This window comes from endosymbiont 'TC1' of Trimyema compressum, assembly GCF_001584725.1.
Classification (GTDB): Bacteria; Bacillota; TC1; order TC1; family TC1; genus TC1.
Genome location: NZ_CP014606.1, coordinates 1,264,907 through 1,378,896, shown reverse-complemented (window position 1 = coordinate 1,378,896; position 113,990 = coordinate 1,264,907). Strand labels below are relative to the sequence as shown.

Here is a 113,990-nt window from a genome sequence, read left to right as displayed (position 1 = left end):
TGCAAAAAGACTAGGGAAGAGAGGGCTGTTAATATTTTCTGTATAGAAAATATTTGGGTTGAGATTATTTTTAAAGATAGGATTTTCACTAATCAGATAACAATAAGTAAAAGGCAGTAAGGGCGTAGATTCATTACTGTAGAGGAAAATTCCTTGTGCTGTTGCTGTTTTATCTAAAGTGTATGAATACCCAAGTAAGTTACAGCAGTTTATTAGAGGGGTAATTTTATTTTTTTGTCCAATAATTTTAATCATAGTCGTTAATCGACCTCCTTTATATTTCTATATAGAGAGGAAATGTAAAAGGAGTGTAAAAAAAGGAGATTGATATTAAAAGAAGTGAAAGAACTATAGGAGGTCAGAGGAAATGATTGAAATTGGCTTTTATTTAGGAGAAAATCTCTATCTTGTTGCAATTGGAGAAAGTTTTTTGATAGAGAATATTGATGGTGTAAGATTTTCATTAGTAGAGAATGAACTATTCTTTAAAAGAACATTTTTAGTTGTTTTAAAATCAGACAAGGAGGGATTGAACTTTGAAAAAATTATTTAATTAACTGATAGTGCTCATGAAGAAGGCATTTTTATATATCAAAAAAAGATAGTTTATTAAAGGCAATTCTTACGATAGCTAAATGGGATAACTGGAAAAGTGAAGGACTGTAAATTATGGGAGGTTTTTCTTTTGATTATCCAGGACCTGCAAGTTTTTTTAATTATTTTATCAGTAGTATTTTAGGAAACTTACGAAAAAATCTGTTTTCTTACTTTTAATCCATTTTTTCCACATGGAAAAGCATACCCCATTAATCAGAAAGGCGGTTTATCTAAACTACTTCATTATTTAGAATCCAATGAGAATATTGACCCTTCTCTATTATCCTATCACCATCACTATGGTTTTTATTACGTTGAAGGCCCTCTCAATTTTGCTGACTTAGATTTTTTTAAAGCCAGTCATATTACTATATTAAAGGAAGCTCTGGAAAAAATAGATTTTCAATACTTAGTATTGGATTTATAAAGTGTTAAAACTTCTATGTTTTATTTTAATCTATTTAAAAACATTTATTATATTAGCACTAAAACTATGGAAGAAGAGGATTGGGGATTTGAATACTTAAAAAATGGCATTGGAGGAAAGCATCTTGAATTAGTTTCATTAAATGAAGAATTGATTATTGAAGGACTGGATCAATTATTAGTTCAGGAAAGGAGTAAAACATATCATTTATGGAAAAAGAAATTAAGCAAAAAGTTTTAGAAATTATTGAAGGTAAAGTCCTTAATAATAGGGAAATTAGAGAACTTATTATTGAAGAAGTATTTACCTATAATGAAAAGTATTCTAGTTCTTTTAAGGAGAGAAATCAGCTTGTTGAGAGTATTTACAATAGCATTTGTAGTTATGATATTCTGACACCGCTTTTAAAAGATGATTCAATTAATGAAATAATGGTTAATGGGCATAGAGCAATTTTTTATGAGAAAGGAGGACTTTTATTTAAGTGTGAGAATACCTTTGAATCAGAAGAACGGATCTTGCATATTATTCAAAACATGGTGGGTAAGGTAAATCGTGTTGTTAATGAATCTACACCTATTGTGGATGCGAGGCTAAATGATGGCTCTAGAATCAATGTGGTTTTACCTCCAGCTTCCCTAGGAGGGGCCTATTCTTACTATTAGAAAATTTTCAAAAGAATTCTTAAAAGGTGACGATTTAGTTCGCTTTGGTTCTATAACGGAAGAAGTATTAGAATTATTAAAACATTTAGTTGCCTGTAAATATAATATTTTCATTAGCGGTGGCACTAGCTCAGGAAAAACTACATTTTTAAATTTATTAGCAACCTTTATATCTCCTAAGGAAAGGGTGATTACTATTGAAGATTCAGCAGAATTAAAATTAATGGGACTTGAAAACTTAATCTCAATGGAGGCAAGGAGCAATAATCTAGAGGGCAAAGGAGGAATTAGTATTGCTGATTTAATAAAAACATCTCTGCGGATGCGACCTGATAGAATTATTGTAGGAGAAAGCCAGAGGTGGAGAGGCATTCCATATGTTAACAGCTATGAATACAGGTCATGAGGGCTTCTTTGTCAACGGGGTCATGCTAACAAGTGCTAAGGATATGTTAATGAGGCTGATAACTATGATTTTAACAGGCAATGCCTTATCGGAGTCTGTGGCAGTTCCTCTAATTCGAAATACAATTGATATTGTAATTCATTTAGGTAGATGGGCCGGTAAACGAAAAGTTCTTTCAATTGCTGAGATAAGTAAACAGAGTAATAGGTTAACACTTCATAATTTGTATGAGCGAAACAGGGTAGGTGAATTAGTAAAAGTAGGTGCTTTAAGAGAGCGGGAAAAAATTAGCTTATATGGAGGGAGCGATGATCAAAAATATTTTAGTTAACATTATTAAGATAAACAGTAGGAAAGAGGGGCTGTTTTTTCTGTTTCTCAGTTGTGTTTTCTTTTTTTATTTTTATCTTTTAACTGAAGCCTTTGTATTTTCTTTATTTTGTAGCTTTTTCTCAAGGAGTTTGTGGGGTTTTTAGGGAGCATAAGAGAAAGAGGGCAGTAGAAAAATTCACATTAGAATTTCAGGATTTTCTTTATGTGTTCAGTAGTCATTTGGGAACAGGAAAATCTATGGAGAATAGTTTGAAGAGAAGTCTTCAAGATTTAGAAAATATTCATGGCGAGGATGGCTTGCTGAGCCCTTATTTAAAAAAGTGTCTTTATTATTATGGATTGGGCAAACCTATTGAAAGTGGCTTATTTGAATTAACTCAGTTATATCCTTTTGATTGGTTAGCAGGCTTTATTGATATGATTGGAATCGCACGCATTAAAGTAGGGGATTTCATTAATCTTATTAAAAAAACAAGTCAAATTATTAGTGATCGTATAGAAATTGAAGGTGAAATAGAAGTAGTATTGGCAAAACAAAACCTAGAGCTGAAGATACTACGAGGCATGCCATTTATTCTCTTATTAATTTTGAAAAATCTTTATCCTGAAATGATTGTATTTTTAACCAGCCAGTTTTCAGGTCAACTGTATTTTCTAATAGCCTTTAGTGTAACTGCCTTCATTTATCGGTATGAGTACATTCATATGAAAAGTATTATTAAAAAAAAGAAAAATTCATTTTTTAAAAGTATATCCTCAATTTCTAAATCATTTAAAAATATATTTGGGAGCTGGTGTAACATTAGAAAATAGTGCGTAAAAGTATTTTGAAGGCCAAATTACTGACTATTATTTATTAATACTTAAGGAAGCTCTTTTAAAAATTAAACAGGGCAAGAATAGGGAAAGAGTTTTTCTTGAAGTTGCTCAAGCTGTTAATGAAAAGGAGATGACCCATTTAATGAATTTTTTTATTGCTCAGCTTCAGTTTGGAACGGAAAGTATTACGTATTTAGATACTTTAATGGAAGACGCTTGGCGAATAAAGAAAGAAACTATAAAAAACAAGGTGAGGAAGCATCTGCTAAAATGGTTTTTCCTATGATGTGTATTTTTTTAGCAATTACTATTTTAACAGTAGGTCCAAGTCTGTTTATGATATTAGGAGAATAGAAAGGAGTCACTATTGTTAGTCAATAAATTTAAAAGTTTTTGCAGAAAGAACGAGGTATTGAAACCATTGAAGTGGTTATTATTTTATTAATAATTGCTGCTTTAGGTTTTGCTTTTCGATATATTTTAGTGGAATGGTATAATTTTTTAATTAAAGGAGCAGAAGAGCAGGTTATGAATGGTCAAAATAATGTGCCTCATGGACTTTAAAAGGGAACGAGGAAGCGCTACTATTGAAGGGGCTATTCTATTTCCTAGTTTATTTATATTCTTCTTTATAATAATAAAGCTATGTATTTTTTCTTTAGTCAATTTAATAGCGTTGATAGTAGCTCATTTACTTTAAGAGAAACTAGTCATCGCTGGTATGAAGAAAAGACTTTGTATGAGGATCTTTTTTCTGATTTTGATTTTATGGATGTAACTAAGGGGGAAAAAGTAAAAGCAGAAGAATATTTTAAAAATAGAAGTGCGCCAACATTAGACAGTATTAGACAGTGTTTTAAAGCGTGATTTTAGATTTAATAATTATGGCATTTGGAAAACATTGAGCTTAAAATTAGAGGGAGAAAGCACGCATTCTTTTAAGCATGAGTTTTCTTATCCTATTTTTACGGGGACTGGCTTAATTCGCGGAACAGATACTGGCAGAGTAGTATTATTGATGATTGTTTAGAGTTACTTGGCAATCAGAATAAGGCAAAAGAAGGTGAAGATAAACTAGTTTATGTTGTAGATGCTCAAGAAAAAGCATACGATTATAAGCAGGTTTATAATTTGGACAGTAATTGTTTTTATTTGAAAAATGGCTATAAAGAATCTTGGCGAAAGAAAACAGCCAGAGAAAAGGGATTTAGGCCTTGTCGTATTTGTTTGGGTCAGATAACAGGACTAGACGAATAGGGGGAAAATAGGGTACAATATGACTAGGAGGCGATTAATAGAATGTATAGAAAAGGCATGATAGTGACGATGAAGAAAAAACATCCCTGTGGTTGCAATGAATGGAAAATCCTTCGAGAAGGAATTGATTTTAGAATTGAGTGTACTCAATGCAAGCATTCTGTTATGTTATCCCGCCAGAAATTTGAAAAAAGTGTGAAAAAAATACTTAGGAATAAGGAGTGAAAGTATGCTTAATAAAGTTATTTTAATCGGTCGTTTAGTCAGAGATCCAGAATTGCGTTATACACCAAATGGTAAAGCGGTTGCAAACTTTACATTGGCTGTTGACAGAGGGTTTAAAGATAAAGAAACAGGTGAAAGCCAAGCAGACTTTATCAGAATTGTCACTTGGGATAAACAAGCAGAGTTATGTGCAAATAATTTGGCTAAAGGCAGATTAGTTGCAGTAGAAGGCAGTATCCGTACTGGCAGTTATGAAAAAGATGGACAAAAAGTATATACTACAGATATTCAAGCAACTCGAGTTGTATTCTTAGACTGGGGAGATAAAGGCGTAGGTGGTGGAGGAAACAATAATGCTTCAACAACTAGTGATCCATTTACACCTCAGAACCTAGAAGATGACGATATTCCGTTTTAGAGAGTAGTAGTAATTTAAAGTCTGTTTCAATATATTTGAAACAGACTTTTGTTTAGAATTAAATAGTAATGAGGAGGATAAAATGAAATTACTTATATTAAATGGAAGTCCAAGAATGAAAGGGACTACTAAAAGAGCCTTAAGTTTATTGGAAGAAAGTATTAGTTTAAATAAGAATGATGCGGAAATTGATTTTTATGATATATCAAAAATGAAGTTAAGCGCCTGTCATAATTGTGATGGCTGTAGAAGAAATGGCGGAACTTGTGTTGTGGCAGATGACGGTATTTTCTTACAAGAGAAAATATTTGAAGCAGATACACTTATTCTGGGTTCCCCTGTGTATTGGTGGGGTATTACAGCTCAACTAAAAATGGTTATTGATAAATTCTATTCTAAAGAAGAAATCTACTTTAATAAGAAAATGGTAAAGAATATTGGTTTAATTACGGTAGGGGCAAGTGAAGTAGATAATCCTCAGTATCGGATAATTAGAGAGCAGTTTGAGTGCATCTGTAGGTTCTTAAATTGGAATTTAATGTTCAGTAAAGATATTGCTACTCGAGATAAGGTTGATATAATGGAAAATGATATTTTAATGGCTGAAATTAAAGACTTGTGGAAAGTTATTTAGCTATTAAAAAGAACCTATAAACATCTAGTTTATAGGTTCTTTTTTGGCGGGAGCGGGTAGGAATCGAACCTACCAGGGATGGGGCCGCCACCCCCACAGCGGATTTGAAGTCCGTGGAGCCCACCAGAGCTAATCCGCCTCCACATAGCCTAGTATATTCTAGCATTTATTTATGAAAAAATAAAGACTTTTAAAGATAACTATCTTTTAGAATACTTGCGGTATATGCTATACTGACTAATGTAAGTTAATAGAAAGTGGGAAAAAGAATGAAAAAAATTTCAATTAAGAATATGGCGGTTTTTGGAACACTAATAGCTTTAATCGTAGTATCAATTATGATACTACGATTTCCCATACCTTTTCCACCAGGAGCCTATATTCATTTGGGAGATGCTTTTATATATTTAGGAGCTATTTTAGGTCCTTTGGGAGGATTTTTAGTAGGGGGATTGGAACAGCAATTGCTGATTTAGTTGTTGGTGCTGCTCGTTATAGTATTGCCAGTTTAATTATTCATAGTTTGCAAAGCTTATTGTTTGCTTATTTATATAGCAGAAAATTAAGTAAAGGTACTGCCTTTCAATTTTTCTTAGGAGCTTTTATTGTTGGGTTAATTACCGTAGTTCCTGGATATTACCTTTTTGAAGCTGTTTTATATGGTAGCTTAATAACACCTTTAATTGGCTTATTGACCAATAGTATTCAGGTATTTGCAAGCAGTCTTGTTGCCACCATTATTTTAAAACCATTTAAGCTATTGGCAAAATAAATTTAAGGGATAAATAAAGAGATTTTTTCTTTTATTACCTCGACAGTAAGTGGAAGACTTATGCCTTTATCACCATCAAATACAATTGGCACATCAGTAGCGCCTTCTAAATGAAAGGATTCTCCTTGAAAATGAGTCACATACTTACTTTCAGTGAATTGACCAGCCATTATGTTGAATAGAATTGCTGGTAATTCAAAGTAGGAACAAACTTTTATTAGGAAGAGATCTAGTTTTCCATCATTTAGGGAAGCATCGTGTATTATGTTTTTAAATCCTGCTATTTGAGTGCCAGTACTAAAAGCAAACATAAGCACATCTTTTTCAATAACTTGACCATCGATTGTTGCTTTAAGGCTAAATGGTTTAAAACTAGAAAATTGAGTAGCTGTTTTAAAATAATAAGCAAATTGCTTTAAGTTTTTTTTAGCAGCAGTCGGTGTCTTATAGGACATTTCTGTAAAATAGCCTCCTGCCAGACTACTGAAAAAATAGTGAGAATTATTGACTCTGCCTATATCGATAGGTAGAGTTTTGTTTTTTAAAGGAATCATACTGGCTTTTTTAATGTTTTTAGGTAAACCTAAACTATTGGCTAGGTCATTACAAGTGCCAGCTGGCAGAATGCCAATAGGAACAAATATTTCAATTCTAAGAAGAAATGAAATAATGGAGTTAATTGAACCATCTCCACCAGAGATAATGATTTTTGCATAATTATTGTTTTTTAATAAAGGTAAAATGTCTTCTTTTGAAGATATATTTAAACAAAAAGGAATCATTAAGAATCCTTTTTTTTGATAGGCTAACACCATTTGAGGGAGAACGCTTTCAATTTTATTTGATCCAGCTTCTCTATTATAAATAAGCATGACATTTTTGTAATCCATGACCAAGACCCTCCTTGTATAGCTGCCATTATATCATATTTTATATTCAAAGTCTTTATATCTCTTTTCATATTTGATATAATCAACATATGTTTGAAAAGATGAATGAAACAAAAAAAATTATTAAAATTAGTTTAGTTTTCATTATTCTTTTTATTGCTATGGGTATCTTTGGGGGAAACCAGCTTCAGGCCTCAATAAGTAAAGGAGAGTTTGGGTCTTTAAGCAGTGGTAAATACTGTATAGTTTATAGCAATATTAGAAATTATGATGCCTATGGTATCGTTTTTGGTGAAAATGGAAAACAAGTTGAAAAACTTTTTTTGACTCAAGGCATGTCGGATAAAGGTTATTTATCCAAATTTGAAAAAAATATTCTCTTGAGCAATCCAGAACAAAAAAATAATACTTTGATTACTCAACAAGGTAAAATTGAGAGTTTTGATATGGGAAGAACTTCTTTATTGGAAAACTCTAAAGCTGGCTACACATCAATTTCAGGTGATTATGCAATATTGATTACAAATAATATTGATAAGGATTTTTATAAGGAAGAATCTATTGAGTCGGAAGAATTAAAAGTCTCTGTTAAAAAGGGAACAGATGGTGAAACTAGAGATTATGTAACAAAGGGTCAGTGGATTGACAGCGGTTTTATTTATGATAATGTCCTTTACTTAATTGTAGGAAAAAATCTCAAGGATAATCAATATGTAATCGAAGGTTTTGATTTAAATACAGGAGAAAAAATTAATGAAGCTATTATGCCAATTGAAGGTAAAAATGAGCCTTCACCTAAACGTTTAGCAATTAAAGATAATATTTTATCTTTAGCCTATAATAATAAAGATATTGAAACAGTATTGTTTTATAATTTAACGACTATGTCAGAAATAAAGAAAGAAAATATAGTGGCAGATGAGATTTTTAATAGAGTTGCAGTAGATGATTTGAATTTTCACATTAGTACCATAATGAAAAACAATAAACATTCAATTACTGGAAAAGATTATCAATATGATCAAAATCTAGTAATTACAAAAACTATTGATATTGTTCCTAATACTGTTGAGAAAAAAGAATATCAATTAAAAGATGTTTTAATTGAAAAAGGTAAAATGTATGCTTTTCATCAGGCCTATGAACAAAAAACTAAAAACGAAGAGGCTAGAGAAAACTTTTTAAATGAAATATTTATTATTATTGGAAGCATTTTAGGTGCCTATGAAGGTCCGGAGAATACGAGTGTTGTTTGTGTGTATGATATTAGTACGGGAGCACAACTTGAAAAAACCACATTGGAAATTAATGATTCGAGATTACAAAATGGAGTGATGATTCCATTTTTGTTAGAAAATAATAAGGAGTCAGACAAATGGTAAAAAGTTATTATATAGACTACAAAGGGAATAAAGAAGTTGTTTTAAGAGCTGTTGATGAAATTCAACGATTGCCGGATGTATTAAAAGCCAGTTATAGCAGTTTCCAAGGAAAGATTAAAGTATCTTATGATAAGGATGCTGATGAACTATTTATTGAAAGAGAAATAGCAACAATTCTTTTAAATGGCCAGGAACCAATTAAAATAGTGGATAAAGAAGGTATTAAAACTGAAAAAGCTAACCGTTTGAATCTAATACTATGTGGTATTGGTTTGATTTTCTATGTATTAACTTATTATTTTGTACCAGCAGCCTTTCAATGGATTGGCTACTTATTTGGATTAATTTTAAGTGGTAAAGTATTAATTAGAAAAGTATATATTGGTATTTTTAAAAAGAAGCATTTAGATGAGAATTTACTAATATTTTTAGCTGTTGTTGGAGCCTTTGCCCTTAGCTATTATATTGAGGCAATGTTAGTTATGTTGCTTTATTTAGCGGCTGATTTTCTAAGCTGGAAAGCGGCCTTAATTACTGAAAGAGATGTATCAGAAACATTGCATAAAGAAGCTACCACTGCTTATAAAGTGACTAACTCATTGGTTTTTCCAATACCGTTAAAAGAAATTCAAGTTGGGGATACTATCTTAATTAGACCTGGTGAAGTTATTCCTTTAGATGGCATGATTGTTGAAGGGGAGTCTAATGTTGATATGAGTCCTGTTTCCAATGAAAGTTATTTTATGTTTGCTGAACCAGGTAGTTCAGTGGAAAGCGGTGGCATTAATACTGAAAAACCATTACATATTGCTGTGACAAAACCTTATAATGAAGGAACTGTTAATACATTGATTTTAAAAATCAAAGAAGCTATGGCTAAAAAATCTGTGTTTTCTAAAACTATTGAGAAAATTGGTAGATGGTATTTAATCATAATTGCTATTTTAGCATTGCTTGTTGTATTTTTAGGGCCATTAATTACAGGTATGCCATTTTTAGATAAATCTTTTATTTATAAAGGACTGGTTATTTTAGCAGTTTCTTGCCCGTGGGCTATGCTGCTTTCAACACCAATTGCTTATAATTATGCTTTAGGCTTAGGTAAGAAAATAGGTTTAATTATTAAAGAAGTTGGATCCATTGATGCCTTAGGAAAAATTAAAACACTATTTTTTACGAAAACAGGAATTTTAACAACAGGTGTATATAAAGTTGAGAATGTGATTCCATACAAAAACACTAAAGAAGATGATCTTTTATCATATGCAGCAGTAGGAGAGTACAGATCCAATCATCCTATTGGCCAAGCCATTGAAGAAGCTTTTGAAGCTGGTGATGGAAAGGTTGATGAAAATTTATTAACAGAATATACAGAAGAAAGAGGAAAAGGAACAGTAGCTGTTTATGATAATAAAGTTATTTTAACAGGAAGTGAATCTTTTCTATATGATAATGATATTGATGTTTATTTAGATGAAGAGGGCTCTTTGACCCATGTTGCAGTTGACGGGGAGTATGTCGGCGCTATTCAATTAAGTGAAGAGGTAAAAGAAGAAGGAGCTCAAGTAATCGAAAACTTAAAAAAACTAAAGGTGAATCGTGTTGCTGTTTTAACAGGAGAGACGCCTATGGGTGCTCGTTCAGCTTTAGCAGATTTAAAAGTCAGAAATATTTATGGCGATTTAAATATTGAGGAGAAAGTTGAAAAAGTTAGAAAAGAACAGATTCGTTTAAAAGGTAAAACAGTAGGATTTATTGGAGATACCATTAGTGATGGACCCGTAATGGTAGCCTCTGATGTAAGCTTTGCCTATTTAAGAGGGAGTTTAGATAAAGTAACCAGTATTGCTGATGTAGTATTGCTTCAAGAGGATTTAAATTTAGTTTATGAAAGTGTTTCATTAGGAAAAAGAACATATTCTGTGATTAAACAAAATATTGTAATTAGCTTAATCACAAAAGTTGTGATTATTTTAACTGCAATGTTTGCTTATGTTGGAACAGGTGTCATGTTGATAGCAATTTTAATTGATTTGGCTATTTCTTTATTAACTATTTTAAATTGCTTTAGAATATCACAAAGTGTTAGAAGTTTCTTCACTAAAAAGGGAGAGTAAAAATCAAGTGACAGAAGAATTAAGAGGAGCTCTAAAAGCGTATTTTGGTTATGATGCTTTTAGAGGACCTCAAGAAGATATTATAAAAACAATTTTAGAAGGAAAAGATGTAATAGGGATTTTACCTACAGGAACAGGTAAATCCCTATGTTTTCAATTGCCCAGTATTTTTTTTCCTAATATGACTTTAGTGCTTTCCCCTTTAGTAGCATTAATTGAAGACCAAGTAAGTGTTTTAAATGAAAGAGGAATACCAACGATTGCTATTACCAGTCACTTGACACCTAAACAAATGAGAATTGCTTTAGAAGAAATAGAGGCAGAAAAGTACAAAGTAGTCTACTTATCTCCCGAAAAGTTGTTTTCAGAAGACTTTAATCCATTATTAAAAACATTGCCTATTGACCATATTGCCATTGATGAAGCTCATTGTGTATCTCAGTGGGGTCATGATTTCAGACCCAAGTATAAGAAAATTGGAAAAGTATTAGCAAAAATGCCAAAAAAACCTATTCTTTCTGCTTTTACGGCAACAGCAAATGACAATGTCTTAGAAGAGATATATAGTTCGTTAGGACTTGAAGACCCTGTTTTGTTTAAAACTTCTTTTGATCGTCCAAATTTATTTATGGATGTAAAATTGTATGAAGATAAAACAAAATGGGTTCTTAAGTATGTTTTAATTAAAGATAAAGGTTATAGGGGGTTAGTTTATTGTAGTACCCGAAACGATGTAGAAAAAATAACAGAGAAATTAGTAAAAAAAGGTATTGCAGCTGGTGGTTACCATGCTGGTTTAAAGAAGTGGGAACGGACTGAAGTTCAAGCTGCTTTTTTTAACAATGAGTATGATGTTTTAATTGCTACTAATGCTTTTGGAATGGGTATGGATAAAGAGGATATTCGCTATGTAATTCACTATAATATGCCTAGTAGTATGGAAGCCTACTACCAAGAAATTGGCAGAGCAGGCAGAGATGGAAAAGAAAGTGAATGTATTTTACTTTTTGGACCAAAAGATGTACCTATTCAAAATTTTTTATCAAAGCAAAGAGCTTATTTTCGGTGGCGCCTAAAGGAGAAAGAGGAATGGATTAAAGAAATGGTTTCTTATGTCCATACAAAGCGTTGTTATCGTGCTTTTATTTTAAATCATTTTAATGAACCTATAGAACCTTGTGGTAACTGTGGTAATTGCAGAAGTAAATTCCCTAAAGTAGATAAAACCACGGAGGCTCAAAAAATATTATCAGCAGCATATTATTTGAAAAAACAATATAGCCAAGCTATTTTAATTGATGTTTTAAAAGGTAAGAATATTAAGAAGATAAAAGAAAATGGTTTAAATAAATTATCTGTATTTGGTTTAATGAAAAAAGTTACTGATAAAGAAATTCGTTTGTTAATTGATGAACTACTTATAGGGGGGTATTTGAAACAAGACAAAAACAATGCATTAGCTCTTTTGCCAAAAGCTATTACTGCATTAAAAGAAAAAGAACCAATTTATATTATTAAAAAAGAAGAACATTAATTTTTACAACCTTTTATCCTCTGAAATGAACCGATGGTCTCATTTCAATTGTATAAAGGGTTGTTTTTGTGTATTCTTTTATATAGAACATATGTGTTGAGTGAGGAGGACTATCCATGGAGGTTAGTGTAAAAATTAAGGAAGATGCTGTACCACCTTATGCAGTTATTTATACAGAAGAGGTAACAGAAGAAGTAAGCCGTGCTATTGCTTCTTTAAATGGTGAAGGCAATCATAAAATTTTTGGTCATAGAGACAATAAAGTGTTTTTGTTAAATTATAAAGACATTTATTATTTTTATTGTGAGGAGAAAAAGTATTTGCTAAGACTGAAAAAGGTATTTTTAAAGTAAAGCAGCGTTTTTATGAGTTGGAAATATTGGTTAAGGGAAGGGGTTTCGTAAAGCTGTCTTCTTCTCTTGGGGCTATTGAAATATTAACCATTTCCTATATAGCGAGTATGGGTATTGGCTTTTTATTTGGAGCCATTCCTGTTATTTTTACAATAGATGAATGGAGTTTATTGAAACAGACAATTGTTCACTTCACGCTTATGATAGTAATTTCTTACCAGTTAGTTTATGGGCAGGATGGCTTTCTACTAAGGCCATTTCCATTGCAATATATTTAGTTATTTTTTTACTGTTTTATATTGCGATTTGGTTTATTCAATATTTTTATTGGAAGCACAAAATTAAGAATCTTAATGAAGGTGTAAAAAATTCAAGAAAAGGGGTATGATTTAATCATACCCCTTTTCTTTTTTTATTTATTTAACCAATGAAGAACCATTGGCAATCGTATAAAATAGATTAGCAATAGCAGCAATAATAATGAGAGCAACAAAAACTTTTTCATAAGAATTAAAAATAGGTTTTTGGGGTTGTTTTATTTACTGGCAATAATATAATGTGGATACCGATAGTATAGACAATACAAGCTATAATCATGTAATTTAATACCTGCTGCAAAAATAAGCCAGATATCATATAGACTACCTAAAATTACCGTTATTAATGGATTTGTTTTATTAGTAAATATTTTTATGGATACTGTTTATGAACAATAATTTGTAATAAATATAGGGCGGAGATTAAGTAGCAAAGTAGGAGAGTAGTAAAATAAGCTGAACAACGATAGCTGTTACTAACATCAAGATTTCACCCTAGGCTCCCAATTTATCAAGCATAATAATGGCTAGTGCTAGATGCCAAGAGGGAGTAAGGATACAATTGCATAGAGTAACAGTGTAACTAGAAAACCGATTAAGGTTGCATTTAAAGCAATGCTGTCTTTTACATCCCCAAAATCTGTAAAAATGCAGAGGCTTTAAAATAGTTAACATGAATACAATAAAAACACCTAAGGCAAAAGCTTGCCGGTAGTGCCAATGATATTTAAGATACTGGTGTTTTTAGCTCCTGTTAAGGTAATGAAAAACATACCCCAGACAATAAAGGAGCTAACAAGAATTGCATTGAGATTATTACCCCCTTGAAAATATGGAAAAAATTAATAGTATCTATAATTAAGATGGCGTAGGCAACTGATGCAAAACAGTTATAAATCAAATTTATTAGTGCGGCTTGAATTTTACTTTTCATAAAGTATTCCCCCTGGCTACATAATACAATAGGCATAGCCAATATAGGTTTTGTTAAATAAAACATGAGAGTCTCTTTCGCATTTTAGATACATTTATTTTCTATTACATTTGCCGTATCTGTAGATGCCATAGAGGCGCTGTTATTTTCTTGTATTTTGTAATAAAAAAAGCACTCACAGTGAGTGCTTGATTCTTAACTTTTTAATGCCTTTGCCTTTATTTGAAAATTTTTTAGTTTTTATTTTTGACTTTAATTGCATCTAATTCTAAATCTAAAGCAATGTTTTTTGAATGTTCTGTTCTTTTCCATATTCTGTTTTTTCTTGTGAGTAATGCCCAAAAAACAATTGGAATATAAGTTAAGTTGAAAATTGGCATTGCAATAGCACCTAGCAACTTAAGTTTTGGTTTTTGTACATCCTTTAGAATTGAAAAAACAATTAAAATATATGGTATTATCATTAGAATATTCCGAATCATAGGGTGAATGGGAATTAAACTGTTTAGAGGATAACCTACTGCAAGCGCTATTGCTCCAAAAACCATCATAATTCCACCTACTAACATATGGAGTGGATTTAAGCTATAAAAAAGAGTATCTAAGGCAATAATGCTTCTTTCTTTAATGGCTTTAACTAATAGAGATGGAGCAAATTTGAAAATTAATTCCCAATGTCCTCTAGCCCAACGGCTTCTTTGTTCACATGACGCTTTAAAAGATGTTGGTTTTTCATCATAGACTCTAGCGGTGTGACACCAATGGGCTTTTTCGCCACCTAGTACTGTTTGAATTTGGAATTCTAAGTCTTCTGTTAATGAGTTGGCAGTCCAGCCAATCTTTTTAAGAAGTTTAGTTCCAATACAAAAGCCGGTTCCGCCAAGAGAAGCACCTAGTTTCCAGTGGGTTCTAGCTAATTGGCAAGAACGATTCATATAGTAGAAGTTAGTTGCAAAGGATAATGATACCCAGTTGCCCATTGGGTTTTTTGTATCTAAGTAACATTGTACTAGTTGCTGTCCTGCAGAAAGATGTTTATTCATTTCTTTTAGGAAGTTTAATGATACTAAGTTATCAGCATCACAAATACAGACCCCATCATAACGGGCTTCATAATCGCTAATTTGCTCTAATGCATAGCGGATTGCATAAGGTTTTCCTTTGTGTTCTCCAGGTAAGTAAGTATGCTCAAGTGCTTTTAGTCCGATTTTTCTTACAATAGTTGCTGTATCATCTGTACAGCCATCTGCAATAATAATAGCATCATAAAGTTCATCTGGATAATCAAGGTGCTTTAAGTTTTCCGCAATTCCTCCAATAACAGATGCCTCATTATGTGCAGGCACAAGAATAAGGAACCTTTTGTTTGGTTCCACATTAGGCAATTGTTTTGGTTTCCTAAAACCTAGAATGCCAGTTACGACAAAATAACTGGTAACTATTATCATATAGATTTGCAAAATACTATAGGCGATAGAAGGTAACATTTCTTTTATCATAATAATTCCTCCGAACATAAACATACCATTTTATTCCATAAGCATATCATAAATGCCTCTCAATTTCTAGAGAAAAGAGCTGAAATATGCTAAAATAGAGGTAGAATATAAACAGAATGGGAGTAGCATAAACTAATTATGAAAGACAAAATTATTATTAAAGGCGCTAAAGAAAATAATTTAAAAAATATAGATATAGAATTACCTCGAGACAAAATGATTGTAATGACAGGCGTATCAGGGTCAGGGAAAACATCTTTAGCCTTTGATACAATATATGCAGAAGGACAAAGACGTTATGTAGAGTCTTTGTCTTCTTATGCAAGACAATTTTTAGGACAGATGGAAAAGCCTGATATTGAATCTATTGAAGGATTGTCACCAGCTATTTCAATTGATCAAAAACAGGGAAGTAGAAATCCCCGCTCAACAGTGGGTACAGTAACAGAGATTTACGATTATCTTCGTTTATTATATGCACGTATTGGTGATGTGTTCTGTCCCAATTGCGGTGCAAAAATAAGCAAACAAACTATTTCTCAAATGGTAGATAAAGTGATGGCTTTAGAAGAGGGAACAAAATTAATGATTTTGGCTCCTTTAGTTCGAGGTCGAAAAGGAGAGTATATAAAGCTATTTGAAAAATTAAAAAAAGATGGATACGTAAGAGTGCGTGTTGATGGAGAAATGATGGAAACATCAGAACCTATTGTTTTAGATAAAAATAAAAAACACACAATTGAAGCTGTTATTGATAGATTAATTATTAAAGAGGGACTTGAAAGGCGTCTTGCCGACTCCTTTGAAATTGCTTTAAAATTAGGAGAAGGTATTGCTCTTGTATCTATTGTAGATGGAGAAGAGATGCTTTTTAGTGAAAATTTTGTATGTTTAGAATGCGGTGCAACTATTGAGGAAGTAGAGCCTCGCCTCTTTTCTTTTAATAGTCCTTTTGGTAGTTGTCCAGAGTGTACTGGACTTGGTTTTAAACAAAACTTTGCAGAGGAGCTGATTATTCCTGATCCCAAGCTATCAATTAATGAAGGGGCTATTAATGTTGGACCATGGAATTCTAAAAGCAGTGAATATTATCCTGCTTTTTTAAAGAGGTTAGCAAATCATTTTGGTTTTAGTCTAGATGAACCTTTTGAAAAAATTCCTAAAAAAGCTAGAGAAGCTATCTTAAATGGTACTAAAGAAAAAATAACATTCGAGTATAAACCTCAGTCAGGTAGAGGGTGGACTTTTACAAAGCCATTTGAAGGGATTATTCCTAAATTGCGTCGTCGCTACAGGGAAACCAACAGTGAAGGCATTCGCCAAGAAATTGAAGGCTATATGGAGATTAAAGACTGTGAAGTCTGTCAAGGCCAGCGTTTAAGAAAGGAAGCACTTTCTATTTATGTTGATAATAAAAATATTGCTGAATTAATTGCTTTTTCCATTGAAGATGCTTTAACATTTTTTAATACTTTAGAATTAAGCTCGCGAAATGAAAAAATTGCTTATCAAATTTTAAAGGAGATTAAATCACGATTAACATTTCTAAATAATGTAGGCTTAAACTATTTAACATTGAATAGAAGTGCCACTACATTGTCAGGTGGAGAGGCTCAGCGTATTCGATTAGCAACCCAAATAGGTTCAGGGCTTGTAGGGGTTCTCTATATTCTTGATGAACCTAGTATTGGTTTACACCAGAGAGATAATACTAAATTAATTGAAGCATTAATGCATTTAAGAGATATTGGTAATACACTTATAATTGTTGAGCATGATGAGGAAACCATGTGGGCATCAGATGTTCTCGTTGATATTGGACCGCGAGCAGGTAAACAAGGTGGAGAAATTGTAGCCCTTGGGACACCGGAAAAGGTTGCTAAAACAAAGGGCTCGATAACAGGGGAATACTTGTCAGGAAAAAGAAAAATTGAAGTACCTGTTGAGAGACGAAAAGGAAGAGATGAATATATTACGATTAAAGGAGCCCGGGAAAATAATCTGCGAAAAATTGATGTCTCTATTCCTCTTGGAACAATGACTTGTGTTACAGGTGTTTCTGGCAGTGGTAAAAGTACTTTGATTAATGATATTTTATATAAAAGCTTAGGCAAAACGCTGAATAGAAGAAAAGAAAGAGCAGGGTTGCATACTAGTATTGAAGGCATTGAACATATTGATAAAATAATTAATATTGACCAATCTCCAATCGGTAGAACACCACGCTCAAATCCAGCTACTTATACAGGAACTTTTGATTTAATTAGGGAATTATTTGCTTCCACAAAAGAGGCTAAAGCTAGGGGTTACAAGGCAGGCCGTTTTAGTTTTAATGTTAAAGGAGGCCGTTGTGAAAATTGTCAAGGTGATGGGATTATAAAAATTGAAATGCACTTTTTACCTGATGTTTATGTACCTTGTGAAGTCTGTGGCGGAGAAAGATACAATCGGGAGACTTTAGATATTAAATACAGAGGCAAAAGTATTGCAGATATTCTAAATATGACCATTGAAGAGGCTTACTATTTCTTTGGAAATCTACCAAGGATTAAAAAGAAACTGGAAACCCTAATAGAAGTAGGTTTATCTTATGTGCAAATGGGACAACCTGCAACGACCTTATCTGGTGGTGAAGCACAGAGAATTAAATTGGCTTCAGAATTATCTAAAAGAAGTACAGGGAAAACCATGTACATTTTAGATGAGCCAACTACTGGGTTACATTTTTTTGATATTGAAAAATTACTTCATGTATTACAGCGCTTAACAGATGGTGGAAATACTATAGTGGTTATTGAACATAATTTAGATGTTATTAAAACTGCAGACTATATTTTGGATTTAGGACCAGAAGGTGGTACGGGAGGTGGACTCTTAATTGCTTCTGGAACACCAGAGGAAGTGGCAGAAGTAAAAGGGTCTTATACAGGGCAGTATTTAAAGAAAGTCTTAGGAGGCAGTCCTTATGGAGGACAAAATTCAAAATAAGTTAAATCTATTACCTAAATCTTCTGGTGTTTATGAAATGCTAGATGAAAATGGTAAAGTTATTTATGTAGGTAAGTCTATTAATTTAAAGAATAGAGTTTCTAGTTATTTTAAAGGTAAAAAAGATGCTAAAACAGAAGCCTTAGTAAAGCAAATTAGAGACTTTAGGTTTACTGTAACTGAAAGTGAATTAGAAGCCCTTGTTTTAGAGTGTAATTTAATTAAGGAAAAGAAGCCAAAATATAATATTTTACTGAGGGATGATAAAAATTATCCTTATTTGAAAATAAGGACGGACCACCCTTTTCCAAGACTTGAAGTTGTTAGGCGCCGTAAAAAAGACAGTGCTCTTTATTTTGGTCCTTACACCAATACGACAAATATGCGGGAAGTCATTAAAATTATTGAATCTGTTTTTACCTTGAGAAGTTGTTCTGATCATGAATTGAAGCATCGTTTTAGACCCTGTTTAAATTATCAAATTAAACGTTGCTTTGCACCTTGTGTAGGCTATATATCTGAAAAAGAATATGCGGAAATTATTAATGATGTGGTATTATTTTTGACTGGCAAAGAAAAAAGTCTGTTAAGGCATTTGAAAGTTGAAATGAAAAAAGCCTCTGAAGAAATGGCTTTTGAGAAAGCGGCTAAAATTAGAGATCAGGTAAATGCAATTAATAGAGTAATTGAAACTCAACGTATGGATGTAAAGGATTTAAATAGTAGGGATGTTATTGGCTTTTATGAAGGTGCTGGCGTTACAAGTGCAGTCATATTCTTTATAAGAGAAGGTAAAGTTATTGATAAAGAAAGCTATTTTCTCGATCACTTAAAAGGAGAGGCTAAAGAAGATGTTTTAAAGGCTTTTTTAGAACAGTATTATTATGGACATTTAGTGCCAAGAGAAATTTTATTGCCATTTAAAATAGAGGGCATGGAAAATTTAGAGCACCTTTTTTCTATAAAAAGAAAGAAAAAAGCGGATTTAGTAGTGCCTCAAAAAGGTGAGAAAAAAGCTTTGATTCGATTGGCATATGATAATGCTAAAGAAAACTATGAGCAAAAGAAGGCTCTTAAAAAACGTGAAGAAGAAAAAAGAAAACAGAGTCTTGAGGGTTTAAAAAACTTTTTAAAATTACAAAAAATTCCAAAGCGAATAGAATGTTATGATATTAGCCATATTCAAGGCAGTCACACAGTGGCTAGTATGGTTGTTTTTACTGATGGGGTACCTGATAAAGGACAGTATAGAAAGTTTAAAATTAGAACAGTTGATGGTCCTGATGATTTTAAATCTATGGAAGAAGTCCTCGAAAGAAGATTTAAAAATTTTGGGAAGGATAAAGAAGGGTTTAATATTTTACCTGATTTACTTGTTATTGATGGTGGCAAAGGTCAGCTATCAAGTGCTCGAAAAATATTGAAAAAATTGGGTTTATCTCATGTTGCAACATTTGGTTTAGCAAAAAGAGAAGAACTTTTATTTAAGGAAGATGAATTGGATCCTATTGTTTTACCGAGGCAGTCAGAAAGCTTCTATTTGGTTCAGAGGATTCGTGATGAAGCTCACCGTTTTGCTATTACTTTTCACAGACAACAAAGGGATGATTCAATGACAGCTTCAATTTTTGATGAAATTGAAGGGGTTGGTCCAAAGAGGAAGAAAGATTTATTACAAGCCTTTGGCAGTGTTAGCGGTATTCGCAAAGCAAGTGTCGAAGAAATAGTTGCAGTTATTGGAAACCAACAACTGGGAGAAAGGGTTAAGGATATTATCGGAGATGAGAAAAATTAAATTAATTGCCTTGGATATTGATGGCACAATGTTAACTGATGAAGGGGCAGTAACTAAAGAGGTTCAAGAATCTATTGCTAAGGCGACTAGGCAAGGTGTACAGGTAATTCTTTGTACTGGTAGAATGTACAGAAGTGCTAAAAATTTTGGTTATTTATTTAAAGATAGAATGCCTATTATTACATATAATGGGGCCTTGATAAGGGAATTAAATGATGGTAAAACGCTATATCATCAAGGTTTGCCATCATCAGATAAGTTAATTATATTTAATAAGTTAATAAAATATGGTTTGCAACCTAATATTTATACTGATGATGCATTATTTAGTATTGAAGGTAATCCCTATATTGCAGATTATGCAGAACATACAAGAGTCCCTTATACTCTTCTTAAGACCCAAAATATTGAATCTTTTTTAGAACCAAGAGAAGTAACAAAAATGGTTGGTATTGGTTCTCCAGAGCAGGTTAATTCTTTATTAACAGAAGAAGCGGCACTCTATGGTGATGATATTTATTTCGCAAAATCTTTTGATTTCTTCTTAGAAATTGGTCATAAAGATGTCAATAAAGGAAAAGCTTTAGAAAAATTAGGTGAGACTTTAGGTATTGATCCATCTGAGATGATGGCTGTAGGTGATAACTTAAATGATGCTGAAATGCTTGAGACTGTCGGGTATCCTGTTTTAATGGGTAATGGTATAGAGAGTCTTCGTGATAAAGGCTATTTTATTACTAAGGACAATAATGAAAGTGGGGTAGCTTATGCTATTTCACAATTTTTATTCTAGGTGATATAATTGGGAAGAAGGCTGGTGAACAGATGAAAATTGATTTACATACCCATACTATTTTATCAGGACATGCCTACAGCACAGTAAAGGAAAATATAGATCAGGCAGAAGCTAGAGGATTGACAGCAATTGGAATTACTGACCATGGTCCAACGATGCCTGGGGTTCCTAAAGATCCTTTTCATGTAGTCAATATGAGTTCTGCTGTTCCTAACTATGTTGGCAATATTAGAATTGTACATGGCTTTGAAGCCAATATTATAGATAATATGGGTAGAACGGATTTACCTCTTGAATATAGTAATTCAGTTGAATATATATTAGGCGCTCTGCACAGTATTTGCATTTTGCCAAGAAATAAAAAAGAAAATACTGAAGCTATTATTAATGCCATGGCTATGGGCTATATTGATGCAGTTGCTCATCCAGATGATCCTACATTTGAGTTAGATTATGAGGCTTTATGCGATGGAGCTGTGGAATATAAGGTGGCTTTAGAGGTGAATAATACATCGCTAAAAGGAACTGTTAGAAAAAATTGTGCGCCTAATACTAGAAAAATGTTAGAAATTGCAAAAGAAAAAGGTGTCTATATTACTGCTGGAAGCGACTCTCACTTTTATTTAAGTGTAGGAGAAATTGACCAATCAACTAATTTGCTTGAAGCGGTTAATTATCCAAAAGATAAAATTATAACGAACTCCTTAGAGCAGCTAGAATTGTTTTTAAAAATTAGAAAAGAAGAAAGGACGATTTAAAGTGGAAAAAAACCATTGAGATTATTTATTATTTCTGGTTTAAGTGGCGCTGGAAAAACTCATGTAATGAATTATTTAGAAGATGTGGGTTATTTTTGTATTGATAACTTTCCTCCTTACTTACTACAATCTTTAGTGGATGCATTTGAAACAAATAATGATTTAGATCGTCTTGCAGTAGCCATTGATATAAGAGGAGGCAAATTCTTAGGAGAATTTAATGAAGCTATCCGAGCATTAGATGAAAAAGAAATTAATTATGAAGTAATATTTATGGAAGCTGCTAATCGATCTATTGTTACCCACTATAAATTAACCCGTCGTCGTCATCCATTAATTGAAGATACAGAAGGAGATATTGTTGCGGCAATTAAAAAAGAACGAGAGCTTCTATCTGATGTTCGAGAAAATGCAGACCGTATTATTGACACAACAAATATTTCCACTGCTCAGTGTAGAAGAATAATTGACTTTATGATTCGAGAAACTGAAATTCCTGAATTTCTCATTACACTATATTCTTTTGGCTTTAAATATGGGTTGCCAATGGATGCAGACTTAGTAATTGATGTTCGTTTTTTACCAAACCCTTATTATATTGAAGATATGCGACCTTTGACTGGGGAAGAACAAGAAGTTGAAGACTATGTTCTCTCTTTTGAAGAAACTCAGGTTTTCTTAAAAAAGTATATTGATTTGCTAGAATTTTTAATACCTAAATACAAAGTAGAAGGTAAACGGCAATTAGTAATTGCTGTAGGTTGTACTGGTGGACAACACCGTTCTGTTGCTATTAGTAGAGCATTAAATAGGCAACTTGAAGGTGAGGGAATTAAAAAGTTTCTATATCATAGAGAGCTCTGGCGCTATGGTAAAGGAGATCAGGAAAATGTCTTTTAGCCAAGACTTAAAACAACAGATAACAGGAATAATCGGGGAAGAAGAATCTGAAAAAAAGGCTGAACTTCTTTCCTTTTTCTATATGATTGGTGAATATGAAAGACCTGATTTAGTGACTTTTTATACTGATAACACAGGGGTGTCTAGAAAGTTAATAATGCTTTTAAAATTATTTTTCCCAGAAAAATATGCCTTTAAAGTTCAATATAAAGGGCAGTTTAAAAAAGTTTTTTATAGAATAGCTGTTTATGTGCCTGATGAAATTTTTTTTAATCTTAATTACAAATTTCCTGAATTAAATGATAAAAAGGCATTTTTAAGAGGAGCTTTTTTAGCTAGAGGTTCTATCACAAATCCTAAGAAAGGTTATCATTTGGAATTTAGGTGCCCTACATTTCCGATATTTATTATGCTTAAGGAACAACTAATGGCATTTAAAATTGAGCCAAAGGGGATTATCCGTAAACAAAACTATTTTCTTTATGTTAAAAATGGAGAAATGATTAGTGACTTTTTAAAAGTTATTGGAGCTTATTCGGGTATGTTTGAATTTGAAGAAACTCGAGTTATCAAAGAAATGAAGAATATAGTTAATAGAAGAAATAATCTGGATTTAGCTAATTTAGATAAAACCATAGAGGCTGCAGGTCGCCAAGTAAGGGCTATAGAGCTAATTAAGGCGAAAATTGGACTCGATAATATACCTGTAAATTTAAGAGAACTTGCCTATTTAAGGCTTGAACACCCTTATTTACCGCTAGCAGAGTTAGGCTCTTTAGTATCACCGAATTTGAAAAAATCTGCTGTCGATTATCGTCTTAAGAAAATTGAGGCGTTAGCTGAAGAACTTTAGGAAGGGTTGTGTAGTAAGTGGAAAAATGGAAAAGAATTGGGATATCTTTGTTGTATGTTGTTGCCTATTTTATCTGTAGCTTAATTGCTAGCATACTTGTAATGGTAATTTTATTGCCATTACTTTTTACAACAAGTAAAGGAACACCCCTTGATATGGTGGATCAATTACTTGGGATGTCGATGATACCTGCTTTATTTATTGCATCTTTATTAACGATTGGAACAATCTTATTGACTCAAAAATTAAGGCATTTATCCTTTGCAGAATTAGGCTTTAGAAAAAATTTAAGTTAGGCGATGCAATTATAACAGTAGTCATGGCATTAGGAATGGTGGGTGTAATCACTGGTTTTAAGGGTATTTTTGATTCCTTTTTCAACCAGCTAATGCCTAGTGAAACAGCAGAATCTATAAACGCATTGGCAACGACGGGCGGTCCTATTGTTGGGATTCTTATTATTGGCATTATTGGTCCATTAGCAGAAGAAATTATAATGCGGGGGGGGCAGTTTTTCATGAATTGAAAAAAGGTTTTTCTTTTTGGTCTGCTGCAATAATATCAGCTCTTTTATTTGGACTTATTCATCTTAATTTATTACAAGGAATGGTAGGGTTTTGTCTAGGTCTTGTATTGGCTTATTTAGTATATAAGACGAAATCTATTTGGATTCCTTTTATTTTCCATGGGGTGTATAATAGTACTATTGTTATTTTAGGCTATGCTTTGGGAGGAACTGTTTCAGAGATAACCAATTACCTATTTTTAGGATTTGGTTTACCTATTTTTGTAGTTTCACTTATTGTGTTTATTATTAGAAAAATAAAAGAAGGCCAAAAGAATTTGCGTAGGAGTATTTAATGGAGAATCAAAAGGAAAAAATTGAGTTAATTGTCTGGAAAAGAGTCCTTGACATAACACTTATACTCACTTTTATTTCTGTTATAATAAAGGGAGTTGTCTTATCATTTCCTTTTAGAACCTATATGTCTGAATTGATTTTAACAATTTTAATTGGGTCATATTTCTACATTATAAATATTCGATATTTAGCAAAACACAAAAAGAATTAAGTGAAAAAGCAATTTAATTATTCGTATATTAACAAGTGTTTTTTGGATTAATTTTTAGCATAGGATATGGCGTTCGCGTAATGCTCGGTTATCCTAGTGCTTTACTTGAAGTCAAGGATATAATTGTTATTGTGGTTTGGTTTATTTTTTCCTTCATTGTTATGTTTTTAATATTATCCTTTTTAATGAGGGGGGGGTTCAAAAGAAGAAGAAATTTTAAAATAGCAAAGAAGAATCAAAAAGGAGGCTAGTCAATGGGTTTATTTGATGGAATTATGGGCGTTGCTTCTGAAATGACTTTGGAAGAAGTACAAGAAAAAATCGGTGTTTTTTTATGTGAGTGTGAAAAAATTCATAGAGGATACCAACTAACACGAGATTTTTTTGTATTTACGAATAAGCGCGTTATTATTATTGATGTACAAGGAATGACAGGAAAAAGAGAAGAGTATCACTCAATCCCCTATAAGAGCATTAGTCACTATGCAATCAGCACTGCAGGTTCACTTGATACAGATGCTGAATTAAAAATTTATATTGGCAGTGCCAGAGACCCTTTAATTAAGCAATTTAATAAAAAGCTGGATATCCATGAAGTCGAGAAAATATTATCAGAATATATTATTGGTTAAAGAATTTATATTTATATATAAAACCACCTGAGGTTAATTTCAGGTGGTTTTTATTTGTTTAATATTGATTGAACTAATAAGTACTACTTAACTTTTTGTCCATAGGTTGAGAATTGACTAATTGTAATATCTATTTCTTCTTTAGATAGTATATTCGGTTTTCCTAATTGCTGGGCCCTGTAGTAAAGCTCAGAACAGAACTCTATTTCTTCGGTAGCACTAAAGGCGTAATCAATAGTAGGCCCTGCAGTTAAAAGACCATGGCTACCCAAAAGTACAGCATAGCTATTTTCCATAAAATGATAAGCTAGTTCTGAGAGCTCTTTGGAACCAAATGGTACATAAAAAAAAAGGGGGGGGTACAGCGGACTCTATCTTGTCCACTGAAGGCCATTAAGTAATGAATTGCAGGTAAATCCCACTGCAAACAGGAAAGTGTTGTAGCATACGTTGAGTGTGTATGGACACAACACTTTTAATATCTTTTCTATGCTCATAGAAGATTTTATGGAGCAGATATTCACTTGAAGGTTTCCTTTTGCTTTCTAGAATATTACCTTCAAAGTCCATAACAACTACATCCTCAGGTGTAATATCCATATAATCCATGCCAGAGGGTTTTATTGCCATTAAACCTTCTTTTTCATTATAGATACTTAAGTTTCCCGCCAGCGCCTTTTGTTAGGTTGGCTGTAATCAGTTTTTTTCATAATATACAATTTGCTCTCTTTCTTCTTTTAATAACATAATTTTATTTTACAACCTCTTTATTTAAGCAATTATCTGGTGCTTTTTTGGAAATGAGAATATCAATAATGCTCTTGGCAGCTAAGATAGCCATGTTTTTCTACTTTCAAAAGTACTACTGCTAATATGAGGGCAGAGAACGGTATTTTCTAAATTTTTAAGACCAGGATACATTATTGGTTCTTTTTCATAAACATCTAATCCAGCGCCAAATATTTTTCTTTCTTTTAAAACATGGTATAATGCTTTTTCATCTACAATTGGCCCTCGAGCTGTATTTACTAAAACAGACATCGGTTTCATCAGGCTAAGCTCTTTTTTACCAACCAGATGATGAGTTGTTTCTGAGTAAGGGCAGTGGAATAACTACAAAATCTGGACTCTTTCATAAGGGTTTCTAAAGAGACGTGTTTACCATTAGAAACTACTTCAAATTGTGGTTTTCTTGAAGGGCTGCTGTAGAGAATATTTATTTTAAAACCAACAGCATAATTTGCAAAAAACTTTGACAGAAGGGGCAGCCTCAAATGTTTCATGATTTATTGGGCTTGTTAACATGCAGAGAACACCATCATAGCCTTTAATATTTTTTAAAAAATCTTCTTTTGATAAATCTTTTTCTTCTGGATTAACAGTTACATCAAAATAATCTTTTAAAAGGTCTATGCCATCTTCAATTATGGGTCTAGTAACACAAACTTTTTGTTTCATTCCTATTAACACCTATCCTATCTTAATTTTTTTAATGCTGTTTCTAAACGATTAAGAGCTTCTTCTAATATAGATTCATCTGTTGCATATGACAGACGAATATAGCCATCTAAATCAACCCCGAATGTGCTACCTGATAAAGTAGTAATATAGGCAGTTTCTAGTAGATACTGACACATTTCATCGCTAGTCATGCCATAGGATTTAAAGTTAGGAAAGGCATAAAATGCACCATCAGGCATTGGACAAGATACACCAGGTAACTGATTTAAACCCTTAACTAATAAATTTCGTCTTCTTTCAAAAACTGCTTTCATATCTTCAACGGCTTGTTGCGGTCCGCTATAAGCTTCTATGCCAGCAATTTGGGTAAAGGTTGCTGTGCAGGAATTACTAATAACAACAAGGGGGTTAATTTCTTTTGCAATTGCTTCTGGCATGACCCCGTAGCCTAAGCGCCAGCCAGTCATGGCATAAGATTTAGAAAAACCATCAACAATTATTGTTTTTTCTGCCATACTAGGGAAAGAGGCAATTGAAATAGGCTTCTTTCCGTCAAAACATAAACGATCATATATTTCGTCAGATAAAATAACAATATTTTTATCTTTTAAGAATTCCGCCATTTTAGCCATTTCTTCTTTTTCAATTAAGGCACCTGTTGGATTATTAGGGGAACTTAAAATTAACAGTTTAGTTTTTTCGTTAACAAGTGGAAATAAACCTTTAGCTTTTACTCTAAATCCATTTTCTTCTGTTCCTTTTAGATTAACAGTTTTTGCTTGTTGCATATCCGCCATAACTTGATAATTTGAAAAGCCTGGGCTTGGAATAATAACTTCATCACCAGGTTTAACAAAAGAAAGAAAAGTATAGAATAAAATGGGTTTTGCACCTGGTGTTACTACAATATTATTAGCAGTAACAGAAGGTATATTCTTTTGTTTTCTGATATAGTTTGCTATGGTTTCTCTAAATGCAGGCATACCTAAAGCTGCGGCATAATGGGTTTTTCCTTCATTAATAGCTTTTGTAGCTGCATCTCTTATATTTTTAGGGGTATCAAAATCAGGTTCCCCTAATTCTAGATGAATAACAGGGTGTCCTTCATCTTCATATTTTTTAGCTTTCTGTTTCATTTCAAATCCGGAAATAATGTGCAAGTCTTTAATGGACTTTAACATTAAGTTTTCGATCATCTAATACATCTCCTTGTAATCTGATTTTATAGTTTGTCTTACCTTAAATTATAGCAAAAATAAGGATTAGTAACTACTCTATTAAGGGAAAGAAAGAGCAAATCAAAGTTTTTTATAAATTTCCTATGGAATATCAATATTGTTGAAAGAAATTAAAAATGATATGATAAACAGAGAGAAAATGGAGGGATTATGAATGGCTTGGTATAGTATTAAATTAATAGGGGATGCATTGTCACTAATAGATCAAAGAACTATTCCTAAAACGATAAAATATTTTTCCTGTAAAAACTATAAAGGAGTAATATTCGCTATAAAAGATATGGTAGTAAGAGGCGCACCAGCAATTGGTATTACTGCTGCATATGGGTATTAATTTAGGTTTTTTAGAATTAAAATCCATGGCAGCAATGGAAGACTGTGAGAAAGCCTTAATTGAAGCTCGACCCACTGCTGTTAATTTGGAGTGGGCTGTATTAAGAATGAAGGGTGTCTTATTAAAATATCAGGACGAAACTTTTGAGGAGGTAGCAGATGCTTTGAGAAGGGAAAGTGAAAGGATTCATGCTGAAGACATAGAAATGAATAAGAAGATGGCTGAAATTGGTAGTCGGATTGTGCCAGAAGCAGCCACAATTTTAACCCATTGCAATACAGGTGCAATTGGCTACAGGAGGCTATGGCACAGCTTTAGGTGTTATTAAAAAGGCCTATGAATTGGGAAAAATCAAACAGGTTTATGCAGATGAAACAAGACCGCGACTACAAGGAGGGCGATTGACAGCGTTTGAATTAGTAGAAGCAGGGATTCCTAGTACTTTAATACCAGATTCGGGAGCAGCCATATTAATGAGAGCAGGTTATATTGATTTAATTATTGTTGGAGCAGATCGAATTGCTTTAAATGGTGATACTGCAAATAAAATAGGTACCTATGGATTATTTGTCTTAGCAAAAACATTTAGTATTCCGTTCTATATTGCAGCACCAACTTCGACAATTGATTATGAAATAGAAACAGGTGCTGAAATTGAAATTGAATATAGCGATAGAAAAGAAGTAACAGAAATTGAAGGTATAAAGATTGCGCCTGACGGTATTTCAGTTTTTAATCCCTCTTTTGATGTAACCCCTAATGAGAATATAACGGGCGTTATAACAGAAAAGGGAATTTTAAAGAAACCTTTTAAAATATCCATTCAAAAGGAGAAATACGAATAATGAAATATGCAATAGTTGGTGGCACAGGAGTTTATGGAGGGTTTTCTTCTAGTTGTGAAAAATGTATAAAAACACCTTATGGAGAGGTTTTTGTATATTTAATTGAAGAAGAAGGAGCTTCCTTTGTATTTTTACCTAGACATGGTAAAACCCATAATAAACCGCCTCATTTGGTAAATTATAGAGGGAATATTTGGGCTTTGAAAGAATTAGGGGTTTCTAAAGTATTGACTACAGCAGCAGTGGGTTCGATGACTGAGAAATTTAAAATTGGAGATTTAGTACTTATTAATGACTTTATTGATATGACTAAAAATAGACCGTCAACATTTTTTGAAGGGGAAAATGGCGTGGCCCATGTATCTATGCAAGAACCTTACTGTCAAGGTATGCGTTTAATTTTGCAGAAAAAAAGTAACGAAAAAAATATTAATATTGCAGGTGAAGGCATATATGTATGTACTGAGGGACCGCGTTTTGAAACCAGTGCTGAAATCAGATTTTATCATCAGATTGGTGGTCATGTAGTAGGAATGACCAGTGTCCCTGAAGTTGTTTTAGCAAAGGAAGCTGGATTATGTTATGGCGCTGTTGGTATTGTTACAAATTGGTGTACAGGCATGGTGGTTGAAGAAGCCTCTGCTACAGATATTTTAAATACAGTTAATGAGAAAAAAAGGCGTTAACAAAGTTATTTATGGAAATTTTTAAAGAGGGTTTATTGGACAATCAAAGGTGTAATTGTAAAGATGCATTAGTCTATTTATAAAATGATTGGAGGAAAGTAGAATGAGAAAAGATGATATTTACTATTTAAAAAGAGCCATTGAAATATCATAAGAGGCTTTTAATAAGGGTAATGATGCTTTTGGTTGTTTGTTAGTCAATCAAGAAGGTGATATTGTTATGGAACAAGGCAATATGGTTTTTGAAATTAAAGATAGAACAGCTTATGATGCCATTACTCTAATTCGTAAAGCCTCTATGAAATACACTCCTGAAGAACTGTGGAACTATACTTTGTATGCTAGTGTAGAACCGTGTTGTATGTTTATTGGGGCAGTTTATTGGGCTTAACCTAGGCACTATAAAATATGTAGTAGCGGAAAAAAGATGTTATGAATATTTTGCCAGGTGGCATAGCTTTTCATAGTGATGATTTATTGGCTTGTGGTGAAAAACTATTAAAGTGGAGGGACCATATAAGGCGCTAGAGAATGAAGCCGTTGCAGTTTTAAAAAAGTGGATTGCCAAAATAATGGGGTAAAGTCAATTTTAGATTGGATGGTTATTGATGATTTATTTTATTATGATTCTTTGGCTGGTGACATTAGTGCTTCCTATTGTCATTGGTAAAGACTCTTTGCCAGAAATTTTAGCAAGACAGTTATCAGGATTTATTAAGAGAAATTCTAAAAAGGACAGCCAGTATAATGCTGTTAATATTTTAGTACCTATTTATATGTTATTTATGTTTACATTATTCGTTGTATTTATTTCTAATTTTTCTATTCTTTTTAAATTAAAGTTCAAAATGCAACTCTTTTTGTAGTCAACTCTTTTATATTTTCTTTTTTAATTTTATTTGTAAATAAACTTATAAGGGAAATTGAAAGATGGCTTGATGAAGCAATATTTGTAAGAATGTGGTTTAATAGAAAATTTGAGCCCTTAGAACGATTTTCAATGACAAAGTATTTTTTAAGCAGAGTTTTTATAGGCTTGAGGATTATGCCTCAAATTTTGTTCTTTATTTCATTTTTATAATTAGTTACACTATCTTTTAAGGTAATTAATCCTCAATTATCTACATACTTATTAATTACATTCATTCCTTTTATTTCTTTTTTATGGCTTTACTTTGCATCTAATAAAATTGAAGAAAGAAATGCAAGACGAATTATTGCATATTTTTTATACTGACTATTTATCTATACTGGGGTTATAATGATTTAATTGGAATTGACGGTAGTAATTATCTTATTGCAACCCTTGCGGTAACAGTTTTTATTGCACTTGATCGATGCTCAAATACAATTTTCCAAGATTTTTTAGTTTTTAAGAAAGACCATGGTAGAGAAAAACTAACTTTGATTACCAAGGTAGATAGTTCAGAAATTCTGCAGTTTCATCTATTTAAGAAGAGTATTAAACGCATCTCAAAATCCTATAAAAAAGCATATATTATTATTGATTCTAGAATAAGTAGTAAAGTGCTGGCGAAATTAAGTGAAATTGATAATTTTGAAATAATTAAAGTAAGAGATGGGGGTTTTAAGGAATCTGAAAGAATTCTTCTAAAAGCATGTAAAGCTGTGAAGGGGTTTGTTCATTATTGTGATATGGCTCGTTTGATTCGTTGGATTAACAATGAATATGAGGAGTACGTAAAAATAATGAATCTAGATATTGAAACTGATTTAATGGTAGTTTCCCGCCATAAGAAGATTAGAGAAAGACAAAGCAAGGAGTCTCAGAGGCTGAATTTTATTCTCAATGAATATTGCAATAATAACAAAAAGATTTGTGATTTTATTTCTGAGTCTTATATACTTTCAAAGGAGAGTGTTGATTGGCTTACTAGCTATAATGGCAGGTTACCTGTAGTATTTTGGCCTTTAGTTATCTGTTTTTTCAATAAGGGATCTTTAACAAATATTGTTTCAAAAGGCTTAGATTACGGGAAACGTTATTTAGAAAAGGAAGCGGAAAGACCTCTTATTGAGGGCTTGCTTACAGCTGAAAATATGGATATATTAACAGATATAGTAACCCAAACTGCTCAGAAAGGCGTGTGAAATGATTAAGGAGAATCTTAGAAAATTAACTAAATTTGGATTTTTTGCCATAACTATTACAATGGTTATGGATGTTTATGAATATCCAGTATTTGCTACATCTGGAGTAGCTCTTCTTTTCTTTCTTTTAGCAGGGGGCATACTTTGGTTTTTGCCAACTGCCTTGTGTTCAGCTGAAATGGCCACTGTTGAAGGTTGGGAAGAAGGGGGTTTTTGCTTGGGTGAGTAATACTTTAGGAGAACGGTTTGGCTTTGCTGCTATTTTTTCAATGGTTTCAGATAACAGTAGGATTTGTAACAATGTTGTATTTTATTTTAGGAGCGTTAAGCTATGCTGTGAATTTGCCTGCTGCAATTACTACGAATCCTGTTTTTAAATTAATTGGAATTTTAATTATATTTTGGAGTCTTACTATTTCCCAGCTAGGGGGGGTACTAAGAGAACAGAACTTATCTCAAAAATTGGTTTGATTTTGGGAATCGCTATACCTGCATTGGTTTTATTTATTTTATCAGTTGCTTACATAGCCGGCGGAAATCCAATACAGACACCTATTGGGTCAGATGCTTGGTTGCCTGACTTTAAAAATCCAGGTACTTTAGTTGTGTTTATTTCTTTTATTTTGTCTTATATGGGCGTAGAGGCTCCTGCATCTTACATTAATGAATTAGACAATCCCCAGAAAAAATATCCACTGGTCATGTTGATGTTAGTGATTATAGCTATTATTATTAATGCAATTGGGGGGCTATCTATTGCTGCTGTTATACCACAGGCACAATTACCCTTTGGGCCAGGAATATTATAGGCGTTAGAGGTGTTTTTCTTGCATTATGGTGCACAGTTTGGTTGGTTAGTACGAATTATGGCTGTGCTGATTTCTCTAGGTGTAATTGCTGAGGTTAGTGGTTGGATTGTTGGTCCTGCAAGAGGTATATATACAGCCGCTCAGCAAGTTTTATTGCCACCTATTTTTAGAAAAGCAAATAAGAAAAATGTGCCTATTCCCTTAATTATTGTTCAGGGCATTGTTGTTACAATTTGGGCAGCAGTCCTAACATTAGGGGGTGGGGGGGTAATAATTTATCATTTATTGTGGCGATTTCTTTAACCGTAGTAATTTATTTATGGCCTATTTACTTTTTTATATTGGCTATTTTGTTCTTATTTTTAAAAAGAAGACTTTAAAAAGAGCATACCATATTAGAGGGGGTATTTTATGAAAGATTATTGTTGCTTCAGCAGGATTTATTACTTCTGTTTTTGCTTTTATAATTTCTTTCTTTCCACCATCAAGCATCAATCAAGATAGCTATTTTAGGTATCAGCTTTTGCTTATTATTAGTTTTTTAATTACATTAATATTGCCTTTTGTTATTTATTTTTTTTCATGATAAGAAGGCCCATAAAAATTTAAAAGAACCAGTTCACTTTAAGGCTGAAGAAGTAAATCCTTTTATTCACCCAAGAGGTAGAGGGGAACATAAAATAATTCCTGATAAGAACGATATTCTAAATTAAATATAGTCATTGTAGGCGGCCTTTATTATTGATATAATAAAACGATAGTTTTAGAAGAAGGAGAGGGTGATTATGGGGAAAAAAACAATTGCTATAAATGGTAAAAATGGTGAAGATTATAGTTATAAAAAAGGGGTTGCTGAGCCTCTTCAATTATCTTCTGCTTTCTATTTTAATTCCATAGAAGAGGCTGAAGCAGCCTTTACTTGTCAGTCTAACGATTATGTTTACACCCGAGGTAGAAACCCTGTTTTAGATGCATTTGAGGAACGGATGACATTACTTGAAGAAGGGAGCTCTAGTATTGCTTTTGCTTCAGGAATGGGGGCTATTGCCACTCTTTTATTTTCTTTGCTAAAAAGTGGTGATAAAATGATTGCCCATTCAATTTTATATGGTAGTAGTTATGAGTTAATAAAAAAGACATTACTGGACTATGGAATTGAAGGGGTATTTATAAATTTAAAGGACGAGAAAGCTGTAAAGCAAGCCTTAGACGAATCGGTGAAAGTTATTTATTTTGAAACCCCTTGTAATCCCACTCTTGATATAATTTCTATTGAAAGAATCAGGGAATTAGTTGGGGAAAATGTTTTAATTGTTGTAGATAATACATTTGCTACTCCTTTTCTACAAAGACCATTAAATCAGGGGGCAGATTTTGTAGTTCACAGTTGTACTAAGTATATTGGCGGACATGGAGATGCTTTAGGTGGCGTTGTTGTCTGCAAAGATAAAGAACAGGATAGTAGAATTCGTTTTGAATATATGTGCCATTTTGGAACAGTTATGAGCCCTTTTAATGGATGGTTATTTAATAGAGGGTTAAAAACATTAGGTCTTAGAATGGAAGCACATTCTAAAACGGCTATGACAATTGCAAAATTTTTAGAGCAGCACAAAGCAGTGAAGAAAGTTTTTTATCCAGGATTAGAATCTTTTAAAGATTATGAGCTGGCAAAAAAACAAATGAGTAACTTTGGAGGAATGGTTTCCTTTCTTATAAATGAAAATGAATGTCAAGCGATTCAATTAGTGGAATCATTAGATTTATTTAAGTTAGCAGTTAGCTTAGGGGATGTGGAATCCCTAGTTGAACATCCTATGAGAATGACTCATAGAGGTTATAGTCGAGAAGAAAGAGCGCTATTTGGTATAGATTATTCATTAATTAGGTTGTCTATTGGATTTGAAGATTGTGAAGATTTAATAAGTGATTTAGAGAAAGGCTTGTCAAAAGTAAAATGATTACTGTTAAAGAAATGCTAAAAAATCACAGTGAAAATGAAAAAGTATCTTTTCATATGCCAGGACATAAAGGCTGTAAATCTGTTTATGATGTTACTGAATTATCAGATACTGATGACTTGTTAATGCCAGAGAGTAGTATTAAAGGACTACTCTCTCGTTTAAGCATATCCTATGGAGAGTCTAATGCTTATATTGGAACTAATGGCTCAACTGGTCTGTTAATGGCTACATTAATGAATTGCGGTAAAGAAAAAAAAGTAGTTTTGCCGAGGTGTAGTCATCAATCTATTTATTATGGCTTAATTCAAAATAATCATCAACCTGTTTACTTAGAGCCTCATATTAACTCTGAGGGCTACTTATGTCCGCCTAAGTCAGAGGGCTATGAATTGCAAATAGGCAAAGGGGATGTTTTTGTTTTTTGTACACCTACATATGAAGGTTTTATGGAAAATTATGAAAATCTAAAGGTGCTTTTAGGTTGTGAAAAAACTATTTTAGATGGTGCTCATGGTAGCCATTTGCATTTTATGGGTTTGACTTGGAACCGTTGGATTGAGTTTAAAGTTTTTTCATTTCATAAAACATTAGGGGGTCTTAATCAAACATCAGTTTTGTTAACAAAGAATAGGAAGATAGAAAAATATTTACCTTTTTACCAGACTACTAGCCCATCTTTTCCTCATATTCTTTCGGTAGAGACATCACTAGATGATTTAGATAAGTGTAATTTAGAGAAAAAAAATGAAGCTATGAAAAATTTTAAGGATTCAATTAATCAAATAAAGGGATTTCGAGTAATTAAAACAGATGATATTTCAAAGTTACTCATAGAATATAATCAATATATTGAAGGTAATAAATTAGTTAGCTATTTAAAGCAAAAAGGTATTTTTTATGAGGTTGAAGGGAACCATTATCTTTTAGGCATTCTGACAATTTATGATGAGCCTTGGATGTATGAATACTGTTTGGAAGTGTTTTCTCAAGTAAGTGAAATATGGCATTTAGATGATTCATTTTCTAAAAATGAATCATCTATCCATATTCCTAAGATTTGTCTATTACCAGGAGAAGCTTTTTATGAAAGTAAAATATTGGTTGACCTGGAGACTTCTATTGGCAGAATAAGTGGTGAATTTTATACGCCTTATCCTCCTGGAATACCTTTATTAGTGCCAGGGGAAATAATAGATGCTAGTATTATTGAAAATATTCTTTTAAATAAAGGTGCATTTCATGGTAATCATCAATTATCTGAAGACAAAATTATGGTGATAAAATAAGAAAAGATAGGGATGGTGTAATAATGGCTACTAATAAAAATCGATTAAAAGGATTTGCATTTGTGATGATTGCTACATTTGTTTATGGACTCCAAAGTGTCCTAGCAAGGTCTGTACTTGTTGCAGGTGTAGCGCCTGTTATAATGACAGGTATAAAACTTTTAGCAGGATTAGTAACAGTAACTGTTATTGTTATTGTTTTAAGAAGAAAGCTTCATTTTGATAAAAAAGATTTGCCCCAATGGATTGTGTTTGGTGTAGTTGGAGGCACTCTTTTTGCCCTTACGTTAATTAATAGCTATAATATTTTAGGAGCCCAGTCAAGGTGTTATTTACATGTACACTGATCCAGCATTTACTGTTTTAATTGCTCATTTTTATTTGAAAGAAAAAATAACAAGAGCTAAGCTTATTGCAGTTATTTTAGTAATAGTAGGAACGGTATCCGTAGCAGTTGGTGCAGTTGGAAGTAGAGTTTCTCTTTTAATTTAGTGGGCTTTTTATTTGGTATTGGTTCAGGGATTATGTATGCTGTTTTTAGTGTAATGGGTAAAAAAACTCAGTAGGAAATATGACAGTTGGAATGTTAACTTTTTTATATTTTAATTGCAACATTAGCAATTGCACCTGCATTTCCCTTCTATGATTGGGGAATTATATTAGGTCAGGATATGAATTTGTTGTTAATATATGGCGTTGGCAATTATTTTTTCATGAAAAGCATGAAATATTTAGAAGCAGGGGAAGTTATGATTTTTGCTAATACAGAACCAGTGATTGGATTGGTTTTAGCGGCAATTGTTTTAAATGAAAGATTGATGCCTTTACAAATTGCAGGCTTTCTTTTTATTCTAGTGGCAAGTTTCTTAATTGCTAAGTCGGATAAATCCTATGTAAGCCTTGAAGGTTGAAGAAATATTTTGTTTTGAAATAGCAAAAATGCTATAATAAAAGGCAAGGGTTGGCAAAAATCCAGAAAGCTTATGGCAACCTTTACCAATTTTAATTAAATGGATTTAATAGTGGGAGGAATTGATCTTGTTTATTACATTTGAAGGTGTTGATGGATCTGGAAAAACAACTCAGGCGCAACTCTTAAAAGAATTTTTAGAAAACAAAGGACATAGTGTTTTATTAACAAGAGAACCAGGGGGCACTAAGTTTGCAGAAGCCATTCGCAACTTATTGCTACATATTCATGACCCCATTAATCCCATGACTGAAGTGTATTTATATTGTGCTGCTAGAAATGAGCATTACCATAAAATTATTCTGCCTGCTTTAAAAGAGGGGAAAATTGTTATTAGTGATCGTTTTTATGATTCTACTATAGCCTATCAAGGGGCTGGCAGGAAATTGGGCATAGATAAAATGATTGAAATGAATCAGGAGTTTATTTTAAATTCAAAACCGGAAATAACATTCTTTTTAGATACCCCATTATCGATTATTGAAGAGCGTTTAAACAGAAAAAAAATGGATCGTATGGAAAAAGCAGGCATCCATTTTTTGGCAGATGTTCGAGAGGGTTATTTGGAAATTATGAGACGGGAGCCTAAACGTGTTTTTTCAATTAATGGCCGTTTAACAGAAACCGACATCAACAGATTGATTATTGAAAAATTTTTGGAGCAGATTAGCCTATGAAGTTAGAAGCAATAAAAGATCAAGACAATACAGTTCGTTTACTACAAAGAGCTTTAGCCAATAAGCGTTTCAATCATGCTTACTTGTTTGTAGGTAAAAAAGGTATCGGTAAAAAATTGACTGCTTTAGCATTTGCTAAAGAATTATTATGTTCAGGTGATACTGAAAAAGAAGGGCGTTTTGATGCTGGAACTTTTGGTGATTTTATGGCCTTTTATGATTCTGGAGATAAGCTTAAAATAGGGGATGTACGAGGGCTTATTGAAGAAAGCTATATGACAACTTATGAAGGTTCATATCGGGTTATCTTTATTGAAAATGGAGAACGAATGACAGAGGAAAGTAGCAATGCTCTTTTAAAGACTTTAGAGGAGCCTAACCCAGGTACTGTTTTTGTAATGACCGTAAGTGAACCTGATAAAATTTTGCCTACTCTATTTTCAAGAATGGAAAAATATTATTTTAACCCATTATCTGAAAAAACAATAAAAGATATATTTGCAAAACAAGGGTATGAAAAAATACCTTTTGGCAGTTTAGGAACAATCGATGAAATTAAAGTACTTCTGGAATATGGAGATGAGGATGTATTATTGTTTCCAGACTTTTATAAATTATTACAATCTAAAAATTTGCCAGCTATTTTTAAGGAATGTGAGAATTTGGCAAAAAAGCCATATTTGAAAGCGCTCTTAAGCTATTATGAAAAGGAAAGTAATCAGCAATATATTCTCAATTTTAATAACCGTGAAAAAGCTCAGGTTTTTGAAGTTATGATAAAGTCCTTTGAGGAGATTCAGAGAAAAATAAATGGTTATATTAATGAAAAACATGCTTTGGAATATGGCTTTTTAAAAATAATGGAAAATATGAAGGAGGTGTAAAACATGGCAAAAACATATGATGTTGCAGGTGTTCGTTTTAAAAAAGCGGGAAAAATATATTATTTTAATCCAAATAATTTAGATATAGAATTAGATAATCATGTAATTGTAGAGACTGCGAGAGGTCTTGGATATGGTACGGTAGTCTTAAAAAAAGATAATGTGCCTGAGATAGATTTAGTGTTGCCTTTAAAGCCTATTTTGAAGATAGCTGACGAAAAAGATGAAAAGAAAGTATTAAATAATAAAAAAGGCGAAAAGGAAGCCTACGCTATTTGTGTTGAGAAAATTAAAAAGCATAATTTACCTATGAAGCTTTTAGATGTTGAATATACATTTGATAGAGGCAGAGCCATTTTTTATTTTACAGCAGATGGCCGAGTAGACTTTAGGGAATTAGTTAAGGATTTAGCAAGTGTTTTTAGAACTAGAATTGAGTTGAGACAAGTAGGTGTTAGAGATGAGGCTAAAGTACTTTGTGGCTATGGTTGTTGTGGCAGAAAGCTTTGTTGTTGCTCATTTTTAGGAGAGCTTGAAGCAGTTTCTATTAAAATGGCTAAAAATCAAAATTTATCTTTAAATCCAACTAAAATTTCAGGAGTTTGTGGTCGATTAATGTGTTGCTTAAAGTATGAAGATGAAGGCTATACTGAACTCAGAGCAATGTTTCCAAAGGAGGGCTCATTTATTGGAACGCCTAATGGAAGGGGTCGCGTATTAAAGAATCACCTATTTAAAAATAGTGTTACAGTAACATTTGAAGACGGTGGTTTTGCTAAATTTAATTTAGATGAAATTAAATTTGAACCAGCAGGCTATGAAGAAGTAGTTGTAACTGAAGATGATGTTAGAGAAGTAGTTAAAGAGGAATTATTGGATGAAAATATCGAGTCAAATTAATGCCTTGCTAGAAAAAGTTTTGGAATTTCAAAATGAAATTGAAGCTTTAAAAAGACAAGTGGAGGTTTTAGAGCAGAAGAATGAGCAGCTTAGTACTTATTTAAAGAAAGATGAAAAATCCAAAAGCACAGGTAATTTAATTAAATTATATGAGCAGGGGTTTCACATTTGTCATGAGTCATTTGGACAAATGAGGGATGAAGATTGCCTTTTTTGCTTAAATGTAATTGGAAGGACAGATGGCTTCACTAATGACTAGGAAAAAATATCTTGAGACTATTAACTACTCAGAGCATATTTATCAATGGGAAGAAGGGTATCGTTTTAGTGTAGATGCTCTGTTAATCAGTGGGTTTGTAAACTATGAAAAAAGAGAGGTTTGTGCATTAGATATTGGAACTGGCTCTGGGATTATTCCTCTTCTGCTGCATAAAAAATACCCCCATTGGATTATTGATGGTGTCGAAATTCAAGAGGATTTATATTACCTTACAAAAGAAAATTATAAATTAAATGAAATTAAAGGCGATCTGTATTTTGATGATGTGAATAATCTGAAAAACAAAGATACCTATGATTTAGTTATTGCAAATCCTCCTTTTTTTAAAAAAGAGGAGGGCTTTTTATCTCCAGTTGAGGAAATTGCAATTGCCAGACATGAAGTGAAAAATACAATGGAAGCCTTAATTAAAAAGGCTCATTTTTTATTAAAAAGCAAAGGCTTGTTCTATGTAATATATCCTAGTAATCGACTGGGGGAATTATGTTTTCAGCTTGAAAAATATAAGTTAAAGCCAGTAGTTTTAAAGTGCATTCATTCATTTATTCATAAAAAAAGTACTATGATAATGGTTGCTGCAAAAAAAGGTTATAGGGGTGGCATGACTTGTTTAGCTCCATTTATACTTTATGATGAATTCAATATTTATAGTAGAGAAGCTAAAGAATTGTTTGAAAGAGGCGAAATAAAATGATAACAGAAGGTGGTCTTTATATTGTTGGAACACCTATCGGTAATTTAGAGGATATAACTTTAAGGGCTATAAGGGTTTTAGGAGAAATGGATGTTATTGCTTGTGAAGATACTCGTGAAGGTATTAAGATTCTCAATCATTTTAATATAAAAACCATTAATAAGCTATCATAAATATAATGAAAAAGAAAAAATGCCAGAGTATAATTAAACGAGTATTAGAAGGTGCAAAATAGCCATTATTTCTGATGCTGGGTTACCAGGTATTAGTGATCCAGGGGAAATAATAATTAAGGAAGCTATTAAGGAAGCTATTAAGGAAGCTATTAAGGAAGCTATTAAGGGAGGTATTGAGCCCCCCAGATTATTCCAGGGCCAAGTTGCTGGTATAAGTGGTTTGGTTATTTCTGGTTTAAATACAGCTACTTTTTATTTTGCAGGTTTTTACCAAAGAATAGATAGTAATAAGGATAGGCAGCAATTTTTAAAAGAACTTGCTTTAATAGACAGTACTTTGATTTTCTATGTAACACCTCATAATCTTTCTGAGGATTTAGAGACAATCCTAAAAGTAATTGGCAATAGAAAAGGTGCTCTAGTTCGTGAACTAACTAAGAAATTTGAAGAAGTTAAAAGAGGAACGATATAGGAATTGTTAATTTGGAGTACTTTAAAAAACCAAGGGGAGAAATGGCTTTATATGTTGCTGGAGGTAAAAATGAAATAGCCCCAGTTGATTTAGAGGTGGCATATGAATTATAATTAAAATCAGAGTCTTTTGGTATGAAGCGTAAAGAGGCAATAAAGGAAGTTTGTAATATATTATCCATTAAAAAAATCAGTTTTATGATTATATAATATTAAAAAAGGAGGCATTTTCAGATGAATGAAAAAACATTTTACATTACAACCCCAATTTATTATCCTAGCGCTCAATTACATATTGGTCACGCACTAACAACATCGATGACAGACACATTAGCAAGGTATAAAAAAATGATGGGATATGATGTTTATTTCCTAACTGGATCAGATGAACATGGTCAAAAAATAGAGAGAGCAGCAGCTGAAAAAGCTATGAAGCCAATTGAATATACAGATATGATCATTGCTTCCTTTAAGCGTTTATGGAAAAAAATGAATATCAGTAATGATGATTTTTTAAGAACAACAGAAAAGCGTCATTATGATACTGTTCAAGCTATTTTTCAAAAGATTTATGATCAGGGTGATATTTATAAGTCTGAGTACGAAGGTCTGTATTGTATATCTTGTGAAGCATTTTTTACAGAACATCAAGCAGAAGGTGGTCTTTGTCCAGACTGTGGCAAGGCTGTTGAAATAGTAAAAGAAGAAAGTTATTTCTTTAAGATGAGCAAATATGCAGACCGTTTACTGGCTCATATTGATGCCCATAAAGAATTTATACAACCTGAATCAAGAAGAAATGAAATGATTAATTTTATTAAGCAAGGACTAGATGATTTATCAATTTCAAGAACTACTTTTGATTGGGGTATTCCTATTACAATAGATAAAGGGCATGTAGTTTATGTTTGGTTTGATGCCCTAACAAACTATATTACAGCATTAGACTATTTACATGATGGACCTTTATATGAAAAATTTTGGGTTAACAATAATGAAATTGTCCATGTAGTAGGAAAAGACATTATTCGTTTTCATACAATTATTTGGCCAATTATTTTAATGGCTGCATATATTAAATTGCCTACAACAGTATTTGGTCATGGTTGGCTATTACTAGAAGGTGGGAAAATGTCAAAATCAAAGGGCAATGTAATTGATCCATTTACCTTAATTGAAAAATATGGCAGTGATAGTTTACGCTATTTCTTAGTGAGAGAGCTGCCTTTTAATGGCACCGATTTTTATTATTCTGAGGAAGCACTTGTAACGCGAATTAACAATGATTTAGCTAATGATTATGGTAATTTAATCAGTAGGACCATTTCGATGATTGATAAGTATTTTGATGGCATTGTACCTGAAAAGATAACAGTAGAGCCGATAGATAAGGTGTTAGAATCATTGGCACAACATGTAGTAAGCGATTATGAAACTAAAATGGATAATTTTGAAATAGGTTCAGCTTTACAAACTGTATTTAAATTAATTGTAAGAGCCAATAAATATATTGAAGAAGTTGCACCTTGGCAATTAGCTAAGGCAGAAAATTTTGATAGAATTGGTACGATTTTATATAATTTAACAGAAGTAATTAGAATCAGTACCATATTATTATCCCCTGTTTTAGTTGAGACAAAAGAAAATGTTAAAAAGCAATTAGGCTTAGGAGATGAACAATGGTATCGTTTTGATAATGCTGTTTTTGGACGGGGACCTAGTGGCTATAAGGTTGCTAAAGGAAATCCTCTTTTCCCGAGAATTGATTTAAAAACTTTAGATATAACTGAAGCTAAAGCAGACAAACCTAAAAAAACTGAAAAGGTAGCAACTGAGAAAAAAGATAATTTAATCTCGATTGATGACTTTTTTAAATGCCAGTTAAAGGTTGGAGAAGTTATAGCGGCTGAGAAAGTTGAAAAAGCGGATCGTCTTTTAAAGCTTCAAGTAGATGTAGGAGCAGAAACTGTTAGAACAATTGTAGCAGGGATTGCTCCCCATTATACACCAGAGTCTATTTTAAATATGAAAATAGTTGTCGTTACTAATTTAAAACCTGCAAAATTAAAAGGCATATTATCTGAAGGAATGCTTTTAGCTGCTAAAGGGAAAGAAACCTTATCATTAATAAAAGTTGATGGGGATATTGAGAAAGGGGCATCTGTAGGTTAATGATTGATTCACATGCCCATTTAAATGATCCACGTCTATATCCAATTATTAAGGATGTACTAAATAGAGCTAGTGAAGCTGGGGTGAATGAAATAATCGTACCTGGCTATGATTTAGAATCCAGTATTTTAGCTGCTAAAATAGCTGGGGATTTTGAAACCTGTTATGCTGTAGTAGGTGTTCATCCTCATGATAGCAACACCTATAATGAAGCTGTTGAACAAAAACTTATTAATCTTGCTTCTAAAAAGAAAATTGTTGGAATTGGCGAAATTGGATTAGATTATCACTATGATAATATAGATAAAACTGAGCAACAAAAAGTATTTATTGCGCAGTTAAATCTTGCTAGAAATCTTGGTTTGCCTGTTGTTGTTCATACGAGAGATGCCACTGAGGATACACTGGAAATTCTCTTAGAGTATGGCCAGGGTTTAGAAGGTGTAATGCATTGTTTTTCAGGTTCTCCAGAGTTTGCATTGACTTGTATTAATAAGTTAGGATTCTATATTTCTATTGCAGGTCCTGTTACTTTTAAGAATGCTAGAGTGCCTTTAGAAGTTGTTAAAGTGGTACCTTTAGATAAGTTATTAATCGAAACGGATTGTCCTTATTTAACGCCTCATCCATTTAGAGAAAAAACAAATGAACCCATGTTTGTAGCCTATATTCTAAATAAGATTAGTGCTATTTTAGGTTTGGAAAGAGGGTTTGTTGAAATAAAGACTATAGAAAATACAAAGAGATTATTTAAAATTTAGAGAGGTGAGAGATGGATTTTATACTAATTTTAAAAGCTATCGTAATGGGTATTGTTGAAGGTGTTACAGAGTTTTTACCAATTTCTTCAACAGGGCATTTAATTATTTTTGGTAGTATTATAGATTTTAAAGGAGCCTTTGCAGATAGTTTTGAAATCATAATTCAATTGGGTGCAATTCTTGCTGTTGTCATTTACTATAGACATAAAATTATTAATTCTTTTAAAAACTTAGGTGGTGGCAATCCTTGGGGAAGGAGTCTTTGGATTAATGTGATTGTAGCCTTTATCCCGTCAATGATTTTAGGATTTTTATTAAAAGATTTCTTTAAATCATTATTTAGACCGGAGATTGTAGGTGTCTTTATTATTGTTGGCGCCATTCTTCTTTATGTAGGAGAACGAGTAATGAAAGGCAAAAGTAATAAAGACTCTTTAGATAAAATAAAACCTATTGATGCTTTAAAAGTAGGACTTTTTCAAGTGTTGGCAATGTTGCCTGGTATGAGTCGTTCAGGTTCCACTATTACAGGTGGTTTGTTCTCAGGACTCAACAGCAGAACAGCAGCTGAGTTTTCTTTTTTCTTGGCTATGCCCACTATGCTAGGCGCAACTGTATTAGAATTAAAAGACATTCAAATCGCTAATGGCTCAGAGTGGATTGCTTTAATTGTTGGTTTTATTGTAGTCTTTGTTGTGGCTTATATTATTGTAGGTGCTTTTTTAAAGTTTTTGGGGAAGCATTCCTTTAAAGGGTTTGTTTATTATAGAATTATTATAGGTATAATTGTGCTTGTTTTGGTAGCTACAGGAATTATTGTTTAGTTAATAATAGAGGAGAGTGTAGAAAATGAGTGGAAAGAAGAAACTGGCTCTGATGTGTAGTAGTTTATCTGGCGTCTGGGCATTAATTTATTATTTTATTACCTATTTCTTTGCAGGGGGTATTCCTAATGCTAGTCGTTTAATTGGCATTATTGCTATGGTTTTATTGATTATAATATCAATTACAGGTATTGTTTCAGCCTATTTAATTAGAACAGAAAAATCTTTTACAATTATTGAAATTTTATTAATTGTAGGTATTTTTTCTGGTATAATTAGGGCAGCTATAATTGGCTCTTTTCCTATTTTTTGGTTTTTAAACATTAATAATTTACTTTTAGCAGTAGCGGAAATTATGTTGTTTTTAGATTATAGAGAGCAACATAATAAATAAATTTTTCTGATTTAAAAAGCATTTCTTTAAATAAAAGGAATGCTTTTTTAGTTTTACTATGTACATGTTTGGATTTTGTGATATAATCTTATTAATAAAAGAAACGGACTATTAAACTATAATTCATTAATTTTTTATATAACGAACAAATTCTTTGTGAATGATGTTGAAAAGGTTTTCAATATTTAAATAATCCCTAAATATTCAAGGAGGAGCACAGTACAAGGAGAGGGGAATGAATAGTGAGCTTTAATAAAAGTACCTAGAATGAACAATGTAAAAGGAGTGGTTAATGTGAAGAAGTGGTTATTAGCAATAGGCTTTGTGTTTCTAGCAGCAATTGGATTAGTTGCTTGCAGCGGAGGTAGCAGTGCTGGTGGAGACAATTTTAAAGTTGGGATGGCATTTACAGGCTCAAAAACAGATGGCGGATGGTGTCAGACAGCCTACGAGGGATTAATGAAGATTAAAAGCCAACTCGGAGCTGAAGTTATTTTTAATGAAAATACACAACCATCAGACTATGAAAAGATTTTGAGAGATTACGCTAAAGAAGATTGTCAAGTAGTTATTGGACACGGATATGAATTTACTGATGGCGCTAAAATTGTTGCAGAAGAATTTCCAAATGTGAAATTTATTGTTACAAGCACAGATATTGGGAACGGTAAAAACTTAGGTTCAATTCAAAACAGCTATCAATCAGGTTTTTTACAAGGTATCTTTGCAGCTAATATGAGTGATGTTGGAGTCGTTGCAGGTGTTGGGGGGCAAGAAATTCCGCCAATTAAAAACGATATTCTAGGTTATGATGCTGGCGCTAAATATGCTAAAGCTGATGTTCAAGTATTAACAGCAATGACTGGTAGCTTTGACGATGCTAATAAATTAAAAGAGCAATCTTTATCTCTAATTAACCAAGGAGCTGACATTGTAATGGTAGATGCTGACCACGCTGGTCGTGGCGGTTATGAAGCAGCTAAGGAAAAAGGACATTATGCTATTGGTTCCATTGCACCCGAGTATGATGCCTATAAAGATAGTTTAATTGCCTGTGCTAATATTGACATGGCTACAGCAATTTTACAAACTGTGGAATTAGTAAAAGAAGGCAAATTTGAAGGTAAAAACTACCTTAAAGGTGTTGAAGATGGTATTGTAACATTTACTTACAATCCAGCTTTAGAAGACAAAGTTAAGCCTGTAGCAAAAGAAGCAGTTGAAAAAGCTGTTAAGGAAATTAAAGACGGAAAACTAGATGTTATGAAATATATTAAACTATAAACTTTACATCTTAATAATGAATTGAAAAACTGTTAACATTAGGTGAAATGGTATAAAGCTGGTAGACACAAAAAATTATGTCTACCAGCTTTTTTATAGTTAGATTAAGTTGCCATATTGTTAAAACAGAGCTCAACTGATTTTATATAGTTTAATTAATTGACTTTTATTTCTCTCAGCCTTTAAATCGCCTTCTTTTTTCATGGTTCTGAAATTTAATCTGTTGCAATTCATTTTTGAAAAAATCTATAGTTAGCTTAGCGTTTTCAAAATACATATTTTCAAGTAGAGCATTTCTACATTGGTTTCAAATTCTTATTTAATCTTTCAATTATCCAAGCTACGCGACGGATGCGTTCAGCATCGGTTTTCGCATCATAGTATGCTCGTGTATAAGTCTTTTTTACAGATGGAGACATGGTCAAAAAATTTGTATAGGATGGTTCATGTTCTTTCAATAAATCAGATAAGAATGCTATTTGTTCATCTATAACTGGTGTCGCTTTTAGTTTGTCCCATTGCCCGTTTTTCTTTGCTTCCTCAATTTTTGCTCTGCCCCAATCGGTCATTTTCCCTTGTTGTTCAAGCTACTCAACCAAAGACTTGTTTTTTCCGACCACTTACTATTTTTTCGGCGTATAGAGAAATATTTCTTTTAGGTTTTATTACCAAGATTTTGTATTTGACCATCAATCCAACCAAGTGCGAAATGCTATTCTATCAGGAAATGCTAATATATTATTCATTTTGTTTCCTCATTTCTTTGCTTTCTATTATATTGTTAAATGAAATTATGCTATATTTAACTGCCTGAAACAAGAAGTATTTTTCTTTTTTTGTTAAAAGATGCTTCATTTTCTACATGGATATTCTGCATAGTTATGACTATATTCTCAATATACTTTTCTGGGGAATTTACCAACATACCTCCGATGCATTGTAGAGTCAATTTAGTATCAAAGTCAATGCAGAAAATAGTATTCTAAATAAATTGGGATATTTGTTCTTTCAATAGGCTTGGCATTAATTTTGATAAAGTAGCATTTATCCCCTCTGTTATTTGAATCATATATTTTTAGCAATGGTAATCATTAAGCAAAAAAGACCAGTAGAGATATTTCTCAACTGGTCTCTAATATAAAATTATGAGATTAGTTCTTTATGATCTAAAATATTAGGAATATTTTCCATAATTTTTGCTGTCACATCAGGTCGATTCATACTATAAATGTGAATCTCTTTTACGCCACTTGTAACTAGATCAATTATTTGATCAATTGCACACATAATGCCAGCTTCTTTTAGGGCTGCTGGATTATCTTTGTATTTATCTAAAATTCTAATAAATTTTTTAGGCATATTTTTTAGGCATAGAAGAACCACTTAAAGTGATAATATTTTGGATTTGTCTTGAGTTGATAACAGGCATTATGCCTGCAATAATAGGAATATTAATCCCTATTTTTTGACTTTGATCTAAAAAATTATAAAATACTTCATTATCAAAGAATAGCTGGCTAATGAGATAGTCAGCTCCTGTATCAACTTTTGTTTTAAGATTGAGTAAATCTTGTGTTAGACTTCTAGATTCCAGATGACCTTCTGGATAGCAAGCGCCACCAATTGAGAAAGTATCTTCATAACGTTCTCTAATGAAGGCGATTAAATCCTGAGCATATCCAAATTGTAGAGGATTAGGAATTTGATTAATGAAGTCTTTTTTTGGAAAGTCCCCTCTTAATGCCAAAATATTTTCAATGCCATTATTTTTTAAGGCATCTAATATATAGACAATATCCTCTTTTGTTGAAGACAAACAAGTTAAGTGGGCTAGGGATTCTATATTGAAATCATTTTTAATAATTGATGCTATTTCCATAGAGTTTTTTTGAAGTAGAACCACCAGCACCATAAGTAACACTCATAAAATCGGGGTGTAATCCTTCAAAGTTATGTAGCTGTTCTTTCATGGAGGTAAGGGTTCCTGTTTCTTTTTTGGTGGGAATACTTCAAAAGAAACAACTGTTTTTTGTTTTTTAATAGTGTTTTAATTTTCATTGAAAACCTCCTATAGTATTGTTACTCTACTAAGTTTAGCATATTTTAAAGAATTTGTAAGGGATTCATTTTATTTTGTGACTAAAAACTATATAATAGAAGAGATAGGGTTAAGGAAGGTGAGAAAATGTTATTTGATGTAAATAAAAACGAAGTGCTTCGCTATTTAGGTTATAAAAATCAAGTTTATAGTAAGGACCTGGATCAACTAATAGATGAAATGCGCAATTGAAATAATAGCTATTAGTCATTATAAGTATATCTATAAAATTGTTGATGTTTTAAGAGATATTAATGGCGATGTTTATTTAAAAGACCAACCTTTTCCTTTACTGGGTGAATCCATTCAACATCATTTGAAAGATGCTGAAAAATGTGTAGTTATGGCAGCTGCATTAGGAATAGAAGTAGAAAAGAGAATTAACTATTATAGTAAAACTGATTTAACTAAAAACTTTATTTTAGATAGTTGTGGAACTCAGCTTGTTGAGGAGGTCTGTGATTATATAGAAACTGTTGTAAGAGAGGATTTAGAAACACCTTACTTTTTTACATTTCGCTATAGCCCAGGTTATGGGGATTATCCAATAACTGTTCAAAATCAGTTGGTACAGTTTCTAGATGGTTATTGAAAACTGGGTTTGTCAGTAACTGAAAATCATTTGCTAATACCAAGAAAATCAGTAACGGTTTTAATTGGCTTATAAAAACAACCAGTTTCAGAAGATAGAGATAAATGTGCCAGCTGTTCAATGCTAGGACAATGTATATTTAGAAAAGAGGGAACACGGTGCTACAGAACAAGATAGATCAGGGTCAGATGCTTCCTTTTGATGGAGCTATGGGAACTATGTTACAAAAAGTGGGGGCTGACTGGCGGAGAATTGCCAGATCGTTATAATATTGAAAAACAAGATATTATTAAGGCTATTCATAATACCTATTTAAAAAGTGGTGCTAATATTATTACGACCAATACTTTTGGCGCTAATCGATTTAAAATGAAAGATATTGGCTATTCAGTAACGGATATAATTAAAGGGGCAATTGACTGTGCCAAGACTTCAATTGAGGCCAATGGTGGGGGGGGGTAAAAGCTATATTGCTTTAGATATAGGGCCTATTGGTCAATTAATGGCTCCTATGGGTACTTTAACATTTGATGATGCCTATTCATTATTAAGGAGCAGGTTATTGCTGGGGAAAATTCAGGTTGTGATGCGATACTCTTTGAAACCTTTTCTGATATTTATGAACTAAAGGCAGGGATTTTAGCAGCTAAAGAAAATACGAAACTACCTATTTTTGCAACAATGACTTTTGAATCTAATGGCAGAACATTAACAGGAACCAATCCAGAAACGATGGTAGCCATTCTTGAAGGTCTTGGGGTAAATGTATTAGGCATGAATTGTTCTTTAGGACCTGCTGAATCAAAACCTATTCTTGAAAGAATTTTGCAGGAAGCCTCTATTCCTGTTATGATTCAACCTAATGCCGGTTTACCAGTCATTAAAAATGGGGAAACCGTTTATAATTTAACGGAAGATGAGTTTATTTCAGAAGTTAAGGGGTTTGTAGATCAAGGGTTACAAGTAATAGGAGGCTGTTGTGGTACAATGCCATCATATAAAGCTGTTAGAAAAGTACATGAGGAATTAGGACTTAAAACTGTATTAGGTGTTTCCGATGTTTCTTTTGGATTACCTAATCGACCTTTAGTGAATAAGACTTTTTTAACAATGGCAATGACTGCAGGACTTGATGTAGCTATTTTAAATCCTATGGCCGTTGATATGATAGAAGCCATAGATGCTTTTAAAGTTCTGTCAGCAGAAGATGAGGATGGTGTATCTTTTATCGATCGTTATGGCGGACTAACTAAAACTGAGAAACCAGTAGAGAAAATAGAAGACGCTTCTTTAGAGACTATTATTCTCCAAGGCTTAAAAGACAGTTCTGCTCCTAAAACAAGAGAACTTATAAAGAGTCAAACATCTTTAGAAATTGTTAATACTATATTAATACCGGCACTGGATATTGTGGGGAAGCGCTTTGAAAAAGGGGAACTTTTTTTGCCTCAGCTTATTCAATCAGCAGAGACTGTAAAAATGCTTTTGTAGTAATTAAGTAGGCCATTCTTACTTCTGATGAAGGTGCCTCAGAATATAAAGGAAAAATTATTTTAGCTACTGTAAAAGGCGATATTCATGATATTGGAAAAAATATAGTAAAAGTATTAATGGAAAATTATAGCTATAATGTAATTGATCTAGGCAAAGATGTAGATCCAGCTTTAATTATGGAAACTGCATTAAAAGAAAATGTGGACTTAATAGGGTTATCTGCTTTAATGACAACTACCGTTAAAAACATGGAAGAAACTATTGCCCTTATTAAAGATGCTGGCATTAAAGCACCAGTTTTTGTAGGCGGTGCTGTTTTAATAGAAGGATATGCCCAAATGATTGGGGCAGATTTTTATGGTAAGGATGCTAGAGAATCAGTTTCTATTGCAGATTCAGTTTGTCAGTAAAACATATTGTTATAATTAAAAAAATTATGAAATAACTTGAAAAATAATATGTTCTTAAGAAGAATAAACCAAGAAATAGGATTTCTAATCCTTTGTTTTTCCATTATAAAAAAATTTATAGAGAATGAGGTTAATTGTAAGTTTTACTGTTGACAGGAATTTTAATTTAAGAGATAATAGTTAAGCAACACTATATATAGTGTTGCTTAAACTTTAAGAAGTACTATATGGTGTGTTTAACAGTGATAAAATAAGGATATTGAAATTGGAGGGTGACAAGTGGATGTAATTAAAAGACAAGGCTATTTAGTGGAATTTAAACCTAAAAAAATAAAAATGGCTATTGAAAAAGCAATGTCAGAAACAAAAGAGGGTGTAGATCAAGATTTAAGTGGTGATGTTAGCTTAAAAATTCAAGAAATGATTCGTGAAAGAGATAGAGCAATTAATGTAGAAGAAATACAAGATATGGTTGAATTTCTTTTAATGGGTTCTAATCGCAAAGACGTAGCAAAAAAATATATTATTTATAGATGGGCTCAAGGACAGACTAGAGGTGTTAATAAAAAATCTGATTTTGTAATGGTAACAGATGAATTTATCAGTGACTATAAACATAAAAAATCCCCTATGGGTAGACTTGGTGATTTTGTTTATTACAGAACATACTCTCGCTATTTAGAAGATTTAGGTCGCAGAGAATATTGGTGGGAAACTGTACGTAGAGCAGTGGAATGCAATACAAGCTTATTACCTACTTCAAGAGATGAAGCTGAAAAATTATTTGATAATATTTTCAATTTAAAACAATTTCTTTCAGGTAGAACATTTTGGGTAGGCAATACAGATGTGTCTAGATTTTATCCTTTAGCTAACTTCAATTGTGCTTTTGAGACAATTACATCTATTGAAGATTTTAAAGAGTTATTTTACTTACTGATGGTTGGTGCTGGTGTAGGTGCTCGAGTACTACCAGAAGATGTAGAATCTCTTCCAAAGTTTAGAACACAGTTTGAAGTAATTCACAGAGATTATTCACCTGTTGAAATGGAAGAGCGAAAAGATTATACTTCTCTTAATTTTCATGACGAAAACAGAGCTGAAATTACAATTGGTGATTCAAAAGAGGGATGGGCTCAGGCATTAAAATTTTTCTTAGAGTTAATCAGCGGTCATGAATATCGTCACATTAAAACTGTTATTTTTGATTATTCAAATGTTCGACCAAAAGGAGAAAAACTCCGCACTTTTGGAGGTTCCGCAAGTGGTCATGAAAGCTTGAAAAATATGTTTAATAAAATTGCAACAGTTGTCCGTAAAAGAGGAGAAATTGAAGATGAAAGAGTATCATTAAAACCCATTGATTGTCTAGATATTTGCAATATTATTGGTGAAAATGTAGTTGTTGGCGGTGTTCGTAGAACAGCAGAAATGATTATTGTTGATGCCAACGACCAAGAATGTATTGATGCAAAATCTTCTCTTTATAAACAAGTTGATGGTAAATGGGAAGTAAATACAGATGTAATTCACCGTCAAATGAGTAATAATTCTATTTATTATAGAGAAAAACCAACACGTTCACGTCTCAAATGGCAAATTGAAAAAATGCGCTATAGTGGAGAGCCTGGTTGGATTAATGGAGAAGCAGCAGAAAAAAGAAGACCGAATATGGCAGGGGTTAATCCTTGTGGAGAAATTCTTTTAGATTCTAATGGTGCTTGTAATTTAACAACGATTAATACATTCGCCTATGTTGATGAGAATGGCGTATTAGATGAAGCAGGCCTTTTAGAAGCTCAGCGTTTGTCAGCTCGTGCTGCTTATAGAATGACTTGTGTGGAACTTGAGTTACCACGCTGGAATCATGTTCAGCAAAGAGACAGACTATTAGGGTGTTCATTAACTGGCTGGCAAGATATGGTTAATGCAACAGGGATGTCTAAAGATGAGGAAGCGGCTTTATTGAGACGGCTAAGGGCAACTGCAAGAGAAGCAGGAGATGAATATGCAAAATCTCTTGATCACAATGCACCTCTATTAATTACTACAGTTAAGCCTGAAGGTACATTAAGCCAGCTACCAGCCGTATCCAGTGGGGTTCACTATTCACATTCCGAGTATTTTGTTCGTCGTGTTCGCATTAATGCTCATGATCCTCTCGTGAAGGTTTGTGAAGAACTAGGTTATCCTGTATTCCCAGAAGTTGGTCAAGATTGGAGTACTTGCGTTACAAAGGTAGTAGAGTTTCCGATTAAGGCACCAGAAGGAAGAACAAAATATGATGTTTCTGCAATAGAGCAGCTAGAAAACTATAAAATGTTTATGGAAAACTATGTAGACCACAACTGTTCAATTACAGTAAGTGTTAGAAATAATGAGTGGGATGATGTTGAAGAGTGGGTTTGGAACAATTGGGATGATTTAGTTGCTGTGTCATTTTTGCCATTAGATGATAGTTTCTATGAATTACTGCCATATGAGGCTATTACTAAAGAAGAATATGAGGAAAAAGTGAAAAAAATGAAACCCTTTATTCCTTCCCTTATTCAGAAATATGAACAGCCTAATGTTGAGCTTGAATTATCAAATGATGGCTGTGAAACTGGAATCTGCCCAGTTCGTTAATAAAGAAATTATGATTTGAAGGAGGCGTTTTCTCGCTTCCTTTTTTTATGAAAGGTGACGTCAGTACTTTTTTTATGATACAATAAAGATAATATGCATATAACAGGGGGGAAAGAAATATGAATTTATGTATTTTTCAACATGTTTTAGACAATGATGTAGTAAAGAATCTTCTTTTTAGCAAGATGGGAAATAGAAATGCCTATTATGATGCTTTGCAGGAAATAATATATTTTTATAAAGCTGAAAGTGTAACCGAGGCTGTAATTAAAGAATATATTATTCGCTTAATGGTTGAAGGTTTGCAGTAGCAAAAGGTGGGGAAGATGTTCTGAAAGCAGGTATTATTCATGATTGTGAAGCTTTGCATGTAGAACTTTTATCTTGTAATTGGCATTTAGTTTCAGAAAAAATTAATGGTATTTCTCCAGATCTTTTAGTAAAAAGAAGAATGGCGAGAAATCCTTACGAGCGTTCAATAGAGAACATGGTTCAATCAACAGATTGTGAAATTTTTGTAGAGAGACTACTTGAACATATGAACGTTTTTGGTGTTGGAGAGCTTTCCAAGTATAGTGCTTATAAATGGTATAATCACCGTCTTGAAGGTATCGAAGAAGTAGATCCAATGCGCTCTTTGAGGATTTAGTTGGGTTAGAAAAAGAAAAGGCAACTATAATCGCTAACACAGATGCTTTTATTAATGGTTTACCCTGTAATAATATGCTTTTATTTGGCGGTAGAGGAACAGGAAAGTCATTCCTGTGTCAGAGCTTTATTACCACTATATTGTGAGAAGGGTTTGCGTTTAATTGAAATGCCGAAACAGTCTTTAAGAGAGCTACCTGAATTAATTGACACTCTTAAAAAAGAAAACAATATTTTATTATATTTATGGATGATTTATCTTTTGAAGCTGGGGATACTGAATATAAATATTTAAAAATATTGTTAGATGGGCAATTAGAAAAGAAACCTGAAAATGTATTAATTTATGCTACTTCTAACAGAAAACATTTAATTATGGAGACATGGAGTGATAGAGGTAGCGTAGGTGAGGATATTTTTAGAAATGATACAGTCAATGAAAAACTTTCCTTGGCAGAACGCTTTGGTATTCATATTTTATTTATGAAGCCATCTCAAACAGAGTATTTAAATATTGTCGAAGGTCTTCTTTTGAAAGAAGGTATTGAATTAAATGAAAATATTAAAGCAGCAGCTTTACAATGGGAACTAACCTAAAATGGTCGATCAAGAAGAACGGCTCATCAATTTGTATTAAATTATATTAGTGAAGATAATTAAGGAATATAAAAAGAAAAGAGGTTGAGCCACAGATGTGATTCAACCTCTTTTTATTTGACTATTTATTAGTTCGTTAACTTAAGGCCAATATTAAGATGAAAAGCACATCTAATACGTATATTAATACTGGAACTTCTTTTGCTCTTCCTGAAGCAAGCATTAAGAATCCATAAACAATAAAGCCAAAAGCAATACCTTTTGCAATACTAAATGTTAGTAACATCATTATAATTGTAATGAATGCGGCAAAGGCAGTTTCTTTATCTTTAAAGTCAATCTCTCCTAATGACTGTGCCATGAGACAACCAACAACAATAAGGGCTGGTGCTGTAATCTCTGGTGTTACAATAGCAAAAATAGGAGCAAAAATAGTTGCAATTAAGAAGAAAATACCGGTGAAAACAGATGTCAATCCAGTTTTTCCACCTACTTCAACGCCTGTCAATGACTCTACATATGTTGTAACAGATGAAGTACCCATTACAGCACCTGCTGTAGTTGCAATTGAATCTGCAAATAATGCTCTGCCTACATTTTTTGGCTGACCATCTTTTTCAATTAGTCCTGCTCTTCTAGTGACAGAAAGAAGTGTACCTGTAGCATCAAAGAAGTCTACAAAGAGAACCGTGATTATTACAATTAATGTACCTGTAATATGTTCTGCTGTAAGGAGACTTGGTATTGCGCCAAAACATTGACCGAATAAATCAACTGGCGGTGTCCAAGAAAAAATACCATTTGAAGGTAACATAACACCTAAATCCCAGAAGCCATTTGCTGCGCCAGCAGTATAAGTTATGATTAAACCTACAATGGTGGAAATAACAATTCCGAAGAATACTGACGCTTTAACTTTTCTAGACATTAGAAAGAAAATAACTAAAACACCAAATATTGAAAGAAGTACTTTAGGATTTGTTAAGTCTCCCATGCCTACAAAAGTGCCTTCATTGGGAATAATAATACCTGATTTTTGTAAACCAATAAATGCAATGAAGAAACCGATTCCAACACCAACTGCAGCTTTTAGGGAATTAGGAATTGCACGAATGACCTTTTCTCTAAGGCCTGTTGCAGTAATAAGGATAAAAATAATACCAGATAAGAATACTGCGGCTAATGCTTGTTGCCAAGTAAAGCCCATACCACCCATTGCTACTGGAGCAGCTACTGTAAAGGCAACGAATGCGTTCATTCCCATGCCAGGGGCTAAAGCAACTGGTAAGTTACCTAAGATACCCATTAAAATTGAACCAAATGCACCGGATAAAGCAGTAACAAAAACCAATTGTCCTAGGTAAGCTTCTGGATTGCCAGGCGTATTAATAACTGTACCTAGAATCTGTGGATTAACAATTAGAATATAGGCCATGGCCAAAAATGTTGTGAAACCTGCTAAAAGTTCTACTCTGACTGTAGTTTTGTTTTCTTTTAGCTTAAAAACTTTTTTAAACATGTAACTATCCCTCCTTAACTTTATTATATTAATAATAGAGAGATATGTATAAAAACACAAGTGAAAATTTAAAAAAAATAGATTGAAAACGTTTTCAAATTATGGGTAAATCATCAATTTTATTGTATTATAACAGTAATAATGATATTATTTTTATAATATGAAGTAAAGAGAATGACTTTAAATTTTTAGCTCAAGAAAAGGAGGATGAGAAAAGTGGGCATTAAAGAGAAAATTGATGGTGCTATGGGTCGGATTAAATGTGATTTAGTCCTAAAAAATGGTCATATAATTAATGTGTTTACTAATGAAATCATCAATGGTAATTTAGGCATATTAGAGGGTATAATTATTGGAATTGGGGATTATGAAGGTAAGGAAGAAATTGATTTAAAAGGTAAATATGTCAGTCCTTCATTTATAGATGCTCATGTTCATATTGAATCTTCAATGGTGGCACCACCTTTATTTGCTAAAAATATTATTCCTAGAGGAACTACTACTGTTATTGCTGACCCTCATGAAATTGCCAATGTTTCCGGTTTGGCTGGTATTTCCTATATTCTGGATTCTACAGAAGAGACGCCGCTGGATGTTTATGTTATGTTGCCTTCTTGTGTGCCTGCAACGCCTTTTGAAACATCTGGAGCAATTCTAAAAGCTAAAGATTTAAAAAAACTAATTAATCATCCGAGAGTAAAAGGATTAGGAGAATTAATGGATTATGTTGGTGTTGTTAACGGCAGTCAGGATATTATTGATAAATTAGAAATAGCTAAAGATAAAATTGTTGATGGTCATGGACCAAACTTGTTTGGAAAAGAACTAAATGTTTATGCTGTTTCAGGTGTAAAAACAGATCATGAGTGTACAACACCAGAAGAAATGCTAGAGCAGTTAAGGGCTGGTTTTTATATTCAAATGAGACAGGGGACTGTCACTAAGGATGTGGAGAATTTATTGTCAGCCTTAAATAAAGATAACTTAAGAAGATGTCTATTCTGTTCTGATGATAAACATCCTGAAAAAATTTCGGAGCGAGGACATATTAATGAAAATATAAATATAGCTATAAAAGGTGGTGTTGAACCTATTGATGCTATTAAAATGGCTTCTCTTAATGCTGCAGAATGTTATGGCTTAAAAGGAAAAGGTGCTATTGCTCCAGGCTATATTGCTGATTTAATTGTTTTTGATTCCTTAACTAATATTAAGCCAAGCTTAGTTTTTAAAAATGGAAAGCTAGTGGCAGAGGATAGTAAGCCTTTATTTAGAGTAGCAGGAGATGTTGGTAGCGAAAAAATAATATCAAAAGTGAATATTAAGGAAATTACTAAGCGCGATATAGCCCTTTATTTAAAAGGCAACAAGGTTAATGTTATTAAAATTTTACCTGATAGTGTTGTTACAAAAAAAGTTATAAGGGAAGTAAAAATTGAAAATGGTGTTTTTATCAAAGATCCTAATGTAGACATTTGTAAAATTGTAATTATTGAAAGACATAGCGGTAAGTCTACTTTATTTACGGCTTTAATTGAAGGCTTTGGTATCGAAAATGGTGCTATTTCATCTACGGTAGCTCATGATAGTCATAATTTAATTATTATTGGTGATAATGATGAGGATATTTTAAATTGTATAAGAAGAACTAAAGAAATAGATGGTGGTATTACCATTAGCAGTGGTGGTAAAATTATAGGTGAGATATCTCTGAAAATTGCTGGTTTAATGTCTACAGAGGATTTGGAAGTTGTTAGTGCTAAAATGAATGAATTGACAGCACTTACTAAACCTCTAAAAATTAATGAAAGGGTAGATCCTTTTATGACATTAGCATTTATGGCACTGCCTGTTATTCCTGAGATTAAAATTACAGATAAAGGATTGTTTGATGTTAATTTATTTGAATTTATTACAGTTGATGCTGAATAGATGAAAAATACGTAAAATTAAATAGTTTTATAAAAGTCTTTAGTAGTGTAAGTGTTACTAAAGACTTTTTTGTATTATATATAGATTTTTCTTGTTTATATGGATACTTTGACTATTGATATATATCAATGTTTTTATTCTATTATTCTTTTACCATTATACAGAGGAGCGTGAAGATGAGAATAATATTTAAACTTACTAATTCAACTAAAGTATTTATAGAGGAGATTCGTGTTAAAACAGCTAATAAAATTCCTGTGGAAATATTTATACGGAAAGGTTTTTCTAAAAAATACTTATAAAGCAAATCTTGAGGATACAGGAAGGAGTAGACATGGTAACAGTAGAAAATGTTAATCATAAGTTTAACAAAGGAAAAGTAGTAGTTCCAATTTTACATAATATTAACTTTCAAGTTGACAAGGGGAGCTTTGTTTCATTGTGTGGCCCCCTCTGGTTCTGGGAAGTCAACGTTATTAAATTTGTTAGCTGGACTTATGAAACCAACAACAGGCGGTATTATTATTAATCACCAAATAACATCTACAATGTCAGAAAATGAACTTTGTTTTTTTAGACAGAAAATATGGGTTTCATATTTCAAGCATACAATTTGATTCCCCGTTTAACTGCTATGGAAAATATTGAACTTCCTCTTATTTTTGCAGGTCTAGGAAAGTCAGAGAGGCTACAAAAAGCAAAAGAAGCTTTAGTAATGGTAGGCCTAGAAAATAGGATGAATCATAAACCTACCGAACTTAGTGGTGGTCAACAACAGAGAGTATCGATTACTAGAGCTATTGTTACTAACCCAGCCATTATTTTAGCTGATGAGCCAACAGGTAATTTAGATAGTAGAAAAAGCAGTCAATATGATTTTAAAATTCTGTGTGGAAGAGTAGGGTTAAATAGTAATGAAATAATGTTAGGTGAAAATTCATATGAATATTTTAAATTTTCATATGAAGGTGATTTTGGTGAAATGAAATTACCTTCAAGTTTTGATTTTTTAAATAGAAAGATTAGTATTACACAAACAGAAATGAGTAAAAATAATGAGGGGTATTTTTCCCAAAGAGTGAATATTGATGAATTTATAGTTGTCGGTATCTTGGCTGAAGGCAATAAAGGCTTGGACTTTGGATTTAATACAGGTCCTACAGTTTACTTTACGGAAGAAAAGATTAATAGTTTGAACAACTGGTATTCTACTGATGAAGGCAGAGAAATAACCAAGGTGAAAAAGTGTACTCAGGTGCAACGGTAGCAGTTTTTAATCAAGAGGATATTAATGATGTTACTCATATAATTACAGATAAAGGATACAAAGCATTTTCTTTAAATAGTATTATTGATCAATTAAATATTATGCTGTCAGCTGTTAAGGTAATATTAGGGGGATTGCTGCAATTGCTTTATTAGTAGCAACTATTAATATTATGAATACTATGTATATGTCTGTTTTAGAAAGAAATAAGTAAATCGGAGTTATGAAAGTTCTTGGGGCACCTATCTCAGCTATTCGCCAAATGTTTTTATGTGAGGCAGGCTTTATAGGCATTACAGGTGGTGTGTTAGGAATTCTAGTAGGGATTGTAATTACTTATTTGCTTGGGAACTTACTGGCCTGGCTATATTGGAGGTGGAGCGGTCATCGTATTTCCCTTTAAGATAGATGTTGGATTAGTTTTAGTATTAAGTTTAATTGCCGCTATTGTAGGCATGTTAGCAGGATTTTTACCTGCTAACAAGGGTGCAAAAATTAGTCCCCTTGATGAAATTAGAAAAGAATAAAGGAGATAGAGAGTGAGTAGAAAAAATATAATAACCATAAAAAGAAAATCAAATGGATTGTTTTATTATTATTTTTCCTAATCTTGGGAGTTTTTTGTTGCTGTCAGCTGTATTAAACGAGAGCGGAAAGGAGACAAAGGAGAAAACTACAAACAAAGGTGAGGCAATAGCGGTTAGCGTTGGAGAAGTTGTAAAGAATATAAAAGTTAGAGGTAATTTAATACCTGCGCAAGAAGAAGATATTTTAACCTCTCAAGGCGCTATAATTCAAGAATTGTTTTTATAATACGGGTGACAGAGTAGAGAAAGGCTGGAAAGTTGCTACTGTATCAGCAAATGGAAATCAAGCTAAGTATACAGCAAGTATCAATGGTAAAATTGAAGAAGTAAACTATAAGGAAAAGCAAGTAGTTACGGATAGTTCTAAAGCGATTATAAAAATTTTTGATGATTCAAGTTATCGCATGAAAGCCAATATAAGTGAGTCTGATATTGCAACTGTAGAAATAGGACAATTAGCAACTTTAGAGTTAAAAGCTTTTCCCAACAGTATCATTAATGGTAAAGTTGATAAAATTGAAAGCTCTGGTAATATTTCAGATACTGGAAAAACAACATATGGGGTGGAAATTCTGTTGGAAAATTCACAAACTGAGCAATATAAATCTGGTATGACAGGAGATGTTGAAGTCAATGTAGGTCATTTAGAAAATGTCCTAAGGTTACCTTTAAATGCCATTGTTTTAACAAGCAATGGTAGGGGTGAAGTAAGGGTTTTAAATCCAGAACAAAAATTAATTACAAAAGAAGTCCTCGTTGGTTTAGTAGGCAATGAATATGTTGAGATTATTGAAGGGTTGCTCGAACTGGAACCCCCATATAAAAAAACTATAGGGCTTGTAAGACCCTGGAGAAAAGAAGAAAATAGAAAGAAAGGAAGTTAAAAATGAAAATAGTAAAGAAGTATAATAACATTAGAAAATTAGTAGTAGTGTTATTGATTAGTTTATTCTTTTTTTAGGAACATTACCAATAATAGCTGCCAGCAATTCTGCTAGCAATCTAAATTATGGACAACTACAAGGCCAAGATGTTTTTTGTAGGCTATCAAAATGAAAAATTAGTGGCAGGCACTAACTATAAATACACCATAAGTTATGAAGCCAATATTACTGATGCTCCCAATTTAGTTACAGGTCAATCTGCAAAGCGCGGTATTTTTATGCCAAGTTCATCTGGTGCACCTATTGATAGTTCGTTGATAGATAAGAATAGTGTAAATATAGATGTTGCCATGCCTGGTAATTCAACTTTCAAGCATGTTATGACTTTTAAGGCTTTAAAAGACGGACAAGCAGATGTCGGCGTATCTTTAGGATCTGGTTCTGTTTTGCCGACAACGCCTTTTGATACTATTATATGGAAAAGCGCTTTGGTTGAAAAAGAGGTAATACCTGGAGTGGTTAATACTCCACCAAATATTATTGCCAAAGATAAAATAGTTGAATTAAATGGAAAGCATGATCCTTTAGAAGAAGTTGACGCTATTGATGCTGAGGATGGTAATTTAAAGGACAAAGTTACTGTAACAAAAATACAGTAGATGTAACTAAAGTAGGGCAGTATGAGGTTAGCTATTATGTGAAGGATAAAGGAGGCCTAGAAGCACGAAAAACAATAACGGTACCAGTTATCGATAATTCAAATCCGATTGTTTACTTACCTGTTATTCATGCTTCTGATAAAACAATATATGTAAATGATCTATTTGATCCGATGGAGGATGTGAAAGCTATTTGTCCTCTTGATGGGGATATTACAAACTTAATTGAGATTGCTACAAATACAGTTGATACAAGTAAGGTTGGTCTTTATGATGTTGTTTACACTGTAACTAATTCTACTAATCAAGATGCTACTAAAGCAGTTAAGATTAATGTTATTTCAGCAGTTAAAATTAATGTTATTTCAAAAAAACCATAGATAATCCAACTACCCCTAATAAACCAGTAATAAAAGGTGAAGTAAATGGGGAAAATAAAACACAAAGTACTGAAGAAAAAAGTTGCCAATGAATTGCCAAAAACTGGAAATAATAATATAGTATTATTTTCTCTAGGTATTTTAATTGTTGGTGTAGTTCTTTTTAAGTTAACAGGAATTAAAAAAGAAAAATAGCACATAGTCAATAGACGTTTCCGAAAAATCGGATTATTTTAGAAAATAAAAAGGATTGAATTTAGATATCTAGATTCAATCCTTTTTGAGTATTTGTTTTAATTTATTTTCCTGCGATTCTTTCTAACTGCCCCTCATCGACAATTGTTATTGTAGAATTTTTCATTTTAATAACTGCCATTTCATGTAATCTTTTTAATTGCCTGCTAAGTGTTTCTTGGGACATACTAAGAAGCTTTGCAGTTTCCTTTTTTGTCAAAGGCAGTTTTACCTTTTGCTTATTTTTATCAGTTAGGTTATTGTTATTAATAGCGATGAGGTGTAGATATGAGGCTGTTCTTTGAAAGGTATCATTAGTACCTACAATGCCAAGTAAATTTTCCATGTTTTTAGTGTGTTTTAATAAGCAATTAAAAATAGTAGTTGAGATATCAGGTATGTCTTTTAGAATTTGATGAATATTATTATTGTCTAAAATGTAGACTGTTGCAGTTGTTAGGGTTTCTAGATAGACATTAGAAAAATCATCATCTTCGATTACAAAAAATCTCCCTCTTCATAAATATTTAGAATTTGTTCTTTTCCGTTGTCTGAAAGATAATACTTTTTTATTTTTTCCTTTTTGTAAAAAATAATAGTTAACTATATCGTTATATTTACATGGAAGGTGCATGTGTTTTGTAAAATGCTTAATATTACTATATTCTTTGATTTTATTTAAATGGTGAATAGGCTTGATTTTTAAATCATCCATACAATCACTTCCTAGAGTATCTATTTATGATTAAAAAACTTAATAAATCCATTTCAAACTAGGTATTTGCTAAGGTTTTTTCTTGTATTTATTAAGTTTGCATCATTTAAGTATTTAATTTGTCTACTTGCGTCCTCTCTTGTTAAGTTGCACATTTCTGAAGTAATCTGATGTGTCAAAAATGAAGGCAAGTAAATACTATTTTTATTGTATTTACCAAAGGATTCTCCAATGACCAAAAGCGTTAGGTAAGCTCGCTGGGTTTTAGTCATACAACTGATATGGGATAGTTTGTACTTGGTTAAGCGTTCTTTGCTTTGTAATGCTAACATTATTTTTTCGTGTTGTATAAATTGTTGTATTCTATTCAGAAAAAATTTTTTGGTATATTTAAAATCGTTGTACTGGCTAATGCAAAATATTTACTTTCAGATGAACATTCTGAAAAACTTTCAATTAAGTCGATGAAATCATCCAGTATATTCGTAATAATTTTTTTGCCATTTGGAAGAATATCATATTCAGCAATGTATCCATGTGAAATAAGGGTAATTTCTTCTTTCCTGTTAGTTTGTCTGAAAATATCATTTTTTTAGTTGAATCTTTTTAATATTTACGTTGGTTTGTTCTTCTGCTATTAGTTCCGAAATGAAATTATTTTTAACATCTTCAAAATCAGGAGGAATTGTCATTTCTTTCAAAGTTCCTCAGATTGTTTTATTGTGTTGTATAATAACTGACTTTTAATTAAATCCAATTTTATGAGATTTTCTTTAACATTAATAATTTCAATTCTTTCTAATTCTTTAAAAAAATAATTAATATATCTTAACGAAACTTGGACAATTTCAGCAAGAACTTTTTTGCTAATAAAAAAAGGTAAAGTAATATGATTTTTTCATACTTATTAGGAACGAGAGAGTTAGTATAATGATAAAGTAAAAGAAAAATTTGTTTTTTAGCACTATAGTGCCGTAATTTTATAAATTGAGAATAAATTGTTTTAAACAGTACATAGTATTCAAATAATAATGCTTGTATTTTCCTATTTTTAGTAATCTGTTTTTTAATGTTTTCTGGTCTATTTTAAATGCCGTTGCTTTTGCAAGTATTTTAAGTTTCTCTTTTTTAAAATTTTGCTCAATTATGCTATTAAATGGAAAAATAAAGCTTGGCAGCCATAGCGAGGAAGGAAATGTAGGAATACCGTTTAGGTATTGATAATGTAATCCATAACCTTCATTAAAGATGTAAATATCATCGTTTATTTTTACATTGTCAATTATGTCATTTGTATCTAAAAAGCAAAGGTTTTTGTCTTGATTTACATCATTGAGATTCCTTATTAATGATTTTGAACATTTCAATATCTCTCTTGACAGATTTTTAAGCTTCATAAAATATTCACCTCAATTTGATTCTATATTAATTTAGTTTTATTATCGTTATATTATTATTATAGTCTTTTTTTGCATGTCTAAAATAGTGTTAAATATCCTTGATGTAAATATAAAGAATAGAACGTATTAATGACCTTTTAGTAACTATTTATTTTCATCTGTATTATATTTCCTGCAATTATGACCTTATATTATTGATCTGAATCAATAATATAAGGTCATAATAAAAAATTCAAGTAAATGTTTTCATAGTGGGTTTAAAAATATATTTTTAAATAAAAAATTATTTTCAGCTTATTAAAAAAGAGAAAAATATTTCATTACAGGACTAGATTTGATATAATCAAGAACAATGAGACTATAATTATGCTTCCGTAGCTCAGTAGGATAGAGCAGCAGTTTCCTAAACTGTTGGTCAGAGGTTCGAATCCTCTCGGGAGTACCAAAAAAGCGCTTAAAAAATGCGGTTAGGCGCTTTTTCATAATGTGTAATATTTAGTGATTTCAGACAAGTATACCCAATTATTTTACAAGAGTTATTTTCTTAAGGACATTTTCATCTTTTAATTTGTTTTCATCAATCCTGAAGGTATCATGAACATATGTTTAAGTGTAAAATTAATACTATGATAACCCATCCTGTTTTTAAAAATTTCAAGATTAACGTTATTACGGACAAAATTAGAAGCATATGTATGACAAAGTGCATAAAGTTTATACTCGAGGTTACCAGATGTCTCATGCGCCTTGAACTCATTGGGTATTATTTAGTCATATTCTTTGAAGTCCTGTAGGTATTTATCTAAGAAGAGTAGCAGTGGTTTGGAAATAAGAAAGGACCTGTTGGCATTTTCTGTTATTCCATTCATCCAATAGTAGTCTTTTTTTGAATGGCTGAGTGCTTTATTAATAAAACCGTAACTCCAATTAAAGTCAATATCTGATTTATGCAATCCAACAACTTCTTGAGGTCTTAGTTCATTCTTGTATATAAGCATGAATGCCACTTTATAATTAACTGATTCTGTATTATTTTAATAAAATCATTTTCAAGGATTGTAGGTAATGATGTTTTCATTTTTTGCTTGATTTAGACGCGCTCCAACAAAGAACCACATTTCCCCTGCTCTTGTTCCTAATTTAGGGGCTATGATGAGGTTAGTATATCCATGTAATTAATTTGGGCAATGATTTAGTGATAATGCTTTTTAGTTACGTTTATATACTCATCATAGGTTTTAGAACTCACTTCACCTTTTTTATATCTGACCATTCCCCAATCCATTCTTCAAAGCTAATTCCAGCATACTCTGAATTTCTTTTTAAATTTTCGAAATATTCATCAGCTTCCTTTTCAGTTTTACATTTATAAATTCCTTTAATCTTCTCTAAGCTAATGTTAGTTTTCCATAGTTTTTTATTTTTGATATAATTTGCCATTTTACATTCCTCATAAAAGAACTTCTTTACTTGCAGGCTTAGGTTCTTTTTTATTATTATTTTTTAATTTTGCTTAGTTTGTTTATTAAAAAATTCGATAAGTTCTGTAATGTTTATCTTGTTTTTCCCAATTAGGATAATTGATAAAATAAAAGTTTTTTTAAAGAAAGAGGTAATAGCCCCAGTTCTACTTAGAAATTGTGCTAGTTTCATTTTTACCGATATTAACAATAATGGGAGTACAACCTAAGCAAAATTTTACAACCTGACAGGGGTTAGGTCATGTAGTCGTAGGTTTCCCTTATTTACTAGCGATGTATATTATCACTCATGAATACAGTCCTTTGCTTCTTCTAAAAAATAAAATGATTAAAGATGTTAAACTAGATTGAGATGTTCATTGCTAAATTTCATACTTGCCGTGATGCCAAAAGATAATGCAACACTGACAAGAGGAGAAAAACATATTAAAATGTTTAAACAAAAGGTTTTAAGTTAATTAAAATTTATGATTCAGAATATAAGAGAGAAAGGAATTGATTTTAAATGTCAGAAAGAATATTAATTGACAGAGGACATGGAGGAAGTGATCCAGGTGCTGTTGGACAAGTTAGAGAGGTAGATATTACCCATGCTTGGGGCGCGGCGGAGTTAGAAAATGCATTAGCAAGGTTAGGTGGAGATTATTATGTTTTGCAAGATGGTGCTAATGCTAATAGTGATTTAACAGTACCAGTAAATGAGTCTAACAGATATGGGAAGCCTTGGTTGTTTGTTAGCCTACATGCAAATGCAGGAGGGGGAACAGGTTATGAGACTTATATTTATACAAAATCTTGGAGTGACCCATCAACATCTAATTTAGGACATACTGTGCATAATGCTTATGGTGCAGTAGCAAGGAAATATGGATTAGCAAATAGAGGTTTAAAAGCAGAAGACTTTTATGTATTGAGAGAAACCCAAAGAAGAGCAGTGTTGTTGAAGCTTGGATTTGTTGATAATAAGAAAGATGCAGATTTAATGGTCAAGGCTTCATATAGAACAGAGGCTTGTAAGAGCTTTAGCAAGGGCTTTGATGCGCGAGGCGGGGCAAATTATTAAGAACCTTTAGTTCCTAAACCTGAATATCTTGAAAATTTAACTTCTGGAACTATACTTAATTGTTCAAAATCAAGGAATGTAGCCCAAGGCTGGGAAGATAATGAGTCAGAAAGATAGATATTTAACTGGTCTAACGCTGCTGAACATTGGACTACTGCGCTTAATGGAGGTAAGAGAGTTTTAGACTTACCAGAGCTATCATTTAGAGAGGGTATTCAATTCATATTTTGGAATGAGGAACATGACCACTCTAGACAACAGTTTATACATAAACTTAGAGGTCAAACGGAGGCCGGCTTCCCAATAATTCAGATTATCAATAAGTATTCTGGAAAAGCAATTGATTTGGACTGTGGCAAAAAGGATAATGATGTTAAGATTCATGCTGTTAATCAAAATGATTCAACTAATCAAGATTGGATAGCTATTCTAATTAGGTGGTTTATTAAAGAAGAGATTGATAAGATTTTTAAGAAGTAGAGTAGTGGGATAATAGCCTAGGGGATTGATTTCCTCTAGGTTATTTATAAAAAATATTCTCTTTTTTATAAATTTTTATTGCACAAACTGTATTCTATAGTGTACACCTAAGGGAACAAAAAGACAGACTGAATATTTAATAAGAAAGAAGGTAAAAACCATGAAAAGTCAAAGTCTAGCCACGTTCAAAAAAGCTATTATGTGTTTACTAATAATAGCTATGTTATTCGCTAACTTATGTTTTGCACAACCACATTCTTTAAAGGCAGAAGAATCAGCAGCTAAGCAGGAACAAGTCATATTGCCTCAACCAGAAAAGCCAATTCAACCTGAAAAGCCAATTCAACCAGAAAAGCCAATTCAACCTGAAAAGCCAATTCAACCTGAAAAATCTGCTACTACGCAGGAACAATCTACGCATGTTGAAACAAAAGCTCCAGTTATTGATGTTCAGCTGGAAGAATGTCAATAGAGTAGATAGAAAAAAGTGAAATTAAGTTTGGCGTGTCAATAGAAAAGTGGACACAATAGTTAAGATAATTAGGTGGACACCTCAAATTGAGAAGGGGTTAAGTATGCCAAACTTGAATGCATCCGCTTTTTATTATAGTGATCCTCAAGATATTCATGTGTATCTACGATTGCATGACTCTTGCTTTATTAGCATTACCTCTCCCTTGAATGATTTGTAAAATGATTCCATCATTGGATTATCGTATGGGTTTCCTTTACGTAAGTAGCTATGGATAAAATGATAATGTTGTATTACTTCATAAAATCGATATAAAAATTAGCCCTGCTTTGGGTTTCTCTTTGATAATTGCCATTTCTAAGCTTTCTATAACCATTGTTAATCTCATGTGTGAGCGAATACTGTACCCTACAATCTTTCTTGTAAAACAATCAATAAATACGCTATAATAGATTATTCCTTCTTGGGTTGGTATATAGGTAATATCACCAAAGCAAATTTGATTTTTACAATTTGCTTTAAAGTCTTAATTCAGAATATTTGAATGGATATGATGGCTTGATTGTTTCCGATATTTTCTTCTTGTTCTTCTCGAAAATAACCCGCTTAAGTATAACCCTTCCATTATTATTTAGCGGTAATTAATGTGACATCAAGTACCTTTTAATCTTTTTATTTAAGGTAAAACTTCCTAGGCAATAAGCTTAGGGAGTTTTGCTATAGACATATAAAATATGATATGATATAATTTTAATGTACCTACCTAATAAGTAGGATTTTTATTTACAAAAGAAGGCATGTTCTGAAAAGATATGTCTTTTTTTGTTTGAGAAATATAGGATAACAAAAAAAGCCAATTCGCAATGGGCTGGCTTCTCTGAACTCCAAGGACACAAAATATGAAAAATCTATAATAAATATATCATGTTATATTTGATTATACAAATCCTAAAATAATATTTATTGCTCTCTTTTATTCAATTTTAGAAAAATAATAATTATTATGACTCAATGAAACTGTTTACAAAAAAGTAATTCAAAAAAATAGCATGATATTATTTACGATATCAATTATATTTATTATAATTATACTAATAATACTATATTTAAAAAGGAGATACTAAAATGAAAAAAATTATTCTTACTATTGTTAGTATGTTTTTTCTTAGTAAATACAGGCTCATTATTTGCGGGAACATTATCAAAAGGAGAGTTTGATGATTGGTACAGAAAAGACGTGAAAGGAGGGATTGTAACATTTGAACAACAATTCCCAAATACGTATACAGCAAAAGTGATAGCAAATTATTTTGGAAAAGAAATTACTGGTGTGATAGATGAGGATATACAAAATTGTAAAGGGCTTAGTATTGATGGATCTAATTTAACAGACCTTACTGGAATTGAAATATTTTCTAAATTAGAAAATATAGGTTTTGGAAATAATAAAATTAAAACTTTACCAGGGAGTATTGGAAAGCTAACTAATTTGCAATATATGCATGCGTTTAATAATGAAATAACAAGTTTGCCAGATAGTATAGGAGATTTGATAAATCTAAAAATTTTAGATATAAAACACAATAAATTAACAAATCTTCCTGACAGTTTTAAATATTTTAAGAATATTCAAATGGAGTTTGTTGATTTTTCAAATAACTTATTTCCTACTAATTTTGCTGAGCAATTACAGTCTTATGGTTTTACTAATTATGGTAATATGATGCAAGATAGTTTAGTCCTCAAGCAATAAGGAAAAGCATATGGGATAGGAAAAAAGAGTGATTTAAGTAAATTAGATTTTCAAAACTTGGTTACTATGCAAATAAAAAAGATGATGAAATAGCTCCAAATCCTAATTTTGTACTAATTAAATATACAGATACAGATAATAATGCTGTTAATATTGATGATTATTTTAATTTAGATGGTTCAGTAAAAAAAGAAGGTATGATTTATGCAAGTATTACGATAATAGAACCAGGAGTATTTATCAATAATGATAATGTTGAGACAAAAGATAAAATACAATTAAATCTTTCAAATGGAATTACAGATATTGCTACATGTAAAATTGATCCAATTTCAGATCAAACTTATAATGGGAATGAAGCAGAACCAAAACCAGTTATAACAAGTGGAGGGACAACATTAGAAGAAGGTATAGACTATATGCTTAATTATACTGACAATGTTAATGCTGGATTAGCAAAAGTGAATATTATTGGTATTGGTAATTATAATAATGTTAATGTAGTCAACTTTAAGATAAACAAAAGAGAATGTACTATAAAAGTAGGTTTTCAAGATAAAATATATGATGGCACAACAGATGTAATCATTGATATTGTATTGAATAATTTAGTTAGTAGTGAAAAAGAACATATTACTGCAGCAATTTCAGATTTAGCTAATCTTCATTTTATTAGTAAAGATGTAGGAATGAATGAAATTAAAACTGATTTACCATTAGATGATATCAATTCATATATATTTATGGATGCTGAGGGAGATTTTACCAATAATTACTTTTTTAGTTATGATGTACCACAAACGATGAGCGCTACCATTATAAAAGCTAATCCTGCTGTTGTAAGCAAGCCTATAGCTAGCGTAATTTCAAGTAGTAAGAAATTATCAGAGATAACTTTAACAGGAGGGGTGGTTAATGGTGTTATTGGTTCAGTGGATAGAAATATAAATGAAAGTAACTTACAAGGGATATGGACTTGGGTAAATCCAGATATAACAGTGACATCAAGCGATAACTATATAGCACAATTTGTTCCTACAAGTCAAAATTATAGCGTTATTGTAACAGATGTAAAGGTAAGTTTACTGAGTGACATAGTAACAGATGATAAATATGTTTTGCAAGCAAAAGAGTTTACTATTACTGAAGAAGAAGTAAATAATTTAAATATATTAGAAAAAGCAGAAGCTAAGGCTTGGAATTACCAGACCGATGAAGATGGCGTTTCTTCGATAATTCTTTCTGGTAAAGTAGAAAATAATGTAGGTGAATATCCTATTATTATAGCAGTGAATAAAAACACTAATCTAACGAAGACAATTAATATTACTGTAACAGGAGGGAATCAAAAGCCTACAAATCCTAACATTAATAATTATTATGATAATTATAGTAACAATGTAAATAGATATTATTTGCCTAAAACAGGTAATGGTAAGTTATTATTAATTAGTTTAATTACTTTAGGCATAGGTTGTCTGGGAAGTTATAGGGCAATTAAGAAATATAAAAGTTAGAAAAAAGTAACTGAATATGTGATAATGTCTATTAATAATAGCGATGTTATTTACTACTGCTCCAATTAGACTGGCTTCAGCTGTTGCAGAAGGTCAAGTATATTTTGCCAAAAACGAGTGGTAACATGGTAGTAATAAGTGGAATAATAATGTTGCTAGCAGGTACTATTCTTGGTTTGAGATTTAAAAAAATACAAAAAAATAATTTGTTTTTATTTCCCTTCAGGTTGATTATTGTATACTAACAGCACTTTGTCGATTAAAAACAAAGAAATTTATGCAACGCCAACTGTAGCTCATATATGGTGGGAATAGAACTGTGGAGCAATCTCTAATTATTTTTTGGATGATGAATAAACTGTATCCAGAAACATTGAATCGTAAAAAATTGGAAACTGAAATAAAATATTTCTATAGTAATTTTTTTCACTATGAGATGTCAGATGAACAAATTAAAAGTATGATAGATGGAAAACATTAATATGAATATGGAGATAGTGATAATTAAACCTCGAAGGTGCAGCAAATTTGCTACACCTGTTTTCACCACTTTCCTAAATAGTCCCGCTTTGTTTTCAATACAGCAAAAATATAGAAAATTAACATTAATACTATTATATAAGTCAAGGAAGGGAGGCAGGATAAAAGGAGAACATTTTCTTCCATTCCAGCAGCTATAGTCAGAGAGGCTCTTTGTGGCAGAATATTACTAATACCTTCAAAAATAGGATTGCCTTTGTCAAAGGAATAAAATCCTCCTGCAAGGATAGTTGTTAGTATTATAATAGCATTTCCAATCATCTTAGCTGAATCATTTTTATTAGAAAGAATAGAGAATAAAACAAGGCAGAATGTACTGGAAAAAGCACAGATAAGGGCGATGAGACCAACTAGCTCTAGTAGATTATATCCAAGCTCCAGTCTTATGATGTATTTTGTCACCAACAAAATGGCAATAGTAGGCAAAAACAAAAAAGAAAGGCAAAGATGCATTGGGATAATAAATATATGCTAATATTTATTGAAGAAGCTGAAATACGGGTAAGCTGACCTTTTTGTCTATCATCTGCATATAAGCCTATTGCCATTCCTCCAGATAAAAAGTAGGAACAGAATTAAAAATCCAAGTATATTTGTTCCTACACCTCTTTCGCCAAAGATTGACGGTGCTCTTTCTCCCTTCTCTAAAGCATCAACTATTTTCCTTGCGGTCTCCTTATTTTTAATACTTTCTATTGTGTATTCTCTACTTTCATTTATAGAGATTATAGCGTCGTATCGGCCTAATATTAAATCAGAAAAAGGTGGCGATGTTTCTACACGTGTAATGTTTACTGCATCTTCATTTATCCTAATACTGTCAGTAGATATAATCGCAACATTCCATTTTGATGCAGGCATATTACTGGTGAAAATTGCAGCTGTAAAAATCAGTAGTAAAAGGATGCCCTGTTTTTTCGGTACAAAGTTATTTACTAAAACTGCTTTCATAGATAATCCTCCCTATTAAAAAGCCTGCCACATAATAAAATGCACAGAATCGATATTAAAAAACATACTGCGCTACACCATCCAAGCAAAGCGAAACCTTGGGCATAAATTGCCTGAAAAGCAGCTTCTACTATCCAAGAGGCAGGTGATATGTAGCTGATAAATGCTGGGCCTTCCTAAGCTGTCAATGGGAAAGAAAACACTTCCTAAAAGGCAAACAATCATAACAGCATTAGACTGTATTTGATTTACCACTTTTTCATTTTTTAATAGATAACAAAACAAAATAGCAAAACTGACGGCAAACAATTCAAGGGCACAGAGTAACAACCAGAGGTAAAATATTGTTAGACCATTGCCTAGATTAACGCCTACGATAATGAAAAAGAAAAGTCCAACAATAGTATGGCAAAATACACCAAACAGAAAGGAAGCCAGAATCTTTGAAAAATAGATGAAGAAGTTTGGTACTGGCGCAGTACATAAGCGCATATTCGCTTTTACAATACGATCTTCCATAAAACTATTTGCTGCTACAGTTGAGTTTTGTAATGCAGCAAAGACAAACATTGTTAAACAGTAATAATTAAAAGAAGTAAATGCTTCTCCGTACAGCCCTTTTGTAATAAAGCCTATAATGAGAGCTAAGGGCAAAGGAAAGGATATATTCACAATTAATTGCATAGGGTTTGTAAATAGATTTTTTAAATCCATCTTTAGTATGGTTTTAAATTTATACATTCTTTCCTCCTTAATCTCGAAGAGAGCGCCCAGTAAGAGATAGAAAAACTGCCTCAAGGCTAGGTGCCTGGGCGGATATATCATAAATTTTACATCCCTGTGCTATAAGTACAGGGATTATCTGGTTCAAATTTTCTACATGTTTGTCTGAAAAAATTTGGAGAATATTATTTCTTAATTTTATTTTCCTAATACCTTTAATGGTCAAGAGTTTATTTGTTTTCAGTATATTCATGTTACTGCCTTTAATATAAATTATTTTTTCTTTATTTATATTCTCTTCTATTTCTTCTTTTGTTCCAGAGGCAATAATTTTGCCTTTATCCATAATTATAATGCGGGAGGCAATTTTCTCTACTTTATCCATATAATGGGTGGTGTAGATAATGGTTATCCCTTGTTCTCGCAGGTTCATTACAGATTTCAGTATGTGGTTTCGAGACTGAGGATCAATACCTACTGTAGGCTCATCCATAATCAATAGCTCTGGTCTGTGGGCTAAAACAAAGGGAGCATAAATATTGCCTTTGTCAGGCAACAGAGCCCCCATAAGCATATTAATGGTTTTGTGCTTTTACCAGCACCATTTGGCCCTAATATACAAAGGGTTTCCCCTTTATAAACCTTAAAGCTAATAGTATCAACTGCTTTATTTTTTTATAGCTTTTTGCTAGTTCGGAAACTTGTATCATTTCTTCTATTTTATTCTCCTGCTTCTTTTTGATTTTACTTTTCTCTTGAAGATTCGCTTTCTCTATTGTTGTCTGCGATAAATAAATATATCTACTAATGAGGCAAAAGTGCCAGCTTTAGCACCAAATAGTCTTTCTAAATTGTAAATAAATGCCTTGATTTTTTGAACAAGTTCTTTTTGTGTTAAGTTTTCCAAATAATTGTTGAATACAGTATTGCTATAGGTAATAATCATTTCTATACTTTCAAAAGGATATGCTGTATCAAATATTCCTTCATTAATTCCATCTTTTGTAATTTCTAAGAGAATTGGTGGGACTTTTTTTAATATTGTCTCCTCGATTTTCTGATGCATTAAAGCATTCTGGGGTTTGTGTAGTGCTTCTGTAATTGGATTTACAGGATTATCCTTGTAGGTGTTCATAGACATAAGGGTTTTAATCATACGCTTAAGTACAGGGATACTTTTATCATTGGCAATTAGCTCAGCCTCAGTTAAAAGTTTGCTGGTTTGCCGTTCAATGAGAGCATTCATAATATCTTCTTTAGATTTAAAATGGTAGTAGATTGTTCCTCTAGCTACACCTACTTTTTCAATAATCTCGCTAATAGTTGTATCATCATAGCCTTTTAGAGTAAATAGTTCTTCAGCTACATCCATGATTTCATTTTTACGTTCATCAGCGTTTTTTACATCCCGCATAATATTCCTCTTTTCATTATTTTTATTATTAGACTGACGTTCAGTCTAATAATAAACTTGTTCTGTTATTTTGTCAAGACTAATATTATATTAAAAAAGCAATTAAGTTAGCTGTCTTTTATTTTGCTAATTTATAAAAAACACTCAGGCTTGATAACCTGAGTGTTTATAATTTTATTCATTTAGCGTTAGCTATCTTCTAGACTTTTTGATATGGGCTTAAGCATTTAGAGCATTTCCAGAAAAGCTTCTAGTCGAGTTTTAATTTGTCCTGAATCTGATGTTGAATAATCTGTTTCAAGACTCATGTAAGGGGTTTGTTTGGCATTAACTGTTCTTTTTACTCGTTCTGTTTCTACATTGTAGGTATGGCAGGCTTGAAGAACTACATCAATAACGCCATCAACTTGATATTCGTCAATTAATTTTTCAAGTTCTTCATGTCGCCCTTCATTAGGGGACATAACAGAACAAGGTATTTTAAGGTATCGTTCTGCAATGGCTTTTATGGGTTCTTCATTTTCATCTACTAAGTTATTGAAGTTTTTGGTACCGATACAGTTTTCAAAGCATACAACTACAGCACCAGCTTCTTCAAGTGGTTTCACTATTTTAGCTTGGACACCACCACTAGGGCAGCCTGTAATTAATATTCTTTTAGCATCAGGGCTAATTTCACATTCATTATTAGCGTATTTTGTTTTTAGATTGTCAATAAGTTCACGCATTTGGATGCTTTGTTCTTCTTTATTAAACATAAAACCTGACCCAAAAAGAATAGTATGAAGCTCAGTGCCTGAAATAGGTGTTGGTCTTAATTTTGGAAGGTTGTAGAGTTCTTGGAGGAGAGCTCTTTCATGATTACATAGCTTTATAGCATCTTTTAACTTTTCTTCTGTTATTTTAACTTTAAATTTGTCTTCAAGTTTTTCCTTGAAAAGTTTTACTTCATTTTCCCAGAGTTTTTGTCCAGATTCTTTTGTTGGATTATTGGGTAAATCCATAACATAGGTATCTTTTATTTCATTTAAAAGTTCATACATTTTCTTTTTACCATCACAAGTAGTTTCTCCAACAATAACATCTGAAAAATAGATGTAGGGACATTTGTCTGTAATGGCAAAGCCATAACTTGATTTAATGAGAGGACAAAGATTTTTTGGTAAATGTTTTTCTGCTTCGCCAATTGTTTCATCACTGACCGAACAGAGGCCTACTGGATGCGCCCCTGCTGCATAAATAACTTCTTTAGGCGCATAGGTACAGAAAATACCGACAACTTTTTCTCCGTTGTCTTTAAAGTTCTTCATTTTTATGAAGCCTTGTTGTCTTGCCTCGTCAAATGTTTCAAAAATTTCTGGTAATTTGTTTTTTTCCAATGGTTTCATCTCCTATCTAAATTTTCAGCTAATAGTGCAGCGCCAATGGCGCCAGCAAATTGAGCTTGTGGATGAGTCATTACTTCTTTTTCTAAAGTCTTAGCCAAGGCTTTGGCTAAATAAGGAAATTGGTATAGTCCTCCTGTTAGAAAAAAAGCCTGACTGTTTATTTTACTGCTTAATTGGGCTACTTTTTGGATGACAGAATCTACGATACCATAGCTAATATCTTTTCTATCTGACCCTTGGCCAATTAAGCTTATTACTTCAGATTCTGCAAAAACAGTGCACATTGAACTAATGGTTACATTACTACCAGCTTCAGCTAATTTAAAGAGCTCTTCCATAGAAACATTAAGTGTGTTGCACATAATTTCTAGGAAACGACCTGTACCAGCTGAACATTTATCATTCATAATAAAGTTAGTGACAATGCCATTTTCTAAAGCAATAATTTTCGTGTCTTGACCACCAATATCAATTATGGTTACATCTTGCCCATGGAGATAGGTAACCCCTTTACCATGGCAAGTTATTTCTGTTATAACTTTATGGCTATAGGGAACTGAAACTCTTCCATAACCAGTTGCGATATAAATGCTCTCCTTTTCAGGAATACCTTCAGCTATTAACCAGCTTTTTATTTCCTCTGCTGTTTTTCGGCTATTCCAACCTGTTGGTTGAAGCTTTTCTTTAATAATTTCATTATTTTTAATGACAATGGTCTTGGCTGCTGTTGAACCAATATCAATGCCTACATAATACATATATAGGCTCCTTTCATGTTCACTTCTATGTTATTATACCTATTATATATAAAGGAGTGAATGATTTTAGACAAAATTGATTTATTATTTCATAAAGAAAGGAAAAAGATAAGTGTATTTTATAAACTTAAGCATTTACAATTTTAAAGAAAGTAATTCTTGGTTTATTGTTTGTTTGTCCAATGATAAGTAGGTTAGTGATGTTTTATAATATTACTATAGGGCTATTTAATACACGCTTTGTAAATGGTTATTATTGTTTTACGAATAGTCTTGGGAAAAACCTAGATAAATTAATAAAAAGAGTCTATAGCAACCATATAATAAGATGAATTTTAATAGACCTGTGATTGAATATGGAAAATGAATGTTTTAAAGGAGGAAAAAATGACTACACTAATTTTTGCCCATCCTTGGCATGGGAGTTTTAACAAAGCAATTTTTGATATTGTTAGAGAATGTATAGACCAGAAAGGAAGGGACTATCAGGTTATTGATTTAAATAAAGATGGTTTTAATCCGATAATGACAGAGTTAGAGTTAGGCTTATTTGCTGAAGGCAAGTATAGTGATTCTTTAGTAGGCAAATATCAGGAAATGCTAAGAATAACTGATGAATTGATTATTATTTTTCCAATATGGTGGTTTTCTATGCCTGCAATTTTAAAGGGTTTTTTGATAAAGTTATGTTAAAAGACTTTGCCTATAAAATTACAGAAAAGGGTTTGCAAGATTTACTTACAAATATTAAGAAGACGACTATTATTACTACATCAAGCACTGATAAAAAACTTGCTAAGCGTGCAATTGAAAATGGATTAATTAATAGTATTTGTTCAGATATAGGCATTAGTAATATTGTTTGGTTACATTGTAGTAACACAAAAAAGAGGCGAAACAAAGAGAATTATTTATTGAAAAAATAAAAATAGAAATTTAAAATATTAAAAGCTTTTATGAACACTGAAAGAGACTTATCTTTTATTTTTGATATAAAATCCTATAATTGATTACAAATGATGTAACCGTTACTATTTTCTAAAGGTTAAAAAGAGGTTGACATTGGCTTAAATAGATGGTATTTTTACAAAAAATAGAGAGGGAGTGTCATAATGGAGTTTAATGTAGTTGGTAAGAACTCTCCCCGCTAGGATGCTATCTCAAAGGTAACTGGAAAAGCTGAATATACTGATGATTTACCTAAGAAGAAAATGCTCTACGGGAAGATTTGCAGGGCCACTATTGCCCATGGGTATGTAAAATCACTGGATGTAAGTGAAGCTTTAAAGGTTCCGGGTGTCATTAAGGTTTTAACACCAGACGATGTGCCGGATTATCCGTTTACAACAGCGGGTCATCCTCATAGTATTTTACCAGATGCTGGTGATTGTTTAGATCGTTCTATATTAACAAAGAAGGTTCGTTTATATGGATATGAAATTGCTGGTGTTATTGCTGAAAGTGAAATGGCTGCTGAAATAGGCGTGTCAAAGATTAAGGTAGAGTATGAGGTTATTCCTTTTTATCTAACACCAGAGGAAGCAATGGCTGAAGGGGCTACTTAAATTCATGCTGGAACAGGCAACCTTATTGCTGATACAAGAACAGATATTGGAGATGTAGAAAGGGCTTTTAAAGAAGCTGATTATATATTTGAAGATGACTATAGAACACAAATTGTGCAGCACTGCCAAATGGAGAACCAGACAGCATATGCATATCAAGATGTGGATAGTAGATGGGTATGTGTGTCTTCAACACAAATTCCTCATTTAGTGAGACATATTTTAGGAGATGCTTTTAATATGCCTATAGGTTCTTTTCGCGTAATTAAGCCATTTATTGGTGGTGGTTTTGGTAACAAACAAGATGTTGTTATTGAACCTTTAACAGTTGCTATGTCTATGGCTGTTGGGGGTAGACCAGTAATGATTACTTTAACTAGAGAAGAAGTTTTCAGTTGGACCCGCACCCGCCATGCTTTTTATTGTAAGTTGAAAATGGGTGTAACAAAGGAAGGTCTTATTAATGCTATTGAAACAAGGATTATTTCTCAAGGTGGAGCCTATGCTTCTCATGGTCATTCTGTTACATTTGTGGGAGAAGAAAATATTCATATTTTATATAATATGGAAAACTATAGAGCTCATAGTACAACAGTTTATACGAATACAGCAACTGGTGGCGCTATGCGAGGTTATGGGACTCCGCAAATTGCTTTTGCAGTAGGGGCAATGACTGATAAAATAGCTAGAAAGTTAGGAATGGATCCTATTGAATTTCAATTGAAAAATGTTGTTAAGGAATGTGATGTTGCTTATTATAATCAAATTGAGCATTTCACCAATGGTTTAACAGAATGTATTGAAAAAGGCAAAGAAGCATTTAATTGGGATGAGAGAAAAAGAACCCTAAAGGAAAAAGAAACTGCTAGAGTAAAACGTGGTATAGGTTTATCTACTGTCTGTTATGGTTCTAATACAAGGCCAGGGGCACCAGGCATTGAAATTGCAGGTTGTCGCTTAATTTTAAATCAAGATGGCAGTATAAAATTAATGTTAGGTGCTACAGAAATTGGTCAGGGTTCCGACACTGTTTTAGCCCAAATGACGGGGCTGAGATTATTGGGGTACCTTTTGAGTGGATTATTGTTGATAAAACAACTGACACTGATATTGCGCCTTTTGATCCTGGATCTTTTGCGTCAAGGCAAACTTATGTAACGGGATTAGCTATTCGAAAGGGTGCCAAAGAGTTAAAGGTAAAGATTAAAGAAGCTATTAAAGTATTTTATCCTAAAATTGACCCTCATATGATTGATATTGTTGATGGTAATATTGTTTATAAAAATAGTGGAGCTATTATTGAAAGCTTAGGAGAATTAGCTTTAAAAACTTATTATGATATTCACAAAGGCTCATGCTTAACAGCCGATGTCTCTTATACCTGTCTAACAAACTCCTATGCAGCGTGTGCTACGTTTGCTGAAGTAGAAGTTGATGTGGGAACAGGAAAGGTTAACATAGTAGATATTATGAATGTTCATGATGCAGGAACAATTATTAACCCATTATTAGCAGAGGGGCAAGTTCATGGAGGGATGAGTATGGGGATTGCCTATGGATTAGCTGAAGAATTAAAGTATGATGCTAAAACAGGCAAACCTTTAAACAATAATCTTTTAGATTATAAGATGCCAACTTTTATGGATATGCCAGATTTACAGTGTGCTTTTGTTGAAAAAAATGATCCAATCAGTTCTTTTGGTAACAAAGCATTAGGAGAGCCCCCTGCATGTGGTCCAGCACCTGCAATTAGAAATGCAGTTGTTTATGCCATTGGTGTGGAATTGAATAGCCTACCGATTCACCCACAAAAAGTAGTTGAAGCCTTAAAGAGAGGCTAGAAGTTAGGAGGAGAAGACATGTATCAGATGAAAAGCTATTTAGAGGCACAAACTTTGGAAGAAGCTATTGCTGCTGCCAGTGAAGCTAATGGACAAATAATTGCTGGTGGCACAGATGTCCTCATTAAAAGCAGAGAGAGGAAAGAAGGATATGTGGATAAGGACTGGGTAGGCATTATGAGGATACCAGAACTTAAAGCAATTAAGAGAGAAAATAATGGAGATATCTTTATAGGGGCCACAGCAACTTTTAAAGAAGTTGATACCCATATCCCAGTGGTGAGACGCCATTTAGCCAGTCTAAGCACTGCTTGTGGCACGGTAGGCGGTCCTCCAATTGAGGAACGCTGGAACTATTGGTGGTAATATTTGTAATGGTGCTACTTCAGCAGATATGGCTTCAACTCTATGTGTTTTTGATGCTATTCTTAAATTAGTTGGTCCATCAGGAGAACGAGATGTCTCTATTAATGATTTCTATAAAGGCCCTGGTCAAGTTGATTTAAAAAAAGGTGAAATTCTTAAAGGATTTGTTATAGAAGAAAAAAACTATAAAGGTTATAATGGACGTTATATTAAATTTAGTCAAAGAAAAGCAATGGATATTGCAACCTTAGGTTGCAGTGTTTTAGTTAAGGAAAAAGAAGGTTTAATTGAAGATTTGAAAATTGCTTTTGGTGTAGCAGGTCCAACTCCTTTAAGAGCAAAAGAAGCTGAAAATTTTGGTAAAAATAAAAAGATTAATGAAGAAAATTTAATTGCTATTGGAGAAAAATGCCTTGAAAGTACTAATGCTAGAGATTCATGGAGAGCTTCAAAAGCCTTTAGAGAACAATTAATTAGGGCTTTACCTGTTAGGGGGTTGGAAATAGCGCTAGGTGGGTGAATGCTATGAATAAGACAATTACTTGTACCATTAATGGTATTGAACAGATAATTACTATTGATACTAAAATGTCTTTATTAGAAATGCTTAGAAATAAATTAGAATTAACTGGCGCTAAACAAGGTTGTGGTGTAGGGGAATGTGGTGCCTGTTCAGTTATTGTAAATGGTAGTGTTTTAGACTCCTGTATTTATTTGGCTATTTGGGCTGATGGTAAAAAAATTACCACTATTGAAGGTATTCAAAAAGCTGATGGAAGTCTTTCTGATTTGCAAAAAAACTTTGTAGAAACTGGGGCTATCCAATGTGGTTTTTGCACCCCGGGATTAGTGCTTTCAGCCACTTTTTTCTTAGAGGGTAATCCTGTCCCCAAGTCGGGAGGAAATACGTCGAGGATTGTCAGGAAATCTATGTCGTTTCACAGGTTATCAGAAAGTTATTGAAGATGTAGAGAAAACCGTTAAAGAGAGAAATAATAACATTATTTACATTTTAAAACTCTGAAAGAAGGTTGTTGAATAAACTCCCTTCTTTCAGAGTTTTTTAATTGTCTAATGAATTGACATTAAGGTCTATTCATGTTATAATTTTTTTTGCTTGATAAGTTTGGAGAGGTGTCCGAGTGGCTTAAGGAGCTGGTCTTGAAAACCAGTGACTCCGCAAGGGGCCGTGGGTTCGAATCCCACCCTCTCCGCCAGCTCATTTAAGTATAAATGTGGAGAAATGGCCGAGTGGCTTAAGGCGCTCGCCTGCTAAGCGAGTATACGGTGTTAAACTGTATCGAGGGTTCAAATCCCTCTTTCTCCGCCATATGTGCCTTTAGCTCAGCTGGATAGAGTGTCTGACTACGGATCAGAAGGTCGGGGGTTCGAATCCCTCAAGGCACGCCATTTTAAAATCCCTTAACCAATGTGGTTGAAGGGTTTTTATTTATGAAATTGTTATTGTGTGGATTATACTTTTTAACATATAATAAAGAACATAAAAAGATATCAAATAATGAAAGGTCAAAGTCTAATTATTTTATGTATTAGTTTAATCTTTATTTCATCTCAGTTATTAAATGCTGAAGAAACTACTACTAAAGGTAAAGTCAATTTTGCACAACCATTTTCTAATACTCATACAGCAACCAACTAACAAGTCTAACAGAAAATATTGGTAATTAAACTAATTATAAAAGCTTAAATCTACACAACCTAATAATGGATAGGAAACTATACAATTAGTGGGAATGATATGATAAACGATATAGTTTCTGTTAATTTTGCATTTAATACAACAATAGGTAGTCCAAGTACTGACTTTTCAGAAACTCTAACATAGGCATTGAATTATTTAGAACTCTTTTACACAGTTTCTTTTGATTTAATTGGTAGTAATGGAATTGCTCCAGAAAATCAGATAATTAAAAAAGAATATGTAGTATATTTTGTGGTTAGAATACAGTCGCAGATGGGCGTGGCGAAAACTGTGATTTTAATAAAAGAATAATAATACGATATTATAAAGATGATTAAATAAAACTATTTACAAAAAATACAGAATACGCTATTATTTGGTGTTAATTAATACTACCCAATTCACCTTTTTTTATTGAAAATTATGTAATGATAGAAAACTTTAAACATAGTGTTTAGGGCGCTTTGCTACATCATGCGTATTATGAAAATTTATGTTATTTTAATATTTATGTGAATAATAAAAAAGCCAATCCTTAATGGATTGGCTTTTTTATGGTGGAGGATACAAAAATATGAAAAATATTACAATAAAAATATATCATACAATTAGCAATTATACAATACATATATTAACATTTTTTAGCTGTTTTTTATAATTTCTTAGATTGTTATAGAAATGTAATTCTAGGAATGTAGCGACTAATAATTGCTAGAGTATATGAAAGAATAAAAATGGTGAATATTAGTGTTAGAAGTATAGAGCAGAAGTGGTTTTTGAGTTCGTTTTTTCAATATTGACAAATAAATATATATTATTATATTATAATAAAGGCATAAAAAAATATTTTATAAGGAAGAAGGTTTAGTCATGGAAAATCAAACTTTAGGCATGTTCAAAAGGCTATTATATGCCTGTTGATAATAGCGTTACTATTTACTATCGTAAGTTTTACTGGAAACCATTCTATAAAAGCGAAAGAATCTAGTGATTTTCAGGAAAAGCTTACATCTGTTCAATCGGAAAATCCTAATGTTATTGTAGAAGAAGCCAAGTTCGGTAAAGTTGGAGACCTAGCCATTGTCAATCAACCAGTAGAAAGTGCAAGTAATCAAACTAACGAGGATATTTCTGATAAAGATGAAGTTACTTTTGCTCAGCAATTTCCCAACACCTATACAGCGGAGGTAGTTGCAAAAAAAGTTTGGAAAAAGTGTTAATGATAAGATGGATAACAATGTGTTAAGTTGTGAAGAACTTCAGTTAGAATATAATGAACTAACAGATATTACTGGTATAGATGCATTTACTAATTTAAAAAGATTATATTTAAAATACAAAAACTTAACAAGTCTACCATTAGGTATAGGGAACCTAAATAATTTAAAACGTTTAAGGATAATCAACTAACAAGTCTGCCTGATAGGCTTGGAAGAATGTCAATAGAGTAGATAGAAAAAGTGAAATTAAGTTTTAATAGAAGTGAAAAAATAGTCTTCTTTGGAATTAGGAGAAAGAATGTTATTAGCAGAGTGGGGACGTATAGGGGGTTGTAGAAGCCCTCAATGTGTTCAAAGCAGGAAAGCTTAATTTGAGCAAAGGAAGAAAAAGACCTACGAAGAATTTCTTCTTTTTTCATATATTTAAAAAGGACTCAACGACAGCATTGTCCCAAGGATGAGAAAGCTTAGAAAAAGATTGAATGATACCAAAAGAATCAAGGAGCTTTCTAAAGATAAAAGAAGTATATTGGGAACCTCTGTCAGAATGAAAAATAAGAGAAGTAGAAGGTTTTTGAGAATAAAAGGCTTTGATAAAAGTATCCTTAACAAGAGAAGTATCAATTTTAAGAGAGAGCTTCCAAGCAATAATTTTACGAGAAAATAAATCCATAATAACACAGAGATAAGCAAAAGAGGCATTTAAATTAATATAGGTAATGTCACTAGCCCAGACTTGATTGGGCTGAGGAACATTAAAATTTTGATTTAGGTAGTTAGGGCAATCAAAATTGGGAATAGACCTCGGATGAATAAACCGAAGTTTGATAGTAGGCATTTTAGGAAGATTCATGTCAGTCATCAGGCGGCTCGCTCTACCAATACTGATGTTGATGCCATAGTCATAGGAAAGAAGAGCCTTAATCTTAGATGGGCCAATACGTCTCTTAGTAAGATGACAAATCTCCGAGAATAAGCTGACGGAGTTTTTAATTCTCAATAGTTCTAGGAGAAAGTTTTTCCGAAAAGTATTTGTAATAGGAGCTGCGGTTCACTTTAAGGACATGACAAAGAAAAGAGATAGCGTGCTGAAAACGAAGGGTATGAACAGCCATTAATCTTTGTCTGAGTGAGGCGTGAATATGGCAATTGCTTTTTTTAAAATGATATTTTCCTCCTAGAGTCGAGCATTACGCTTTTGAAGATCCTTAATCTGCTTAGCGGTTAGAATAGTATCATCATCAATTCTAACCTGAGAATAAAGTTTAATCCACTTGTGTAAAGCAGACATGGAGACACCATATTCTTTAGAAAGTTGGGATTGAGTTTTACCGTTTTGGTGTAAATTAACAATACTTTTTTTAAATTCTTCATCGTATTTCTTGTAATTATTCATAATTTTATCCTTTCTTATGTGTCTACTTATTTAAAACATGTTTCACTTTTTCCTGTCTACTTTTTTAGTATATGTCCAAAAAATGGCTGGTTTACAGTTGATGATTTAGTATAGGATCCAGTAAAAGGGAATGGGGATGCATATCTTTGCTATGTGTATGGTGCTTGTATAGCTGAAGTTGAAGTTGACTTAGGAACAGGTCAGAAAACAGTAGTAGATATAAGCCAGGCTAATGATGTTGGTCATGCTTTTGATAAAGAAGAAGTAATTGGCCAAATTAATGGTGGTTTAGTAATGGACTTAGGTTATGGTTTGTTTGAAGATATTGAAACTAGAAAGGGAACAATTAAAAATTTGAATTTTGATAGTTATCTGATTCCTACAGCGATGGATATTCCAGAGCTTAAAACAGTTGTCATTGAAGAACCTGGTCCCTTTGGTCCTTTTGGCGCTAAAGGGCTTGGTGAACCTACTGCTTGTCTTGTGCTGCTCCAGCTATTATAAATGGTATTGCTGATGCTATCGGAATTTATATACGAGAAATACCAGCGACATTGGAAAAAAGTGTTGAAAGCAGTTGGCGAAAAAGCAAATAGTTAAAAAACACCTTTTTTATAAGAGGTGTTTTTATCGCATATAGTTATGTTTTAAGGCTTATGACTGTTTTTTTTGATTATTGCTAGTATAATAAAAAGAGGGAGAAACAAGGGGGATTTTGTAATATGAGTAAAAAAATGGGCTATGTTAAGAAAACAACTGTTAATAAAAAAGGAGGAAGTATAGTTTTCAAACCACCTAGGTGGTATTCGGTATTACCTTGGATTCTTTATCCGTTTTTGTTAATATTTTTTATTGAGGCATTAACAAGAGGCAATATTATGTGGGCTTTTTCATTTGTTTTTGGAGAGCCATTTTATTATTTGCTTAATGTAATTATAGTGGCATTAATTGGTTATTTTTTATGGGGGATAATTGGCAATAAATGGATTAGTTATACTATTTTGAATGTAGTAGCCTTTTTTCTAGCTTTAGTTAGTCATATTAAATTTGCAATTCTAGGAACAGGAATTACCCTATCAGATATTGAAGTGTTTAGAGAAGAAAATTTATTTGGGCAATTAAATTCTGATATTATGGTTCCTTTTATTTTAATTTTGATTTTTGCATTGATTGTATTATATGGATTAATTTTCTTAATGCATTCATTTGATATAGGCTGGAAGAAAAGAGTTAGTAGCGGTGTTATTGTTGGGTTGGTTTTTGCAGTATTCATTCAATTAATAATGTCTCAGATACTCCTTACTAATGGAAAAGTTTTATCTGTAGAAACATTAGGAACGGCCATTTATTTTAATGATCGTTTTTATTTAGAAAATGGTGTGAAACCACCGACTCAAGAAGAGGTGGCAAAAGTTTTTAATGGTAAAGCAAAGAGTCAGGAAAAGAAAAGTGATTTACAACCTAATGTTGTAATGATACAGCTCTCTAACTTTTGGGACTCAACACTTGGGACGAATAATGATATTGAGGATCCTCTAACAAATTACAGAAAGCTGATAAGCGAAGGACAGGGCTATGCAGTAGATATTACAGATATGGGGCAGAGTAATCTAAATGGAGAATATGAAGCTTTAACAGGATTATCTGTAGAAAAATACCCTTATCGTGGGCAAATCAAAGGAATCTTTGTAAAGGAACCTATAATGAGCTTGGCGAGTATCTTTAGAAATAATGGCTATGAGAGCCATAGTATTATGGGCATAAAAGGTACGGATAATAAAAGAGAAACTTTTTACCAAAATTTAGGTTTTAATTCCTTTACGGATTTAGAAGATTTAACTAAAAAAAATAAAGATATTCCGATTACAGATAGTTTAATAATTAAGGAAATTGGCAATACTATAAATAAGAGTTCTGATAAACCTCAATTTATTTTTACTCATCTTGAAGGTACTAAATCTAGTTATACAACAGGAACAGACGAAGATATAATAAATGAGTACTTAGAAGATTTGAAAAAATTAGATGCTTCAGTTAAAGAAATATTTGATATGGTAGGGAAAACTAAGAGGCGCACAATGATAGTTTTTTATAGTGAGAAATTACCTGTATTAGGGAAAGATAATAAACTATATGAAACATTGGGATATGTTGGCGCCGAAGATTCTCTTGAAAAGAAAATAAAAATGAACAAAGGCTCTGCATTTATTTGGGATAATTATACAAAGGGCTCTGTAGAGAAAGAGCAAATAGAATCTATTGATTTAACACTATTGCCTGAGGCCTTAATGACTTCTGGAGAATTTAATATGCCAAATTATTTTCACTATCTTAACCAAGTAAGAAAGAAAGAGAATATAGAAGCATTTACCCCTACCTATCTAATTAAGGATAAGCAAATTTTTGAAAAAAATTCTGACACCTTTAACCAGTTTAGTAAAAATTTTGAAATATTAAATAATGATATATTAAGCAATAAGTATTATATTGAAAAAGAAAGTAAAAAGTGGGTTGTTGAGGATAATAGCGCCTATTTATAGTTAAGGAGAAAAGGAAAATGAAAATTGTTAAAAAAGCCTATGGGAAAATTAATTTAACATTAGAAGTTGAGCCACTTAATAATAGGGGGCTTCATCCTTTAAATAGCATTATGCAGAGTATTGCGCTTCACGACACTTTAACTTTTGAATCTCGTTCAGATTTAAATATTGCGTTAAGCGGTAATAGAGATGATTTATCCTATGGTGAGGATAATTTAATAGTAAAAGCAGCTAAATTATTAAGAGCGGTAACAGGGGTTATGAGAGGTGTTACTATTACCCTTAACAAAGGAATTCCTATTGCAGCAGGGTTAGGTGGCGGTAGCAGCGATGCTGCTACTACTTTACTTGCATTAAATTGTCTTTGGGATGTTGACTGGCCTATTGGTAAACTTGTTACACTGGGTAGCCGTATTGGGTCAGACGTTCCTTTTTGCATTATCGGAGGTACTTGTTTTGTGGAAGGAACTGGTGAAAAGGTAAGACCTATTCCTTCTTTGCCTAAAACTTCATTATTAGTAATTAAGTCAGATTTTGGGGTGAGTACGAAAACAGTTTATGATGAATTTGATAGAATGGGAGAAAACTATTTAAATAAGGGCTATTCTGAAAAGATGGAAGTGGCAATTACTAAGGGGATTGATTACAGACAGTATTTAACCAATGACCTTGAAAAAGCAACAAGAGCCTTGTATCCTGAAATTAATAGTTGGATACAAGATGTGAAAGAAAGTTGTGAAACTGTGCTTATGAGCGGTAGTGGACCGACCTTACTCGCTTTCGCTGAAAATGATTTCATAAAGAAAGCTTATAATGAAATTAAAAATAAGATAAAGTTTGCATACATTACAAATACATTATAGTTCTTAACCGATAGTAGAAATTAGAAAAAAGACCAACAAATGAGACTTTGAGTAACTTATAATTTTAAACATGAATTAATAAAGCATGTTTTATTTAGGTTGTTCGGACGGAAATTTATAAATAGACTTTATTGAAATGAAGTGACATCTATAAAATATCTTTATAATAATATTGTGTTTTTTATAACAAAAGTCATACAATTAGTGCTATTATTGAATCATCAAATGCCAGTGCATACAAATATGGACACGAAAGGGTGGTAAAAATGGCAAAGGTAACTGATGTTAGAATTCGTAGAACTTATGATGAGGGTAAGGTTAAAGCGATTCTTTCAGCAACGCTTGATGATGCTTATGTAATTCATGGTATCAAAATTCTTGAAAATGAGAATGGCTATTTCATAGCGATGCCTTCTAAGAAATTAAAAGAAGGAGAGTTCAAGGATGTTTTTCATCCAATCAATAGTGAAGCGCGTCAACTATTGCAAGATGAAATAATTGGTTTTTATAATAACTACAATGAAAATGAAGCATTGAACAGTGAATTTCATTCAAGTTCAATTTAAGATTTTGCTAATGAAATAGGATAATACTGATTGGAAAAAGCCATCTGAAATTCAGGTGGCTTTTTGTTGTCGAAAAACTGAGCTATAGCTGTTTTGGAAAATAGGAAAAGAGCTTCTTTTCTTACTGTTACTGTGTGGCATACAAGGGTTTTTTTTGTTATAATAAATAAGGATAATTAAAATAAGGAGGGTCAGTCCAATGGGAATGCCAAATATGCAAAAGTTAATGCAACAAGCTAAAAAAATGCAAGAAGATATGCTTAGAAAGCAGGAAGAATTAAAACAGAAAACAGTTGAGATATCAAGTGGCGGTGGCGCTGTAACAGTAGTTTTTTCAGGTGCTATGGAATTGATGTCTATTAAGATAGATTCTGAGGTAGTTGATAGTGATGATGTTGAAATGTTAGAGGATTTAGTTCTGGCTGCAGTCAATGAAGGAATTAAAGAAGTCCAAGATTTGACAAATTCTGAATTGGGTTCAGTAACTGGTGGTATGAATTTACCAGGAATGTAATTTAGAAATGATTGGTTATATAAAACCTATGATGGCTCTCATTGGTGAGCTGAAAAAATTACCGGGCATTGGACCAAGAGGTGCAGAGCGAATTGCCTTTTCCATTTTAGATATGGATAAGAGTACAGTTGAGGCTCTCAGACAGGCACTTCTCGATGCAAAGGAAAAAATAGAAGTTTGTCCTATTTGTTTTAGTATTACAGATGTGGTGCCATGCCGTATTTGTAGTGACCCATTAAGAGATAAAAAAGTCCTTTGTATTGTGGAGAACCCTAAAGACGTCATGGCTTTAGAGAAAAACGGCAATTACAAAGGATATTATCATGTTTTAGAAGGGAGTTTGTCTCCCGCTGAAAACATTGGACCAGAGGATCTTCGTATCAAGGAATTGTTGACTCGGTTAAATAATGAAGAGGACTATGAAGAAATTATTTTAGCATTAAATCCAAGTGTCGAAGGAGAGGCTACAGCCCTCTATTTAAGCAAACTTTTAAAGCCTTTTCAGATAAAGGTAACTAGAATTGCACATGGACTACCTATTGGTGGTGAGTTAGAGTTTGCTGATGAAATGACATTATTATATGCATTTGAAGATAGAAAAGAGCTTTAGAGTAAAGGAGATATAATGGAAAAAATTAAAATGGACACCCCGTTAGTTGAAATGAATGGAGATGAGATGACCCGTATTATCTGGGAAGGTATTAAGGAAGAGCTAATTAGACCTTTTGTTGACTTAAATACTGAATATTATGATTTAGGTTTAAAGCATAGAGATGAAACAGGTGATCAGGTTACTATTGATGCGGCGGAAGCAACTAAGAAATATAGTGTTGCTGTAAAGTGTGCAACAATTACTCCCAATGCGCAACGTATGGAAGAATACGATTTAAAAGAAATGTGGAAGAGTCCAAATGGTACTATAAGAGCAATCTTAGATGGTACTGTTTTTAGAAAACCTATAGTTGTAAAAGGGATAGAGCCTTATGTGAAAAATTGGCAAAAACCAATAACGATTGCTCGTCATGCATATGGAGATGTTTATAAAGATGTTGAGTTAATTGCAGATGAGCCAGGAGAGGCAATTCTTTCTTTCAAAGGTGAAAGTGGTCAAGAAAAATCAATGACCATTCATAATTTCGATGGGCCGGGTGTTATTTTAGGTATGCATAACCTAGATGAATCAATCGAGAGCTTTGCAAGAAGCTGTTTTAAATATGCCTTGGATATGAAGGAAGATCTTTGGTTTGGTACTAAGGATACAATTTCCAAACAATATGATCACCGCTTTAAAGATATTTTCGAAGAAATATTTATTGCAGAATATCAAAAAGATTTTGATAAGGTAGGCATTGAATATTTCTATACGCTAACCGATGATATTGTAGCTCGAGTAATGCGTTCTGAAGGTGGAATGATTTGGGCGTGTAAAAATTATGATGGTGATGTAATGAGCGATATGGTAGCATCGGCTTTTGGTAGTCTTGCTATGATGACTTCTGTACTTGTTTCTCCTAAGGGATATTATGAGTTTGAAGCTGCTCACGGAACTGTTACAAGACATTACTATAGACATTTGGCTGGTGAAGAAACTTCTACAAATGCTATGGCAACTATTTTTGCTTGGTCTGGTGCTCTTAGAAAAAGAGGAGAACTAGATGGCAACAGATATTTAATTGCTTTTGCCAATAATTTAGAGAAGGCTTCAATTGATACAATAGAAGCTGGCAATATGACTAAAGACTTAGCTAGTTTGTCTAGTATTAAGGGTCAAACTTTAAATACATTTGATTTCTTAAAAACTGTAAGACAGCAACTCGAAAGCAATTTAAAATAAAGGAGCAGACTTTAGGAGGAAAAAAAGTGGGAAAAATTAAAATTACAACGGATGGCAATGGTGCCGCCGCTCATGTCGCCTATTACTATACAGATGTGGCTGCTATATATCCAATTACACCGTCATCAACTATGGCGGAAAATGTAGACCAATGGTCTGCTGAAGGTAGAAAAAATATTTTTGGACAAACTGTTAGAGTAACTGAAATGCAATCAGAGGCAGGTGCCGCTGGTGCCGTTCATGGTTCTCTTTCAGCAGGTGCTCTAACTACAACATTTACTGCATCTCAAGGATTATTGTTAATGATTCCTAATATGTACAAAATTGCTGGAGAGTTGTTACCAAGTGTCTTTCATGTTGCCGCAAGAGCGCTGGCAACTCATGCATTATCTATTTTTGGAGATCATGCAGATGTTATGGCATGTAGACAAACTGGTTTTGCTATGCTTTGTGGAGGCAGTGTACAAGAAGTTGCAGACTTATCTATTGTGGCTCACTTAGCATCAATTAAAGGAAGTCTTCCTTTTGTAAATTTCTTTGATGGTTTCAGAACCTCTCATGAAATTCAAAAAATTGAGGTATTGGAAGAAGAAGATTACAGGGCTCTTTTACCTAAGGAAGAACTAGCTGCATTTAGAGCCAGAGCATTAAATCCAGAACACCCAATTGTTAAGGGTACATCTCAAAATCCTGATGTTTATTTCCAAGGTAGAGAAGCATCAAATCCATTCTATGATAAATTACCTAGTATTGTTGTAGATTATATGAATCAAGTAAGTGAAATTACAGGAAGAACTTATAAGCCATTTAACTATTATGGACATCCAGAAGCAGAAGAGGTAGTTGTAGTAATGGGATCTGTTACAGAAGCATTAGAAGAAACAATTGACTACTTAAATGCACAAGGTCGAAAAACAGGCGTGCTAAAAGTCCATTTGTTCCGTCCCTTTGTTAAAGAGTTCTTCATGGACAGTATGCCTAAGACTGTCCGGAAAATTGCAGTATTAGATAGAACAAAAGAGCCAGGTGCTGCTGGTGAACCATTGTATCAAGAGATTCGTTCTCTGTATTTTGGGGAAGCTAATTCACCAGCTATTATTGGTGGTCGCTATGGTTTAGGATCCAAAGACATTAATCCTACAGAATTAAAATCAGTATTTGATAATATAGAGGGTGAAATGAAAAATTCTTTCACCGTTGGAATTAATGATGATGTAACCTTTACATCTTTACCAAGTGTTGCAATAATTGCAACAGAACCTGTAGAACGAGTTAGATGTAAATTTTGGGGTCTAGGCTCAGATGGTACTGTAGGGGCTAATAAATCAGCTATTAAAATTATTGGAGATAATACAGATTTATATGCTCAAGGATATTTCTCTTATGATAGTAAGAAATCTGGTGGAGTGACCATCTCGCATTTAAGATTTGGAAAGGAACCAATTAAGTCAACCTATTTAGTAGATGCACCTAATTTTGTTTCTTGTTCACAAAGAGCCTACTTAGCTCAATACGATGTGCTAGAAGGGATTAAAGAGAATGGTACCTTTCTATTAAATACACCATGGAGTGGTGTCGAGTTAGAAGAGAAATTACCAGCTAAGATAAAAAGAATATTAGCAGAGAAAAATGTGAATTTCTATACAATTGATGCTGATCAAATTGCCAGAGAAGTTGGCTTAGGTAATCGTACTAACATGGTTATGCAAGCCGCGTTCTTTAAATTGTCAGAAGTTTTACCTTTTGAAGAAGCAATAAGTCTTCTTAAGGAATCCATTAAAAAGACTTATGGCAGCAAAGGAGATGCTGTAGTTCAAATGAACTACGATGCTGTTGACCATAGTATCTCTCTTTTAAATAAAGTGGAAATTGGCAAAGACTGGGCTAATGCGAAAGAACCAAAGGTTGCTCAAACAGATATTCCAGAGTTTATCAAGGACGTATGTATGCCGATGAATAAACAGGTTGGTGATAATACTCCTGTTAGCGCATTTAAAGGCAGAGAAGATGGTCATTTTCCATTAGGAACCTCTGCTTATGAAAAAAGAGGTATAGCAAATTTTGTGCCTGAATGGATTGCTGATAAGTGTATTCAATGTAATCAGTGCGCCTTTGTTTGTCCGCATGCTGTAGTTCGAGCTTTTCTTTTAGACGATGAAGAAGCCAAAGGATTTAATGGAACACTACTAGATGCTAAAGGGAAAGGCATGGAAGATTTAAAATATAAAATTCAAATTAGTCCTCTTGATTGTACTGGTTGTGAAAACTGTGCGAAAACATGTCCAGTAGGAGCCTTGGAGATGAAACCTTTAAAAGAAGAAATCAATGAGCAAGAGAACTGGACCTATATGATGGACGAAGTACAGCCTAAGTTAGATAGAATGGCTTCAAATACTTTAAAAGGCAGTCAATTTGTGCCACCATATTTGGAGTTTTCTGGAGCCTGTGCTGGTTGTGGTGAAACACCGTATATTCGTTTAGCAACACAACTCTATGGAGATCAAATGATTATAGCCAATGCTACTGGTTGTTCCTCAATTTGGGGCGCTTCAGCCCCTTCAACTCCTTATTGTACAAATAAGGAGGGCAAAGGGCCTGCATGGGCAAATTCCTTGTTTGAAGATAATGCTGAATTTGGTATTGGTATTTTAAATGGTGTAACCCAAAGAAGAAGAAGACAAAAAGTTCGTTTGCGTCAATTAATTGACATAGGCGTAGATGAAGCACTAGAGGATATTATTGAAGCCTGGATTAATTGCTATGAGGATACTCTTCCATCCAAGCATGCTTCAAAACGTTTAGTATTAGCTTTAGAAGAGACATCGTTAACTGGCGAGGCTAAGGTGTTAAAAGATTTGATTTTATCAGATGAAGATTTATTGCCTAAAAAATCTATTTGGATTGTTGGTGGTGACGGCTGGGCTTATGACATTGGCTATGGTGGCTTAGATCATGTAATTGCTTCAGGCAAAGATGTCAATATTTTAGTCTTTGATACAGAAATATATTCTAATACAGGAGGACAATCTTCAAAATCTACACCACTAGGTGCTATTGTGAAATTTGCTGCTGGTGGCAAGAAAATCAGAAAGAAAGATTTAGGCTTAATGCAGATGACTTATGGTCATGCATATGTAGCTCAAGTGGCTATGGGCGCAAATAGAAACCACCTGATTAAAGTTCTTGAAGAAGCTGAGAGCCATAAGGGACCTTCTTTAATCATTGCTTATGCACCTTGTATTAGCCATGGTATTAAAGGCGGAATGACAGATACTCAAAAAAGAGAAAAGGAAGCAGTTGAATCTGGTTACTGGCATCTGTTTAGATATAACCCAAATAAAAAGAATACAGGAGAAAATCCATTTTCCCTTGATTCGAAAAAACCAGAAAAAGCTTTTAAGGATTTCTTAATGAAAGAAGTGCGCTACACTTCATTGTTAAAAATTAACAAAGATATGGCAGAGGCATTATTTGATGAAGCTGCACAGGGCGCTGAAGAAAAATATCAAATGTATCGTAAAATGGACGAAGGTCAATTTTACTTTTAGGACGATATTATGAAAAAAAATGTAATTTTAGTGTTACTCTGTTTACTGTTAGCTGTAGTGGCTAGTAGTTGTAGTGAGACTAAAAAAGAAAACAAAGTAATACCAACTACACCAAAGGTGGGCCTGTTGTTAATGGGCTCACCTAGTGATAAGTATTCAGCCAGTTACTATGGGTATAGAGCTCTAAAGGCTGTTGAAGAAAAGTATGGTATAGAAATTACATATAATGAATATGTAACAGAAGCTAATGCCCCATTCTTATTAAGTGATTATAGTAAAAAAGGATACTCCCCAGTTATTGTTCAAGGTGAAGCGTTGGGAGAGGCTGTGTTATCTGCAGGTGCAAATTACCCTGATATGAAATTTGTGTGCATAGACGGATTAGTTAGTAAAGACAATGTTTCTTCATATAATATACTCCAAGAAGATTTAGTGGAATTTGCTGGAGCTATATCTGCAGGTCTTTCAATAGGGAATACTGTAGGCTATATGGAGCTAACAGGTGTTGAATCATTTAAAGACAGTTTTGAAAAAGGCGTAAAATTTATTAAAACAGATGGTACATTAAACTATCAAGAAATTGATAGTGTGAATAAAGATTATGTTAATGAAATATCAAGATTTGATAGGAACAATATTAATTCTTCAGGTTTATATGTCAACAGTATTCCGTTAGAAGATGCTTTGAAAAATATTAATGTGAAAGGTGTCGTAATTGGGGGATATCTAGGAGATGACCCAAATCGAAATGGCTTTGTTCGACTTGGTATTGACTATGATACAATTTATGATTTGGTTTACAGAGATTTTTTAGCAGCAAAGCCGGGACAGAAAAGTGAATTAGGTTTTAAAGATAATATCTTTATTATTGAAGATAATGGGCATATATATGGAAGTCTACAGAGTAGACTAGAAGAACTGAAGAAAAACTTAAGGTAAGGTGATGGTAATGACTCCAGTAAAAAAATTTTTGATTTCTGAATATCTAACAATACTGTTATCATCTTTAATGTTGTTTTTTTGTTTGTTAAACTGGATGATTCCCGCTTTAATAACCTTATGTGGTGCCCTATTATTTTTATTTTTAGGTCCTAAGTTTTCAGGCGTTGAATATCCATTGAATCGCCAAGATAGAATTACGATTAGAAGAATTCGTAAGAAAAAAGCACAAAAGTCTTTAAAAACCATAACCCTTACTATGATTTTAGTTGGGATTGGTGCAATTTTTTTAGGAAGGAATGAGCTATCATATATTACTTTTGTTTTGGCAGTAATATTTAGTATTATAGCCATTGTAATAATAGGGAGAAGTAAAGTTTCTAAATTCTCTATTTAAACAACCATTTAAAGGGCTTTTTGAAAGAAAATAAAAGATTTTCAGAAAAAAGCGAAAAAGTGTTGACTCGGAAAGCGCAAAATGATATATTATTAGAGCGCCCAAGAGAGAAGGGCAAGCAAAAAGGTCATTGAAAACTGAACAATAGAAGGAAAGAATTAAACAAACAAACGTCAGTTATACAAAATAGTAAATATTGAGTATGGATAAATTTTTTATGGAGAGTTTGATCCTGGCTCAGGATGAACGCTGGCGGCGTGCTTAACACATGCAAGTCGAACGAACGACTTTTGACGGACACTTTGGTGGAAGCCAGAAGAAGTTAGTGGCGGACGGGTGAGTAACACGTGGGCAATTTACCTTTCAGACAGGGATAACACCGGGAAACTGGTGCTAATACCTGATACGCTTAGGACTAGGCATCTAGTGCTGAGGAAAAGAGGCCTCTCGAAGAAGCTCCTGCTGAAAGATAAACCCGCGCCTGATTAGCTAGTTGGTAGGGTAAAGGCTTACCAAGGCGACGATCAGTAGCCGGCCTGAGAGGGTGAACGGCCACACTGGGACTGAGACACGGCCCAGACTCCTACGGGAGGCAGCAGTGGGGAATATTGCGCAATGGGGGAAACCCTGACGCAGCAACGCCGCGTGAGTGAAGAAGGTTTTCGGATCGTAAAGCTCTGTCAATTGGGAAGAAGACCTACTAGTCAATAGCTAGTGGGATGACGGTACCTAAGAAGGAAGCTCCGGCTAACTATGTGCCAGCAGCCGCGGTAATACATAGGGAGCAAGCGTTATCCGGAATTACTGGGCGTAAAGGGCGCGTAGGCGGTAGCTTAAGCTAGATGTGAAAGACCATGGCTCAACCAGGGAACTGCATTTAGAACTGGGTTACTAGAGGACGAGAGAGGAAAGTGGAATTCCTAGTGTAGCGGTGGAATGCGTAGATATTAGGAGGAACACCAGTGGCGAAGGCGACTTTCTGGCTCGTACCTGACGCTGAGGCGCGAAAGCGTGGGGAGCAAACAGGATTAGATACCCTGGTAGTCCACGCCGTAAACGATGAGTACTAGGTGTAGGAGGCAACGACCTTCTGTGCCGCAGCTAACGCATTAAGTACTCCGCCTGGGGAGTACGCTCGCAAGAGTGAAACTCAAAGGAATTGACGGGGGCCCGCACAAGCGGTGGAGCATGTGGTTTAATTCGACGCAACGCGAAGAACCTTACCAAATCTTGACATTGAAGGAATCCGAAGGAAACTTTGGAGTGCCCCTCGGGGAGCCTGAAAACAGGTGGTGCATGGTTGTCGTCAGCTCGTGTCGTGAGATGTTGGGTTAAGTCCCGCAACGAGCGCAACCCCTACTGTATGTTACTAACAGGTCATGCTGAGGACTCATATGGGACTGCCGGTGTAAGCCGGAGGAAGGTGGGGATGACGTCAAATCATCATGCCCCTTATGATTTGGGCTACACACGTGCTACAATGGGCAGTACAGAGGGAAGCGAAGCCGTGAGGTGGAGCGGACCCCAAAAAACTGTTCACAGTTCGGATCGTAGTCTGCAACTCGACTACGTGAAGTCGGAATCGCTAGTAATCGCAGGTCAGCATACTGCGGTGAATACGTTCCCGGGCCTTGTACACACCGCCCGTCACACCACGAAAGTCGGCAACACCCGAAGTTGGGGATGTAACCCTTAATGGGAACGAACCACCTAAGGTGGGGTTGATGATTGGGGTGAAGTCGTAACAAGGTAGCCGTATCGGAAGGTGCGGCTGGATCACCTCCTTTCTATGGAGAATCCGCCTTGACAAAGATTGAGGCGACAAAAAGAGACGACGTTCTCTTGAAGCGATTCTTTCCTTTACTATTGTTTAGCTTTTAGTGACCTTCTTGGTTACTAAGTAGCGGGGGCCTATAGCTCAGCTGGTTAGAGTGCACGCCTGATAAGCGTGAGGTCGGTGGTTCGAGTCCACCTAGGCCCACCACAGATGGGGGTATAGCTCAGTTGGGAGAGCACCTGCCTTGCAAGCAGGGGGTCAGCGGTTCAAGTCCGCTTATCTCCACCAGTTTGTTCATTGAAAATTGCATAATGGAGCAATACGAGAGTATTGCAAAAGAGAAACAAAAAAGCAGGTAGTTTTATGCAAATAAAGCTACACTACAAAAGAGTTTAAAAAGTCTATTAGAGAGTAGTGTCTTTAATAGCAAAAGCGCGATAAAAAATCAAACATACAAGAAATACGTAGGTAAAGTTATAAAGGGCATATGATGGATGCCTTGGCACTGAGAGGCGAAGAAGGACGTGGCAAGCTGCGAAAAGCTCTGGGTAGACGCAAGCAGTCGACAAACCAGAGATATCCGAATGGGGCAACCCTTGTAGAGTCATATCTACAAATCCTTATCTGAACACATAGGGTAAGGAGGCGAACGCAGGGAACTGAAACATCTAAGTACCTGTAGGAGGAGAAAGAAAATTCGATTTCCTAAGTAGCGGCGAGTGAAATGGAAAGAGCCTAAACCAACGGCTTCGGCAGTTGGGGTTGCGGGACTGCATAAGTAGTATTTTCTGGAGATAGTCGAAGGATCTGGGAAGGTCCACCGAAGATGGTGAGAGTCCAGTAGACGAAATTGAAGGGAAGCGAAGCAGTATCCCAAGTACCACGAGACACGAGAAACCTTGTGGGAATCCGGGGGGACCACCCCCCAAGGCTAAATACTCCTCAGTGACCGATAGTGAACAAGTACCGTGAGGGAAAGGTGAAAAGAAACCCGTGAGGGAAGTGAAATAGAACCTGAAATCATATGCTTACAAGCAGTCGGAGCGAAAGTGACGGCGTACTTTTTGTAGAACGGACCAGCGAGTTACGGTGTTAAGCGAGGTTAATGTGTTCAGCACAGGAGCCGTAGGGAAACCAAGTCTGAAAAGGGCAAAAGTTTAGCGCTGTAGACCCGAAACCGGGTGATCTATCCATGTCCAGGTTGAAGCGGAAGTAAAATTTCGTGGAGGACCGAACCGACTTAAGTTAAAAATTGAGCGGATGAGGTGTGGATAGGGGTGAAATTCCAATCGAACCCGGAGATAGCTGGTTCTCCCCGAAATAGCTTTAGGGCTAGCCTCAGGAGAGCATTTATGGAGGTAGAGCACTGAATGGGCTAGGGGCCTTAACAGGTTACCGAACCTTATCAAACTCCGAATGCCATAAATGTATACTGGGAGTCAGACTGTGGGTGACAAGGTTCATAGTCGAGAGGGAAACAGCCCAGACCTACAACTAAGGTCCCAAAGTGTGAACTAAGTGGAAAAGGATGTAGAAATGCAAAGACAGCCAGGATGTTGGCTCAGAAGCAGCCACCATTTAAAGAGTGCGTAATAGCTCACTGGTCGAGTGGATCTGCGCCGAAAATGTAACGGGGCTCAAGTTCATCACCGAAGTTTAGGCAACAGTAATGTTGGGTAGGGGAGCGTTGTATACAGCGGAGAAGGTAAGTCGGAAGGCGAACTGGAGCGTATACAAGTGAGAATGCTGGTATGAGTATGCGAGAAGGCAGGTGAGAATCCTGCCCGCCAAAAACCTAAGGTTTCCTGGGGAAGGCTCGTCCGCCCAGGGTAAGCCGGGACCTAAGGCGAGGCCGAAAGGCGTAGTCGATGGACAATTGATTGATAATTCAATGCCACTTATATCTCATTTGAGGATGGAGTTACGCAGGAGGATAGGCGATCAGGGAGTTGGTTTTCCCTGTTTAAGCAAGTAGGGCGTGTTGTAGGCAAATCCGCAACACAAAAGCCTGAGAAGTGATGACGACCGAAAATAGTAGGGAAGTCGTTGATTCCGCACTGACAAGAAAAGCTTCTAACGAGAGAAATAGGTGCCCGTACCGTAAACCGACACAGGCAGGAGGGGTGAGAAGCCCAAGGCGCGCGAGAGAACCTTCGTTAAGGAACTCGGCAAAATAACTCCGTAACTTAGGGAGAAGGAGTGCCGCATTAGGGTGATGGACATACGTCCTAAGCTTGAAGTGGTCGCAGAGAAATGGCCCAGGCGACTGTTTATCAAAAACACAGGTGCCTGCAAAATCGATGAGATGAAGTATAGGTGCTGACGCCTGCCCAGTGCTGGAAGGTTAAGGGAAAGAGTTAGCGCAAGCGAAGCTTAGAACTGAAGCCCCAGTAAACGGCGGCCGTAACTATAACGGTCCTAAGGTAGCGAAATTCCTTGTCGGGTAAGTTCCGACCCGCACGAAAGGCGTAACGATCTGGGCACTGTCTCAACGAAGGACTCGGCGAAATTGTAGTGCCAGTGAAAATGCTGGCTACCTGCGGCAGGACAGAAAGACCCCGTGGAGCTTTACTGTAACCTGATATTGGGTTTCGGTGCTTTATGTACAGGATAAGTGGGAGACTTTGAAGTATGGACGCTAGTTTGTATGGAGTCACTGGTGGGATACCACTCCTAAAGTACTGAAATTCTAACCTAGGTCCGTTATCCGGATCGGGGACATTGTCAGGTGGACAGTTTGACTGGGGCGGTCGCCTCCCAAAGAGTAACGGAGGCGCCCAAAGGTTGGTTCAGGATGGTTGGAAATCATCCGTAGAGTGTAAAGGCAGAAACCAACTTGACTGAGAGAGTGACGATTCGATCAGGTACGAAAGTAGGGCTTAGTGATCCGGCGGTTCCGAGTGGAAGGGCCGTCGCTCAACGGATAAAAGCTACCCCGGGGATAACAGGCTTATCTCCCCCAAGAGTTCACATCGACGGGGAGGTTTGGCACCTCGATGTCGGCTCATCGCATCCTGGGGCTGAAGTAGGTCCCAAGGGTTGGGCTGTTCGCCCATTAAAGCGGTACGCGAGCTGGGTTCAGAACGTCGTGAGACAGTTCGGTCCCTATCCGCCGCAGGCGTAGGAAATTTGAAGAGATCTGCTCCTAGTACGAGAGGACCGGAGTGGACAAACCAATGGTGTACCAGTTGTCGTGCCAACGGCATAGCTGGGTAGCTAAGTTTGGAAGGGATAAACGCTGAAAGCATCTAAGCGTGAAGCCCACTTTAAGATGAGATTTCCCGTAGTTTACTACTAAGATCACTGGAAGAAGACCAGTTTGATAGGCTGGAGGTGTAAGTGCAGCAATGCGTTCAGCTGACCAGTACTAATCGATCGAGGACTTTACCTAAAAGTCGCGATTTTAAAAAATCACAAAAATCCATTATGCAATTTTGAGGGAACAAAAGGCGCCCTTATATAGATAGAGATAGATAGAGAATTAAATATAAAAAAAGAAAACAGTTAATTTAACTGGTGACGATAGCGAAGAGGCCAAACCTGTTCCCATCCCGAACACAGCAGTCAATCTCTTCAGCGCCGATAGTACTTGGTCTTAGGGCCTGGGAGGGTAGGACGTTGCCAGTTTTTATTATTATTTAGGAGGACCCATTATGGTTCTTGAACATCGCATCTATATGGAACAAGCACTTAAAGAAGCTAACAAAGCTTATTTAAAGGGCGAAGTCCCTGTGGGTGCCGTTTTAATGTATAAAGGCACAATAATCGCTAGAGGATATAATAGAAGAGAAAGTACCCATGACATTACCAGTCATGCTGAAATAGAGGTCTTGCGCAAAGGCGGTCAGTTTTTTAAAAACCATCATTTACAAGATACCGTCCTATATGTTACATTAGAGCCATGTCCTATGTGTTTTGGTGCTATACTTCAAAGTGGCGTATCCGCCTTGGTTTACGGTGCCACAGATAAAAAAATTGGTGCAGTTGAATCCTATATGAAAATAGCTGAATTTCCCACTTCAAAGGGATTTCAAGTTATTGGTGGTATCTTAGAAAAAGAATGTAGAGAAATATTACAAGAATTCTTCAAAAAGTTGAGATTATAACTGTATCTAAGGGGATTTTTTGTTATAATTAATGAGTAAGGAAAAAGAAAGGGGAATATATTATGGAAGAAAACGAACAATTAGATATGATGAATTTATTGTTAAATGAGAAGCGCGTACCTGAAATTACTAGAGAAAACAGACCTAAAATGTTTTCAAGAAAAGAAGCAAACAAGGCGAGACGTTTTCATATGTCATTTGACAATTATGAAGCGACACCGCTATACAGTCTAGATCACCTTGCAAAAACACTAGGGGTAAAGAAAATTTTTATTAAAGACGAGTCATCTCGATTTGATTTAAATGCTTTTAAAGTGTTAGGCGGAACCTATGCAATTACCAGACTTATCTGCGAAAAAATGGGAAAAGACGTTTCAGAAGTGAACTTTAAATATATTAGAGAGCATGCGGCTGAGGAAGTTGGAAATGCACCTTTTGTTACAGCTACAGATGGTAACCACGGACGCGGTATCGCTTGGGCGGTACATGAACTTGGTCAAAAGGCCATCGTTTATTTGCCAATGAACTCAGCTAAAAGACGAGTAGAGGCAATTAGAGAAACTGGAGCCGAAGCTATTGTAACTGATTTAAACTATGATGGTACAGTTCTTTTAGCCATTGAAAAAGCTAAAGAGGTTGGCGGCTATATGGTCCAAGATACAGCATGGGAAGGCTATACTGAAGTGCCTACTTGGATTATGCAAGGCTATACAACTATGGGCATGGAAGTTATTGATCAATTAGCTTTGCAAGGCTATGATGCACCAACTCACGTTTTTTTACAAGCTGGAGTAGGTGGTATGGCGGCCGCTATTTTAGGATTATTTGTTAACATTTATAAAAATAAGTACCCTAAAGCAATTATTGTTGAGCCTAATGCAGCAAACTGTATTTATAATTCAGCAGAAGTAAATGATGGTGAGGCTCATCCTATTGATGGCGATTTGCAAACTATTATGGTTGGTTTAGCATGTGGTGTGCCAAGTCCTATTGCTTGGCCTATAATCAGAGACTTCTCTACTATGTTTGTATCATGTAATGATGCTGTTGCTGCTAGAGGTGTTCGTATTTTAGCTAATCCTGCTAGAAGAGACCCAAAAGTTGTATCTGGAGAGTCTGGTGCAGCAGGAATTGGCGCTTTTTCATTATTAATGGGAGATGAATTTAAAGAGGTAAAAGAAGCTCTTGGATTAAATGAAGATTCTGTAGTTCTATTCTTCAATACTGAGGGAGATACTGACCCTGTTAACTATGGAGAAATTATTTGGAACGGGAAATATAGAATACCTAACCAATAAGTTATATAAAAAATTAAGCAGCTTTCATTTGAAAGCTGCTTTTTATTTTTTCCAATAAGAGTTTAAAATACATACAACATCATTATCCTCATTGTATATAGTATGTGATGCTGATAAATTGTCATTTTGGTGATTATAGCTGGTTTTAACTGTTATAGAATTATCTAAAAAAACTTCTTTTTCAAAAACTATTTCCAGTTTTGTAAGTTGATGGCTATCCAGATATTCTAGAGGTAGGGTTTCAATTGCTCATAATGGATAGACAGAATTATTTACATGGCCATTGGTATCAATATCACTGTAGCGAACCGTATATTTCTTTTCCATTTCTGGGGTCTCTACAGGTTGAATTTTCATATCTTTCAAGCAAATCATATCAGTTTCAAATCCCTCATCATAGAACTTCATAATTTCTGTAGGTATTTTAACAGGTTTTCTTTTTTGTATCAATTAGAAAATAAAGTCCATAAGCATATGCAATTTCTTTTCCTGATTCATCATATACCTCAAATTTCCTACTTGCAAAATAGCGTCTGCTACCTATTGGATAAGTTTTTACGTAAATTATTTCTTTAAATGTAGGTGCTGTTTTAATAACGAGTTCCATTTTACAGAAAACCCATGTGAGATTTTTTCTGCTAAAAATTCTATGCCACAGCCTCGTTCCTCAGATTCGAGAAATGAAGCATTGTTAATGATATCCAAAAGATTTTGCAGTTTTAAACGTTTATGTTGATCTACATCATAATATTCAATGTTATGTTTGTGTATATAGATTTCTTTTGCCATATTTATTGATTCCTTCCTTTACTCTATTGTATCATATTCTTTTATAAAGTGCTTTTTTATATTCAATTAATATGCTATAATACAGGAGAAGACAAGAGGCATTTGCCCTTGTACTTTTTAATTATTTAACTTAAACAGGAGGAGAAAATCATGAAGATTTCTACCAGGAAAATTGCTACAGCAGGATTATTATCAGCTATTACTATTCTTTTAGGACAAACCCAACTTGGGTTTATTCCTCTACCGAATGGTTCAGGAGCAGCAACCATAATGCATATTCCAACTATTGTTGGTGGCGCCTTAGGAGGCGTTGGTGTTGGTGGTTTAACTGGTTTTGTATTTGCCATCTACAGTTTCATTTTTATGGAGGTTTTCTACCTAACCCTATTGCTATTTTTTTGCCAAGAATTTTAATTGGGATTTTTAGTGGATTAATTTATAATAAGTTGGCCTCTAAAAATAGGATCTTAGGGAGTGTTGTAGTTGCCATAGTTGAAACATTAATTAATACAATTGGTGTCTTGGGTCTTGGCTATCTGTTTGGTTTATTATCCTTAGAAATAATATTGGGGATATTGGCGATTAATTTACCAATTGAATTGATGTTATCAGTTCTTTTAGTAACAGCCATTGTACCGCCAATTGATAAAGCATTGAAAAGGAGTTTTTAGATTGATTTTATTAATTGATGCTGGTAACAGCTTAATTTCCATGGGAATTCATAATGGAGACACTATTATCAAGAAGTTTTCCTTAAAGACAGCAAAAATTAAAACCAAAGATGAATTTGCTATTTTTTTAATAAATTTATTAAATTTAAATAAAATTGAAATGACAGCAATTGATGGGGTGATTATCTCATCAGTAGTACCTTACGTAAATGAAGCCTTAATAGGAGCTATTCAGGAATATTTAGGTGTAAAGCCAATTATTATCGAGCCTGGCATCAAGACAGGTATTGTTTTAAAAGTTGATAATCCCAAAGAAGTTGGGTCTGATTTAATGGCAGATGGTGTTTGTGGTTTAGTTAAATACGGAGGAGACTGTGTTGTTGTTAATTGTGGTACAGCTACTAAATGCAGTGTGATTAATAAGAAGGGGGAATGGCTAGGCGTAGCTATTGCTCCTGGTTATGAAATTGCTAGTGAAGCATTGTATCATAAAACTGCAACATTACCACACGTAGGTTTTGCTATTCCCAAGAACTTAATGGGTAAAAACAGTGCAGAGTCTGTAGCCGCGGGTTTATATTATGGCTATCAGGGTCTAATTAGAAATTTAATTTACGAAACTAAAAAACAGTATGGTCAGCATCTTAAAGTTATTTTATCAGGAGGGGTTTCAACCTATTTTGAAAGTGTTCTGAGAAAAGATGTAGATGTTATTGATTATAATTTAACACTAGAAGGATTGAAAATAATTTATGAAAAAAATAAAGCTTAAGCCATTAACAATTGGCAAATGGACTTTTGAGACTCCTGTTTTCGCAGCACCTCTTGCTGGTTTTAGCGATAAGGCTTATAGACGCATCTTAAAGGAAGAAGGCTGTCCATTAGTATTTAGTGAGATGGTTAGTGCTAAAGCGTTGCTTTATGATAATTTGAAAAGCCAACATATAATTAATATAAGGGGAGAGACTAAGCCTGTTGGCGTTCAGATTTTTGGCAAAGATTCTCATGAAGTCAGTGAAGGTGCTAAGAGAATTGAAGCAATTGGTGCTGATATAATTGATTTTAATATGGGCTGTCCTGCTCCTAAAATTGTTAAAAATGGAGAAGGCTCCGCGCTACTTAAAAACCCTCAATTGGCTATTGAGATACTGGCTACTCTTGTTAAGAGTGTGTCTATCCCTATTACCTTAAAAATCAGAAAAGGCTTTAATGATATTGAAGGGGATTCAATACCTATTATTAAGGGGGCAGAAGCTGTAGGTGTTAAAGCTATTTTTTTACATGGTAGAACTAAGGAACAATATTATAGCGGCACTGCAGATTGGCAGAGCATTAGGAAGGCAAAAGAGGCAGTTTCTATTCCTGTAATTGGCAACGGAGATGTTACTAATCCAATTAAAGCAGAGGTTCTTTTAGCAGAAACTGGATGTGACGGGGTTCTTATTGGCAGAGGGTTTTTAGGAAATCCTTTTCTATTTAAATATATTGAAGACTATTTTAAAACAGGTTTATATAAAGAAAGAAATTTTGCAGAAAAGGTGGAAGTTGCTCTTCGCCAGTTAAAATATGCAGTTGAGGATAAAGGGGAAGAATTAGCTGTAAGAGAAATGCGTAAGCAGATTGTTAATTATTTTAAGGGTATAAAAAATGGCGCTTATTATAGAAATCAGTTTAATCAATGTACGATAGTAAGAGAAATAACTAAGGAAATAAACGAGATTTTAGAAAGTGTTGTGGGCTGTGCATAATACAATTGATTTATCAAGAATTATGATTAGTCATAAATTAGTTCCTCAAGAGTTTTCAGATAAAAAATTGTTTTTTTATCTGATGTACATCAAAAAGAGTTTGGTGAGCAAAACAGTAAATTATTAAAGCTTATTGAAGTAGAAGCGCCAAACTATATTTTTGTCACAGGGGATATCTTAGATGATAGTTTAGAAAAACCATTATATTTAATGAAACATTTAAGCGCAATTGCTCCCGTTTTTGTACCTGGTAATCACGAGTTTTACTCTGGATTATATGCTGAACTAAAAAAGAAACTAATTGAGATGGGAGTGGTTGTTTTTATGAACAACCACTTATTATTAGAAGAAAACAATGAAAAGATTGCTTTGTTAGGCATTGAAGATCCAGTCTTCAAGGGCAATGTTAGGGAAAAAGAGTATCGTCATCATAGTATCAAACTCTTACTCCATATAAAAGATGATCAATTTACAGAAAAGGCATCCCTAAAGCCTGAATTGGACAAAGCTATCAAAGGAGTGGATCATCATCTTTTTACAATACTTTTATCCACCGGCCAGAACAGATGCCATTATATAAGGATTATCCTATTGATTTAGTATTTAGTGGACATGCCCATGGTGGTCAAATTAGGCTTCCGTTTGTTGGCGGTGTTTTATCATCAGGACAAGGATTATTTCCTAAATATCAAAGTGGTGTATATGAAGAAAATGGAACTAAAATGATTGTTAGCAGAGGACTTGGCAGTGGTAAATTAGCTTTTAGAATAAATGATAATGCTGAAGTTATTGTTGTTACACTTAATAAAGAGGAAGGAATGAATAATGAAACATAAAACTCATTATTTTTGTCAAGAATGCGGTAGTATTTCTCAAAAATGGCTTGGAAAATGCCCCGGCTGTCAAAGCTGGAATAGCTTTGTTAAAGAAACTATTTTTGAAGAAGGTAAAGGTCAAGTACCTATTGGAGAAAAAGAATTTAGAAAATCTACTCTTTTAAAAGAGGTTAGCATTGAAGACTATAAGAGGAAAGAGACAGGTATAAAAGAATTAGATCGGGTATTAGGTGGCGGTATTGTAAAAGGTTCACTGTCATTAATTAGTGGAGACCCAGGTATTGGTAAATCAACTCTTCTTATTCAAGTTGCTTCTACTTTAGGTACAAATGAAAAAGTGTTATATATTTCTGGAGAGGAATCGTTAAGACAAATTAAGATGCGAGCAGAGCGTTTGGGTTTAGAAGGAAAGCAGCTGTATTTGTTAGCTGAAAACAATATGATGGGTATTTTAGAAAGTATTAAAACCATTGACCCCAATTATATTATTGTGGATTCTATTCAAACTGTTTATATGGAAGATATGAGTGGCGCTCCTGGCAGTGTTGGTCAGGTGAGAGAAAGCACATTAGCTTTAATGAAAGTGGCCAAAGGGCAAGGTAGAACTGTTTTTGTAGTAGGCCATGTGACTAAGTCAGGGAATATTGCAGGACCTAAAGTGTTAGAGCATATGGTGGATACGGTTCTTTATTTAGAAGGGGATAAAGACTATTTTTATCGCTTAATTCGAAGTGGTAAAAACCGTTTTGGGAGTACCGATGAAATAGGTGTTTTTGAAATGAGTAAAGAGGGACTCCGAGAAATAGCCAATCCCTCTCAATATTTTTTATCCGATGGAACTGCACCAGTTCCAGGTTCAGTCATTGTGCCCATTTTAGAGGGGACTAGGGCATTGTTAGTTGAATTGCAGGCCTTAACTACAGAAACTTCTTTTGCAGTACCAAGGCGTTTAGCTACAGGCTTAGATACCAATAGAGTATTACTCCTCACAGCTGTTCTAGAAAAGAAAATACGTTTCGCTATGGGGAAAAATGATATTTATTTCAATGTCGTTGGCGGATTAAAAGTTGATGATAGAGGTTTGGATTTAGGAATTTGTATTGCTTTAATTTCCAGTCTTTATAATGTGCCTATTCATAAGGATACATTGTTAGTAGGGGAGGTTGGACTTACAGGAGAAGTAAGAGGGGTTTACCAACTTGAAAAAAGGATCCAGGAAGGTGAGAAACTAGGTTTCGAAAAGATTATAGTACCTAAAAATAATAAAATAAAGAAAAATACCTATGGCATTGATGTAATTCCAGTAGAGACAATTCAAGAAGCGGTTAGCCTATTTTTTAAGAGAGAAAAATAGGCTAATAGGTTATAATATGATATAATTAAAAGAATTTAGAAATAAGAAAGGAGAGTGTTTGTAATGGAAAGAAAACCGAATTTTTTAAAAACTTTTATCTTTGCATTAACAGTATTGGTTATTGGTAGTGCTTTGTTTTTCTCATCATTTTATCTATTGCAATATGTTTTTAATATTGTGATACATCCGGCATTATTTTTTTTTATTATTATTATTGAAATTTTAGTTTCTGTCTTAATCGCCTATTTTTTAGCCAAGCTATTACGAGGTATTGTAAGGGCTATTGTAGCTACTAGTAGCAATCGTTCAATTGCAGATTTATTGATAACAGGAGGAGGGGCAATCCTTGGTTTAGTTTTAGCCCTATTACTGGGTATTTCTATTCAAGGCCTTCCTTTAATTGGGCCTTACCTAAATGTAGCAGTTAGTATTTTATTTGCTTATTTAGGTGGGTTTATGGCTATTAAGAGAAAGGATGAAATACTGTCTATTTTTAGTCAAAAAAAGAAAAAGGACAGTAAGAGTAACGATAAATTTGTGGATACAAGTGTTTTAATTGATGGTAGAATTGTAGATCTTGTGAAAACTGGCTTTATAGAAGGACACCTTATTATACCTGATTTTGTGTTAGATGAACTTCAAAAAATTGCTGATTCCGAAGATAGTTTAAAAAGGAACAGAGGCCGACGAGGACTAGATGCAATAAAAAAAATCCAAACTGAGAAAAATATGCCTTTAGAAATTATGGAAACAGGGGAAAAAGATTTTGGTGATATAGTTGAGGTGGATTCTAAGCTTGTCCGTTTAGCAACTATGGAACGAGGGCTACTACTAACAAATGATTTTAATCTTAATAAAGTTGCTGTTGTTCAAGGGGTTCATGTTTTGAATATTAATGAATTAGCAAATGCTTTAAAACCTGTTTTATTGCCAGGAGAAGATTTTTTCTCAAGAGTAATTAAAAAAGGAAAAGAAAACAATCAGGGTGTCGCTTATTTAGGTGATGGCACAATGATTATTATTGAGGATGGGGAAAATCTTGTTGGTCAAGATGTCCAGCTTACTGTAACGAGCATTATGCAGACCTCAGCCGGTCGTTTAATATTTGCTAAGCTAAAAGGAGAAAATGACGAATGATTCCTTTTATTGTAGTTGCAGGAGGTCCGGGAAAAAGATTAGGTTCAACTGAGCCAAAGCAATATCTTTTAATTGACGGAAAACCCATTTTGTATCATACTGTAGAAACATTAGTAAAGGCTGGCGTGAAAGAATGTATTTTAGTTTTAGATCCAATTTATGAAGAAAAGGCAAGAGGCTTTTTAGAACCATTAAGGCCTAGTATAGAAATAGAATATGCAGAAAATGGAAAGACTAGACAAGATTCTGTTAAGAATGGTTTAGACCTATTGCCTAAAGGCACTAAGTGGGTGGCGATTCATGATGGTGTTCGTCCGTTTATTTCTAGAAAACTAGTGGAACAGCTACTCATTGAAATTGAAAAAGGACAATGTGTGATTCCAGTTATACCTATAAAGAATACTATTAAGAAAGTTGAAAATAACAGAGTAGTGAAAACGTTAGATAGGGATTTTCTCTATGGAGCTGGAACTCCCCAAATCGTTGATTTAGACTTTTATAAAAAGGCATTACAGAAAATGAACAACTATCAGATGACTGATGATGCTTCATTAATTGAAGCAGTTGGCGGAAAAGTAGTTACTGTGTTAAATGACGAGGAGAATATTAAGATTACTACGCCTTTCGATTTAATAATTGCTGAGGCAATATTAAGGAGGAAATAATGAAAGTTGGAATTGGATATGATGTTCATGCTTTAGTAGAGGATAGACCATTAATATTAGGTGGTGTTACCATACCTTATTGTAAAGGTTTAGCTGGTCATTCTGATGCCGATGTATTAATCCATACTATTATGGATGCTTTGTTAGGAGCCTTAGGAATAGGTGATATTGGCACTCATTTTCCTGATACTGACCAGACATATAAAGGGGCGGATAGTTTGGATCTTTTAGGGCTTGTATTTAAAATGTTAGTTGAAGAAAAATACGTAATTGGCAATATTGATGCAATTATTATTGCTGAAAAGCCTAAGATGGCTCCTTATATTGAAACTATGAAAGAAAAAATAGCTGATGTTCTGCAAATTGAGAATTCAAAAATTAATATAAAAGCAACAACAGAAGAAGGATTGGGATTTACAGGTAAAGGAGAAGGTATTGCTTGTAAAGCCATTTGTTTAATTGAAAAAGAAAGGATATCAAAATAAAATGAAACTATATAACACATTAACAAGAAAAAAAGAGAATTTTGTTCCAATACATGAAAAAGAGATTAATATGTATGTGTGTGGACCAACAACCTATAACTACATCCATATAGGAAATGCTCGTCCTATGATTGTTTTTGATGCAATGAGAAAGTATTTTATTCATTTAGGTTATGATGTTACTTTCATTCAAAATTATACGGATGTAGATGATAAAATTATTAACAAAGGAAAAGAAGAAGGCATTCCAGCTCTTGAAATTGCAGCTACTTATATTAAAGAATACGAAAAAGATTCAGCTAGTCTAGGTGTAATGCCTGCAACGGTTTATCCTAAAGTCAGTGAGCATATGAATGATATTATTCATTTAGTTGAAGGATTAGTAAAAAAAGGTTTAGCCTATGAGGCTCAGGATGATGTGTATTTTGAAGTACGAAAATATCCTCAGTATGGTAAATTATCTGGCAGAAATATTGATGATCTACAATCAGGGGCCCGTGTTGAAGTAGGGTCCATTAAAAGAGATCCTCTCGATTTTGCTTTATGGAAAAGTGCGAAAGAGGGAGAAGTCTCTTGGGAAAGTCCATGGGGCAAAGGGAGACCAGGCTGGCATATTGAATGTTCAGCAATGAGCTTAAAATATATTAAAGGTGATACTTTGGATATTCATGGTGGTGGTCAAGATTTAATTTTTCCTCATCATGAGAATGAGATAGCTCAATCTGAAGGTTTCTCTGGAAAACAGTTTGTTAATTATTGGGTTCACAATGGTTTTATTACTGTTAATAAAGACAAGATGAGTAAATCATTAGGAAACTTTTTTTTAGTAAGAGATGTTTTAAAAGATTTTTCAGGAGAAGTTATTCGCTACTTTTTATTATCTACTCACTATAGAAGTCCAATTGATTTTAACGATAATGCTCTAAAAGGAAGTGAAAAAGCTTTAATTCGCCTAAATAGAACATATGAAATACTGGGTAACGCTGTTGCAGAAGGTATTGACAGCGATAAAGATACATTGGAAAATTTCTTTAATAGATTAGAAGAAAAAATAGAGAAGGCTTTACAAGATGATCTTAATACTGCTTTAGCTTTCAGTTATTTTTTTGAAGCAGGAAAAGCAGTAGGAAAAGCTTTAAAGGAAAATACTGCTGGTAAAAAAGCATTGCTTAAAGGGTATGAAATTTTCAAAGAATATTTGGAAACTGTTTTTGGTATTCTACCTTATGAAAAAGAAGCAGAACTTTTAGAAGTTAGTGAAGCCCATAATTTATCGGATGATTTAATGTCAATCGTAATTGATATTAGAAAAATGGCAAGAGATGAGAAGAACTTTGCCTATGCTGATAAAATTAGAGATGCATTAGCTGAATTAGGTATCGAAATTTTAGATACTAAAGAGGGCACTCAATGGAAAAAGAAGTAGATGTTGCATTAATGTCTCCATTATCTTTAGCCTACTTAGGAGATGCGTTACTGGAGATTTATGTAAGAGAAAGAGTGGTAATGAGTGGACCTTATAGAATAGATGTTCTTCATAAGAAGGCTGTTGCTTATGTAAATGCCTATACTCAAGGCCAATTTTATAATAGAATTGAAGACCGATTAACTGAAGAAGAAGTCGATGTCTTAAAAAGAGGTAGAAACCAAAAGAAAAAAATACCAAGAAATGCTGATATGAATGCTTATAGAAAAAGCACAGGTGTTGAAGCTCTTTTTGGATACCTTTATTTAATGAAAAGAGAAGAACGCTTGAAAGAATTGCTCAGTGATTTTTTTAGAATGGTTGAAGGGAGTTAGATATGAGAGTTGAAAAAGCCCATTTAAAAGTACCAGTTATCGATGGGAAAAATGCATTAAAAAGACTTGAACGCTATGGCAGAGTGTGTTATAAATCAGAGGATAAATTTTCACTGGAAGAGGGTGGCCATGGTTTACTTAAAACCATTATTGCCAAGAACCATGAATCAGTGTTAGAACATGAAAAATTATCTATTTTATTTGTAATTGACAGAGGGGTAAGTCATGAATTGGTCCGACATAGAATGGCCAGTTATAGTCAAGAATCTACTCGTTATTGCAATTATAGTAAAGAAAAGTTTGGCAGAGAAATAACTGTAATTAAGCCAGCGTTTTTTAAAGAAGATAAACAGACTATTTGGGAAGAAGCAATGAGTTATATTGAGAACAGTTATTTTAGTTTATTAGATGCAGGTGCAAAACCAGAGGAAGCACGTTCAATATTACCTAACAGTTTAAAAACTGAAATTGTTGTGACTATGAACTACCGCTCCTTAAGGAATTTTTTCCAGTTAAGATGTCAGGTGGCTGCACATCCACAAATTAAGGAAGTTGCCATTCCACTTCTGCGTCACTTACAGAAGGAATTACCTCCTTTATTTATGGATATAACGTACGATACTAATTTTTCAGAAAATAATTATGCTCATATTGTAACAACAGATGAGTTTTTCCAGGAGGTAGAATGAGAGTAGAATATATCCCTGGTAAAAATAGTATTCTTGAAGCTTTAAAAGCAGGGATACCTATAAAAGAAATATTTGTAGAAAAAAGAAAAGAAGATAGAGTTAGTGAAGATATTAGAGGCTTTGCTAGGACTCAAAATATTCCTTTTATTCCTAAAGATTCCTTT

At 33.5% G+C, this 113,990-nt stretch carries 129 protein-coding genes, 7 tRNA genes, 3 rRNA genes and 14 pseudogenes (2 of these 153 running past the window's edge); 125 read left to right on the top strand and 28 right to left on the bottom strand.

Going from position 1 to position 113,990, the window contains the following annotated elements:
- Positions 1–255, bottom strand: the 5' end (the start) of a protein-coding gene (locus AZF37_RS08595) for a hypothetical protein (RefSeq protein WP_088370421.1). Its footprint begins 486 nt before the window's first position; only the first 255 of its 741 coding nucleotides appear in the window; its start codon is at positions 253–255; its stop codon lies beyond the left edge, outside the window.
- 112 nt (positions 256–367) lie between these two features.
- Here AZF37_RS08595 and AZF37_RS08590 point away from each other — a divergent pair, with 112 nt between their 5' ends.
- The 12 genes from AZF37_RS08590 (at position 368) to AZF37_RS08560 (ending at position 5,781) form a co-directional block, all read left to right on the top strand.
- Entirely contained in the window at positions 368–553 is a 186-nt protein-coding gene (locus AZF37_RS08590; RefSeq protein ID WP_088370420.1) for a hypothetical protein, read from the top strand.
- A 486-nt stretch (positions 554–1,039) separates the two neighbouring features.
- Positions 1,040–1,264, top strand: coding sequence for a hypothetical protein (locus AZF37_RS08585; RefSeq protein ID WP_088370419.1), 225 nt, complete (start codon positions 1,040–1,042; stop codon positions 1,262–1,264).
- Positions 1,234–1,689 carry a Flp pilus assembly complex ATPase component TadA gene (locus AZF37_RS10745; protein ID WP_162474035.1) on the top strand — a complete coding sequence of 152 codons (456 nt, stop codon included), beginning with the start codon at positions 1,234–1,236 and terminating at the stop codon, positions 1,687–1,689. The genes AZF37_RS08585 and AZF37_RS10745 overlap by 31 nt, the downstream gene beginning before the upstream one ends.
- Entirely contained in the window at positions 1,676–2,095 is a 420-nt protein-coding gene (locus tag AZF37_RS10740) for an ATPase, T2SS/T4P/T4SS family (protein WP_162474088.1), read from the top strand. The genes AZF37_RS10745 and AZF37_RS10740 overlap by 14 nt, the downstream gene beginning before the upstream one ends.
- Positions 2,067–2,426: a P-loop NTPase family protein gene (locus tag AZF37_RS10735; RefSeq protein ID WP_162474034.1), complete on the top strand. Its 360-nt coding sequence runs from the start codon at positions 2,067–2,069 to the stop codon at positions 2,424–2,426. The genes AZF37_RS10740 and AZF37_RS10735 overlap by 29 nt, the downstream gene beginning before the upstream one ends.
- 239 nt (positions 2,427–2,665) lie before the next feature.
- Positions 2,666–3,241, top strand: coding sequence for a type II secretion system F family protein (locus tag AZF37_RS08575; RefSeq protein WP_162474033.1), 576 nt, complete (start codon positions 2,666–2,668; stop codon positions 3,239–3,241).
- A 222-nt stretch (positions 3,242–3,463) separates the two neighbouring features.
- On the top strand, positions 3,464–3,601 hold the full coding sequence (locus tag AZF37_RS10730) for a hypothetical protein (protein WP_162474032.1): 138 nt from the start codon (positions 3,464–3,466) through the stop codon (positions 3,599–3,601).
- Positions 3,602–3,640: 39 nt separating this feature from the next.
- A complete protein-coding gene (locus tag AZF37_RS10725) occupies positions 3,641–3,811 on the top strand; it encodes a hypothetical protein (protein WP_162474031.1) in 171 nt (56 codons plus the stop codon).
- An 81-nt stretch (positions 3,812–3,892) separates the two neighbouring features.
- On the top strand, positions 3,893–4,114 hold the full coding sequence (locus tag AZF37_RS10720; RefSeq protein ID WP_162474030.1) for a hypothetical protein: 222 nt from the start codon (positions 3,893–3,895) through the stop codon (positions 4,112–4,114).
- 432 nt (positions 4,115–4,546) lie between these two features.
- The gene (locus AZF37_RS08570) at positions 4,547–4,729 is read left to right on the top strand and encodes a DUF951 domain-containing protein (protein ID WP_088370417.1); all 183 of its coding nucleotides are present in this window, start codon (positions 4,547–4,549) and stop codon (positions 4,727–4,729) included.
- A gap of 4 nt (positions 4,730–4,733) precedes the next feature.
- Positions 4,734–5,147 (top strand): single-stranded DNA-binding protein, encoded by a 414-nt coding sequence (locus AZF37_RS08565; RefSeq protein WP_088370416.1) that lies wholly within the window; start codon positions 4,734–4,736, stop codon positions 5,145–5,147.
- A gap of 82 nt (positions 5,148–5,229) precedes the next feature.
- Complete coding sequence (locus AZF37_RS08560; RefSeq protein WP_088370415.1) at positions 5,230–5,781, top strand: flavodoxin family protein; 552 nt, start codon at positions 5,230–5,232, stop codon at positions 5,779–5,781.
- A 44-nt stretch (positions 5,782–5,825) separates the two neighbouring features.
- Here the strand turns inward: AZF37_RS08560 and AZF37_RS10715 are convergent.
- Positions 5,826–5,923: transfer RNA gene (locus AZF37_RS10715), tRNA-Sec, on the bottom strand.
- Positions 5,924–6,050: 127 nt separating this feature from the next.
- Here AZF37_RS10715 and AZF37_RS11905 point away from each other — a divergent pair.
- Positions 6,051–6,553 (top strand): annotated as a pseudogene (locus AZF37_RS11905) (ECF transporter S component).
- 2 nt (positions 6,554–6,555) lie between these two features.
- Here the strand turns inward: AZF37_RS11905 and AZF37_RS08550 are convergent.
- A complete protein-coding gene (locus tag AZF37_RS08550; protein ID WP_088370413.1) occupies positions 6,556–7,443 on the bottom strand; it encodes a diacylglycerol/lipid kinase family protein in 888 nt (295 codons plus the stop codon).
- A 101-nt stretch (positions 7,444–7,544) separates the two neighbouring features.
- Here AZF37_RS08550 and AZF37_RS08545 point away from each other — a divergent pair, with 101 nt between their 5' ends.
- From AZF37_RS08545 to AZF37_RS08520, 5 genes and pseudogenes are all read left to right on the top strand, one after another.
- The gene (locus AZF37_RS08545; protein ID WP_162474029.1) at positions 7,545–8,825 is read left to right on the top strand and encodes a hypothetical protein; all 1,281 of its coding nucleotides are present in this window, start codon (positions 7,545–7,547) and stop codon (positions 8,823–8,825) included.
- Complete coding sequence (locus tag AZF37_RS08540) at positions 8,819–10,942, top strand: heavy metal translocating P-type ATPase (RefSeq protein WP_088370411.1); 2,124 nt, start codon at positions 8,819–8,821, stop codon at positions 10,940–10,942. Before AZF37_RS08545 ends, AZF37_RS08540 begins: the two co-directional genes overlap by 7 nt.
- Before the next feature lie 7 nt (positions 10,943–10,949).
- Entirely contained in the window at positions 10,950–12,476 is a 1,527-nt protein-coding gene (locus tag AZF37_RS08535; protein WP_172793108.1) for a RecQ family ATP-dependent DNA helicase, read from the top strand.
- A gap of 116 nt (positions 12,477–12,592) precedes the next feature.
- Positions 12,593–12,829, top strand: coding sequence for a hypothetical protein (locus tag AZF37_RS08530; RefSeq protein ID WP_088370409.1), 237 nt, complete (start codon positions 12,593–12,595; stop codon positions 12,827–12,829).
- A 107-nt stretch (positions 12,830–12,936) separates the two neighbouring features.
- Positions 12,937–13,217: pseudogene (locus tag AZF37_RS08520) on the top strand (DUF3021 domain-containing protein).
- Between the two features lie 1,096 nt (positions 13,218–14,313).
- Here the strand turns inward: AZF37_RS08520 and AZF37_RS08510 are convergent.
- Complete coding sequence (locus AZF37_RS08510; protein WP_162474027.1) at positions 14,314–15,579, bottom strand: glycosyltransferase family 2 protein; 1,266 nt, start codon at positions 15,577–15,579, stop codon at positions 14,314–14,316.
- Between the two features lie 138 nt (positions 15,580–15,717).
- Between AZF37_RS08510 and uvrA the strand changes: the two genes are divergently transcribed.
- The 11 genes from uvrA to AZF37_RS08460 all read left to right on the top strand — a co-directional run bounded on the left by uvrA (position 15,718) and on the right by AZF37_RS08460 (position 25,374).
- The gene (gene uvrA / locus AZF37_RS08505) at positions 15,718–18,567 is read left to right on the top strand and encodes an excinuclease ABC subunit UvrA (protein ID WP_088370404.1); all 2,850 of its coding nucleotides are present in this window, start codon (positions 15,718–15,720) and stop codon (positions 18,565–18,567) included.
- Positions 18,545–20,362 carry an excinuclease ABC subunit UvrC gene (gene uvrC / locus AZF37_RS08500; RefSeq protein WP_088370403.1) on the top strand — a complete coding sequence of 606 codons (1,818 nt, stop codon included), beginning with the start codon at positions 18,545–18,547 and terminating at the stop codon, positions 20,360–20,362. The genes uvrA and uvrC overlap by 23 nt, the downstream gene beginning before the upstream one ends.
- Positions 20,349–21,155 carry a Cof-type HAD-IIB family hydrolase gene (locus AZF37_RS08495; RefSeq protein WP_088370402.1) on the top strand — a complete coding sequence of 269 codons (807 nt, stop codon included), beginning with the start codon at positions 20,349–20,351 and terminating at the stop codon, positions 21,153–21,155. Before uvrC ends, AZF37_RS08495 begins: the two co-directional genes overlap by 14 nt.
- A 32-nt stretch (positions 21,156–21,187) precedes the next feature.
- Positions 21,188–21,916, top strand: coding sequence for a PHP domain-containing protein (locus AZF37_RS08490; RefSeq protein ID WP_088370401.1), 729 nt, complete (start codon positions 21,188–21,190; stop codon positions 21,914–21,916).
- Between the two features lie 15 nt (positions 21,917–21,931).
- Entirely contained in the window at positions 21,932–22,816 is an 885-nt protein-coding gene (rapZ, locus tag AZF37_RS08485; RefSeq protein WP_088370400.1) for an RNase adapter RapZ, read from the top strand.
- Positions 22,806–23,669: a DNA-binding protein WhiA gene (gene whiA / locus AZF37_RS08480; RefSeq protein WP_162474026.1), complete on the top strand. Its 864-nt coding sequence runs from the start codon at positions 22,806–22,808 to the stop codon at positions 23,667–23,669. The genes rapZ and whiA overlap by 11 nt, the downstream gene beginning before the upstream one ends.
- A 17-nt stretch (positions 23,670–23,686) precedes the next feature.
- Positions 23,687–23,965, top strand: coding sequence for a hypothetical protein (locus AZF37_RS08475; RefSeq protein WP_088370398.1), 279 nt, complete (start codon positions 23,687–23,689; stop codon positions 23,963–23,965).
- Between the two features lie 23 nt (positions 23,966–23,988).
- Positions 23,989–24,195 (top strand): hypothetical protein, encoded by a 207-nt coding sequence (locus AZF37_RS10710; protein WP_162474025.1) that lies wholly within the window; start codon positions 23,989–23,991, stop codon positions 24,193–24,195.
- Positions 24,192–24,530, top strand: coding sequence for a CPBP family intramembrane glutamic endopeptidase (locus tag AZF37_RS08470; protein WP_162474024.1), 339 nt, complete (start codon positions 24,192–24,194; stop codon positions 24,528–24,530). The genes AZF37_RS10710 and AZF37_RS08470 overlap by 4 nt, the downstream gene beginning before the upstream one ends.
- Before the next feature lie 247 nt (positions 24,531–24,777).
- The gene (locus tag AZF37_RS10705; protein ID WP_162474023.1) at positions 24,778–24,993 is read left to right on the top strand and encodes a hypothetical protein; all 216 of its coding nucleotides are present in this window, start codon (positions 24,778–24,780) and stop codon (positions 24,991–24,993) included.
- Between the two features lie 3 nt (positions 24,994–24,996).
- Positions 24,997–25,374, top strand: a complete 378-nt coding sequence (locus AZF37_RS08460; protein ID WP_088370395.1) for a PH domain-containing protein — start codon at positions 24,997–24,999, stop codon at positions 25,372–25,374.
- An 83-nt stretch (positions 25,375–25,457) separates the two neighbouring features.
- On the opposite strand, the pseudogene AZF37_RS13480 reads toward AZF37_RS08460, so the two are convergent.
- The 4 genes and pseudogenes from AZF37_RS13480 to AZF37_RS08445 all read right to left on the bottom strand — a co-directional run bounded on the left by AZF37_RS13480 (position 25,458) and on the right by AZF37_RS08445 (position 28,031).
- Positions 25,458–26,121: pseudogene (locus AZF37_RS13480) on the bottom strand (L-fuculose-phosphate aldolase).
- An 81-nt stretch (positions 26,122–26,202) separates the two neighbouring features.
- A pseudogene (locus AZF37_RS11900) lies at positions 26,203–26,472 on the bottom strand (NAD(P)-dependent oxidoreductase); the annotation flags it as partial.
- A 123-nt stretch (positions 26,473–26,595) separates the two neighbouring features.
- Positions 26,596–26,832: a Rossmann-fold NAD(P)-binding domain-containing protein gene (locus AZF37_RS11895; protein WP_245611947.1), complete on the bottom strand. Its 237-nt coding sequence runs from the start codon at positions 26,830–26,832 to the stop codon at positions 26,596–26,598.
- Positions 26,833–26,849: 17 nt separating this feature from the next.
- Positions 26,850–28,031 carry a pyridoxal phosphate-dependent aminotransferase gene (locus tag AZF37_RS08445; RefSeq protein ID WP_245611946.1) on the bottom strand — a complete coding sequence of 394 codons (1,182 nt, stop codon included), beginning with the start codon at positions 28,029–28,031 and terminating at the stop codon, positions 26,850–26,852.
- 196 nt (positions 28,032–28,227) lie between these two features.
- Between AZF37_RS08445 and mtnA the strand changes: the two are divergent.
- The 23 genes and pseudogenes from mtnA (at position 28,228) to AZF37_RS08330 (ending at position 46,596) form a co-directional block, all read left to right on the top strand.
- Positions 28,228–29,252: pseudogene (gene mtnA, locus AZF37_RS08440) on the top strand (S-methyl-5-thioribose-1-phosphate isomerase).
- Complete coding sequence (locus AZF37_RS08435) at positions 29,252–29,938, top strand: MTAP family purine nucleoside phosphorylase (RefSeq protein WP_245611945.1); 687 nt, start codon at positions 29,252–29,254, stop codon at positions 29,936–29,938. The pseudogene mtnA and the gene AZF37_RS08435 overlap by 1 nt, the downstream one beginning before the upstream one ends.
- Before the next feature lie 175 nt (positions 29,939–30,113).
- A pseudogene (locus AZF37_RS08430) lies at positions 30,114–30,329 on the top strand (cytidine/deoxycytidylate deaminase family protein); the annotation flags it as partial.
- Between the two features lie 217 nt (positions 30,330–30,546).
- Positions 30,547–30,804 carry a hypothetical protein gene (locus AZF37_RS08425; protein WP_088370393.1) on the top strand — a complete coding sequence of 86 codons (258 nt, stop codon included), beginning with the start codon at positions 30,547–30,549 and terminating at the stop codon, positions 30,802–30,804.
- A gap of 538 nt (positions 30,805–31,342) precedes the next feature.
- On the top strand, positions 31,343–32,050 hold the full coding sequence (locus AZF37_RS08420; RefSeq protein WP_088370392.1) for a hypothetical protein: 708 nt from the start codon (positions 31,343–31,345) through the stop codon (positions 32,048–32,050).
- A gap of 1 nt (position 32,051) precedes the next feature.
- Positions 32,052–33,572, top strand: a pseudogene (gadC, locus tag AZF37_RS08415) (glutamate/gamma-aminobutyrate antiporter).
- A gap of 72 nt (positions 33,573–33,644) precedes the next feature.
- On the top strand, positions 33,645–34,820 hold the full coding sequence (locus AZF37_RS08410; protein WP_088370391.1) for a trans-sulfuration enzyme family protein: 1,176 nt from the start codon (positions 33,645–33,647) through the stop codon (positions 34,818–34,820).
- Positions 34,817–36,109, top strand: a complete 1,293-nt coding sequence (locus AZF37_RS08405; RefSeq protein ID WP_088370390.1) for an Orn/Lys/Arg family decarboxylase — start codon at positions 34,817–34,819, stop codon at positions 36,107–36,109. Before AZF37_RS08410 ends, AZF37_RS08405 begins: the two co-directional genes overlap by 4 nt.
- Positions 36,110–36,132: 23 nt before the next feature.
- Positions 36,133–36,456, top strand: a complete 324-nt coding sequence (locus AZF37_RS08400; RefSeq protein WP_088370389.1) for an EamA family transporter — start codon at positions 36,133–36,135, stop codon at positions 36,454–36,456.
- Positions 36,446–36,601, top strand: a complete 156-nt coding sequence (locus tag AZF37_RS08395; protein ID WP_088370388.1) for an EamA family transporter — start codon at positions 36,446–36,448, stop codon at positions 36,599–36,601. Before AZF37_RS08400 ends, AZF37_RS08395 begins: the two co-directional genes overlap by 11 nt.
- 179 nt (positions 36,602–36,780) lie before the next feature.
- Positions 36,781–37,020, top strand: a complete 240-nt coding sequence (locus AZF37_RS08390) for a DMT family transporter (RefSeq protein WP_483855412.1) — start codon at positions 36,781–36,783, stop codon at positions 37,018–37,020.
- Positions 37,021–37,147: 127 nt separating this feature from the next.
- Positions 37,148–37,756 carry a dTMP kinase gene (tmk, locus tag AZF37_RS08385; RefSeq protein WP_088370386.1) on the top strand — a complete coding sequence of 203 codons (609 nt, stop codon included), beginning with the start codon at positions 37,148–37,150 and terminating at the stop codon, positions 37,754–37,756.
- Entirely contained in the window at positions 37,753–38,640 is an 888-nt protein-coding gene (locus AZF37_RS08380) for an AAA family ATPase (RefSeq protein ID WP_088370385.1), read from the top strand. The genes tmk and AZF37_RS08380 overlap by 4 nt, the downstream gene beginning before the upstream one ends.
- 3 nt (positions 38,641–38,643) lie before the next feature.
- Positions 38,644–39,540 carry a PSP1 domain-containing protein gene (locus tag AZF37_RS08375; RefSeq protein WP_088370384.1) on the top strand — a complete coding sequence of 299 codons (897 nt, stop codon included), beginning with the start codon at positions 38,644–38,646 and terminating at the stop codon, positions 39,538–39,540.
- The gene (locus AZF37_RS08370) at positions 39,518–39,799 is read left to right on the top strand and encodes an initiation control protein YabA (protein WP_088370383.1); all 282 of its coding nucleotides are present in this window, start codon (positions 39,518–39,520) and stop codon (positions 39,797–39,799) included. Before AZF37_RS08375 ends, AZF37_RS08370 begins: the two co-directional genes overlap by 23 nt.
- Positions 39,792–40,514 (top strand): tRNA1(Val) (adenine(37)-N6)-methyltransferase, encoded by a 723-nt coding sequence (locus AZF37_RS08365; RefSeq protein WP_162474022.1) that lies wholly within the window; start codon positions 39,792–39,794, stop codon positions 40,512–40,514. Before AZF37_RS08370 ends, AZF37_RS08365 begins: the two co-directional genes overlap by 8 nt.
- Positions 40,511–40,687: an SAM-dependent methyltransferase gene (locus AZF37_RS08360; RefSeq protein ID WP_088370381.1), complete on the top strand. Its 177-nt coding sequence runs from the start codon at positions 40,511–40,513 to the stop codon at positions 40,685–40,687. The genes AZF37_RS08365 and AZF37_RS08360 overlap by 4 nt, the downstream gene beginning before the upstream one ends.
- Before the next feature lie 223 nt (positions 40,688–40,910).
- Complete coding sequence (locus AZF37_RS08355) at positions 40,911–41,162, top strand: SAM-dependent methyltransferase (RefSeq protein WP_088370380.1); 252 nt, start codon at positions 40,911–40,913, stop codon at positions 41,160–41,162.
- Positions 41,163–41,395: 233 nt separating this feature from the next.
- Complete coding sequence (gene metG / locus AZF37_RS08350) at positions 41,396–43,333, top strand: methionine--tRNA ligase (RefSeq protein WP_088370379.1); 1,938 nt, start codon at positions 41,396–41,398, stop codon at positions 43,331–43,333.
- Positions 43,333–44,094 carry a TatD family hydrolase gene (locus AZF37_RS08345; protein ID WP_088370378.1) on the top strand — a complete coding sequence of 254 codons (762 nt, stop codon included), beginning with the start codon at positions 43,333–43,335 and terminating at the stop codon, positions 44,092–44,094. The genes metG and AZF37_RS08345 overlap by 1 nt, the downstream gene beginning before the upstream one ends.
- 11 nt (positions 44,095–44,105) lie before the next feature.
- Positions 44,106–44,918 (top strand): undecaprenyl-diphosphate phosphatase, encoded by an 813-nt coding sequence (locus AZF37_RS08340; RefSeq protein WP_088370377.1) that lies wholly within the window; start codon positions 44,106–44,108, stop codon positions 44,916–44,918.
- Between the two features lie 25 nt (positions 44,919–44,943).
- On the top strand, positions 44,944–45,312 hold the full coding sequence (locus AZF37_RS08335; protein ID WP_088370376.1) for a hypothetical protein: 369 nt from the start codon (positions 44,944–44,946) through the stop codon (positions 45,310–45,312).
- Between the two features lie 294 nt (positions 45,313–45,606).
- The gene (locus AZF37_RS08330) at positions 45,607–46,596 is read left to right on the top strand and encodes a BMP family protein (RefSeq protein ID WP_162474021.1); all 990 of its coding nucleotides are present in this window, start codon (positions 45,607–45,609) and stop codon (positions 46,594–46,596) included.
- 296 nt (positions 46,597–46,892) lie between these two features.
- Here the strand turns inward: AZF37_RS08330 and AZF37_RS08325 are convergent.
- The 3 genes and pseudogenes from AZF37_RS08325 to AZF37_RS12870 all read right to left on the bottom strand — a co-directional run.
- Positions 46,893–47,296 (bottom strand): annotated as a pseudogene (locus AZF37_RS08325) (YdeI/OmpD-associated family protein); the annotation flags it as partial.
- 443 nt (positions 47,297–47,739) lie between these two features.
- The gene (locus AZF37_RS12875; RefSeq protein ID WP_342668648.1) at positions 47,740–47,955 is read right to left on the bottom strand and encodes a methylenetetrahydrofolate reductase; all 216 of its coding nucleotides are present in this window, start codon (positions 47,953–47,955) and stop codon (positions 47,740–47,742) included.
- Entirely contained in the window at positions 47,948–48,475 is a 528-nt protein-coding gene (locus tag AZF37_RS12870; RefSeq protein ID WP_342668647.1) for a methylenetetrahydrofolate reductase, read from the bottom strand. The genes AZF37_RS12875 and AZF37_RS12870 overlap by 8 nt, the downstream gene beginning before the upstream one ends.
- A 394-nt stretch (positions 48,476–48,869) precedes the next feature.
- Here AZF37_RS12870 and AZF37_RS08315 point away from each other — a divergent pair, with 394 nt between their 5' ends.
- The 9 genes and pseudogenes from AZF37_RS08315 (at position 48,870) to AZF37_RS08285 (ending at position 55,063) form a co-directional block, all read left to right on the top strand.
- Positions 48,870–49,286 (top strand): hypothetical protein, encoded by a 417-nt coding sequence (locus AZF37_RS08315; RefSeq protein WP_088370374.1) that lies wholly within the window; start codon positions 48,870–48,872, stop codon positions 49,284–49,286.
- A 201-nt stretch (positions 49,287–49,487) separates the two neighbouring features.
- A pseudogene (locus AZF37_RS11890) lies at positions 49,488–50,222 on the top strand (homocysteine S-methyltransferase family protein); the annotation flags it as partial.
- 51 nt (positions 50,223–50,273) lie between these two features.
- A complete protein-coding gene (locus tag AZF37_RS12865) occupies positions 50,274–50,777 on the top strand; it encodes a B12-binding domain-containing protein (RefSeq protein WP_342668719.1) in 504 nt (167 codons plus the stop codon).
- A gap of 14 nt (positions 50,778–50,791) precedes the next feature.
- Positions 50,792–51,190: a cobalamin-dependent protein gene (locus AZF37_RS11880; protein WP_342668718.1), complete on the top strand. Its 399-nt coding sequence runs from the start codon at positions 50,792–50,794 to the stop codon at positions 51,188–51,190.
- A gap of 279 nt (positions 51,191–51,469) precedes the next feature.
- Positions 51,470–53,818 (top strand): ribonucleoside-triphosphate reductase, adenosylcobalamin-dependent, encoded by a 2,349-nt coding sequence (nrdJ, locus tag AZF37_RS08305; protein ID WP_088370373.1) that lies wholly within the window; start codon positions 51,470–51,472, stop codon positions 53,816–53,818.
- A 119-nt stretch (positions 53,819–53,937) separates the two neighbouring features.
- A complete protein-coding gene (locus AZF37_RS08300; protein ID WP_088370372.1) occupies positions 53,938–54,129 on the top strand; it encodes a hypothetical protein in 192 nt (63 codons plus the stop codon).
- A 53-nt stretch (positions 54,130–54,182) separates the two neighbouring features.
- Positions 54,183–54,467, top strand: a complete 285-nt coding sequence (locus tag AZF37_RS08295; protein WP_088370371.1) for a hypothetical protein — start codon at positions 54,183–54,185, stop codon at positions 54,465–54,467.
- 26 nt (positions 54,468–54,493) lie between these two features.
- Positions 54,494–54,613: a DUF815 domain-containing protein gene (locus AZF37_RS13475; protein ID WP_088370689.1), complete on the top strand. Its 120-nt coding sequence runs from the start codon at positions 54,494–54,496 to the stop codon at positions 54,611–54,613.
- Between the two features lie 22 nt (positions 54,614–54,635).
- Positions 54,636–55,063 (top strand): annotated as a pseudogene (locus tag AZF37_RS08285) (DUF815 domain-containing protein).
- Positions 55,064–55,199: 136 nt separating this feature from the next.
- On the opposite strand, the gene AZF37_RS08280 reads toward AZF37_RS08285, so the two are convergent.
- Positions 55,200–56,582 carry an NCS2 family permease gene (locus tag AZF37_RS08280; RefSeq protein WP_088370369.1) on the bottom strand — a complete coding sequence of 461 codons (1,383 nt, stop codon included), beginning with the start codon at positions 56,580–56,582 and terminating at the stop codon, positions 55,200–55,202.
- A gap of 207 nt (positions 56,583–56,789) precedes the next feature.
- Between AZF37_RS08280 and ade the strand changes: the two genes are divergently transcribed.
- The 12 genes from ade (at position 56,790) to AZF37_RS08240 (ending at position 62,486) form a co-directional block, all read left to right on the top strand.
- Entirely contained in the window at positions 56,790–58,514 is a 1,725-nt protein-coding gene (gene ade, locus AZF37_RS08275) for an adenine deaminase (RefSeq protein ID WP_088370368.1), read from the top strand.
- 176 nt (positions 58,515–58,690) lie between these two features.
- Positions 58,691–58,816 carry a hypothetical protein gene (locus AZF37_RS12520; protein WP_281178864.1) on the top strand — a complete coding sequence of 42 codons (126 nt, stop codon included), beginning with the start codon at positions 58,691–58,693 and terminating at the stop codon, positions 58,814–58,816.
- Positions 58,817–58,957: 141 nt separating this feature from the next.
- On the top strand, positions 58,958–59,131 hold the full coding sequence (locus tag AZF37_RS11875) for an ATP-binding cassette domain-containing protein (RefSeq protein ID WP_245612097.1): 174 nt from the start codon (positions 58,958–58,960) through the stop codon (positions 59,129–59,131).
- A complete protein-coding gene (locus AZF37_RS08270; protein ID WP_281178863.1) occupies positions 59,101–59,781 on the top strand; it encodes an ABC transporter ATP-binding protein in 681 nt (226 codons plus the stop codon). Before AZF37_RS11875 ends, AZF37_RS08270 begins: the two co-directional genes overlap by 31 nt.
- On the top strand, positions 59,760–59,936 hold the full coding sequence (locus AZF37_RS10695; RefSeq protein ID WP_162474019.1) for a hypothetical protein: 177 nt from the start codon (positions 59,760–59,762) through the stop codon (positions 59,934–59,936). The genes AZF37_RS08270 and AZF37_RS10695 overlap by 22 nt, the downstream gene beginning before the upstream one ends.
- 68 nt (positions 59,937–60,004) lie before the next feature.
- The gene (locus AZF37_RS13470) at positions 60,005–60,184 is read left to right on the top strand and encodes an FtsX-like permease family protein (protein ID WP_088370367.1); all 180 of its coding nucleotides are present in this window, start codon (positions 60,005–60,007) and stop codon (positions 60,182–60,184) included.
- Positions 60,126–60,308, top strand: a complete 183-nt coding sequence (locus AZF37_RS10915; RefSeq protein ID WP_172793107.1) for a hypothetical protein — start codon at positions 60,126–60,128, stop codon at positions 60,306–60,308. Before AZF37_RS13470 ends, AZF37_RS10915 begins: the two co-directional genes overlap by 59 nt.
- 52 nt (positions 60,309–60,360) lie before the next feature.
- Complete coding sequence (locus AZF37_RS08260; protein ID WP_088370366.1) at positions 60,361–60,594, top strand: hypothetical protein; 234 nt, start codon at positions 60,361–60,363, stop codon at positions 60,592–60,594.
- A 178-nt stretch (positions 60,595–60,772) separates the two neighbouring features.
- A complete protein-coding gene (locus tag AZF37_RS08255; RefSeq protein WP_483855411.1) occupies positions 60,773–61,252 on the top strand; it encodes an efflux RND transporter periplasmic adaptor subunit in 480 nt (159 codons plus the stop codon).
- Positions 61,253–61,377: 125 nt separating this feature from the next.
- Positions 61,378–61,911 (top strand): hypothetical protein, encoded by a 534-nt coding sequence (locus AZF37_RS08250; RefSeq protein ID WP_088370364.1) that lies wholly within the window; start codon positions 61,378–61,380, stop codon positions 61,909–61,911.
- Between the two features lie 38 nt (positions 61,912–61,949).
- Entirely contained in the window at positions 61,950–62,291 is a 342-nt protein-coding gene (locus AZF37_RS08245; RefSeq protein ID WP_088370363.1) for an immunoglobulin-like domain-containing protein, read from the top strand.
- Positions 62,292–62,336: 45 nt separating this feature from the next.
- Positions 62,337–62,486: an LPXTG cell wall anchor domain-containing protein gene (locus tag AZF37_RS08240; RefSeq protein ID WP_088370362.1), complete on the top strand. Its 150-nt coding sequence runs from the start codon at positions 62,337–62,339 to the stop codon at positions 62,484–62,486.
- A 103-nt stretch (positions 62,487–62,589) separates the two neighbouring features.
- Here AZF37_RS08240 and AZF37_RS08235 read toward each other — a convergent pair whose 3' ends face one another.
- The 3 genes from AZF37_RS08235 to AZF37_RS08225 all read right to left on the bottom strand — a co-directional run bounded on the left by AZF37_RS08235 (position 62,590) and on the right by AZF37_RS08225 (position 64,637).
- Positions 62,590–62,871: a Crp/Fnr family transcriptional regulator gene (locus AZF37_RS08235; protein ID WP_088370361.1), complete on the bottom strand. Its 282-nt coding sequence runs from the start codon at positions 62,869–62,871 to the stop codon at positions 62,590–62,592.
- A 171-nt stretch (positions 62,872–63,042) separates the two neighbouring features.
- A complete protein-coding gene (locus AZF37_RS08230) occupies positions 63,043–63,240 on the bottom strand; it encodes a hypothetical protein (protein WP_088370360.1) in 198 nt (65 codons plus the stop codon).
- A gap of 980 nt (positions 63,241–64,220) precedes the next feature.
- Complete coding sequence (locus AZF37_RS08225) at positions 64,221–64,637, bottom strand: hypothetical protein (protein WP_088370359.1); 417 nt, start codon at positions 64,635–64,637, stop codon at positions 64,221–64,223.
- A 371-nt stretch (positions 64,638–65,008) separates the two neighbouring features.
- Between AZF37_RS08225 and AZF37_RS08220 the strand changes: the two genes are divergently transcribed.
- Positions 65,009–65,085: transfer RNA gene (locus AZF37_RS08220), tRNA-Arg, on the top strand.
- An 800-nt stretch (positions 65,086–65,885) separates the two neighbouring features.
- On the opposite strand, the gene AZF37_RS08210 is transcribed toward AZF37_RS08220, so the two are convergent.
- A complete protein-coding gene (locus AZF37_RS08210) occupies positions 65,886–66,080 on the bottom strand; it encodes a hypothetical protein (protein WP_088370357.1) in 195 nt (64 codons plus the stop codon).
- Between the two features lie 546 nt (positions 66,081–66,626).
- Between AZF37_RS08210 and AZF37_RS08205 the strand changes: the two genes are divergently transcribed.
- The 3 genes from AZF37_RS08205 (at position 66,627) to AZF37_RS08200 (ending at position 68,136) form a co-directional block, all read left to right on the top strand.
- Positions 66,627–67,184, top strand: coding sequence for an N-acetylmuramoyl-L-alanine amidase (locus AZF37_RS08205; protein WP_088370356.1), 558 nt, complete (start codon positions 66,627–66,629; stop codon positions 67,182–67,184).
- 345 nt (positions 67,185–67,529) lie between these two features.
- A complete protein-coding gene (locus tag AZF37_RS12515; protein ID WP_281178861.1) occupies positions 67,530–67,664 on the top strand; it encodes a hypothetical protein in 135 nt (44 codons plus the stop codon).
- Positions 67,665–67,824: 160 nt separating this feature from the next.
- Positions 67,825–68,136, top strand: a complete 312-nt coding sequence (locus AZF37_RS08200) for a hypothetical protein (RefSeq protein ID WP_088370355.1) — start codon at positions 67,825–67,827, stop codon at positions 68,134–68,136.
- Positions 68,137–68,434: 298 nt separating this feature from the next.
- Here the strand turns inward: AZF37_RS08200 and AZF37_RS13460 are convergent.
- Positions 68,435–68,638 (bottom strand): annotated as a pseudogene (locus AZF37_RS13460) (DDE-type integrase/transposase/recombinase); the annotation flags it as partial.
- 645 nt (positions 68,639–69,283) lie between these two features.
- On the opposite strand from AZF37_RS13460, the gene AZF37_RS08190 reads away from it, so the two are divergent.
- From AZF37_RS08190 to AZF37_RS12510, 3 genes are all read left to right on the top strand, one after another.
- Complete coding sequence (locus AZF37_RS08190; protein ID WP_088370353.1) at positions 69,284–69,889, top strand: leucine-rich repeat domain-containing protein; 606 nt, start codon at positions 69,284–69,286, stop codon at positions 69,887–69,889.
- Positions 69,890–70,086: 197 nt separating this feature from the next.
- Entirely contained in the window at positions 70,087–71,406 is a 1,320-nt protein-coding gene (locus AZF37_RS08185; RefSeq protein ID WP_088370352.1) for a hypothetical protein, read from the top strand.
- Positions 71,407–71,752: 346 nt separating this feature from the next.
- The gene (locus AZF37_RS12510; RefSeq protein WP_281178860.1) at positions 71,753–71,887 is read left to right on the top strand and encodes a hypothetical protein; all 135 of its coding nucleotides are present in this window, start codon (positions 71,753–71,755) and stop codon (positions 71,885–71,887) included.
- Between the two features lie 62 nt (positions 71,888–71,949).
- Here AZF37_RS12510 and AZF37_RS10690 read toward each other — a convergent pair whose 3' ends face one another.
- The 8 genes from AZF37_RS10690 to AZF37_RS08150 form a co-directional block, all read right to left on the bottom strand.
- Positions 71,950–72,378 carry an ABC transporter permease gene (locus tag AZF37_RS10690; RefSeq protein ID WP_172793106.1) on the bottom strand — a complete coding sequence of 143 codons (429 nt, stop codon included), beginning with the start codon at positions 72,376–72,378 and terminating at the stop codon, positions 71,950–71,952.
- Positions 72,379–72,468: 90 nt separating this feature from the next.
- Positions 72,469–72,897 carry a hypothetical protein gene (locus AZF37_RS08175; protein ID WP_088370350.1) on the bottom strand — a complete coding sequence of 143 codons (429 nt, stop codon included), beginning with the start codon at positions 72,895–72,897 and terminating at the stop codon, positions 72,469–72,471.
- A gap of 72 nt (positions 72,898–72,969) precedes the next feature.
- Positions 72,970–73,638, bottom strand: a complete 669-nt coding sequence (locus AZF37_RS08170; protein ID WP_162474016.1) for an ABC transporter permease — start codon at positions 73,636–73,638, stop codon at positions 72,970–72,972.
- A gap of 10 nt (positions 73,639–73,648) precedes the next feature.
- Positions 73,649–74,176, bottom strand: a complete 528-nt coding sequence (locus AZF37_RS08165) for a DrrA family ABC transporter ATP-binding protein (protein WP_342668646.1) — start codon at positions 74,174–74,176, stop codon at positions 73,649–73,651.
- Positions 74,137–74,274 carry an ATP-binding cassette domain-containing protein gene (locus AZF37_RS12860; protein WP_342668717.1) on the bottom strand — a complete coding sequence of 46 codons (138 nt, stop codon included), beginning with the start codon at positions 74,272–74,274 and terminating at the stop codon, positions 74,137–74,139. The genes AZF37_RS08165 and AZF37_RS12860 overlap by 40 nt, the downstream gene beginning before the upstream one ends.
- A gap of 118 nt (positions 74,275–74,392) precedes the next feature.
- Entirely contained in the window at positions 74,393–75,034 is a 642-nt protein-coding gene (locus AZF37_RS08160) for a TetR/AcrR family transcriptional regulator (RefSeq protein ID WP_088370348.1), read from the bottom strand.
- Between the two features lie 227 nt (positions 75,035–75,261).
- Positions 75,262–76,413 (bottom strand): double-cubane-cluster-containing anaerobic reductase, encoded by a 1,152-nt coding sequence (locus AZF37_RS08155; protein WP_088370347.1) that lies wholly within the window; start codon positions 76,411–76,413, stop codon positions 75,262–75,264.
- 5 nt (positions 76,414–76,418) lie between these two features.
- On the bottom strand, positions 76,419–77,180 hold the full coding sequence (locus tag AZF37_RS08150) for an acyl-CoA dehydratase activase (protein WP_088370346.1): 762 nt from the start codon (positions 77,178–77,180) through the stop codon (positions 76,419–76,421).
- A gap of 387 nt (positions 77,181–77,567) precedes the next feature.
- On the opposite strand from AZF37_RS08150, the gene AZF37_RS12855 reads away from it, so the two are divergent.
- From AZF37_RS12855 to AZF37_RS08105, 14 genes are all read left to right on the top strand, one after another.
- Entirely contained in the window at positions 77,568–77,873 is a 306-nt protein-coding gene (locus tag AZF37_RS12855; RefSeq protein WP_342668645.1) for an NAD(P)H-dependent oxidoreductase, read from the top strand.
- Complete coding sequence (locus tag AZF37_RS12850; RefSeq protein WP_342668644.1) at positions 77,867–78,106, top strand: hypothetical protein; 240 nt, start codon at positions 77,867–77,869, stop codon at positions 78,104–78,106. Before AZF37_RS12855 ends, AZF37_RS12850 begins: the two co-directional genes overlap by 7 nt.
- Positions 78,107–78,391: 285 nt before the next feature.
- On the top strand, positions 78,392–78,745 hold the full coding sequence (locus tag AZF37_RS12845) for a hypothetical protein (RefSeq protein WP_342668643.1): 354 nt from the start codon (positions 78,392–78,394) through the stop codon (positions 78,743–78,745).
- Entirely contained in the window at positions 78,746–79,903 is a 1,158-nt protein-coding gene (locus AZF37_RS12840) for a molybdopterin cofactor-binding domain-containing protein (RefSeq protein ID WP_342668716.1), read from the top strand. It begins immediately after the preceding gene.
- Positions 79,801–80,586 carry a molybdopterin cofactor-binding domain-containing protein gene (locus tag AZF37_RS12835; protein WP_342668715.1) on the top strand — a complete coding sequence of 262 codons (786 nt, stop codon included), beginning with the start codon at positions 79,801–79,803 and terminating at the stop codon, positions 80,584–80,586. The genes AZF37_RS12840 and AZF37_RS12835 overlap by 103 nt, the downstream gene beginning before the upstream one ends.
- Before the next feature lie 18 nt (positions 80,587–80,604).
- Entirely contained in the window at positions 80,605–80,952 is a 348-nt protein-coding gene (locus AZF37_RS11870; protein WP_245611943.1) for an FAD binding domain-containing protein, read from the top strand.
- Positions 80,924–81,472 (top strand): FAD binding domain-containing protein, encoded by a 549-nt coding sequence (locus AZF37_RS11865; RefSeq protein ID WP_245611942.1) that lies wholly within the window; start codon positions 80,924–80,926, stop codon positions 81,470–81,472. Before AZF37_RS11870 ends, AZF37_RS11865 begins: the two co-directional genes overlap by 29 nt.
- A 5-nt stretch (positions 81,473–81,477) precedes the next feature.
- The gene (locus tag AZF37_RS08130; RefSeq protein ID WP_342668642.1) at positions 81,478–81,915 is read left to right on the top strand and encodes a (2Fe-2S)-binding protein; all 438 of its coding nucleotides are present in this window, start codon (positions 81,478–81,480) and stop codon (positions 81,913–81,915) included.
- 165 nt (positions 81,916–82,080) lie between these two features.
- Positions 82,081–82,169 (top strand) — tRNA-Ser (locus AZF37_RS08125).
- Between the two features lie 20 nt (positions 82,170–82,189).
- Positions 82,190–82,282: transfer RNA gene (locus tag AZF37_RS08120), tRNA-Ser, on the top strand.
- Positions 82,283–82,285: 3 nt separating this feature from the next.
- Positions 82,286–82,362: transfer RNA gene (locus tag AZF37_RS08115), tRNA-Arg, on the top strand.
- Positions 82,363–82,801: 439 nt separating this feature from the next.
- Complete coding sequence (locus AZF37_RS10685) at positions 82,802–82,966, top strand: hypothetical protein (protein ID WP_162474015.1); 165 nt, start codon at positions 82,802–82,804, stop codon at positions 82,964–82,966.
- 605 nt (positions 82,967–83,571) lie between these two features.
- Positions 83,572–83,874 carry a hypothetical protein gene (locus tag AZF37_RS08110; protein ID WP_088370345.1) on the top strand — a complete coding sequence of 101 codons (303 nt, stop codon included), beginning with the start codon at positions 83,572–83,574 and terminating at the stop codon, positions 83,872–83,874.
- Between the two features lie 7 nt (positions 83,875–83,881).
- The gene (locus AZF37_RS08105; protein WP_172793105.1) at positions 83,882–84,064 is read left to right on the top strand and encodes a hypothetical protein; all 183 of its coding nucleotides are present in this window, start codon (positions 83,882–83,884) and stop codon (positions 84,062–84,064) included.
- 56 nt (positions 84,065–84,120) lie between these two features.
- On the opposite strand, the pseudogene AZF37_RS08100 reads toward AZF37_RS08105, so the two are convergent.
- A pseudogene (locus AZF37_RS08100) lies at positions 84,121–85,270 on the bottom strand (IS3 family transposase).
- A 132-nt stretch (positions 85,271–85,402) separates the two neighbouring features.
- Between AZF37_RS08100 and AZF37_RS08095 the strand changes: the two are divergent.
- The 17 genes and pseudogenes from AZF37_RS08095 to dpaL form a co-directional block, all read left to right on the top strand.
- Positions 85,403–85,774 (top strand): annotated as a pseudogene (locus AZF37_RS08095) (molybdopterin cofactor-binding domain-containing protein); the annotation flags it as partial.
- A 218-nt stretch (positions 85,775–85,992) separates the two neighbouring features.
- A complete protein-coding gene (locus AZF37_RS08090) occupies positions 85,993–87,810 on the top strand; it encodes an LTA synthase family protein (RefSeq protein WP_088370342.1) in 1,818 nt (605 codons plus the stop codon).
- A gap of 17 nt (positions 87,811–87,827) precedes the next feature.
- Positions 87,828–88,673, top strand: coding sequence for a 4-(cytidine 5'-diphospho)-2-C-methyl-D-erythritol kinase (gene ispE, locus AZF37_RS08085; RefSeq protein ID WP_088370341.1), 846 nt, complete (start codon positions 87,828–87,830; stop codon positions 88,671–88,673).
- 266 nt (positions 88,674–88,939) lie between these two features.
- The gene (gene spoVG, locus AZF37_RS08080; protein WP_088370340.1) at positions 88,940–89,239 is read left to right on the top strand and encodes a septation regulator SpoVG; all 300 of its coding nucleotides are present in this window, start codon (positions 88,940–88,942) and stop codon (positions 89,237–89,239) included.
- Positions 89,240–89,438: 199 nt separating this feature from the next.
- On the top strand, positions 89,439–89,753 hold the full coding sequence (locus AZF37_RS08075) for a YbaB/EbfC family nucleoid-associated protein (protein ID WP_172793104.1): 315 nt from the start codon (positions 89,439–89,441) through the stop codon (positions 89,751–89,753).
- A gap of 7 nt (positions 89,754–89,760) precedes the next feature.
- The gene (recR, locus tag AZF37_RS08070; protein ID WP_088370339.1) at positions 89,761–90,363 is read left to right on the top strand and encodes a recombination mediator RecR; all 603 of its coding nucleotides are present in this window, start codon (positions 89,761–89,763) and stop codon (positions 90,361–90,363) included.
- A 15-nt stretch (positions 90,364–90,378) separates the two neighbouring features.
- Positions 90,379–91,587, top strand: a complete 1,209-nt coding sequence (locus AZF37_RS08065; protein ID WP_088370338.1) for an NADP-dependent isocitrate dehydrogenase — start codon at positions 90,379–90,381, stop codon at positions 91,585–91,587.
- Positions 91,588–91,613: 26 nt separating this feature from the next.
- Positions 91,614–95,135 (top strand): pyruvate:ferredoxin (flavodoxin) oxidoreductase, encoded by a 3,522-nt coding sequence (nifJ, locus tag AZF37_RS08060; RefSeq protein WP_088370337.1) that lies wholly within the window; start codon positions 91,614–91,616, stop codon positions 95,133–95,135.
- 9 nt (positions 95,136–95,144) lie between these two features.
- Positions 95,145–96,074, top strand: a complete 930-nt coding sequence (locus tag AZF37_RS08055; protein WP_088370336.1) for a BMP family ABC transporter substrate-binding protein — start codon at positions 95,145–95,147, stop codon at positions 96,072–96,074.
- Positions 96,075–96,171: 97 nt separating this feature from the next.
- Positions 96,172–96,471 carry a hypothetical protein gene (locus AZF37_RS08050; protein WP_162474014.1) on the top strand — a complete coding sequence of 100 codons (300 nt, stop codon included), beginning with the start codon at positions 96,172–96,174 and terminating at the stop codon, positions 96,469–96,471.
- Between the two features lie 214 nt (positions 96,472–96,685).
- Positions 96,686–98,258 (top strand): 16S ribosomal RNA (locus AZF37_RS08045).
- A gap of 120 nt (positions 98,259–98,378) precedes the next feature.
- Positions 98,379–98,455 (top strand) — tRNA-Ile (locus AZF37_RS08040).
- 5 nt (positions 98,456–98,460) lie between these two features.
- A tRNA-Ala gene (locus AZF37_RS08035) sits at positions 98,461–98,536 on the top strand.
- A gap of 179 nt (positions 98,537–98,715) precedes the next feature.
- Positions 98,716–101,639, top strand: a 23S ribosomal RNA gene (locus AZF37_RS08030).
- Positions 101,640–101,760: 121 nt separating this feature from the next.
- Positions 101,761–101,875, top strand: a 5S ribosomal RNA gene (gene rrf / locus AZF37_RS08025).
- The 16S, 23S and 5S rRNA genes sit together here with 2 tRNA genes alongside, the layout of an rRNA operon.
- Positions 101,876–101,901: 26 nt before the next feature.
- Positions 101,902–102,354: a tRNA adenosine(34) deaminase TadA gene (gene tadA, locus AZF37_RS08020; RefSeq protein WP_216634012.1), complete on the top strand. Its 453-nt coding sequence runs from the start codon at positions 101,902–101,904 to the stop codon at positions 102,352–102,354.
- Positions 102,355–102,416: 62 nt separating this feature from the next.
- Positions 102,417–103,652 carry a diaminopropionate ammonia-lyase gene (dpaL, locus tag AZF37_RS08015; RefSeq protein ID WP_245611941.1) on the top strand — a complete coding sequence of 412 codons (1,236 nt, stop codon included), beginning with the start codon at positions 102,417–102,419 and terminating at the stop codon, positions 103,650–103,652.
- A 42-nt stretch (positions 103,653–103,694) separates the two neighbouring features.
- On the opposite strand, the pseudogene AZF37_RS12830 reads toward dpaL, so the two are convergent.
- Positions 103,695–103,979, bottom strand: a pseudogene (locus AZF37_RS12830) (hypothetical protein).
- A gap of 97 nt (positions 103,980–104,076) precedes the next feature.
- On the bottom strand, positions 104,077–104,298 hold the full coding sequence (locus AZF37_RS12825; protein ID WP_342668714.1) for an acyl-ACP thioesterase domain-containing protein: 222 nt from the start codon (positions 104,296–104,298) through the stop codon (positions 104,077–104,079).
- Between the two features lie 293 nt (positions 104,299–104,591).
- On the opposite strand from AZF37_RS12825, the gene AZF37_RS13455 reads away from it, so the two are divergent.
- The 14 genes from AZF37_RS13455 to rlmB all read left to right on the top strand — a co-directional run.
- Positions 104,592–104,855 (top strand): ECF transporter S component, encoded by a 264-nt coding sequence (locus AZF37_RS13455; RefSeq protein WP_245611940.1) that lies wholly within the window; start codon positions 104,592–104,594, stop codon positions 104,853–104,855.
- Complete coding sequence (locus tag AZF37_RS13450; RefSeq protein ID WP_245611939.1) at positions 104,840–105,112, top strand: hypothetical protein; 273 nt, start codon at positions 104,840–104,842, stop codon at positions 105,110–105,112. Before AZF37_RS13455 ends, AZF37_RS13450 begins: the two co-directional genes overlap by 16 nt.
- Position 105,113: 1 nt before the next feature.
- Positions 105,114–105,884, top strand: coding sequence for a type III pantothenate kinase (locus tag AZF37_RS07990; protein WP_088370332.1), 771 nt, complete (start codon positions 105,114–105,116; stop codon positions 105,882–105,884).
- Complete coding sequence (gene dusB / locus AZF37_RS07985) at positions 105,865–106,860, top strand: tRNA dihydrouridine synthase DusB (protein WP_088370331.1); 996 nt, start codon at positions 105,865–105,867, stop codon at positions 106,858–106,860. The genes AZF37_RS07990 and dusB overlap by 20 nt, the downstream gene beginning before the upstream one ends.
- Positions 106,861–106,926: 66 nt before the next feature.
- Positions 106,927–107,460 (top strand): metallophosphoesterase, encoded by a 534-nt coding sequence (locus AZF37_RS07980; RefSeq protein ID WP_088370330.1) that lies wholly within the window; start codon positions 106,927–106,929, stop codon positions 107,458–107,460.
- Positions 107,427–107,696, top strand: a complete 270-nt coding sequence (locus AZF37_RS07975; protein WP_088370329.1) for a metallophosphoesterase family protein — start codon at positions 107,427–107,429, stop codon at positions 107,694–107,696. Before AZF37_RS07980 ends, AZF37_RS07975 begins: the two co-directional genes overlap by 34 nt.
- Positions 107,686–109,050, top strand: a complete 1,365-nt coding sequence (gene radA / locus AZF37_RS07970; protein WP_342668641.1) for a DNA repair protein RadA — start codon at positions 107,686–107,688, stop codon at positions 109,048–109,050. The genes AZF37_RS07975 and radA overlap by 11 nt, the downstream gene beginning before the upstream one ends.
- 63 nt (positions 109,051–109,113) lie before the next feature.
- A complete protein-coding gene (locus AZF37_RS07965) occupies positions 109,114–110,187 on the top strand; it encodes a PIN/TRAM domain-containing protein (RefSeq protein WP_088370327.1) in 1,074 nt (357 codons plus the stop codon).
- The gene (gene ispD / locus AZF37_RS07960; RefSeq protein WP_088370326.1) at positions 110,184–110,852 is read left to right on the top strand and encodes a 2-C-methyl-D-erythritol 4-phosphate cytidylyltransferase; all 669 of its coding nucleotides are present in this window, start codon (positions 110,184–110,186) and stop codon (positions 110,850–110,852) included. The genes AZF37_RS07965 and ispD overlap by 4 nt, the downstream gene beginning before the upstream one ends.
- Positions 110,852–111,337: a 2-C-methyl-D-erythritol 2,4-cyclodiphosphate synthase gene (gene ispF, locus AZF37_RS07955; RefSeq protein WP_088370325.1), complete on the top strand. Its 486-nt coding sequence runs from the start codon at positions 110,852–110,854 to the stop codon at positions 111,335–111,337. Before ispD ends, ispF begins: the two co-directional genes overlap by 1 nt.
- A 1-nt stretch (position 111,338) precedes the next feature.
- On the top strand, positions 111,339–112,763 hold the full coding sequence (gene cysS / locus AZF37_RS07950) for a cysteine--tRNA ligase (protein ID WP_088370684.1): 1,425 nt from the start codon (positions 111,339–111,341) through the stop codon (positions 112,761–112,763).
- The gene (locus AZF37_RS07945; RefSeq protein WP_088370324.1) at positions 112,748–113,137 is read left to right on the top strand and encodes a Mini-ribonuclease 3; all 390 of its coding nucleotides are present in this window, start codon (positions 112,748–112,750) and stop codon (positions 113,135–113,137) included. The genes cysS and AZF37_RS07945 overlap by 16 nt, the downstream gene beginning before the upstream one ends.
- A gap of 2 nt (positions 113,138–113,139) precedes the next feature.
- Positions 113,140–113,826 (top strand): FAD-dependent thymidylate synthase, encoded by a 687-nt coding sequence (thyX, locus tag AZF37_RS07940; protein WP_088370323.1) that lies wholly within the window; start codon positions 113,140–113,142, stop codon positions 113,824–113,826.
- A protein-coding gene (gene rlmB, locus AZF37_RS07935) for a 23S rRNA (guanosine(2251)-2'-O)-methyltransferase RlmB (RefSeq protein ID WP_088370322.1) crosses the window boundary here: on the top strand, positions 113,823–113,990 show its beginning. 570 nt of this gene lie beyond the right edge of the window; only the first 168 of its 738 coding nucleotides appear in the window; its start codon is at positions 113,823–113,825; its stop codon lies off the right edge, out of view. Before thyX ends, rlmB begins: the two co-directional genes overlap by 4 nt.

Excerpts from the sequence above, each read along its gene's own strand:
- AZF37_RS08365 (WP_162474022.1), top strand. The coding sequence starts at position 39,792 with ATGACTAGGAAAAAATATCTTGAGACTATTAACTACTCAGAGCATATT.
- AZF37_RS12845 (WP_342668643.1), top strand. The coding sequence starts at position 78,392 with ATGCTCTACGGGAAGATTTGCAGGGCCACTATTGCCCATGGGTATGTA.
- AZF37_RS08400 (WP_088370389.1), top strand. The coding sequence starts at position 36,133 with ATGGCTACTAATAAAAATCGATTAAAAGGATTTGCATTTGTGATGATT.
- AZF37_RS08205 (WP_088370356.1), top strand. The coding sequence starts at position 66,627 with ATGTCAGAAAGAATATTAATTGACAGAGGACATGGAGGAAGTGATCCA.
- thyX (WP_088370323.1), top strand. The coding sequence starts at position 113,140 with ATGAGAGTTGAAAAAGCCCATTTAAAAGTACCAGTTATCGATGGGAAA.
- dusB (WP_088370331.1), top strand. The coding sequence starts at position 105,865 with ATGAAAAAAATAAAGCTTAAGCCATTAACAATTGGCAAATGGACTTTT.
- AZF37_RS08570 (WP_088370417.1), top strand. The coding sequence starts at position 4,547 with ATGTATAGAAAAGGCATGATAGTGACGATGAAGAAAAAACATCCCTGT.
- AZF37_RS08255 (WP_483855411.1), top strand. The coding sequence starts at position 60,773 with ATGAAAGCCAATATAAGTGAGTCTGATATTGCAACTGTAGAAATAGGA.
- AZF37_RS08410 (WP_088370391.1), top strand. The coding sequence starts at position 33,645 with ATGGGGAAAAAAACAATTGCTATAAATGGTAAAAATGGTGAAGATTAT.
- AZF37_RS08200 (WP_088370355.1), top strand. The coding sequence starts at position 67,825 with ATGAAAAGTCAAAGTCTAGCCACGTTCAAAAAAGCTATTATGTGTTTA.
- AZF37_RS08585 (WP_088370419.1), top strand. The coding sequence starts at position 1,040 with ATGTTTTATTTTAATCTATTTAAAAACATTTATTATATTAGCACTAAA.
- AZF37_RS08575 (WP_162474033.1), top strand. The coding sequence starts at position 2,666 with ATGGAGAATAGTTTGAAGAGAAGTCTTCAAGATTTAGAAAATATTCAT.
- cysS (WP_088370684.1), top strand. The coding sequence starts at position 111,339 with ATGAAACTATATAACACATTAACAAGAAAAAAAGAGAATTTTGTTCCA.
- AZF37_RS08375 (WP_088370384.1), top strand. The coding sequence starts at position 38,644 with ATGGCAAAAACATATGATGTTGCAGGTGTTCGTTTTAAAAAAGCGGGA.
- AZF37_RS12520 (WP_281178864.1), top strand. The coding sequence starts at position 58,691 with ATGAGAATAATATTTAAACTTACTAATTCAACTAAAGTATTTATAGAG.
- AZF37_RS08230 (WP_088370360.1), bottom strand. The coding sequence starts at position 63,240 with ATGGATGATTTAAAAATCAAGCCTATTCACCATTTAAATAAAATCAAA.
- AZF37_RS08395 (WP_088370388.1), top strand. The coding sequence starts at position 36,446 with ATGTACACTGATCCAGCATTTACTGTTTTAATTGCTCATTTTTATTTG.
- uvrC (WP_088370403.1), top strand. The coding sequence starts at position 18,545 with ATGGAGGACAAAATTCAAAATAAGTTAAATCTATTACCTAAATCTTCT.
- AZF37_RS08300 (WP_088370372.1), top strand. The coding sequence starts at position 53,938 with ATGAATTTATGTATTTTTCAACATGTTTTAGACAATGATGTAGTAAAG.
- AZF37_RS11895 (WP_245611947.1), bottom strand. The coding sequence starts at position 26,832 with ATGAAACAAAAAGTTTGTGTTACTAGACCCATAATTGAAGATGGCATA.
- AZF37_RS08170 (WP_162474016.1), bottom strand. The coding sequence starts at position 73,638 with ATGTATAAATTTAAAACCATACTAAAGATGGATTTAAAAAATCTATTT.
- AZF37_RS08225 (WP_088370359.1), bottom strand. The coding sequence starts at position 64,637 with ATGAAGCTTAAAAATCTGTCAAGAGAGATATTGAAATGTTCAAAATCA.
- AZF37_RS13455 (WP_245611940.1), top strand. The coding sequence starts at position 104,592 with ATGAAGATTTCTACCAGGAAAATTGCTACAGCAGGATTATTATCAGCT.
- AZF37_RS10720 (WP_162474030.1), top strand. The coding sequence starts at position 3,893 with ATGTATTTTTTCTTTAGTCAATTTAATAGCGTTGATAGTAGCTCATTT.
- AZF37_RS11870 (WP_245611943.1), top strand. The coding sequence starts at position 80,605 with ATGTATCAGATGAAAAGCTATTTAGAGGCACAAACTTTGGAAGAAGCT.
- spoVG (WP_088370340.1), top strand. The coding sequence starts at position 88,940 with ATGGCAAAGGTAACTGATGTTAGAATTCGTAGAACTTATGATGAGGGT.
- AZF37_RS08510 (WP_162474027.1), bottom strand. The coding sequence starts at position 15,579 with ATGATAAAAGAAATGTTACCTTCTATCGCCTATAGTATTTTGCAAATC.
- AZF37_RS08065 (WP_088370338.1), top strand. The coding sequence starts at position 90,379 with ATGGAAAAAATTAAAATGGACACCCCGTTAGTTGAAATGAATGGAGAT.
- ispE (WP_088370341.1), top strand. The coding sequence starts at position 87,828 with ATGAAAATTGTTAAAAAAGCCTATGGGAAAATTAATTTAACATTAGAA.
- AZF37_RS08270 (WP_281178863.1), top strand. The coding sequence starts at position 59,101 with ATGGGTTTCATATTTCAAGCATACAATTTGATTCCCCGTTTAACTGCT.
- ade (WP_088370368.1), top strand. The coding sequence starts at position 56,790 with ATGAGAAAAGTGGGCATTAAAGAGAAAATTGATGGTGCTATGGGTCGG.
- AZF37_RS08260 (WP_088370366.1), top strand. The coding sequence starts at position 60,361 with ATGGATTGTTTTATTATTATTTTTCCTAATCTTGGGAGTTTTTTGTTG.
- AZF37_RS08360 (WP_088370381.1), top strand. The coding sequence starts at position 40,511 with ATGATAACAGAAGGTGGTCTTTATATTGTTGGAACACCTATCGGTAAT.
- AZF37_RS08240 (WP_088370362.1), top strand. The coding sequence starts at position 62,337 with ATGGGGAAAATAAAACACAAAGTACTGAAGAAAAAAGTTGCCAATGAA.
- AZF37_RS08105 (WP_172793105.1), top strand. The coding sequence starts at position 83,882 with ATGGATAACAATGTGTTAAGTTGTGAAGAACTTCAGTTAGAATATAAT.
- AZF37_RS08175 (WP_088370350.1), bottom strand. The coding sequence starts at position 72,897 with ATGAAAGCAGTTTTAGTAAATAACTTTGTACCGAAAAAACAGGGCATC.
- AZF37_RS12865 (WP_342668719.1), top strand. The coding sequence starts at position 50,274 with ATGCCATCATATAAAGCTGTTAGAAAAGTACATGAGGAATTAGGACTT.
- AZF37_RS12855 (WP_342668645.1), top strand. The coding sequence starts at position 77,568 with ATGACTACACTAATTTTTGCCCATCCTTGGCATGGGAGTTTTAACAAA.
- AZF37_RS12510 (WP_281178860.1), top strand. The coding sequence starts at position 71,753 with ATGATGAATAAACTGTATCCAGAAACATTGAATCGTAAAAAATTGGAA.
- AZF37_RS08540 (WP_088370411.1), top strand. The coding sequence starts at position 8,819 with ATGGTAAAAAGTTATTATATAGACTACAAAGGGAATAAAGAAGTTGTT.
- AZF37_RS08315 (WP_088370374.1), top strand. The coding sequence starts at position 48,870 with ATGAAATGCGCAATTGAAATAATAGCTATTAGTCATTATAAGTATATC.
- AZF37_RS08160 (WP_088370348.1), bottom strand. The coding sequence starts at position 75,034 with ATGCGGGATGTAAAAAACGCTGATGAACGTAAAAATGAAATCATGGAT.
- AZF37_RS10735 (WP_162474034.1), top strand. The coding sequence starts at position 2,067 with ATGTTAACAGCTATGAATACAGGTCATGAGGGCTTCTTTGTCAACGGG.
- AZF37_RS08055 (WP_088370336.1), top strand. The coding sequence starts at position 95,145 with ATGAAAAAAAATGTAATTTTAGTGTTACTCTGTTTACTGTTAGCTGTA.
- AZF37_RS12850 (WP_342668644.1), top strand. The coding sequence starts at position 77,867 with ATGTTAAAAGACTTTGCCTATAAAATTACAGAAAAGGGTTTGCAAGAT.
- AZF37_RS07975 (WP_088370329.1), top strand. The coding sequence starts at position 107,427 with ATGCCATTATATAAGGATTATCCTATTGATTTAGTATTTAGTGGACAT.
- AZF37_RS10710 (WP_162474025.1), top strand. The coding sequence starts at position 23,989 with ATGGCATTAGGAATGGTGGGTGTAATCACTGGTTTTAAGGGTATTTTT.
- whiA (WP_162474026.1), top strand. The coding sequence starts at position 22,806 with ATGTCTTTTAGCCAAGACTTAAAACAACAGATAACAGGAATAATCGGG.
- AZF37_RS08560 (WP_088370415.1), top strand. The coding sequence starts at position 5,230 with ATGAAATTACTTATATTAAATGGAAGTCCAAGAATGAAAGGGACTACT.
- AZF37_RS13470 (WP_088370367.1), top strand. The coding sequence starts at position 60,005 with ATGAAAGTTCTTGGGGCACCTATCTCAGCTATTCGCCAAATGTTTTTA.
- AZF37_RS12870 (WP_342668647.1), bottom strand. The coding sequence starts at position 48,475 with ATGGAAATAGCATCAATTATTAAAAATGATTTCAATATAGAATCCCTA.
- AZF37_RS07945 (WP_088370324.1), top strand. The coding sequence starts at position 112,748 with ATGGAAAAAGAAGTAGATGTTGCATTAATGTCTCCATTATCTTTAGCC.
- AZF37_RS08445 (WP_245611946.1), bottom strand. The coding sequence starts at position 28,031 with ATGATCGAAAACTTAATGTTAAAGTCCATTAAAGACTTGCACATTATT.
- AZF37_RS12875 (WP_342668648.1), bottom strand. The coding sequence starts at position 47,955 with ATGCCTAAAAAATTTATTAGAATTTTAGATAAATACAAAGATAATCCA.
- AZF37_RS08380 (WP_088370385.1), top strand. The coding sequence starts at position 37,753 with ATGAAGTTAGAAGCAATAAAAGATCAAGACAATACAGTTCGTTTACTA.
- AZF37_RS08150 (WP_088370346.1), bottom strand. The coding sequence starts at position 77,180 with ATGTATTATGTAGGCATTGATATTGGTTCAACAGCAGCCAAGACCATT.
- AZF37_RS08345 (WP_088370378.1), top strand. The coding sequence starts at position 43,333 with ATGATTGATTCACATGCCCATTTAAATGATCCACGTCTATATCCAATT.
- AZF37_RS08590 (WP_088370420.1), top strand. The coding sequence starts at position 368 with ATGATTGAAATTGGCTTTTATTTAGGAGAAAATCTCTATCTTGTTGCA.
- AZF37_RS08210 (WP_088370357.1), bottom strand. The coding sequence starts at position 66,080 with ATGGCAAATTATATCAAAAATAAAAAACTATGGAAAACTAACATTAGC.
- AZF37_RS08425 (WP_088370393.1), top strand. The coding sequence starts at position 30,547 with ATGATTTATTTTATTATGATTCTTTGGCTGGTGACATTAGTGCTTCCT.
- AZF37_RS08495 (WP_088370402.1), top strand. The coding sequence starts at position 20,349 with ATGAGAAAAATTAAATTAATTGCCTTGGATATTGATGGCACAATGTTA.
- ispD (WP_088370326.1), top strand. The coding sequence starts at position 110,184 with ATGATTCCTTTTATTGTAGTTGCAGGAGGTCCGGGAAAAAGATTAGGT.
- tadA (WP_216634012.1), top strand. The coding sequence starts at position 101,902 with ATGGTTCTTGAACATCGCATCTATATGGAACAAGCACTTAAAGAAGCT.
- AZF37_RS08280 (WP_088370369.1), bottom strand. The coding sequence starts at position 56,582 with ATGTTTAAAAAAGTTTTTAAGCTAAAAGAAAACAAAACTACAGTCAGA.
- AZF37_RS08335 (WP_088370376.1), top strand. The coding sequence starts at position 44,944 with ATGAGTGGAAAGAAGAAACTGGCTCTGATGTGTAGTAGTTTATCTGGC.
- AZF37_RS10745 (WP_162474035.1), top strand. The coding sequence starts at position 1,234 with ATGGAAAAAGAAATTAAGCAAAAAGTTTTAGAAATTATTGAAGGTAAA.
- AZF37_RS08075 (WP_172793104.1), top strand. The coding sequence starts at position 89,439 with ATGGGAATGCCAAATATGCAAAAGTTAATGCAACAAGCTAAAAAAATG.
- AZF37_RS08460 (WP_088370395.1), top strand. The coding sequence starts at position 24,997 with ATGGGTTTATTTGATGGAATTATGGGCGTTGCTTCTGAAATGACTTTG.
- ispF (WP_088370325.1), top strand. The coding sequence starts at position 110,852 with ATGAAAGTTGGAATTGGATATGATGTTCATGCTTTAGTAGAGGATAGA.
- AZF37_RS08340 (WP_088370377.1), top strand. The coding sequence starts at position 44,106 with ATGGATTTTATACTAATTTTAAAAGCTATCGTAATGGGTATTGTTGAA.
- recR (WP_088370339.1), top strand. The coding sequence starts at position 89,761 with ATGATTGGTTATATAAAACCTATGATGGCTCTCATTGGTGAGCTGAAA.
- AZF37_RS08405 (WP_088370390.1), top strand. The coding sequence starts at position 34,817 with ATGATTACTGTTAAAGAAATGCTAAAAAATCACAGTGAAAATGAAAAA.
- AZF37_RS08250 (WP_088370364.1), top strand. The coding sequence starts at position 61,378 with ATGGACAACTACAAGGCCAAGATGTTTTTTGTAGGCTATCAAAATGAA.
- AZF37_RS08050 (WP_162474014.1), top strand. The coding sequence starts at position 96,172 with ATGATTCCCGCTTTAATAACCTTATGTGGTGCCCTATTATTTTTATTT.
- AZF37_RS08530 (WP_088370409.1), top strand. The coding sequence starts at position 12,593 with ATGGAGGTTAGTGTAAAAATTAAGGAAGATGCTGTACCACCTTATGCA.
- AZF37_RS08090 (WP_088370342.1), top strand. The coding sequence starts at position 85,993 with ATGAGTAAAAAAATGGGCTATGTTAAGAAAACAACTGTTAATAAAAAA.
- AZF37_RS08130 (WP_342668642.1), top strand. The coding sequence starts at position 81,478 with ATGAATAAGACAATTACTTGTACCATTAATGGTATTGAACAGATAATT.
- AZF37_RS08545 (WP_162474029.1), top strand. The coding sequence starts at position 7,545 with ATGAATGAAACAAAAAAAATTATTAAAATTAGTTTAGTTTTCATTATT.
- AZF37_RS08550 (WP_088370413.1), bottom strand. The coding sequence starts at position 7,443 with ATGGATTACAAAAATGTCATGCTTATTTATAATAGAGAAGCTGGATCA.
- metG (WP_088370379.1), top strand. The coding sequence starts at position 41,396 with ATGAATGAAAAAACATTTTACATTACAACCCCAATTTATTATCCTAGC.
- AZF37_RS08370 (WP_088370383.1), top strand. The coding sequence starts at position 39,518 with ATGAAAATATCGAGTCAAATTAATGCCTTGCTAGAAAAAGTTTTGGAA.
- AZF37_RS08235 (WP_088370361.1), bottom strand. The coding sequence starts at position 62,871 with ATGGAAAATTTACTTGGCATTGTAGGTACTAATGATACCTTTCAAAGA.
- uvrA (WP_088370404.1), top strand. The coding sequence starts at position 15,718 with ATGAAAGACAAAATTATTATTAAAGGCGCTAAAGAAAATAATTTAAAA.
- AZF37_RS08490 (WP_088370401.1), top strand. The coding sequence starts at position 21,188 with ATGAAAATTGATTTACATACCCATACTATTTTATCAGGACATGCCTAC.
- dpaL (WP_245611941.1), top strand. The coding sequence starts at position 102,417 with ATGGAAGAAAACGAACAATTAGATATGATGAATTTATTGTTAAATGAG.
- AZF37_RS07965 (WP_088370327.1), top strand. The coding sequence starts at position 109,114 with ATGGAAAGAAAACCGAATTTTTTAAAAACTTTTATCTTTGCATTAACA.
- radA (WP_342668641.1), top strand. The coding sequence starts at position 107,686 with ATGAAACATAAAACTCATTATTTTTGTCAAGAATGCGGTAGTATTTCT.
- AZF37_RS08390 (WP_483855412.1), top strand. The coding sequence starts at position 36,781 with ATGAATTTGTTGTTAATATATGGCGTTGGCAATTATTTTTTCATGAAA.
- AZF37_RS08435 (WP_245611945.1), top strand. The coding sequence starts at position 29,252 with ATGAAATATGCAATAGTTGGTGGCACAGGAGTTTATGGAGGGTTTTCT.
- AZF37_RS08185 (WP_088370352.1), top strand. The coding sequence starts at position 70,087 with ATGATTTATGCAAGTATTACGATAATAGAACCAGGAGTATTTATCAAT.
- AZF37_RS08565 (WP_088370416.1), top strand. The coding sequence starts at position 4,734 with ATGCTTAATAAAGTTATTTTAATCGGTCGTTTAGTCAGAGATCCAGAA.